This window comes from Devosia sp. LC5 (assembly GCF_000735585.1).
Lineage (GTDB): Bacteria > Pseudomonadota > Alphaproteobacteria > Rhizobiales > Devosiaceae > Devosia.
Genome location: NZ_JNNO01000015.1, coordinates 1 through 82,357 on the forward strand (window position 1 = coordinate 1; position 82,357 = coordinate 82,357).

At 62.9% G+C, this 82,357-nt stretch carries 75 protein-coding genes, 2 tRNA genes, 1 pseudogene and 1 riboswitch; of the genes and pseudogenes, 42 read left to right on the forward strand and 36 right to left on the reverse strand.

The features are described from left to right. Positions 1-197 precede the first annotated feature (197 nt). The 6 genes from FF80_RS09810 (at position 198) to hpt (ending at position 6,400) form a co-directional block, all read left to right on the forward strand. Positions 198-2,174: a bifunctional 2',3'-cyclic-nucleotide 2'-phosphodiesterase/3'-nucleotidase gene (locus tag FF80_RS09810; RefSeq protein ID WP_035099833.1), complete on the forward strand. Its 1,977-nt coding sequence runs from the start codon at positions 198-200 to the stop codon at positions 2,172-2,174. A 282-nt stretch (positions 2,175-2,456) separates the two neighbouring features. Next, positions 2,457-3,377 (forward strand): sugar ABC transporter permease, encoded by a 921-nt coding sequence (locus tag FF80_RS09815; RefSeq protein WP_035099835.1) that lies wholly within the window; start codon positions 2,457-2,459, stop codon positions 3,375-3,377. Further along, positions 3,374-4,240 (forward strand): carbohydrate ABC transporter permease, encoded by an 867-nt coding sequence (locus tag FF80_RS09820; RefSeq protein ID WP_035099837.1) that lies wholly within the window; start codon positions 3,374-3,376, stop codon positions 4,238-4,240. The genes FF80_RS09815 and FF80_RS09820 overlap by 4 nt, the downstream gene beginning before the upstream one ends. Next, positions 4,237-4,914, forward strand: a complete 678-nt coding sequence (locus FF80_RS09825; protein ID WP_035099839.1) for an N-acetylmannosamine-6-phosphate 2-epimerase — start codon at positions 4,237-4,239, stop codon at positions 4,912-4,914. Before FF80_RS09820 ends, FF80_RS09825 begins: the two co-directional genes overlap by 4 nt. Further along, positions 4,911-5,795 carry a BadF/BadG/BcrA/BcrD ATPase family protein gene (locus FF80_RS09830; protein WP_035099841.1) on the forward strand — a complete coding sequence of 295 codons (885 nt, stop codon included), beginning with the start codon at positions 4,911-4,913 and terminating at the stop codon, positions 5,793-5,795. The genes FF80_RS09825 and FF80_RS09830 overlap by 4 nt, the downstream gene beginning before the upstream one ends. 65 nt (positions 5,796-5,860) lie before the next feature. Further along, positions 5,861-6,400 carry a hypoxanthine phosphoribosyltransferase gene (gene hpt / locus FF80_RS09835; protein ID WP_035099843.1) on the forward strand — a complete coding sequence of 180 codons (540 nt, stop codon included), beginning with the start codon at positions 5,861-5,863 and terminating at the stop codon, positions 6,398-6,400. An 18-nt stretch (positions 6,401-6,418) separates the two neighbouring features. Here hpt and FF80_RS09840 read toward each other — a convergent pair whose 3' ends face one another. Next, a complete protein-coding gene (locus FF80_RS09840) occupies positions 6,419-8,506 on the reverse strand; it encodes an ATP-dependent helicase (RefSeq protein ID WP_244445747.1) in 2,088 nt (695 codons plus the stop codon). Between the two features lie 44 nt (positions 8,507-8,550). After that, on the reverse strand, positions 8,551-8,916 hold the full coding sequence (locus FF80_RS09845; RefSeq protein WP_035099846.1) for a response regulator: 366 nt from the start codon (positions 8,914-8,916) through the stop codon (positions 8,551-8,553). A 199-nt stretch (positions 8,917-9,115) separates the two neighbouring features. On the opposite strand from FF80_RS09845, the gene FF80_RS09850 reads away from it, so the two are divergent. From FF80_RS09850 to cysG, 10 genes are all read left to right on the forward strand, one after another. Beyond that, complete coding sequence (locus FF80_RS09850) at positions 9,116-9,706, forward strand: ANTAR domain-containing response regulator (protein ID WP_035099848.1); 591 nt, start codon at positions 9,116-9,118, stop codon at positions 9,704-9,706. Positions 9,707-9,715: 9 nt separating this feature from the next. Beyond that, complete coding sequence (locus FF80_RS09855; protein ID WP_035099849.1) at positions 9,716-10,930, forward strand: CmpA/NrtA family ABC transporter substrate-binding protein; 1,215 nt, start codon at positions 9,716-9,718, stop codon at positions 10,928-10,930. Positions 10,931-11,250: 320 nt separating this feature from the next. Beyond that, the gene (locus FF80_RS09860; RefSeq protein ID WP_035099851.1) at positions 11,251-12,537 is read left to right on the forward strand and encodes a CmpA/NrtA family ABC transporter substrate-binding protein; all 1,287 of its coding nucleotides are present in this window, start codon (positions 11,251-11,253) and stop codon (positions 12,535-12,537) included. 120 nt (positions 12,538-12,657) lie between these two features. Continuing rightward, a complete protein-coding gene (gene ntrB, locus FF80_RS09865; protein ID WP_035099852.1) occupies positions 12,658-13,551 on the forward strand; it encodes a nitrate ABC transporter permease in 894 nt (297 codons plus the stop codon). 11 nt (positions 13,552-13,562) lie between these two features. Beyond that, complete coding sequence (locus FF80_RS09870; protein ID WP_035099853.1) at positions 13,563-14,354, forward strand: ABC transporter ATP-binding protein; 792 nt, start codon at positions 13,563-13,565, stop codon at positions 14,352-14,354. A 328-nt stretch (positions 14,355-14,682) separates the two neighbouring features. After that, positions 14,683-15,966: a nitrate/nitrite transporter gene (locus FF80_RS09875; protein WP_035099854.1), complete on the forward strand. Its 1,284-nt coding sequence runs from the start codon at positions 14,683-14,685 to the stop codon at positions 15,964-15,966. Between the two features lie 112 nt (positions 15,967-16,078). Next, positions 16,079-18,529, forward strand: a complete 2,451-nt coding sequence (gene nirB, locus FF80_RS09880) for a nitrite reductase large subunit NirB (protein WP_035099855.1) — start codon at positions 16,079-16,081, stop codon at positions 18,527-18,529. 5 nt (positions 18,530-18,534) lie between these two features. Continuing rightward, entirely contained in the window at positions 18,535-18,867 is a 333-nt protein-coding gene (gene nirD / locus FF80_RS09885; RefSeq protein WP_152558334.1) for a nitrite reductase small subunit NirD, read from the forward strand. A 7-nt stretch (positions 18,868-18,874) separates the two neighbouring features. Further along, entirely contained in the window at positions 18,875-21,499 is a 2,625-nt protein-coding gene (locus tag FF80_RS09890; protein WP_035099857.1) for a nitrate reductase, read from the forward strand. Further along, positions 21,471-22,976 carry a siroheme synthase CysG gene (cysG, locus tag FF80_RS09895; protein ID WP_081917359.1) on the forward strand — a complete coding sequence of 502 codons (1,506 nt, stop codon included), beginning with the start codon at positions 21,471-21,473 and terminating at the stop codon, positions 22,974-22,976. Before FF80_RS09890 ends, cysG begins: the two co-directional genes overlap by 29 nt. Here the strand turns inward: cysG and FF80_RS09900 are convergent. Then, on the reverse strand, positions 22,869-23,900 hold the full coding sequence (locus FF80_RS09900) for a LacI family DNA-binding transcriptional regulator (protein WP_035099858.1): 1,032 nt from the start codon (positions 23,898-23,900) through the stop codon (positions 22,869-22,871). The two genes, cysG and FF80_RS09900, sit on opposite strands and share 108 nt — an antisense overlap. A 146-nt stretch (positions 23,901-24,046) precedes the next feature. On the opposite strand from FF80_RS09900, the gene FF80_RS09905 reads away from it, so the two are divergent. From FF80_RS09905 to ugpC, 5 genes are all read left to right on the forward strand, one after another. Further along, on the forward strand, positions 24,047-26,419 hold the full coding sequence (locus tag FF80_RS09905) for an alpha-L-rhamnosidase (protein ID WP_052153374.1): 2,373 nt from the start codon (positions 24,047-24,049) through the stop codon (positions 26,417-26,419). Positions 26,420-26,474: 55 nt separating this feature from the next. Further along, the gene (locus FF80_RS09910; protein ID WP_035099859.1) at positions 26,475-27,770 is read left to right on the forward strand and encodes an extracellular solute-binding protein; all 1,296 of its coding nucleotides are present in this window, start codon (positions 26,475-26,477) and stop codon (positions 27,768-27,770) included. Between the two features lie 67 nt (positions 27,771-27,837). Continuing rightward, on the forward strand, positions 27,838-28,749 hold the full coding sequence (locus FF80_RS09915) for a sugar ABC transporter permease (protein ID WP_035099861.1): 912 nt from the start codon (positions 27,838-27,840) through the stop codon (positions 28,747-28,749). Further along, complete coding sequence (locus FF80_RS09920; protein ID WP_035099862.1) at positions 28,746-29,573, forward strand: carbohydrate ABC transporter permease; 828 nt, start codon at positions 28,746-28,748, stop codon at positions 29,571-29,573. Before FF80_RS09915 ends, FF80_RS09920 begins: the two co-directional genes overlap by 4 nt. Positions 29,574-29,578: 5 nt before the next feature. Continuing rightward, positions 29,579-30,700 (forward strand): sn-glycerol-3-phosphate ABC transporter ATP-binding protein UgpC, encoded by a 1,122-nt coding sequence (gene ugpC / locus FF80_RS09925; protein WP_035099865.1) that lies wholly within the window; start codon positions 29,579-29,581, stop codon positions 30,698-30,700. A 51-nt stretch (positions 30,701-30,751) separates the two neighbouring features. Here the strand turns inward: ugpC and FF80_RS09930 are convergent, their stop codons facing one another. Continuing rightward, entirely contained in the window at positions 30,752-32,644 is a 1,893-nt protein-coding gene (locus FF80_RS09930; RefSeq protein WP_035099866.1) for a sugar phosphate isomerase/epimerase and 4-hydroxyphenylpyruvate domain-containing protein, read from the reverse strand. Between the two features lie 191 nt (positions 32,645-32,835). Beyond that, positions 32,836-33,510, reverse strand: a complete 675-nt coding sequence (locus FF80_RS09935) for a TetR/AcrR family transcriptional regulator (RefSeq protein ID WP_035099867.1) — start codon at positions 33,508-33,510, stop codon at positions 32,836-32,838. A gap of 148 nt (positions 33,511-33,658) precedes the next feature. On the opposite strand from FF80_RS09935, the gene FF80_RS09940 reads away from it, so the two are divergent. From FF80_RS09940 to FF80_RS09960, 5 genes are all read left to right on the forward strand, one after another. After that, positions 33,659-34,573 (forward strand): shikimate dehydrogenase, encoded by a 915-nt coding sequence (locus FF80_RS09940; protein WP_244445748.1) that lies wholly within the window; start codon positions 33,659-33,661, stop codon positions 34,571-34,573. Between the two features lie 158 nt (positions 34,574-34,731). Then, a complete protein-coding gene (gene dctP, locus FF80_RS09945) occupies positions 34,732-35,712 on the forward strand; it encodes a TRAP transporter substrate-binding protein DctP (protein WP_035099869.1) in 981 nt (326 codons plus the stop codon). A 93-nt stretch (positions 35,713-35,805) separates the two neighbouring features. Next, positions 35,806-36,324: a TRAP transporter small permease subunit gene (locus FF80_RS09950; RefSeq protein ID WP_035099871.1), complete on the forward strand. Its 519-nt coding sequence runs from the start codon at positions 35,806-35,808 to the stop codon at positions 36,322-36,324. Then, on the forward strand, positions 36,321-37,622 hold the full coding sequence (locus tag FF80_RS09955) for a TRAP transporter large permease (RefSeq protein ID WP_035099872.1): 1,302 nt from the start codon (positions 36,321-36,323) through the stop codon (positions 37,620-37,622). The genes FF80_RS09950 and FF80_RS09955 overlap by 4 nt, the downstream gene beginning before the upstream one ends. A 9-nt stretch (positions 37,623-37,631) precedes the next feature. After that, a complete protein-coding gene (locus tag FF80_RS09960; RefSeq protein ID WP_035099875.1) occupies positions 37,632-38,069 on the forward strand; it encodes a type II 3-dehydroquinate dehydratase in 438 nt (145 codons plus the stop codon). Between the two features lie 136 nt (positions 38,070-38,205). On the opposite strand, the gene FF80_RS09965 is transcribed toward FF80_RS09960, so the two are convergent. Genes FF80_RS09965 through pcaD form a run of 8 tightly spaced genes read right to left on the reverse strand, consistent with a single transcriptional unit; the run spans position 38,206 to position 44,422 of the window. Further along, positions 38,206-39,237 carry a 3-carboxy-cis,cis-muconate cycloisomerase gene (locus tag FF80_RS09965; protein WP_035099877.1) on the reverse strand — a complete coding sequence of 344 codons (1,032 nt, stop codon included), beginning with the start codon at positions 39,235-39,237 and terminating at the stop codon, positions 38,206-38,208. 32 nt (positions 39,238-39,269) lie between these two features. Further along, positions 39,270-40,478 carry a 3-oxoadipyl-CoA thiolase gene (gene pcaF, locus FF80_RS09970; RefSeq protein ID WP_035099879.1) on the reverse strand — a complete coding sequence of 403 codons (1,209 nt, stop codon included), beginning with the start codon at positions 40,476-40,478 and terminating at the stop codon, positions 39,270-39,272. 1 nt (position 40,479) lies between these two features. Further along, on the reverse strand, positions 40,480-41,151 hold the full coding sequence (locus FF80_RS09975; RefSeq protein ID WP_035099880.1) for a 3-oxoacid CoA-transferase subunit B: 672 nt from the start codon (positions 41,149-41,151) through the stop codon (positions 40,480-40,482). After that, complete coding sequence (locus tag FF80_RS09980; RefSeq protein ID WP_035099882.1) at positions 41,151-41,870, reverse strand: 3-oxoacid CoA-transferase subunit A; 720 nt, start codon at positions 41,868-41,870, stop codon at positions 41,151-41,153. Before FF80_RS09980 ends, FF80_RS09975 begins: the two co-directional genes overlap by 1 nt. A 15-nt stretch (positions 41,871-41,885) precedes the next feature. After that, positions 41,886-42,506 (reverse strand): protocatechuate 3,4-dioxygenase subunit alpha, encoded by a 621-nt coding sequence (gene pcaG / locus FF80_RS09985; RefSeq protein ID WP_035099885.1) that lies wholly within the window; start codon positions 42,504-42,506, stop codon positions 41,886-41,888. Continuing rightward, positions 42,506-43,252 (reverse strand): protocatechuate 3,4-dioxygenase subunit beta, encoded by a 747-nt coding sequence (gene pcaH, locus FF80_RS09990; RefSeq protein WP_035099887.1) that lies wholly within the window; start codon positions 43,250-43,252, stop codon positions 42,506-42,508. The genes pcaG and pcaH overlap by 1 nt, the downstream gene beginning before the upstream one ends. After that, complete coding sequence (pcaC, locus tag FF80_RS09995; RefSeq protein WP_035099889.1) at positions 43,249-43,635, reverse strand: 4-carboxymuconolactone decarboxylase; 387 nt, start codon at positions 43,633-43,635, stop codon at positions 43,249-43,251. The genes pcaH and pcaC overlap by 4 nt, the downstream gene beginning before the upstream one ends. Next, positions 43,628-44,422, reverse strand: coding sequence for a 3-oxoadipate enol-lactonase (pcaD, locus tag FF80_RS10000; RefSeq protein ID WP_035099890.1), 795 nt, complete (start codon positions 44,420-44,422; stop codon positions 43,628-43,630). Before pcaD ends, pcaC begins: the two co-directional genes overlap by 8 nt. 136 nt (positions 44,423-44,558) lie before the next feature. Here pcaD and pcaQ point away from each other — a divergent pair, with 136 nt between their 5' ends. Then, the gene (gene pcaQ / locus FF80_RS10005) at positions 44,559-45,497 is read left to right on the forward strand and encodes a pca operon transcription factor PcaQ (RefSeq protein WP_244445749.1); all 939 of its coding nucleotides are present in this window, start codon (positions 44,559-44,561) and stop codon (positions 45,495-45,497) included. A gap of 31 nt (positions 45,498-45,528) precedes the next feature. Here pcaQ and FF80_RS10010 read toward each other — a convergent pair. From FF80_RS10010 to FF80_RS10030, 5 genes are all read right to left on the reverse strand, one after another. Then, positions 45,529-45,602: transfer RNA gene (locus FF80_RS10010), tRNA-Gly, on the reverse strand. 102 nt (positions 45,603-45,704) lie between these two features. Continuing rightward, complete coding sequence (locus tag FF80_RS10015; protein WP_035099892.1) at positions 45,705-46,754, reverse strand: HlyD family secretion protein; 1,050 nt, start codon at positions 46,752-46,754, stop codon at positions 45,705-45,707. A gap of 22 nt (positions 46,755-46,776) precedes the next feature. Next, the gene (locus tag FF80_RS10020; RefSeq protein WP_052153375.1) at positions 46,777-48,420 is read right to left on the reverse strand and encodes an MFS transporter; all 1,644 of its coding nucleotides are present in this window, start codon (positions 48,418-48,420) and stop codon (positions 46,777-46,779) included. Then, positions 48,417-48,884: a MarR family transcriptional regulator gene (locus FF80_RS10025; RefSeq protein ID WP_052153376.1), complete on the reverse strand. Its 468-nt coding sequence runs from the start codon at positions 48,882-48,884 to the stop codon at positions 48,417-48,419. The genes FF80_RS10020 and FF80_RS10025 overlap by 4 nt, the downstream gene beginning before the upstream one ends. A 241-nt stretch (positions 48,885-49,125) precedes the next feature. Then, entirely contained in the window at positions 49,126-50,238 is a 1,113-nt protein-coding gene (locus FF80_RS10030) for a 2'-deoxycytidine 5'-triphosphate deaminase (protein WP_081917360.1), read from the reverse strand. 77 nt (positions 50,239-50,315) lie between these two features. Beyond that, positions 50,316-50,391: riboswitch (SAM riboswitch) on the forward strand. 36 nt (positions 50,392-50,427) lie between these two features. On the opposite strand from FF80_RS10030, the gene metZ reads away from it, so the two are divergent. Continuing rightward, on the forward strand, positions 50,428-51,636 hold the full coding sequence (gene metZ / locus FF80_RS10035) for an O-succinylhomoserine sulfhydrylase (protein WP_035099895.1): 1,209 nt from the start codon (positions 50,428-50,430) through the stop codon (positions 51,634-51,636). A gap of 181 nt (positions 51,637-51,817) precedes the next feature. Continuing rightward, entirely contained in the window at positions 51,818-52,603 is a 786-nt protein-coding gene (locus FF80_RS10040) for a transporter substrate-binding domain-containing protein (protein WP_052153377.1), read from the forward strand. Between the two features lie 107 nt (positions 52,604-52,710). Here the strand turns inward: FF80_RS10040 and FF80_RS10045 are convergent, their stop codons facing one another. After that, complete coding sequence (locus FF80_RS10045) at positions 52,711-53,124, reverse strand: tellurite resistance TerB family protein (RefSeq protein WP_035099896.1); 414 nt, start codon at positions 53,122-53,124, stop codon at positions 52,711-52,713. A gap of 143 nt (positions 53,125-53,267) precedes the next feature. Between FF80_RS10045 and FF80_RS10050 the strand changes: the two genes are divergently transcribed. Continuing rightward, complete coding sequence (locus tag FF80_RS10050) at positions 53,268-54,881, forward strand: lysine--tRNA ligase (protein WP_035099898.1); 1,614 nt, start codon at positions 53,268-53,270, stop codon at positions 54,879-54,881. Positions 54,882-54,970: 89 nt separating this feature from the next. Here the strand turns inward: FF80_RS10050 and FF80_RS21365 are convergent. The 3 genes and pseudogenes from FF80_RS21365 to FF80_RS10060 all read right to left on the reverse strand — a co-directional run. Next, positions 54,971-55,084 (reverse strand): annotated as a pseudogene (locus tag FF80_RS21365) (helix-turn-helix domain-containing protein); the annotation flags it as partial. Between the two features lie 90 nt (positions 55,085-55,174). Next, positions 55,175-55,654 (reverse strand): aminoglycoside 6'-N-acetyltransferase, encoded by a 480-nt coding sequence (aac(6'), locus tag FF80_RS10055; protein WP_244445750.1) that lies wholly within the window; start codon positions 55,652-55,654, stop codon positions 55,175-55,177. Next, positions 55,621-56,262 carry a helix-turn-helix transcriptional regulator gene (locus tag FF80_RS10060; protein ID WP_035099903.1) on the reverse strand — a complete coding sequence of 214 codons (642 nt, stop codon included), beginning with the start codon at positions 56,260-56,262 and terminating at the stop codon, positions 55,621-55,623. The genes aac(6') and FF80_RS10060 overlap by 34 nt, the downstream gene beginning before the upstream one ends. A gap of 133 nt (positions 56,263-56,395) precedes the next feature. Here FF80_RS10060 and FF80_RS10065 point away from each other — a divergent pair, with 133 nt between their 5' ends. Both FF80_RS10065 and FF80_RS10070 read left to right on the forward strand, forming a co-directional pair. Next, positions 56,396-56,752 (forward strand): DUF952 domain-containing protein, encoded by a 357-nt coding sequence (locus FF80_RS10065; RefSeq protein WP_035099904.1) that lies wholly within the window; start codon positions 56,396-56,398, stop codon positions 56,750-56,752. Further along, entirely contained in the window at positions 56,749-57,858 is a 1,110-nt protein-coding gene (locus FF80_RS10070) for a quinone-dependent dihydroorotate dehydrogenase (RefSeq protein WP_081917364.1), read from the forward strand. Before FF80_RS10065 ends, FF80_RS10070 begins: the two co-directional genes overlap by 4 nt. Before the next feature lie 238 nt (positions 57,859-58,096). Here FF80_RS10070 and FF80_RS10075 read toward each other — a convergent pair whose 3' ends face one another. Genes FF80_RS10075 through FF80_RS10085 form a run of 3 tightly spaced genes read right to left on the reverse strand, consistent with a single transcriptional unit; the run spans position 58,097 to position 59,270 of the window. Then, positions 58,097-58,303, reverse strand: coding sequence for a hypothetical protein (locus FF80_RS10075; RefSeq protein WP_035099905.1), 207 nt, complete (start codon positions 58,301-58,303; stop codon positions 58,097-58,099). A 2-nt stretch (positions 58,304-58,305) separates the two neighbouring features. Beyond that, entirely contained in the window at positions 58,306-58,977 is a 672-nt protein-coding gene (locus FF80_RS10080; RefSeq protein ID WP_081917365.1) for a hypothetical protein, read from the reverse strand. Continuing rightward, positions 58,977-59,270, reverse strand: a complete 294-nt coding sequence (locus tag FF80_RS10085) for a DUF6460 domain-containing protein (RefSeq protein WP_052153378.1) — start codon at positions 59,268-59,270, stop codon at positions 58,977-58,979. Before FF80_RS10085 ends, FF80_RS10080 begins: the two co-directional genes overlap by 1 nt. Before the next feature lie 441 nt (positions 59,271-59,711). On the opposite strand from FF80_RS10085, the gene FF80_RS10090 reads away from it, so the two are divergent. Next, positions 59,712-62,198 (forward strand): ligase-associated DNA damage response DEXH box helicase, encoded by a 2,487-nt coding sequence (locus tag FF80_RS10090; RefSeq protein WP_035099907.1) that lies wholly within the window; start codon positions 59,712-59,714, stop codon positions 62,196-62,198. Between the two features lie 38 nt (positions 62,199-62,236). Further along, complete coding sequence (gene pdeM / locus FF80_RS10095) at positions 62,237-62,902, forward strand: ligase-associated DNA damage response endonuclease PdeM (protein WP_052153379.1); 666 nt, start codon at positions 62,237-62,239, stop codon at positions 62,900-62,902. Between the two features lie 6 nt (positions 62,903-62,908). Here pdeM and FF80_RS10100 read toward each other — a convergent pair whose 3' ends face one another. The 3 genes from FF80_RS10100 to FF80_RS10110 all read right to left on the reverse strand — a co-directional run bounded on the left by FF80_RS10100 (position 62,909) and on the right by FF80_RS10110 (position 68,205). Next, on the reverse strand, positions 62,909-63,667 hold the full coding sequence (locus FF80_RS10100; protein WP_081917367.1) for a TIGR02186 family protein: 759 nt from the start codon (positions 63,665-63,667) through the stop codon (positions 62,909-62,911). Next, positions 63,664-64,590: a sulfite exporter TauE/SafE family protein gene (locus FF80_RS10105; RefSeq protein WP_035099911.1), complete on the reverse strand. Its 927-nt coding sequence runs from the start codon at positions 64,588-64,590 to the stop codon at positions 63,664-63,666. Before FF80_RS10105 ends, FF80_RS10100 begins: the two co-directional genes overlap by 4 nt. 135 nt (positions 64,591-64,725) lie before the next feature. Further along, positions 64,726-68,205, reverse strand: a complete 3,480-nt coding sequence (locus FF80_RS10110; RefSeq protein WP_035099913.1) for a peptidoglycan-binding protein — start codon at positions 68,203-68,205, stop codon at positions 64,726-64,728. A gap of 206 nt (positions 68,206-68,411) precedes the next feature. Here FF80_RS10110 and FF80_RS10115 point away from each other — a divergent pair, with 206 nt between their 5' ends. Further along, positions 68,412-69,083: a response regulator transcription factor gene (locus FF80_RS10115; RefSeq protein WP_035099915.1), complete on the forward strand. Its 672-nt coding sequence runs from the start codon at positions 68,412-68,414 to the stop codon at positions 69,081-69,083. Between the two features lie 114 nt (positions 69,084-69,197). On the opposite strand, the gene FF80_RS10120 is transcribed toward FF80_RS10115, so the two are convergent. After that, positions 69,198-70,820, reverse strand: coding sequence for a hybrid sensor histidine kinase/response regulator (locus FF80_RS10120; RefSeq protein ID WP_052153380.1), 1,623 nt, complete (start codon positions 70,818-70,820; stop codon positions 69,198-69,200). Between the two features lie 169 nt (positions 70,821-70,989). On the opposite strand from FF80_RS10120, the gene mscL reads away from it, so the two are divergent. Together mscL and FF80_RS10130 are read left to right on the forward strand one after the other, a co-directional pair. Further along, the gene (mscL, locus tag FF80_RS10125; protein ID WP_035099916.1) at positions 70,990-71,424 is read left to right on the forward strand and encodes a large conductance mechanosensitive channel protein MscL; all 435 of its coding nucleotides are present in this window, start codon (positions 70,990-70,992) and stop codon (positions 71,422-71,424) included. 292 nt (positions 71,425-71,716) lie between these two features. Next, positions 71,717-72,352, forward strand: a complete 636-nt coding sequence (locus FF80_RS10130; protein WP_052153381.1) for a LuxR C-terminal-related transcriptional regulator — start codon at positions 71,717-71,719, stop codon at positions 72,350-72,352. Between the two features lie 355 nt (positions 72,353-72,707). Here FF80_RS10130 and hemA read toward each other — a convergent pair whose 3' ends face one another. Continuing rightward, positions 72,708-73,988 carry a 5-aminolevulinate synthase gene (gene hemA, locus FF80_RS10135; protein ID WP_035099918.1) on the reverse strand — a complete coding sequence of 427 codons (1,281 nt, stop codon included), beginning with the start codon at positions 73,986-73,988 and terminating at the stop codon, positions 72,708-72,710. A 260-nt stretch (positions 73,989-74,248) separates the two neighbouring features. Between hemA and FF80_RS10140 the strand changes: the two genes are divergently transcribed. Both FF80_RS10140 and FF80_RS10145 read left to right on the forward strand, forming a co-directional pair. Further along, positions 74,249-75,019, forward strand: coding sequence for an SDR family oxidoreductase (locus FF80_RS10140; RefSeq protein WP_035099920.1), 771 nt, complete (start codon positions 74,249-74,251; stop codon positions 75,017-75,019). A gap of 101 nt (positions 75,020-75,120) precedes the next feature. Continuing rightward, positions 75,121-75,783, forward strand: a complete 663-nt coding sequence (locus tag FF80_RS10145) for an OmpA family protein (protein WP_113124039.1) — start codon at positions 75,121-75,123, stop codon at positions 75,781-75,783. 48 nt (positions 75,784-75,831) lie between these two features. Here the strand turns inward: FF80_RS10145 and FF80_RS10150 are convergent, their stop codons facing one another. Further along, positions 75,832-76,131, reverse strand: coding sequence for a hypothetical protein (locus tag FF80_RS10150; RefSeq protein WP_035099925.1), 300 nt, complete (start codon positions 76,129-76,131; stop codon positions 75,832-75,834). Between the two features lie 157 nt (positions 76,132-76,288). On the opposite strand from FF80_RS10150, the gene FF80_RS10155 reads away from it, so the two are divergent. Further along, the gene (locus tag FF80_RS10155) at positions 76,289-76,678 is read left to right on the forward strand and encodes a PRC-barrel domain-containing protein (protein WP_035099927.1); all 390 of its coding nucleotides are present in this window, start codon (positions 76,289-76,291) and stop codon (positions 76,676-76,678) included. Between the two features lie 98 nt (positions 76,679-76,776). Here FF80_RS10155 and FF80_RS10160 read toward each other — a convergent pair. Continuing rightward, a tRNA-Thr gene (locus FF80_RS10160) sits at positions 76,777-76,851 on the reverse strand. A gap of 181 nt (positions 76,852-77,032) precedes the next feature. On the opposite strand from FF80_RS10160, the gene FF80_RS22090 reads away from it, so the two are divergent. Next, the gene (locus FF80_RS22090; RefSeq protein ID WP_200877188.1) at positions 77,033-77,197 is read left to right on the forward strand and encodes a hypothetical protein; all 165 of its coding nucleotides are present in this window, start codon (positions 77,033-77,035) and stop codon (positions 77,195-77,197) included. A 231-nt stretch (positions 77,198-77,428) separates the two neighbouring features. Continuing rightward, a complete protein-coding gene (murA, locus tag FF80_RS10165; protein WP_035099930.1) occupies positions 77,429-78,721 on the forward strand; it encodes a UDP-N-acetylglucosamine 1-carboxyvinyltransferase in 1,293 nt (430 codons plus the stop codon). A gap of 25 nt (positions 78,722-78,746) precedes the next feature. On the opposite strand, the gene FF80_RS10170 is transcribed toward murA, so the two are convergent. From FF80_RS10170 to FF80_RS10185, 4 genes are all read right to left on the reverse strand, one after another. Beyond that, entirely contained in the window at positions 78,747-79,883 is a 1,137-nt protein-coding gene (locus FF80_RS10170) for an ABC transporter permease (RefSeq protein ID WP_035099933.1), read from the reverse strand. Next, the gene (locus tag FF80_RS10175) at positions 79,880-80,818 is read right to left on the reverse strand and encodes an ABC transporter ATP-binding protein (RefSeq protein ID WP_035099935.1); all 939 of its coding nucleotides are present in this window, start codon (positions 80,816-80,818) and stop codon (positions 79,880-79,882) included. Before FF80_RS10175 ends, FF80_RS10170 begins: the two co-directional genes overlap by 4 nt. Next, positions 80,815-81,753, reverse strand: a complete 939-nt coding sequence (locus FF80_RS10180; RefSeq protein ID WP_035099939.1) for an HlyD family efflux transporter periplasmic adaptor subunit — start codon at positions 81,751-81,753, stop codon at positions 80,815-80,817. The genes FF80_RS10175 and FF80_RS10180 overlap by 4 nt, the downstream gene beginning before the upstream one ends. Beyond that, positions 81,750-82,357 (reverse strand): TetR/AcrR family transcriptional regulator (locus tag FF80_RS10185; protein ID WP_035099970.1); only part of this gene is annotated, 608 nt, incomplete at its 5' end. The genes FF80_RS10180 and FF80_RS10185, both read right to left, overlap by 4 nt.

Here is an 82,357-nt window from a genome sequence, read left to right on the forward strand (position 1 = left end):
CCCCACTGTCATAAATTGACCAACCGGTCAAAGTTTTCTAGCTTGGCCATCATCCTGTCATGGCAATGTCACCTGCCAGCGGCATGAGCATGCCCGGCCGTGCCGGTTCGCAAATTCGCCGGGCCATTCCGGCCGCGCGGGAGCCAATGCCCCCGAGCGATTTCAGTTCATCAGTGAATGCCCAAGGGAGACGATCAATGAATTTCCTGCCAAGACTGTCGCGACGCACATTCCTCGCCGGTTCGGCGAGTCTGGGGGCCATGGCCGCAATGCATCCTTTTGCCACCAGTGCCCAGGCCAATCAGGCCCATCTGCGCATCATGGAAACCACCGACCTGCATGTCGCCGTATTCGCTTATGATTATTATGCCGACGCCCCCAACGACACGATGGGCCTGGCGCGCACTGCCTCCATCATCGAAGCGATCCGCGCCGAAGCGGGCAATTCCATGCTGATCGACAATGGCGACATCATCCAGGGCAATCCGATGGGCGATTACATCGCCTATGAGAAAGGCCTCGACGGCAATGTGCACCCCATCATCGCCGCCATGAACACCCTGGGCTACGAAGCCGCCACCCTGGGCAATCACGAATTCAATTATGGCCTCGAATATCTCGACAAGGCCCTGGCCGGTGCCACCTTCCCCTTCGTTTCGGCCAATCTGGTCAAGGGTGATCTGACCGCCGATGCACTCAGCGACACCACCTATATCAAGCCCTATCTGATCGTGGAAAAAGAGCTGGTCGACGGCTCGGGCGCCACCAAGACCATCAAGGTCGGCCTGATCGGCTTCCTGCCGCCCCAGATCATGACCTGGGACGCCACCCATCTCACCGGCAAGATCAGCACCCGCGATATCGTCGAGACTGCCACCGCCTATGTCCCCAAGATGAAGCAAGAAGGCGCCGATATCATCATCGCGCTCTCCCATTCCGGCATCGCCGCCGGCCAGACCACCGGCGCGGAAAACGCCTCGCTGCAGCTCGCAGCCATCGAGGGCATCGATGTGGTCCTCACCGGCCATCAGCATCTGGTCTTTCCCGGCCCTGATTATGAAGGCGTCGACGGCGTCGACATCACCGCCGGCACTTTGGCCGGCAAGCCTGCCGTCATGGCCGGCTTCTGGGGCAGCCATATGGGCCTGATCGATCTGTTGCTCGAGCAGGACGCCGACGGCAAATGGACCATTGCTTCGCACACCTCCGAAGCCCGCCCGATTTCCGAGCGCGTCGAGGGCAAGGTCAACGCCCTGGTCGAAAACGAAGCCGAAGTGGCCGCAGCCGCCCAGGCCGACCACGACGAGACGCTCGAATATATCCGCCGCCCCGTCGGCGAAACCGCGGCGCCCCTCTATTCCTACTTTGCTCTCGTGGCTGATGATCCGTCCGTGCAGGTCGTGAGCCAGGCCCAGACCTGGTATATCGAGCAGATGATGAAGGGCACCGAATGGGAAAGCCTGCCGATCCTGTCGGCTGCCGCCCCCTTCAAGGCCGGCGGTCGTGGCGGTCCCGATTATTACACCGATGTTCCCGTTGGCCCCGTCGCCATCAAGAATGTGGCCGATCTCTACCTCTATCCCAACACCATCCAGGCCGTGGTCATCACCGGCGCCGATGTGAAGAACTGGCTCGAACGCTCCGCCGGCATCTTCAACCAGATCGAAGCCGGCTCCGCCGATGCCGAACTGATCAATCCCGATTTCCCGTCCTACAATTTCGACGTGATCGACGGCGTCACCTACAAGATCGATCTGACCCAGCCCTCCCGCTTCTCCTCCGACGGCAAGGCCGAGCCCAACCCGGACGCCAGCCGCATCGTCGATCTGATGTATGATGGCAAGCCGATCGACCCGGCCCAGAAGTTCGTCATCGCCACCAACAATTACCGCGCCGGCGGCGGCGGCACCTTCCCCGGCATCGGCCCCGATGTGATCGTGTTCAAGGGCCCCGATACCAATCGCGACATCATCGTCCGCTACATCGTGGAAAACGGCACTATCGACCCCAAGGCCGACAGCAATTGGTCGCTCGCCCCCATCCCCGGCACCAGCGTCCTCTTCGCCACCGGCCCCAAAGCCGCCAATTATGTCGATGACGTCACCGCCATCAAAATCGAAGCCACCGGCAACACCAATCCCGACGGCTTCGGCATCTACCGCATCACGCTGTAACCCGTCCACGATGCTGCGCCCTCCTCACAGGGGGGCGCAGGTCCCCAATCGACATTCAGGTTTTTCGATGAGTTGGGGGAGCTCCGGTCCGCTCCGGTCCGCCTCCCTCCCCCTTGAGGGGGAGGGATTGAGGGTGCTGCATTCTCCACCAATATCGAGCATCTGGAGGCCGCGACACCCCACCCTGCCCTCCCCACAAGGGGGAGGGTGACATCGAGTGCGCGGCACCACCTCGCCACACCCCTGGCCCGCCACCCCGACGCAAAACCGCGAAAGACCCCAATGCCCCAATTACGGATGACTGGACGAGGCCTTTGGATCACGGCGCTGCTGGTGCCGCCGCTGGCCTTTGTGGCGCTGTTCATCGTCTATCCGATCGTGGCGGCTTTCGCTTATGCCTTCTTTGACTGGAATGGCCTGTTGCGCGGCGAATTCAGCGGCCTTGCCAATTTCCACACCGTGCTGTTTGTCGAGCCCTATGCCAGCTGGACGCGCAACGCCTTCACCCACAATGTCATCGTGTTTTTCGCGCTGATGGTGCTGCAGAACGGGCTGGGCTTTATCCTCGCCTATGCGCTGTGGCGCGAATTGCCCGGCGCCCGCTTCCACCGCGTCGCCGTGTTCCTGCCCGTCGTGCTCTCCACCATCATTGTGGGCTATCTGTTCAAGCTATTCCTTCACCCGCTGTTCGGCGTGGTCAATATCAGCCTGCGCGGTATGGGTCTGGGCTTTATCGCCCAGCCCTGGCTGGGGCAGGATTCCACCGCGCTCTGGGCGCTGATCGTTGCCAATGCCTGGCATATGGTGGGCTTCCCCACCCTGGTATTCCTCGCCGGCATGCAGCGCATTCCCACCGAAATGCTCGACGCGGTCCGCATGGAAACCCAGAGCGAATGGGTCAAGATCACCAAGATCGTCTGGCCGCTGGTCGCCCCCAGCGCCACCATCGTTTTCACCCTGCTCTTTGTAGGCGCCTTCAACTGGTTCGAACTGCCCTATATCATGGCCGGGCTCGATGGCTCGCCCTATGGCTCGACCGACGTGCTGGGGCTCTATTTCTATCGCACCGCCTTCGGCAATGTCTCCTCCGGCCAGCAGGATTTTGGCCTCGGTAGCGCTTTGGCCGTGCTGATCTTTGTCTTCATCGCGGCCATTGCCAGCGTCATCACCGTCCGGTTGCGGGCCCGGGAGATCCAGATTTGAGTACCGCTGCCAGCACTATCAATTACGACCGCCGCGGCCTGCTCGGCACGCTGGGCCGCGATGGCCTGCTGCAGATTATCCTGATCGCCAATACGATCATCATGCTGATGCCCATCATCATCATGGTGTTCTCGGCCTTCAAAACCACGCCGCAGATTTTCCAGTCACCCTTCGGCATTCCCGATTTCGGCAATGTGGTGAACTTCGTCAAAATCTGGAACGAAACCAATTTCCTGCGCTACCTGCTCAATTCCTTCATCGTCACCGGCGCCTCCATGGCGCTGATCCTGACGCTGGGCACCATGGCCGCCTATGCCATTGCCCGCTACGAATTCTGGGGCGCCGGTTTCATCCTGATGTTCTTCCTCGCCGGGCTGACCTTGCCGCTCAAGCTGGCCATCATCCCGCTCTTCATGCTGATGCGCGATCTGGGCATTCTCAACAATCAGCTCAGCCTGATCTTCGTCTATACCGCCATGGGCCTGCCCACGACGGTGTTCATCCTCACCGGCTTCATCCGCACCCTGCCCAACGAACTCGAGGACGCCGCCCGCATGGATGGCGCCAGCGAAGCACGCATCATGTGGTCCATCATGCTGCCTCTGGTACGCCCCGCCATGGTCATTGCCGGCATTCAGAATGTCGTGCCGATCTGGAACGATTTCTTCTTCCCGCTGGTGTTCATCCAGCGCGACAACCTCAAGACCCTGCCGCAGGGCCTCACGACGTTCATGGGCGAATATACCACCGATTGGGGCGTGCTGTTCTCGGGCCTGACCCTGTCGGCGGCGCCGATCATCATCATCTATATCGTGCTGTCCAAGCAGTTCATTTCCGGCATGACTTCGGGCGCCGTCAAATGAGCCTCAAGCTGGTCAAGGGCTCGCTGATCGTTTCTTGCCAGGCGCGGGCCGACAATCCGCTCCATGGCCCTGTATTCATGGGTGCCATGGCGCTGGCCGCCCGCGATGGCGGCGCTCTGGGCATCCGTGCCAATGGCGTGGCCGACGTGGCGGCGGTCAAGGCGGCGGGCCTGCCGGTCATCGGCATCGACAAGGTGTTTTCGCCCGACGTGCCGGTCTATATCACCCCCTCCATTGCCGCTGCCGACGGGCTGGCCGCAGCGGGTGCCGACATTATCGCCTTCGATTGCACCCAGCGTCCCCGCAATGGCGACGCGCCGGCAGCGATCATCCGCCACATCCGCGATACTCTGGGCCTCGAAGCCTTTGCTGATATCTCGACGCTGGAAGAAGGCCTGCTCGCCGCCGAACTGGGCGCGACCTATATTTCGACCACCCTGTCGGGCTACACCGAATATACCCAGCCCAAGCCGGACCTGCCGGACTTTGCGCTCATCGAAGCCCTGGCCAGCAGTGTCAGTGTGCCCGTGGTCGCCGAAGGCCGCTTCAACACGCCCGAATTGGCACGCCGCGCGCTCGATGCCGGCGCCTATGCCGTGGTTGTGGGCACCATGATCACCAATCCGCGCGAAATCACCAGGGGTTTCGCCAAAGCCCTCGCGGCCGCCCAATGAGCTTTCTCGGTATCGATATCGGCGGCACTGCCTCGCGCTATGTGCTGGCCGACGCCGATGGCGCCGTGATCGCGCGCGGCTCCGCCGGCGGAGCTACCGGGCACATCTTCAATCCCGTCGAGCGCGACAAGCTGGTGGCGGTCCTCACCGCCATCAAGGCTGCTCTACCAGCCGGAACAAGCCTCTCCGCTGCCTGCCTGGGCATAACCGGGCTGGGCGAGAAAATCCGCGACGAAGCTGCCGCCCTGATCGGCGGCCATCTTTCGCTCCCACCCGCTTCCGTCCGCCTCACCGACGATATGGAACTGGCCTATCGCGCTGCTTTCGCGCCCGGCGCGGGCCACCTGATCTCCGCCGGTACCGGCTCCATCGGCCTGCACGTCATGGCCGATGGTCAGATCATCCGTGTCGGGGGCAGGGGGCTGCTGATTGATGATGGCGGCTCGGGCACCTGGATTGCCCTCACCGCGCTGGACCGGCTCTATCGACTAATCGATGAAACCGGTTCCACCGCCGGGGCCAAAATTCTCGCCGGCGAGCTCTTCACCGCCATTGGCGGCAGCGATTGGGACAGCACGCGCGCCTATATCTATGGCAGCGATCGCGGCCGCATCGGCTCCCTTGCTCAGGCCGTGGCCCGTGCCGCCACCCACGGCGACGCCCTCGCGCTCGACATTCTCACCCTGGCCGGTGCCGAACTCGCTCGCCTCGGTCACGCGCTGGTGCAGCGGGCCGGGCATCTGCCCATCGGCTATGTCGGCGGCATTATCGATCTGCATCCGCAAATCCGCCTCAGCCTCGCCACAGCCCTGCCCGGTGAAGTCCTGCTCTATCCGCGCCTCGACGCCGCTGCCTTCGCGGCACAATGGGCGCGCGGCTGAAAGCCATTGCCCAAGCCGCGCCCTTTGCCTAAACGTGGCGCCATCGCAATCGGGATTCCCGCACCATGACCGGCAAAGCCTATGTCGTCGATGAACTAATCTCCGCCAAGGCCATTGCCGCCCGCGTCGAAGGTCTCGCCCGCGAAATCTCCGCCCATTATGCCGATACCGACAAGCTCGTTGTCGTTGGCCTCTTGCGCGGCTCCTTCATCTTCATCGCCGATCTGGTGCGCGAACTGGACCTGCCGGTCGAGGTGGATTTCATGGAAGCCTCCTCCTATGGCAATTCGACTGAATCCAGCCGCGAAGTGCGCATCCTCAAGGACCTGCGCGGCGAGATCGAAGGCCGCGACGTGCTGGTGGTCGAGGACATTGTCGATACCGGCTACACCCTGCGCCACGTCCTCGATATCCTGGGCACCCGCCACCCCCGCCGCATCGAAGTCTGCGCCCTGCTCAACAAGCCTTCGCGCCGCGAAACTGACGTCAAAGCCCGCTGGGTCGGCTTCGACATCCCCGACCGCTTCGTCGTCGGCTATGGCATCGACTACGCCCAACGCAACCGCAACCTGCCCCATATCGGCGCGGTCCGGTTTACCGAGTAGGGCCTGGGAAGAGAGCCCCTATTTCTGCCACATCCCCCGCATCTGCGCGCCGATATCGATCCGTGCCGGGCCGGGTGACAGCCCCTCGATATGGGCCGGTTTCACCGCCGGCCACAACACGTCATCGAACAGCACGCTCATCGAGCGGGGAATGAACCGGCTGCGCTGCGCATAGATGTGGCGGTCGCCATATTGGCTTTGCTGGGTCACGTAGAAGCGTTGGGGCGTGATCACATGCAACTCGTCCCTGGCGCGGGTCATGGCCACGTAAAGCAGCCGCCGCTCCTCCTCCAGCTCATGGGTCGAGCCGGTGCCGAGGTCCGAGGGAATGCAGCCATCCACCACATTGAGCACATGCACGGATTTCCATTCCTGCCCCTTGGAGGAATGGATGGTGGACAGGATCAGGTAATCCTCATCCCGGCTGGGCACGCCCGACTGGTCCGACGTGGCGTCGGGCGGATCAAGCGTCAACTCGGTCAGAAACCGCTCGCGGCCGGGATAACCAGCGGCAATCTGCTCGAGCTGGATGATATCGGCCACCCGCACCTGGGCGTCCTCATAAATCTGCTCCATCAGGGGCTCGTACCAGAGCCGCGCATAGCCCAATTCGATGGGCCAGCTGGCCTCCCGCCGCGCCAACCGGCCGACCAGATCCACCAATCCCGCCCAGCCTTCCGCCGCCCGTAGCGGCACCGGTAGTTCCGCCAGAACCTTGACCGGCTGCGGCGACGCCGTCATCGCGTCCAGTACTTTGCCCGCCGAAGCCGGCCCGATCCCGGGCAGCAATTGCAGTACGCGGAACCCCGCCACCCGGTCGCACGGATTTTCCACCCAGCGCAAAATCGCCAGCAGGTCCTTGATATGGGCGGCATCCAGAAATTTGAGCCCGCCGAATTTGACGAAGGGAATATTGCGCCGCGTCAGCTCGATTTCGAGCGGGCCGGAATGGCTGGAGGTGCGGAACAATACCGCCTGCTGGATCAGTGCCGTGCCACCCTCGCGCGCCTCCAATATCTTGTGCACCACATAGCGCGCCTGGTCGGCCTCGTCCTTCACCGTCACCAATTGCGGCTTGGCGTCCGATTGCCGCTCGGTCCACAAATTCTTGGTGAAGCGCTCGCTGGCCAATTCGATCACCGCATTGGCCGCAGTCAGGATTGGCTGGGTCGAGCGATAATTGCGGTCCAGCGTCACGATATCGGCGGGCGGGGTAAAGGCCGTGGGAAAATCTAGAATATTGCGCACCGTTGCCGCGCGGAACGAATAGATCGATTGCGCGTCATCGCCTACCACGGTCAGCCCATGGCCTTGGGGCTTGAGCGCCAGCAGCACCGATGATTGCAGCCTGTTGGTGTCCTGATATTCATCGACCAGCACGTGATCGAACCGGCCGGAGACCTCGGCGGCAATCGCCGGCTCAGCCATCATTCCAGCCCAATAGAGCAGCAGATCGTCGTAATCGAGCACGTTCTGGCTCTGCTTGGCTTCGACATAGCCGGCAAACAATGTGCGCAATTGCTCGCCCCACATGGCACACCAGGGGAATACGGTTTTCAGGACCTCATCGAGTTCGCCCTGCGCATTGACCACGCGCGAATAGATGGAAAGGCACGTCCCCTTGGTCGGAAACCGGCTCTTGGCGTCGGACAGTCCCAACTCATGCCGCACCAGATTCATCAGATCTGCTGAGTCTTCGCGATCATGAATGGTGAAGGCCGGATCAAGCCCCAATTGGCTGGCATGCTCGCGCAACAACCGCGCGCCAATGCCGTGAAATGTCCCCGCCCAGGTCAAGGCATCGGTCAGCGCCCCTGAAGAGGTGCCCAGCACTTTGCCGGCAATCCGCTCCACCCGCTGGCTCATCTCTCCGGCCGCCCGGCGCGAAAATGTCATCAGCAGAATCCGCCGCGGATCGGCGCCGTTGACCACAAGATGGGCCACGCGATGGGCCAGCGTATTGGTCTTGCCCGATCCGGCCCCGGCAATCACCAGTAACGGGCCGGGATTGGCCTTTCCCACGCCATGCTCCACCGCTCGCCGCTGTTCGGCATTGAGGGCGTCGAGATAGGTGGCGGGTATTGTCGAATCGCGCAGAGCAAGCATGTCCGCACGATGCCATCTTTCCCCTTTTGTTCCAATCGTCGCAATCAGCCCAGCATCTGCCGCATCGAATTGGCGATCTCGGCATGATGGTAGGGCTTGGCGAAGAACATACTGCCATCGGGCAGGTCATCGGCCGCGATGGGCCGTTGCCCCGAGGTCACGATAATATGCACCGGCGGCCAGCGGTCGCGCACTGCGGCGGCGAGCTTGAGCCCGTCCATGCTGCCGGGCATGTCGATATCGGTAAAAATCAGCCGCACCCGCGCATCCTGCTCGAGAATGGCGATGGCTTCATCGGCATTGGCCGCCTCTTGCACCACAAAGCCTTCATCCCGCAAATGAGCGGCTATGCTCATGGCGACCAGGGGTTCGTCTTCGACGACCAATATCGTGACGTCCGCTGAGGTCATACCCCAGGCTCCCAAAAATGCGAGCCAACGCGTGACCTCGCATCAAAACAACGGGCATCTCAGCCTTTCGATCCCGCGCAACCCATCACAAACAGGGGATAAACCGCGATTTGATGGCCGCCGACCCGGCAAAAATGACGAGTTCCTATGCAGAATAGGGCTATTGCGCTTGTTTTAGGCACGGGGGTAACTAGCGCTGATGCCAAATTCCGCCCTCTCCATCCTGATCATCGACGAGAACCGCATCCGCGCCTCTATCATCGAGAGCGGCCTGCGCGAGGCCGGGCATGAGCGCGTCACCGTGATCCATGACGTCAACGAAGTCGCCCGCACCATCCAGGCATCGGCTCCCGACGTCATCGTCATCGATCTCGAAAATCCGCAGCGCGACACGCTTGAGCACTTCTTTTCGCTATCCCGCGCCATCCAGCGGCCCATCGCCATGTTCGTCGATCGCTCCGATGGCGCCATGATCGAAAAGGCCGTCGAGGCCGGGGTGTCTGCCTATGTGGTGGATGGCCTCAAGAAGGAGCGCGTCAAGCCTATCCTGGATATGGCCATTTCCCGCTTCAACGCTTTTTCCCGGCTGACGCGCGAGTTGGAACAGGCGCGCAGCGAGCTTGAGGATCGCAAGATCATCGATCAGGCCAAGGGTATCCTGATGAAAACGCGGGGCCTCAGCGAAGCCGACGCCTATAGCCTGCTCCGCTCCACCGCCATGAACCAGAACCGGCGCCTGGTCGATATCGCCCAAAGCCTTGTGACTGCCGCGAGCCTTTTGGGTCCATAGGAAAACGCCATGTCCACCACCCAGCTCACCGCCGGTTTCCTGCCTCTGCTCGACAGCGTTCTTCTGGTGCTGGCGCGGGAAAAAGGCTTTGCCGAGGAAGAGGGGCTGGACCTCGCCCTGTTTCGCGAAACCAGCTGGGCCAATATCCGCGACCGCGCGGCGCTGGGCCATTTCGACATTGCCCAGATGCTGGCTCCTATGCCGCTGGCCGCCAGTTTGGGGTTGACCCCGCTTGCCATGCCCATGATCGCGCCTGTCGTGCTGGGCCTGGGCAATAATGCCATCACCGTCAGCGACGCGTTGTGGCAGGCCATGGCGGGGCAGGGGGCTCCGGGCAATCTCGATCCGGCGCTGACCGGTGCGGCTTTGGCCAAAGTGGTCAAAGCCTCGCCGCGCAAGCTGCGTTTCGGCGTCGTCCACCAGACGTCCTCGCACAATTACGAGCTGCGCTATTGGCTGTCCGCCAGCGGCATCATGCCTGATCGCGATATCGAAATCGTCGTCCTGCCACCGCCTCTTTTGCCCGATGCCCTGGGCAGCGGCGGCATCGATGGCTATTGCGTGGGCGAGCCCTGGAACAGTATCGGGGTCGACACCAAGGGTGGCCATATCGCGACAGTCAAGGCGCTGATCTGGCAATCGAGTCCCGACAAGGTCCTGGGCATGCGCGCGACCTGGGCGGAAGAGCATCCCGATCTCGTCGCCGCCATTATCCGCGCCGTCTACCGCGCCGGTCTCTGGTGCGCCGATCCGGCCAATCACGATGAAGCCGCTGCCATCATGGCCGGTACGCCTTATCTCAACAGCAGTCCCGAAATCGTTGGGCGCGCCTTGACCGGCATGCTCGATATCGGTGCCGGCGTGTTGCAACAGGTGCCCGATTATTACGTCCCTCATGCCAGCGCGGCCAACTTCCCCTGGAAGAGCCATGCAATGTGGTATTATGCGCAAATGGTGCGCTGGGGCGAAGTCGCCGCCAGCCCTGGCAATGCCGATATTGCCGTCGCCTGTTTCCGTCCCGATCTCTATCGCGCCGCGCTCGCGCCGCTGGGGGCGGCCCTGCCACTGGACGATTTCAAGACCGATGGCACCCATGCTCAGCCCTATGACACTCCCGCCGAAAACGGCCCGCTGCTCATGGGCGCCGACCGTTTCTTCGATGGCGGGGTGTTCGACCCCGCGGCGCTGGATGACTACATTGCCAGCCAGTCGATTGTGAGATGACTCTATTTTAAGCACTGTATAATATTGGTGTTTTTTTAGGCGAAATGGCGTCATTTTGATCCATTCCGGCCCGCTGGGCGTATTGCGAGCTAAGCGCGCTAAAATCCCAATCCTCTGAGTTCACACAATAAAGTGCCAGGAATTCGACTTGGCACGCTTCCTGCAATGTCTGCAGCGAAGGGGCGTTCGCGCTCCCAGAAAATGGCGTCCAATGACGGGCGTCCCAGGCAAAGCTGCCAACAGGTTCGTGTCCGGTCCCCCTCCGACCGATACGTCGCCCGTTGGCAGCTTTTTTGTTTTCTTTGCAGCTGGAGAACTCGATGACGCTAACGACCACTCGCCGCAGCTTTCTCAGGGGCGCCACGGCCACCGCCGCCACCCTGCTCGCGGCCAAGGCCCTGTTCCCCTCGGGGGCCTTTGCGCAGGGCCCTGGCCCCGAAGTCACCTCGGCCAAGCTGGGCTTCATCGCCCTGACCGATGCGGCCCCGTTGATCATCGCGCTCGAAAAGGGACTGTTCGCCAAGCATGGCGTGCCCGATGTTCAGGTGCAGAAGCAGGCGTCATGGGGCGCCACCCGCGACAATCTCGTGCTGGGCGGCGCGGCCAATGGCATCGATGGCGCCCATATTCTCACGCCCATGCCCTACCTGATGAGCCTGGGCACGGTGACCAACAATATCCCGCTGCCGATGTCGATCATTGCCCGCCTCAACTACGACAGCCAGGGCATCTCGGTGGCGCAGGAATACAAGGATATCGGCGCCGGTCTCGACAGCGCCCCGCTCAAGGCAGTCTTTGCCGGGCGGAAGGCAGCAGGCAAGGAAGTCAATGTCGCCATGACGTTCCCCGGCGGCACGCATGATCTGTGGCTCCGCTACTGGCTGGCTGCCGGCGGTATCGACCCCAATAGCGAAGTGTCCGTCATCACCGTGCCGCCGCCCCAGATGGTCGCCAACATGAAAGTGGGCACCATGGACGCCTTCTGCGTCGGCGAGCCCTGGAACGAGCAATTGGTCAATCAGGGCATCGGCTTCACCGCTACCACGACTGGCGAGCTTTGGCACCGCCACCCCGAAAAGGCACTCGCCCTGCGCACCGATTTCATCGAGGCCAGTCCCATGGCCACCCAGGCGATCCTCATGGCGGCCATGGAAGCGCAGATGTGGTGCGATGCCGTTGAGAACAAGGAAGAAATGGCCAATATCCTGGGCAAGCGCGCCTGGTTCAACGTGCCGCCAACCGATGTTGCCGGCCGCCTCAAGGGCGACATCAACTATGGCAATGGGCGTGTGGAGACTGCGACCGGCCTCGAAATGAAGTTCTGGAAGGACCATGTGTCCTATCCTTTCAAGAGCCATGACGCCTGGTTCCTGGCCGAGAACATCCGCTGGGGTTATCTGCCCGGCACCACCGACATCACCGCCGCCGTCGACATGGTCAATCGGGAGGATGTCTGGCGCTCTGCCGCCGCCGCCCTGGGCATCGCCGCCGCCGACATTCCCGAAGGCACCTCGCGCGGTGTCGAAACTTTCTTCGATGGCAAGGTCTTCGACCCGGCCAATCCATCAGCCTATCTCGACAGCCTCGCCATCAAGGCAATGGCCTGACCATGTTTGGTGTCGCCACTCATCGAGAGCCCCACTCTCACCTCCCCCTGTGGGGCGAGGGGATGATGGAGCCAGCAATACGGCTCCACAACAGCCCTGCCCAGTAAAGGACCCGACCCCATGTCCGCTAATGTCCAGCGCCTCGCCCCCGCCACCATGCCTGACGCCAAGGCCGCAGCCGAGGTTTTCGCCCTGCCCACGCCCGCTACCCGCCCCGGCTCCTGGTCCAAGACCCTTGCCAGCATCGCCGCCAATGTCGTGCCGCCGCTGGTGGTCGTTGCATTGATCCTGGTCATCTGGCAAATCCTCTGCGCCACCCCCGGCGCCTCGCTGCCCGCACCCAGCCAGGTCTGGGCCGAAGCAGGCGAACTCATCGTCAGCCCCTTCTTCGATTACGGTCAGGGCGATATCGGGCTGGGCCTGCGCGTGCTGATCTCGCTGCAGCGCGTCGCCATCGGCTTCGGCATTGCCGCTTTGGTCGGCGTCACCGTGGGCGCCGTGATCGGCCAATCGATCTGGGCCATGCGCGGGCTCGACCCCATCTTCCAGATACTGCGCACGGTGCCACCTTTGGCCTGGCTGCCGCTCTCGCTCGCTGCCTTTATGGATTCGGCTCCCTCGGCCATCTTCGTGATTTTCATCACCTCGGTGTGGCCGGTGATCATCAACACCGCCGTAGGCGTGCGCAATATTCCCCAGGACTACCGCAACGTGGCGCGCATCCTCCAGCTCAACCAGGTCGAGTTCTTCTTCAAGATCATGATCCCGGCCGCCGCCCCCTACATTTTTACCGGCTTGCGCATCGGGGTGGGCCTCAGCTGGCTCGCCATCGTCGCCGCCGAAATGCTGACCGGCGGCGTCGGCATCGGTTTCTTCATCTGGGATGCGTGGAACAGCTCGCGCCTCTCCGACATCATCGTAGCGCTGGTCTATATCGGGGTCGTCGGGTTCATCCTCGACCGGCTGGTAGCGGCCGTCGGCGCCTTCGTCACCCGCGGCACCACCGCGAACTGAGGAGTCTTTTCATGACCTATCTCCGCATCGAAAACGTCGACAAGCAATTCGACCGCGCCGGCCAGCGCTCCGAAGTCCTCAAGGATGTCAGCCTCGACATCGCCCGGGGCGAGGTGATCTCGATCATCGGCCATTCCGGCTGCGGCAAGTCCACTCTGCTCAATCTTATTGCGGGCCTCACCGAAGTCTCCTCCGGCGGCATCCAGCTCGAGGGCCGTGAGGTCAATGGCCCCGGTCCCGAGCGCGCCGTAGTGTTCCAGAACCATTCCCTGCTGCCCTGGCTGACAGTCTACGAAAACGTCAACCTGGCCGTCGCCAAGGTTTTCGGCAAGACCAAGACCGGCAGCGAACGCCATGACTGGATCATGCAGAACCTCGATCTGGTGCAGATGAGCCACGCCAAGGACAAGCGCCCCACCGAGATTTCCGGTGGCATGAAACAGCGCGTCGGCATTGCCCGGGCATTGGCCATGCAGCCCAAGATCCTGCTGCTGGACGAGCCCTTCGGCGCGCTGGACGCCCTGACCCGCGCCCATCTGCAGGATGCGGTCATGGACATCCAGAAGCGCCTGGGTTCCACAATGATCATGATCACCCATGACGTGGATGAGGCCGTGCTGCTCTCCGATCGCATCGTCATGATGACCAATGGCCCCTCCGCACGCATCGGTGAAGTCCTCCCCGTGCCGCTGGAACGTCCGCGCAACCGCATCGAGCTGGCCGGCGACCGCACCTATCTCAAGTGCCGCGAAGCGGTGCTCAAATTTCTCTACGAGCGCCACCGCTTTGTCGAAGCCGCCTAGAACTGCCTAAGAAGTAGCCTTGCCCATGTTTTGGGCATATTGATGCCCAATTGAGCCGCCCGTTCTTCCCGCAGCGTTTGCAATCGACTCGGGCGCCGCCCCCAATGCCTTGTAGTCAAACGGTAAATTCAGGCGAACCGCACTTGGCACGCTTCGTGCAATGTTGACGGCGAAGAGGCGCCTCCCGAGGTCGCTCTCATAATCGATGTCCAATGACGGGCATCACCCCCAGGCAAAGCTGCCAACTGTTCTTCGCGCGGTCCCCAACCGACTGCGCCGAACCGTTGGCGGCTTTTTTGTTTTCGAGCGTGCAGACGGAGCTATTCCAATGACCAAGGACCAGGCGGGCGGACGCCCTGCACTCATTGCCGAACCCACCCGCGCTTTGAGCGTGTCGACCATCGCGTTCACGGTGTGCTTTGCCGTATGGACCATCTTTTCCATCATCGGCGTGTCGCTCAAGGACCAGCTCGGACTGTCCGAAACCCAGTTCGGCCTCTTGGTCGGCACCCCGGTACTCACCGGCTCGCTGGTGCGTGTCGTGCTCGGCATCTGGACCGACCGCAAGGGCGGGCGTTTGGTCTATACGCTGACCATGCTGGCGGCGGCGCTCGCGACCTTCCTGCTCGCCTTCGCCCAGACTTACGAGCAATTGCTGCTGGCCGCGCTCGGCGTGGGTCTCGCCGGAGGCTCGTTTGCGGTGGGCGTTGCCTATGTCTCGCGCTTCTATCCGGCCGAAAAGCAGGGCACGGCTCTCGGCATTTTCGGTGTCGGCAATGTCGGCGCCGCGGTCACCAAGTTCACTGCGCCATTCGTCATGCTGGCCTGGGGCTGGCAGTCGGTGGCGCTAATCTGGGCTGCGGCCCTCTTGGTAATGGCTGCGATATTCTGGTTCACCACCAAGGATGATCCGGTGACGATCCGCCGCCGCACCGAGGCCTACACGCCCAAGAGCCTGCTCAGCGAGTTCGAGCCGTTACGCAATTCCCGGGTGTGGCGCTTCGCCCTCTACTACTTCTTCGCGTTCGGCGCTTTCGTTGCGCTGACCCTGTGGCTGCCGCGCTACCTCATCGGCGTCTATGGCTTCGATATCGCCACCGCCGGCATGGTCGCGGCCGCATATTCCATTCCCGCCAGCATCTTCCGCGCCTATGGCGGCACGCTTAGCGACAAGGTGGGTGCCCGCGTCATCATGTACTGGACCTTTGGCGTGTCGTTGCTGGCGACGTTCATCCTGTCGCTGCCCGCCGGCGATTTCGTGGTGCAGGGTATCAATGGACCTGTCGCCTTCCACTTCGCCATCAGCCCCTGGGCCTTCATCGCGCTCGTGTTCGTGCTCGGCTTCTTCATGAGCCTGGGCAAGGCTGCCGTGTTCAAGCACATCCCGGCCTATTACCCGCAGAATGTGGGCGCCGTAGGCGGGCTGGTCGGCATGATCGGCGGCCTGGGCGGATTTGTCCTGCCGCTCTTGTTCGGCGTCCTCAACGATCTCACCGGCATCTGGTCGAGCTGCTTCATGGCTCTGTTCGTCCTGGTCGCCATTTCCCTCATTTGGATGCACACGGCCATCCGGCGCATGGAGCGCCGGCAAACCGTGACGCAGCCGGCCTGAGCCTCATGCAAGGAGTCCCCCTCATGCAAAAACTGCTCACCGTTGGTGCGGGCATGGCGTCACGCCGCGCCCCGGAGCACCGCTTCGTCCAATCCGCCTGAAAGGAGCCATCATGACCGAAAAACTCGTTATCATCGGCAATGGCATGGCCCCCGGCCGGGCTCTCGAAAAGCTCTTCGAGACCGATCCGGGCCGTTACAGCGTCACCATTTTCAACGCCGAACCGCGCGTCAATTACGACCGCATCATGCTCTCGCCGGTCCTGTCGGGTGAAAAGTCCTTCGAGGACATCATCATCCATGGCGATGCCTGGTACATCGAGCACGAGATCATGCTCTACAAGGGGCACAAGGTCGTCGAAATCGATCGCGAGAACCGCATCGTGCGCTCCGAACAGGGCGCAATGGCGGAATATGACAAGCTGATCATCGCCACCGGCTCGGTGCCCTTCATCATCCCCGTGCCCGGCCACAAGCTGGCTGGTGTGCTGAGCTATCGCGATCTTGACGACGTGCATGCCATGATGCTGGCCGCCAAGGCGCGTGGCCATGCCGTGGTCATCGGCGGGGGCCTGCTCGGGCTCGAGGCCGCTGCGGGCCTGATCAATCAGGGCATGAGCGTCACCGTGCTGCACATCGCCCCCACGCTGATGGAGCGCCAGCTCGATCCGGCCGCCGGCTATCTGCTGCAAAAGGAACTGGAGCGTCGCGGTATAGAGGTCATCACCAAGGCCAATACCAAGGAAATCACCGGCACCGACCGCGTCGAAGCCGTGCATCTGGATGATGGCACAATCATCAAGGCCGATATCGTGGTCATGGCCGTCGGTATCCGCCCCAATTCGGGCCTGGGCAAGGAAGCCGGTCTCGCGGTCAATCGCGGCATCGTCGTCAACGACCAGATGCAGACCTCCGACCCGGCCATTTACGCGCTGGGCGAATGTGCCGAAGTCGGCGGCATGTGCTATGGCCTCGTCGCTCCGCTCTACCAGCAGGCCAATATCGTGGCAGCGCATCTGGGCGGCGATCACGGCGCAGCCTTCGTGCCGCAACATACCGCCACCCGCCTCAAGGTCACCGGTATCGATCTCTACTCCGCCGGCGATTTCGGCGAGGGTGAGGACCGCGAGGAAATCGTGCTGCGCGACGCCAATGCCGGCGTCTACAAGCGCCTGATCCTCAAGGACGACAAGATTATCGGCGCCGTGCTCTATGGCGAAACCGCTGACGGTCCCTGGTTCTTCGACATGCTCAAGAACAAGACCGACACGCGCGAAATGCGTGACACATTGATCTTTGGCCAGGCCTATCAAGGAGGGTCCCCCCTGGACCCTATGGCGGCCGTTGCAGCATTGCCGGATGAGGCAGAGATTTGCGGCTGCAACGGCGTATGCAAAGGCAAAATCACCGGCGCCATCACGGCCAAGGGCCTGACCACGCTCGATGGCGTGCGCGCCCACACCAAGGCTTCGGCCTCCTGCGGCTCCTGCACCGGGTTGGTCGAACAGCTCCTGCACGCCACTCTGGGCGATGCCTATAATCCTGCCGCCGTGCAGCCCATGTGCCCCTGCACCGAATATGGCCATGACGACGTGCGTCGCCTGATCATCGCCAAGGGTCTGAAATCCATTCCCGCCGTGATGCAGGAACTGGAATGGAAAACCTCCTGCGGCTGCGCCAAGTGCCGCCCGGCGCTCAATTACTATCTCGTGGCCGATTGGCCGGGTGAATATGAGGATGATGGCCAATCCCGCTTCATCAATGAGCGCGTCCACGCCAATATCCAGAAGGACGGCACCTATTCCGTCGTCCCCCGCATGTGGGGCGGCATGACCAATCCCAAGGAATTGCGTGCCATTGCCGACGTGGCCGACAAGTTCCAGATTCCCGCCGTCAAGGTCACCGGCGGCCAGCGCATCGATCTGCTCGGCGTCAAGAAGGAAGACCTGCCCGGCGTCTGGGCTGATCTGAACGCCGCCGGCATGGTCTCGGGCGCTGCCTATGCGAAGGGCCTGCGCACCGTCAAAACCTGCGTCGGCTCCGACTGGTGCCGCTTCGGTACCCAGGATTCCACGGGTCTGGGTATTCGGCTGGAGAAGTTCATGTGGGGCGCCTGGACCCCGGCCAAGGTCAAGCTCGCCGTCTCCGGCTGCCCGCGCAATTGCGCCGAAGCCACCTGCAAGGATATCGGTGTGGTCTGCGTCGACTCTGGGTACGACATCCACTTTGCCGGCGCTGCGGGTCTCGACATCAAGCCCACCGAATTGCTCTGCCATGCCGATACCGAGGACGAAGCCCTCGAGATCATCGTCGCGCTGACTCAGCTCTATCGCGAACAGGCCCGCTATCTCGAGCGCATCTATAAATGGGCCAAGCGTGTCGGCACGCCGTCCATCCTGGCCAATGTGGTCACCGACCGCGACAAGCGCCGCGCCTATTACGAGCGCTTCGTCTATGCGCAGACTTTTGCGCAGATCGATCCCTGGGAAGAACGCGTCAACGGCAAGGACGCCCACGAATTCGCCGCCATGGCCGAATTCGGCATGCCGGTAGCAGCGGAGTAATCGATATGACCGACTGGATTGAAATCGGCGATATCAACGCCATCCCCCGCCGCGGCGCTCGCTGTGTCAACACGCCAAGCGGCAAGATCGCGGTGTTCCGCACCCAGGAAGACCAGGTCTTCGCTATCGAAAACCGTTGCCCTCATAAGCACGGTCCGTTGAGCGAAGGCATTGTCCACGGCGCCTCGGTCACCTGCCCCCTGCACAATTGGGTCTTCGACCTCGCCACTGGCCAGGCCCAGGGCGCCGATGAAGGCTCGGTGCGCACCTATCCCATCGACGTCATCGACGGCCGCATCTTCATGGCCGCCGAAGCTGCCTTGGTGGCGGCGGAGTAGGGCAGGGATGACCACTACCCGCACCACCTGCCCCTATTGCGGCGTCGGCTGCGGTGTGCTGGCCACCCCGCAGTCCGACGGTTCTGTCACCATTGCCGGCGACCCCGACCATCCGGCCAATTTCGGCCGCCTCTGCTCCAAGGGCTCGGCGCTGGGCGAAACCCTCTCGCTCGACGGCCGCCTGCTGCACCCCGAAATCAACGGCGCCCGCGCTACTTGGGATCAGGCGCTGGATCTCGTCGCCACCACATTCCAGGCCACCATCGCAGAACACGGCCCCAATTCCGTCGCCATCTATGGCTCGGGCCAGCTCCTCACCGAGGATTATTACGTCGCCAACAAGCTGATGAAAGGCTTCATCGGCTCAGCCAATATCGACACCAATTCGCGCCTCTGCATGGCCTCCTCCGTCGCCGGCCACAAGCGCGCCTTCGGCTCCGATACCGTCCCCGGCAATTACGAAGATCTCGAACTGGCCGACCTCATCGTGCTGGTTGGCAGCAATCTGGGCTGGTGCCACCCAGTACTCTACCAGCGCATCGTCGCCGCCAAGGCCGCTCGCCCCGATATGCGTGTCGTGTTGATCGACCCTCGCCGCACCGTCACCGCCGACATTGCTGACCTGCACCTGCCCGTCCAATCGGATGGCGATAGTGCGCTGTTCGTTGGCCTATTGGCCCATCTCGCCCGCAACGGCATCACGGCGCCCGATTTCGTGGCCGATCACACCTCCGGCGCCGAAGCCGCGCTGCTGGTGGCCGAGGATTGGCCCATCGCCCGCGTCGCTGCCGCCACGGGCCTGTCCGAACACGCTGTCACCCTGTTCTACGACTGGTTTGCCCGCACCGAGAAAGCCGTCACCGTCTATTCCCAGGGCGTCAATCAATCGGCCTCGGGCAGTGACAAGGTCAATGCCATCATCAATTGCCACCTGCTGACCGGCCGCATCGGCCGGCCGGGCATGGGCCCGTTCTCGGTTACCGGCCAACCCAATGCCATGGGCGGCCGCGAAGTCGGCGGGCTGGCCAATATGCTCGCCGCCCATATGGATTTCACCCCCGAGGCGATCGAACGGGTAGGGCGCTTCTGGGGCAGCGACAATGTCGCCCAAAGCCCCGGCCTCAAGGCCGTCGATCTCTTCGCCGCCATGGCGCGCGGCGAGATCAAGGCCGTCTGGATCATGGCGACCAACCCGGTCGATTCCATGCCCGAGGCCGATGCCGTCTGCGCTGCGCTGGCCGCCTGCCCCTTTGTCGTTGTCTCCGATATGTCCGCCCGCACCGATACCGGTGTGATTGCCCATGTCCGCCTGCCCGCTGCGGGCTGGGGCGAAAAGAACGGCACTGTCACCAATTCGGAACGGCGCATCTCGCGCCAGCGACCTTTCCTCGCGCTGCCTGGCGAGGCCCGCCCCGATTGGTGGATCGTCAGCCAGGTCGCCCAGCGCATGGGTTTTGGCGCGGCCTTCGCCTACAAGAACCCTGCCGAAATCTTCGCCGAACACACCGCCCTCTCGGCCTTCGAAAACGACGGCGCCCGCGACTTCGATCTCACCGGCCTGCTCGGCGCCGATTATGACAGCCTCGCTCCAACCCAATGGCCCATCCGCAACAAGCCCAGCGCCCGCATGTTCGGCACCGGCGCCTTCTATACGCCCGACGGCAAAGCCCGTTTCGTGCCCGTGCTGCCGCCCCCGCCCTTCGCCCCGGCGCCGGGCAGCTTCATCCTCAATACCGGCCGCGTGCGCGATCATTGGCATACCATGACCCGCACCGGTAAAGCCGCACGCCTCTCCGCGCATTATGCCGAGCCCTTCGTTGAAATCCATCCCCAGGACGCCGAGGCGCTGAACATCCGCCGTGCCACCCTGGTCCGGCTCAGCAATACTCATGGCACGGCCGTCGTCCGCGCCCTGGTCACCGATAGGCAGCGGCGCGGCCATGTCTTCGTGCCCATGCATTGGACCGATCAATTCGCCTCCCATGGCCGCATCGATGCTCTGGTCACCGCCAAGGTCGATCCGGTCTCCGCCCAGCCCGCTCTCAAAATGGCACTCGTCCACGCCGAGCCCGTCGCCGTGCGCCTCTATGGCTTTTTCGTCGCCACCCAGCGCCCCGCGCTCGACAGCGCGGACTATTGGGCCATAGCCGAAGCCCCTGGCGGCATGCGGGGCGAGCTGGCCTGGTTCGAGGAACCGGCCGACTGGGAAGCCTGGCTCCGCATCGCTTTCGGCCTGCCGGAAACTATCCGCGTGCTCTCCGCGCTCGACACCCGCTCGGGCCGTCGCAGCTTTGCTGTCATGGATGCCGGCAAGCTGATCGCCGCGCTCTATACCGCGCCCGATCCGGTCCTCGTCTCCCGCCAATGGGCCGTGGGCCTGCTCACCGCGGACAAGCTGGATGGTTCTGCCGTCCTCGCCGGCCGCCCCGGCGCCGATATGCCAGACAGCGGCGCCATCGTCTGCTCATGCTTTTCCGTGGGTATCAACACCATCGTCGCCGCCGTTACGGGGCAGGGCTGCACCACGGTGGAAGCCGTCGGCGCCTGCACCAGGGCCGGCACCAATTGCGGTTCCTGCCGCGCCGAAATCAGGGGGATCATCGATGCACATCGTCTCGCCGCCGCCGAGTAAGTCGCGCCCCGACCGCATGGCCCCGCTCGCCGTGCTGCCGGTGTTTTTCAGCCTTGAAGGCAAGCGGGTGATCGCCATTGGCGGCTCCGAGCCCGCCACCTGGAAGATCGAATTGCTGGCTGCCGCCGGTGCCCATGTGCAGGTGCTGGCACCGATCGACGAATGGTGCGACGAGTTGATCATATTGGCCGAAACCGGCGCCTCGGCGGGCACGATCAGCCTGGTCGATTGCTATTGGGCGCCTTCCGATCTCTCCGGCGCGGCGCTGGCCGTAGCCGATATCGAAGATGACGCGGAAGCGCTCGCCTTCACCGAAGCCGCCCGCGACGCCAGCGTGCCCTATAATGTCATCGACCGGCCCGAATATTGCCAGTTCCAGTTCGGCTCCATCGTCAATCGCTCGCCCGTCGTGGTCAGCATTTCAACGGCCGGCGCGGCCCCCATTCTGGGCCAGGCCGTGCGCCGCCGCATCGAGACATTGCTGCCGCAAACGCTCACAGCCTGGGCGAGACTGGCGCAGGACATTCGCGGCAAGGTCATGGCTGCGCTCGAACCCGGCCCGCAGCGCCGCGCGTTCTGGGAGCGCCTGGCCGACCGCGCCTTTGGTGATGCTGCGCCCACGCAAATGGATAGCGATATCGCCGCGATCAGCGCCGCCCCTGCCACCGGTCGTGTCACCCTGGTCGGCGCGGGCCCAGGCGATGCGGACCTTCTCACCATCAAGGCCGTTCGTGCCCTGCAATCCGCCGATGTCATCCTGTTCGATGATCTGGTCTCGGCCGAAGTCCTCGAACTGGCCCGCCGCGAGGCCAAGCGCATGCTGGTCGGCAAGCGCGCCGCCCGCACCAGCTGCCGCCAGGAAGACATCAATGCCATGATGCTGACCCTGGCCCGCCAGGGCAAACATGTGGTCCGGCTAAAGTCCGGCGATCCAATGATTTTCGGCCGTGCCGGCGAAGAAATCGAGATGCTCGAACGCCACGGCATCGCTGTTTCCGTGGTCCCCGGTGTCACCGCCGCTCTGGCGCTCGCCAGCCGCCTCGGCGTCTCGCTGACCCATCGTGATCACGCCCAATCCGTCCGCTTCGTCACCGGCCATTCGCGCCAGGGCGTGCTGCCCGACACCCTCAATTGGCAGGCCCTGTCCGACCCCGCCACCACCAGCGTCTATTACATGTCCCGCCGCACCCTGCCGGCCATCGTGGCGCAATTGCAGGGGCAGGGCATGTCCATGGCGACCCCCGCCATCATCGCCGGCAATGTCGGCCGCGCTGACGAGCAAATCTGGCGCGGCACAATCGGCCAAGCCGTTGCCGCCGTGAGCGATTTCCCGCTCAGCGCCCCGACCATTTTCGCCGTCGGCGACGCGCTACACCGCGCGGCGCTTGGAGCTGTTGCGGGCAACGACCCGCGGGGTGACGACGAAATGCTCGGCTTCCGCCCGCCCGCGAATGCGCTCGATTACCAGGCGGGCTGACTGCAGCCCCAGCAATTCCCCGGACTGATCCACGCTGGTCAGCCCGTTCTGCGCGAAGTCGCAATACATCGTATTGTCATAGCCCACGATCGCCAGGTCCTGGGGAATGCGCAGGCCCAGTTCGGTCGCCACGCTGATGACTTCAAGCGCGATGAAATCGGTCCAGCAGAATAGCGCATCGGGCTTGCTCGGTCCCTCCAGCAGCCGCCGCGCCGCGATCTGCACTTCGCGCAGCGTCTGCGGCGCGCGGATGATGTTGATATTCTCCCCCAATCCGTTCTCGATCATTTCGCGGCGATAGCCCAGCTCCCGTTCGGACAGAATGGTCGAGGTGGTGGACGCCAGACTCAGCATGGCGATGTTGCGAAAACCATTGGCCAGCAAGTGCTTGACCACGAGGCGCGCGCCCAACTGATCGTCATTGTTGACCGTATCGAACAATTGGCTGGTCTCGGCATGGTGCCCGATCGTCACCAGAGGCTTTTGCTTGGCGATAATGCCCAGCCGATCCATATATTCGGTGGTGCCGATCATGATGATGCCGTCCATCTGCCGGTCGATCATCGCCTCGACCAGCGCCTCCTCCGCTGGTCCCTGCGAATGGCTGGTCCCCATCATCAGCTGATATTGCGTGCGCTCCAGTGCCGAATTCACCCCGGCCAGAATGTCGGCAAAGAACGGATTGCGGATATCGGGCAGCACCAGGCCCAGCGTATAGGTCTGCCCCCGCATGCCGCGCGCTGAGGCCAGCGGCCGGTAGTTCAGCTTGTTCATCGAGGCGCGCACCTTGTTGCGCAGCGACTCGCTGACCCCATAGGCCTCCCGCAATACCTTGGAAACGGCCGCGACCGAGACGCCGGCATCTTCGGCCACCTCCCGGATTGTCACGCGGTCATTCTTCTTTCCCGGTTTTGCTTCAGCCATTCAAACGCCTTTCAGCCCTTCAAAATCGGGCATTTCACCTTGTGTCATTATTCGGTGCGAACGCCTATTGCCAAACAAATGAAAATGTAGAACGCTATACGTAGAACAGTACACACTCGGAAACTACCGAGCCAGAGGAGAATGCCATGCACGATATCCGGGACAAGCACGCGCCGATGCAGGCACATGCAAACTGGATCGCGCAGATGGTCCATCCCCTGTCCGACCAGGGCGTGGAGACGCCTGCTTCCTTCGTCAGCAAGGATTTCGAGCTGTCCGCCATAACGGGCGACGAGACGTTGCGCATCAGCGCGCTGGGCCTTTACCGCTGCTTCATCAATGGCAAGCGCGTCGGCAATGATCTGCTGACCCCGGGCTGGACCAGCTACGACGCCCGCCTGAGCTATCAGAACTATGCCGTGGCCGACCTGCTCGTGCCCGGCCGCAACCACATCGAAATCTGGCTGGCCGATGGCTGGCTGCGCTCGCAGATGATGTGGGGCGAACACCCCATCTTCAATACCTGGGGCGACAAGATCGCCGCCATTGCCGAGCTGCGGAGTGGTGCCGCTACTCCATTGCTCGTCACAGATACCAGCTGGCAGAGCGGCGAATTGCCGATCCGCAAGTCCGGCATCTATTTCGGCGAAGTCTTCGACGCCCGCATTGCGACAAAAGTATCCGCCGGCACCGAGGCATTGCCTTTCGACCCCGCCATTCTCATCCCGCACGAAACCATTCCGGTACGCGAACTCGCTCCGCTGGCCGTGGTCAAATCCTGGGCCGATGCCGAAGGCCGCAATGTCTACGATTTCGGCCAGAACATGGGCGGCTATGTCGCCTTCACGGTGACCGGTGAGGCCGGCGCCACGGTCAGCGTCGAACATGCCGAAGTGCTCGATCAGGATGGCGACTTCTACAACGGCAATTACCGCACCGCCGCCGCGCGCATCGACTATACCCTCTCCGGCACGGACGAAGAACACTACCGCCCCCATTTCACCTTCCAGGGCTTCCGCTATGCCCGGGTCACCATTGCCGGCAATGCCCGTATCACCGCCATCGAAGCCGTGCCGATTAGCTCCGTCACCGAGGCCAAGGCCAGTTTCACCTCCGGTAATCCCCTGGTCGATCGGCTGGTGCTCAACACGCTGTGGAGCCAGCGCGCCAATTTCATCGAAGTGCCTACCGATTGCCCGCAGCGTGACGAGCGCCTGGGCTGGACCGGCGACGCGCAGGTCTTTGCCGGCACCGCCTGCTATCTCGGCGATAGCCACGGCTTCCTGACCAAGTGGATCCGCGACGTCATCGTCGACCAGCGCCCCGATGGCGCTGTGCCGCACGTTGTGCCGGATCCGACCCGGCAGCAGCCCGAACACTATCCCGGTTTCTTCGGCAGCACCGGCTGGGGCGATGCCATCGCCATCGTGCCCTGGCAGCTCTACCTGCATTATGGCGACGCCAATATCCTGCGCGAAGCGCTGCCCGCCATGACCAAATGGGTCGATTTCGTCTGGTCGATCAGCGATGGCCCCATCGTCAATCCGCCCCGTTTCTGGGGCGGGCGCGGCTTCTCCTTTGGTGACTGGCTGCAGCCCAAGGGCCCCTCGGCCAAGCCGCTGCCCACCATTGGCGACGATGCCGCGGCGACTATTTATCTATTCATCACCAGCACCCTGGTCGGCCGCATCGCCAATATTACCGGCGACGCCGCTTTGGCTGCCCGCATGGAAAAAATGGCCGCCGAGGTGAAAGCCGCCTTTGCCCGTGAATTCATCACCGCCTCGGGCCGCCTCTGCTACGACGACCAGACCTCCTATGCCCTGGCCTTCCTGCACGACCTCATCCCGCAAGAACATATCGAAGCGGCCAAGCGCTATTTCAAAGCGACCATTGCCCGCGCCGAAGGCCGCATCGGCACCGGCTTTATCGGCACCCCGGCTTTGCTGCCGGCGCTGGTCAAGATCGGTGAGCCTGGCCTTGCCGCCTCGGTGTTCCTGCAGGAAGAAGTGCCCGGCTGGCTCTACCAGGTCAAAAAAGGCGCCACCACCATCTGGGAACGCTGGGACGCCATCCAGGCCGATGGCTCGATCTACAATCCGCAGATGAATTCCTACAATCATTACGCCTATGGCGCCGTCTGCCAATGGCTGTTCGAAGGCGTCGCCGGCTTCCAGCCCGATGCCAGCGATCCCGGCTTTGCCACCGTGATCTTTGCGCCCACCATCATTGCCGGACTTTCGCCCGTCGCGGCCAGCCATGACAGCGCCAATGGCACCATCCGTGCCGGCTGGACCCTGGATGGCAATCAGGTCCGCTACGACATCGAAGTGCCGGCAGGTGCCCGCGGCGTGCTGCGGCTACCGGCTGAATATCGTGACGTAATCGTCGATGGCCAGCCCCACCAAAGCGGCGCAGACCGCGAACTGGCGGCAGGTCCCCACCACGTCACCTTCACCTACGAAGCGCCCGAGCATCAGGCCTTCGCCAAATCCAGAGTCAATGCGCGCACGCCATAGGCGGCGCGGAGGAGAATTCTGCCCGCTTCGGGCCAGATAAACATGGGAGGAAACTATGTTGAACAAGACCACCAGAATGCTGACCGGCCTGGCCGCCAGCCTCTTGACTGTCACGGCCCTGTCGGGCGCCGCCTTCGCCCAGAGCGTCAATCTCACCTATCTGATCCCCAGCGGACCCGAAAACCAGGTCATCGCTGACGAAGTGGTCAAGGCCTTCGAGGCCGCCAATCCCGATATCAATGTCGATATCGAGACCCGCCCCGGCGGCTCGGAAGGCGATAACCTGATCAAGACCCGGCTGGCCACCGGCGCCATGGCTGACGTCTTTCTCTACAATTCCGGCTCGCTGTTCCAGGCGATCAACCCGCAGCAATTCCTGGTCGATCTCACCAACGAACCCTGGCAGGCCGATGTGCAGGCCAGCTTCAAGCCGGTTGTGACCGCGCCCGACGGCACTATTCGTGGCGCCCCGGCGCGCGCCGCCATGGCCGGCGGCATCTATTACAACAAGAAGATCTACGAAGAGCTGGGGCTGTCCGTCCCCAAGACCTGGGCCGAATTCATGGCCAATAACGAAAAGATCAAGGCTGCCGGCAAGGTCGCCGTGATCCAGACCTATGGCGACACCTGGACCAGCCAGTTGTTTGTGCTGGCCGACTTTTTCAACGTCCAGGCCAAGGACCCGCAATTTGCCAGCCGCTACACGGCCAACGAAGCCAAGTTCGCCACCGATCCGGCGGCCCTGCGCGGTTTTGAAAAGCTGCAGGAAACCCATGATGCCGGCTTCTTCAACGAAGATTTCGGCGCCGCCAAATATGATGACGGCATCCGCATGATCGCCATGGGCGAGGGCGCGCATTACCCCATGCTGACCTTCGCCACCACGGCAATCGCCCAGGCCTATCCCGACAATATCGGGGATGTCGGCTTCTTCGCCCAGCCCGGCGACGAAGCTGACCTCAATGGCCTGACGGTCTGGATGCCCGATGGCGTCTATATCGCCCAGACCACGCCCAATCTGGATGCGGCCAAGAAGTTCGTTGCCTTCATCGCCAGCGTTCCGGGCTGTGAGGCCCAGACCCGCGCCGGCGGCGCCTCCGGACCCTATCTGATCAATGGCTGCACCCTGCCGGCCGACGTTCCGCCGGCCGTGACCGACATGCTGCCCTACTTCGCCGAAGGCGGCCAGAACGCCCCGGCGCTGGAATTCCTCTCGCCCATCAAGGGCCCGGCGCTCGAACAGATCACCGTGGAAGTCGGCTCGGGCTTCCGTCCCGCCGCCGATGGCGCCGCGCTCTATGATGAAGATGTTCGCAAGCAAGCTCAGCAGCTTGGCCTGCCTGGCTGGTAAGCGCTTGTGATCGGGCGGCCCGGAGTTTCTGCGCTCCGGGCCGCGCTCTGTTCGAGGAGGAACAGTGATGACCGTATTGTCTGAAGCGGGTTCTGCGCCAACCCATGGCGGTCGCAGGGCGATCCGCCGTTCGCCCTATCCGGGCTGGTTTTTCCTGCCGGCCGCGCTGATCTATGGCGTACTGTTCCTGGCCCCGACCTTCGCCTCGCTCTATTTCAGCCTCACCCGCTGGACGCTGTTCAATTCCACCTTCATCGGGCTGGACAATTTCGCGCAATTCTTCCGCGAGCCGTTCCTCGTGCAAGGCCTGGTCAATACCGTACTCTATGCCGCGATAACCTCCGGGCTCAAGGTCGTGCTCGGCATGTTGCTGGCGCTACTGCTGACCTCGGCCATCATGGGGCGCGGCTATCTGCGCTCGGTGGTGTTCTTCCCGGTCCTCGTCTCCACCGTCGGCGTCGGCATCACCTTCACCGTCCTGATGCACCCCACCCAGGGCATGATCAACGAGACCCTGGCCCTGTTCGGCATCAAGGGGCCGGGCTGGCTGGTCGATCCGCGGCTGGCATTATTCTCGGTGGCGCTGGTCGATGTGTGGAAGGGCGTGGGCCTCGCCACCGTCATCTACATTGCCGGCATCGTCGCCATTCCCAAGGATTACTACGAAGCCGCCCGCATTGATGGCGCCACCAGGTGGCAGAATTTCCTCTATGTCACGCTGCCGCTCAGCCGCCCCGCCACCGCCACCGTTATTATCCTCAGCTTCATCGGCGGCTTGCGCACCTTCGATCTGATCTGGGCCATGACCCGCGGCGGCCCCGGCTTTGCCTCCGACACCATCGCCTCGGTGATCTACAAGCAATACCAGGCAGGCTTTTATGGCCTGTCCACCGCCGGCAATGTCGTGCTCTTCGTGCTGATCGGCATCCTGGTGGTGCCGCTGACCATGTTCCTCAACCGCAAGCAGGGTCACGAATGAAATCCCGGCCATCGATCTTTCTCGGCATTATCGCCATCCTGGTCTCGGCGCTGGTCTTTCTCGTGCCCTTCGCCTTCATCATCCTGACGGCGTTCAAGAACAAGCAGCAGGCCACCCTGCTCGATTTCTCCTGGCCCGACGGTTTCCATCTGTGGAGCAACATTGTCGAGGTGGTCACCACCCGCAATTGGATGATGGTCACCGCCTTCATCAATTCCACGATCCTCACCGTCGCCAGCGTGACGCTCCTCGTCGTCTTCGCGGCCATGGTCGGCTTCGTGCTGGCCCGCAGAAAGACGCGCTGGAATGGGCTGATCGAATTCCTCATCCTCGCGGGTCTGATGATCCCGCCCGCCGTGGTCCCCACCATCTGGCTGCTGCAGGGCATTGGGCTCTTCGGCAAGCTGCATGGCCTGGTGCTGATCGAAGTGGCCTATGGCCTGCCGTTCTCGATCATCCTCTATCGCGCCTTCATCGCCACCATTCCGCGTGAGCTGGATGAGGCGGCGATCATCGATGGCGCCCGCCCGTTCGATGTGTTCTTCCGCATCATCCTGCCGCTGCTCTGGCCGGTGACGGTCACCAATATCGTGGTGCAATCGGTGGGCGTGTTCAACGATTTCACCAACCCGCTCTATTACCTGCCGGGCAATGCCAATGCGACGGTGCAGCTGACGCTCTATAATTTCCAGAGCCAGTTCAACACCTCCTACAATCTGCTCTTCACCAATATTTTGCTGATCACCATCCCGCCCCTGCTGGTCTTCCTGTTCTTCAACCGGCACATCGTGGCGGGGATGACTGCCGGCGCCGTCAAAGGATAATCACCATGGCTGGACTGGAACTGAAATCGCTCCGCAAGAGCTATGGCGAGGTCGAGGTCATCAAGGGCGTCGATCTGAGCGTCACCCATGGTGAATTCGTGGTCTTTGTCGGCCCCTCGGGCTGCGGTAAATCCACCCTGCTGCGGATGATTGCGGGCCTCGAAGAAATCACCGGCGGCGATCTCATCATCGGCGACAAGCGCTGCAACGATGTCGAACCGCGCGACCGCGGCATCGCCATGGTGTTCCAGAGCTATGCGCTCTACCCGCATATGAGCGTCTACGACAATGTCGGCTTCGGCCTCAAATTGGCGCGGGCCCCCAAGGAGGTGCGCGACCAGAAGGTCCGCGAGGCCGCGCGGATCCTGCAGATGGAACACCTGCTCGATCGCAAGCCCAGCCAGCTCTCGGGCGGCCAGCGCCAGCGCGTCGCCATCGGCCGTGCTATCGTGCGCCAGCCCGAAGTCTTCCTCTTCGATGAGCCGCTATCCAATCTCGACGCCGCCCTGCGCGTCGATATGCGCATGGAGCTGTCCAAGCTGCACCATGACCTGGGCGCCACCATGATCTACGTGACCCACGACCAGGTCGAGGCCATGACCCTGGCCGACAAGATCGTCGTGCTCAATGCCGGCGTCGTGCAACAGGTCGGTTCCCCGATCGAGCTCTACCAGCGTCCGGCCAACCTCTTCGTCGCAGGCTTTATCGGTAGCCCCAAGATGAATTTCGTCGAACTGAGCGTCGAAGAAGTGGGCACAGATACGGTCACCGTCTCCGGCAAGGATATCGGTCCCACCACCGTCCCCGCCGATCCCACGAGCCTCAAACCCGGCGACGCGGTCACCCTGGGCATCCGCCCGCATGACCTCACCCATCAGTCCTCGGGCAATCTGGTGGGTGAAGTGAGTCTGGTCGAACGGCTCGGCAACGAAACCAATGTCAGCCTGCGCCTGCCCTCCGGCGCCGCCTGGCTGGCCGTGCTCGATGGCGATCACGAACTGCGCATCGGCCAAAGCCTGCCGCTATCCTTCGCGCCCGCCCGCGCCGTAATCTTCAATGCATCGGGGATCGCCCTGCACCGGAAACACACCGGGCCGCAGATCCCAGGCAGCATCGCTGAAGCGTAGGCGAGGAGCGATAGAGCCGGCTTAGACGCCCAGATTGAAGGGACTGCGCCCTCACGCCCGCAGGAAAGTCGGCGGCGGTAATTCGCGTTTCTGCGCCGCAATGCGGAAGGGGGCGTTGATGGCGCCGTAGCCAGCATAACCGGCGTGGCGCTGCACGATCTCGAAGAAGAAGCCTTCGCCCACATTGGTGGAATAGAGCTGGAAGAACTCGCCATTGGCGTCGCGGTCATAAAGAATGTTGGCGGAGCGCAGGCGTTCCAGCATGTCCGGAGCAAGCTCCAGGCGGGCTTGCAGATCGGCATAGTAGTTTTGCGAGATTTCCAGCGACCTCATGCCGTTTTCCGCCAAGGCCGCGGCCGTGGCGAAAATGTCGTCGCTGGCAAAGGCCAGGTGCTGCACGCTCGATCCGAAGGTTTCGGCGATGAAGCGGCCCGCCAGGGTCTGGTGGCTCTCCGCGCCATTGAGCGTCAGGCGCAGCGAGCCGGTGCTATTCTCGATCACCTGGCTGCGCACGAGCCCCGAAGGATCTACCACATCCACCATGGGGCTCTTTTCGGCAACAAAGATCGAGCGATAGAACAGCACCCAGGTCAGCATTTCCTCGTAATTCATGGTCTGGGCGACGTGATCGATCCGGGTCAGGCCGGCCGGCCTGCCTGGGGTCGGATCGTCAATGGTCTCGAATTCGATGTCCCACACCCGGCCCAGCGGGCTGGCATGGTCGAGGAAGTAGATCACCCCGCCACCGACGCCACGAATGGCGGGAATGCTCAACTGGTCGGGGCCGACCCGCTGGCTGAACACCTGTGCGCCCAGAGCGCGAGCGCGTTCGACCGTCGCGCCTGCATCATCGACCATCATGCCCAAAGCATAGGCCGAGGTGCCGTGGGTGAGGTAGGACGAATGAGCCAATCCTTCGCGTTCGGTATTGATGACGATATTGACCTGGCCCTGGGTGAAGCGTTCGACCGCCTTGCTGCGGTGCCGCCCGGTCAGCCGAAAGCCCATTTCGCGCAGATGCCTGGCTAGCGCCTGTGCCTCGGCCTCGTCGGCGGCGAATTCGACAAAGGCCACGCCATGAACTTCAACGCGCGGTGGCAGAACGGGTACGTCGATGGCGATGTCAGGCTCAGAATTGCGCACCTGGTCCATCAGATAGACCAGCGAACGATGGCCATCGGCGGCAATGGTGCGGGGCGAGCCGGCGCGGAACTGGTCGTTGAAGATTTCGAGCGATATCGGGCCATTATAGCCGGTGGCGGCGACGGCCCGCATGAAATCGGTGACCGGCAGATCGCCCTCGCCGGGCATATTGCGGAAATGGCGGCTCCAATAGAGCAGATCCATATCGATCTTGGGGGCATCGGCAAGCTGGACGATGAAAATTTTGTCACCGGGGATGGCGCGGATCGAATTGGGATCGAGCCCGCGCGACAGGGTGTGGAAGCTGTCAAGGATAATGCCGATCTGGGAATGATCGGCCCGGCGCACGATTTCCCAGGCGTCGCGGTGGTCGTTGACATGGCGGCCCCAGGCCAATGCCTCATAACCCACGCGCAGCTTGCGGGTCGCGGCACGCTCCCCCAATTCGCGCAGGTCGGCGGCCGCCCGGTCGATGCCGCCAAGGGCCAGGGGCGACACACTGGAGCAGATCAGCATCAGATCGGTGCCCAGCTCTTCCATCAGGTCAAATTTGCGCTCGGCCCTGTCAAAGGCCTGGCTGCGCTGCGGCTCGGGCAGGCCCTCAAAATCGCGGAAGGGCTGGAAGAGGGTGATGGTCAGGCCCAGATCGGCCACCATCTGGCCCACCTCACGTGGTGAACGATCATAGGCGAGGAAGTCGTTTTCGAAGATCTCGACCCCATCAAAGCCGGCAGCCGCGATGGCCTCGAGCTTTTCCCGCAGGTCTCCGCTGATCGATACGGTGGCAATTGAAGTGAGCAAAATCCGTCCTCCCAACGTCTTTGGCAGAAGAGTACGAACTAGTTAGTACATTTGCAAGCAGCGTAGAAATGGCCGTTTCAGGCGGACCATGTTGGGCATGGCAGCAATTCGTGGGGGGTAACCGGGCGCGCTCGTCCCCAACGCTGCGGGCAGGGTGTCTGGATCAAACGAGTGGCAAAATGAGCCTCCCGCTACAGGCTACCCAGTTTGTCGTCCCGCACCACGAAGCGCAGCACCATGTCGACACTCTGCTTGCGCAGGGACGCCTGAGCGGCAGCGGTGCCAATATCCCGGTCGAAAATCTTGGAGAAGGTGGCGCGGTTGGAGACATTGAAAAAACACAGCGCGCTGACCTGCCAATGTATTTCGAGCGGGTCCAGCCCCTCGCGGAACAGGCCCGCCGCCAGGCCTTTGGCGTAAATGGCCTCGATATTGCCGATCGCGGTCACGTTGAGATCGCGGATCACGCCGGAGCGCTCAAGATATTCGGCACTGTGGATGTTTTCGATCATCACCATGCGGATGAATTCTTCATGCCGGTGGTGGTGATCGAAGGTGAATTCGACGAGGCGCTTGAGGGCGCCGATTGGCGGCAGGCCGGCAATATCGAGCTTGGCTTCGCCTTCGCGCACCTGGCGATAGGCATTTTCGAGGGCGCTGACATAGAGGCCCTCCTTGTCGCCGAAATAATAGTAGATCATCCGCTTGCTGGAGCGGGTCTTGGCGGCGATCTCGTCGATGCGTGCGCCCGCTAGTCCGTTTAACGCGAATTCCTGCGCGGCGACTTCGATAATGTTCTGGCGCGTGCCTTCCGGGTCCTGGGTCCGGGTGGGTTTTGTCTTCGCTGTCGAAACTGGAGTGCCCATACCGTCGCCTTCCTCAACGGCAATTGACTAAACTAACCAGTTCGTACATTTTGCCGCAAATCGCCTGTCAGCATTTATCGGTGGCTGATGGGGAAAGACAAGACCGCCGCCGCTTTTACATCGGCAGGCGGTTTGGGGAGGCCTCGTTTTGCGGATCGTCAGCAGCCAGCTTCGGCAGTCCCTCCGCTTGGCTCTGCTCGGCAGTGAGGTTCCCGCGCCGGGGCATGTCACGATCGGGCTTGCCGGGCGCGGCATTGCGGCTTCCCTGTCACCCATCATGCACGAGCAGGAAGGCCGGCGGCTCGGGCTGGACTACCATTATCACCTGATCGATTTTGACCGCCTCGATTTCGATGATGCCGAACTGCCCGCGGTGCTGGCCGAAGCGCGCGAACTCGGTTTTGCCGGGCTCAACGTGACCTTCCCGTTCAAGCAGGCCATTGTGCCGCTGCTCGATGGGCTGGCGCCCGATGCGGCGTCTATTGGCGCGGTCAATACCGTGGTGCTCGGCAATGGTCCGGCTATCGGGCACAATACCGATTGCTGGGGTTTTGCCGAAAGCCTGCGTCAGGGATTGGGCAGCGTCGCCGGCCATAGAGTGCTGCAATTGGGTTCCGGCGGCGCCGGGGCTGCGGTGGCGCACGCCTTGCTGCAAAGCGGGGTAGGGCAGCTCGATATCTACGATACCGCCCCGGGTCGGGCCGATGCGCTGGTGGAACGGTTGCGCCGCCTGTTCGCCGCCGAGGTCAGCGTGGCCCAGGATATTGCCCTGTCCGCCGCAGCGGCCGATGGCATCGTCAATGCCACACCGGTGGGCATGGCGAAATATCCGGGCCTGCCCATTGATCGCGCGCTGGTGACATCGCGCCATTGGATCGCCGATGTGGTGTATTTCCCGCTCGAAACTGAATTGATCGCGCTGGCACGAACCATGGGGTGCCGTGTATTGCCCGGAGGCGGCATGGCAGTGCACCAAGCGGTGCGGGCATTTGAACTGTTCACCGGCATCGCGCCGGATGCAGCTGCAATGAATGCCACATTCCAGCGGGCGCTGGAAAGCTAGGCGCCGGGCCTGTCTAGATCCGCAGACATAGCCGGAACAGGCCCTTGACGTGAACGAACTATTTCGTACATTGTGTGGAAGGACGAGAACAACGGCGCCTAGCCGTGTCGTCCGCGGAGGAGCGCCCGACGCGTCGGGCGACATTTGGGAGGATGACGATGACCTTTGGATTGACGCGCCGCGCCGTGCTGATCGGCGGCCTGATGCTGGCGGCGGCCATGCCGGCACTGGCGCAGGACAAGCCCGTGTTGCGCTTTTCTGCAGTGTTCTCGGAGCAGGATATCCGCGCCGAGATGATGAGTCAGTTCGCCGAGCAGATCGCCGGTGATTTTACCCTTGAGCCGTTTTACGGCGGCAATCTGTTCAAGCAGGGCACTGAACTAGTCGCCCTGCAGCGCGGGAATCTCGAAATGGGCAATATCGCGCCCCAGGACATTTCCAACCAGATTCCGGCCTGGTCGGTGCTGACCTCGGCCTATCTGTTCCGCGATGCGGCCCATCTGCGCACCTTCTTTGACAGCGATGTCGGCGCCGAATTCAAGCAGATGGCCGAGGACCAGCTGGGTGTGCACATTTTGGGGCCGACCTATTTCGGCGCCCGTCAGGTCGGGCTGCGCATCGACAAGGAAATCAAGACCCCCGCCGACATGGCCGGCATCAAGCTGCGCATGCCCGGCGGCGATGCCTGGCAGTTCCTGGGCACGGCCATCGGCGCCAATCCGACGCCCATGGCCTATGCCGAGGTCTATACGGGCCTGCAAACCGGCGCCATCGACGGTCAGGATAATCCACTCCCCAACGTCGAGAACATGAAGTTCTACGAAGTGATGGACCAGATCGTGCTGACCTCCCATCTGGTAGGCTATGACCTGCTGGTGATCTCGAGCGAGAAATTCAACGCCATGACGCCTGAGCAGCAGGCCAGCGTGCAGGCCGCGGCAACGGCTGCCATCGACTTCAGCCAGCAGGCGCATCTGGACCGCGAGGCAGAGCTGGTTGCCCAGTTTGAGGCGGCCGGCCTCAAGATCTACGAGCCCGATATCGCCGCCTTCCGCACCCATGCCCAGCAGATGTACCTGGATTCTGACCTGGCCAAGGATTGGCCCGAAGGCGTGGTCGAGCGCATCAACGCGCTCTAGCCGCAAACCCCGCCGGGGCGCCGTTGGTGCCCTCGCTTCGGTTTGTGCCACTATCGTGCGGCTTGGAGCGAGCGACGCACGCGGAGTTATTCTATGCCTCACCGCTTAACCGCTATCGGCCGCTGGCTGCATGCTCGCGCCGAGAACCTGCTGGCTGCCATGCTGGCCGTCATGTTCGCGGTCTTCATCCTGCAGATCGTGTTCCGCTACTTGATCAACCTGCCCATCGGCTGGACCCATGAAATCAGCGTCATGATGTGGCTGTGGATGGTGCTGTTCGGCACCGCCTTTGTGGTGCGCGACCGCGAGGAAATCCGCTTCGATATCTTTTATGGCGCGGTCAAGGAGCGGACACGGCGCGTCATGGTGCTGATTTCGGCACTGGTGCTGGTGTTCCTGTTTTCCATCTCGCTGCCTGCCGTCGTCGAATATGTGATGTTCATGAAGGTCGAGAAGACGGCCTACCTCAAGATCCGCTTCGATTACCTCTATTCCATCTACGCCATTTTCGCGGTGGCGATGATCGTGCGCCAGCTGTGGCTGGCGTATCAGGCCGTCTGGGGCAAGGGTGCCGAAGGTTTTGATCCAACCAAGGCAGGCTCCGGCGTATGACGATTTCCAGCCAGTTCACTATTGCCCTGATGGTCATCACCGCTCTGGCCTTTCTCGGCCTGCCCATGGGCCTTGCCATGATTTGCGGCTCGATCCTCTATTTGCTGCTGACCGGGCAGGATATGGGGATCGTGGCCGAGCAGTTCCTCAATGGCATGTATTCCAACTACATCATGCTGGCGGTGCCGCTGTTTATCCTCGCCGCCGAGATCATGAATTCGGGCTCGCTGTCCGAGCGGCTGCTCAAATGGTGCGATGCCGTGGTCGGCCGGTTTCGCGGCGGCCTGGCGCAGGTCAATGTGCTGCAATCGATCGTTTTTGCCGGCATGTCGGGCTCGGCTGTGGCCGACGCCGCCGGCAGCGGCAAGATGATGCAGCACATGATGACCAAGGACGGCAAATATACGCCCAGCTATGCGGCGGCGCTGACGGCTGTCACGGCCGTCATTGGGCCGGTTATCCCGCCATCCATCCCCATGGTGCTCTATGCCCTGGTGGCCGATACCTCGATTGGTTATCTGTTCCTGGCTGGTGTGGTTCCGGGCCTGTTGATGGCCGGGCTGATGATGGTGCAGATCGCCGTCACCGCCCGCATGCGGAATTTCCCCGTCGAGCCGCCGACTCCATTGCGCAAACTCCCAAAAATGACCTGGGAAGCGCTACCGGTGCTGTTCATGCCGGTGGTGCTGATGGTGGGTATCTATGGCGGGGTGACCACCCCGACCGAAGCCGCCGCCGTGGCCGCTTTCTATGCGCTGGTCGTGTCGGTGATCGTCTATCGCAGCGTCAACGCCCGCGAATTCTATGCCTCGCTGCTGACTTCGGCCAAGACCACGGCGACGATCGGCATGCTGATCGCGGGGGCGCTGGTGTTCAACTATGTGGTGACCGTCGAAAATATTCCGCGCACCATCAGCGCCATCCTGATCGGCTGGAACCTCGATCCGGTCACCTTCCTGATCATCGTCAATGTCCTGTTGCTCATTCTGGGCTGCGTGCTGGAAGGCACCACGATCCTGCTGGTCATCGTGCCGGTGCTGGTGCCGACAGCACAGGCGCTGGGCATCGATATGGTGCATTTCGGCGTCGTCGCCGTGGTCAATATCATGCTGGGGCTGATTACCCCGCCCTATGGGTTGCTGCTTTTCGTCATGACCAAGATATCTGGGTCCCCGATGCGGGCCATTGTGGCCGATGTCACGCCCTTCCTGCTCGGATTGGTCGTGGCGTTGGGGGTCTTCACTTTCGTACCGGACGTCGTGCTGTGGTTGCCGCGCATGTTTGGTTACGGCGGATAGGAAAGTGCGATGAAGCCGATCTATATTCTCAACGGCCCCAACCTCAATCGACTGGGCAAACGCGAGCCGGCAATCTATGGCACGACCACGCTGGCGGAGGTGGAACAGATCTGCCGCGCCGCTAGTGGCGATCGTCCCATCGAGTTTCGCCAGACCAATAGCGAAGAGACGCTCATCAACTGGGTGCATGAGGCGATCGATGAGGGCGCGGGGATCATCATCAATCCCGCCGCATTCACCTTCACCTCGCTGGCTTTGCTCGATGCGCTCAAGATGTTCGACGGCCCGGTGATCGAATTCCACATTTCCAACATCCACAAGCGCGAACCGATCTATCATCGCTCCTATGTGTCGATGCGGGCTGATGCGGTGATGGCGGGGCTGGGTGCAGAGGGATACGGCACAGCGGTCGCGGCCATGCTCAAGATGCTGGTGCAAAGGGGCTAGAGTGCCGCGAGTCCAGCTGGCGTCCCAGTAGACCTCATCCTGAGCCCGTCGAAGGACGAGGTCGTGGCACTGATGCCTCCACTCGCCCGACCTCGTGGTTAGACAGGCTCACCATGAGGTCTCCGTAAAATCGCAATCAGCCAAAGCTGATCTGGGCCAGCAACTCGTCGGCGATGCGCAGGCTGGCGCCGCTGGTGGTCATCATCTTGGGCAGGGTCAGCCACTCCAGCGTCCAGGCGGCGCCGGAGCGTTCGTTTTCGTGCACCATGGCCTGCTGCAGTGTGCCGGCGAGGCCGGCATTGTAGCGGGCGAGGGCGACGAGGAGTTCGGCCTTCACCGGGTTGGATTTATGCGCCATGGCGGAGGATTGGCCGCCGGCAGTCAGCCGCACTTCGCCAATTTCGGTCTGCGCCATCAGCGCGATATCCATGCCCATCTTGCCCAGCGTGCCGCTGATCAACGACAGTAGCGAACCGAAGGCGACGATGGGATCGCGCATGGCATGCCAGGAGGGAGCGACGCCGAGGTCGAGCCTCTGGGCGAGATATTTGGCAACCAGATCGCCCTTGCCGTCAAAGCTCGCGCGATCGCCGACGGGGCCGCCGAGCTGGATGACCAGCAGCTCGCGGCGGGTCCGGGCCAGGGCGTTCAAATGCCGGCCCAGCGGCTCGCTCCAATTGGCCAATTTGTCGCCAATGGTGGTGGTCAGCGCCTGCTGCATGCGCGTATGCGCCATGGCGGGCCTGGCGCCGTCCTGCGCTGCGACTGCCGCAAGACGCAGTTGCAGCGCGTTGAGACGCTGTTCGAGCAGGGTGATGACATCGGCAATCTGCAATACCAGGGCCGTGTCGATGGCGTCCTGGCTGGTCGCCCCGAAATGCAGCGCAGCGGCGTGCTGGGGTCCGATGGCCCCGCGCAATTGCCGCATCAGCGCGGGGATCACCACGCCGTCCTGGATCATGCCGGCAACCAGATCGTTCCAGTCAGGCGTAAAGCGGGCAATGGCGGCTTCGATGGCCCGGGCCGCTTCCGGCGCGATCAACCCGGCCTGCGCTTCGGCCTGCGCCAGTGCAGCCTCGAAGGCCAGCATGTGGCTAAGCTGCGCCTGGTCGGACAGGAGGGCGGCGATGGCGTTGTCGCCCGTCAGGGCATCAAGAAGCGTGGTCAAGCCGGCACCCGTGTTTTGCTGTTCGGCCCAGATTACGGTCTCTGCAGCGCAATGGCGATGCCCTGTCCCACGCCAATGCACATAGTGGCCAGCGCCCAGGATTTTCCGGTCATCGACAGCTCCAGCGCCGCCGTTCCCGCCAACCGCGCCCCCGACATGCCCAATGGATGCCCCAAGGCAATAGCGCCGCCATTGGGATTGATATGCCCGGCGTCCTCGGCAATTCCCAATTCGCGCAACACGGCGATGGCTTGGCTGGCAAAGGCCTCGTTGAGCTCCACGATATCAAAATCGGCGGGCGTCATGCCGAGCCGGGCGCAGAGCTTGCGGGTCGCGTTGATCGGGCCCACCCCCATGATGCGTGGCGGCACCCCGGCACTGGCGCCACCCGCAATACGGGCAAGCGGGGTGAGACCATATTTGCGCGCCGCTGCCTCGCTCGCGACAATCAGCGCCGCAGCCCCATCATTGACGCCCGAGGCATTGCCGGCGGTGACCGTGCCACCTTCCTTTTTGAAGGGTGTGGCGAGCCTGGCCAGCACCTCGATCGTGGTGTCGGCGCGCGGATGCTCGTCCTTGTCGACGATCAGCGGATCGCCCTTCTTGCGGGCGATGCTGACCTCGACGATCTCACGGCCGAGCCGGCCGTTCTCCTGTGCAGCGACCGCCTTCTGTTGGCTGCGCAGGGCGAAGGCGTCCTGATCGGCGCGGCTGATATTATAGTCCGCCGCCACATTCTCCCCGGTCTCGGGCATGGAATCGACGTCATAAAGCGACTTCATCAATGGATTGACGAAGCGCCAGCCAATGGTCGTGTCGTAGATCTCGGCATTGCGGGAAAATGCGCTCTCGGCCTTGGGCATGACGAAGGGCGCCCGGCTCATCGATTCCGTGCCGCCCGCGATGATCAACTCGGCCTCGCCGGCCTTGATGGCGCGGGCGGCCGTGATCACCGCATCCATGCCCGAGCCGCAGAGGCGGTTGATGGTCGTGCCGGGCACCGAAACCGGCATTCCGGCCAGCAGCAGGCTCATCCGCGCGACATTGCGATTGTCCTCGCCCGCCTGATTGGCATTGCCAAAGATCACATCATCGACGGCTTCCCAATCGACACCGCTATTTTGCGCCATCAGCGCCCTCAGCGGGATGGCGCCCAGATCGTCCGGCCGTACTGACGACAATGCGCCGCCGAAGCGGCCGATGGGAGTGCGCAGATAGGCGCAGATGAAGGCTTCGGCCATGTCAGACCTCCGGTACGATGAGATCGCCGACGGCGCCGCCAATAACGAGTTGGGCGCCGGTGACGGCCTGCAGGTCATCAAGGCTCAGCCCCGGCAGCTTTTCACGCAACACAAAGCGGCCGCCCTCGATGTCGATGACCGCAAGGCTGGTATAGACGCGGCTGACGCAAGCGACGCCGGTCAGCGGCAGGGTGCAGTTTTTCACCAGTTTGGGCTTGCCGTCCCTGGTGACGTGATCGGTGATCACAGCGACGCGCCTGGCGCCATGCACCAGGTCCATGGCGCCACCCACGGCCGGCACGCCCTTGGGACCGGTGCTCCAATTGGCGAGATCGCCGGTTTCTGCCACCTCGTAGGCGCCCAGGATCGCGACATCGAGATGGCCGCCGCGCACCATGGCGAAGCTATCGGCGTGGTGGAAGAAGGACGCGCCCGGCTTGAGCGTCACCGCCTTCTTGCCGGCATTTATCAGGTCCCAGTCTTCCTCTCCTTCTGGCGGCGACTCGCCGAAATTGAGGATGCCATTCTCGGTGTGAAAAATGGCCTGCCGGTCCGGCGGTTGGAACTTGGCGACCATTTCGGGAAAGCCGATGCCCAGATTCACATAGGCGCCATCGGTAATATCCTGCGCGGCGCGCCAGGCGATCTGCGCGTTGCTGAGCTTGTGCATCATCAATAGGCCACTCCGGCGCGCATCAGCGCCTCTTCCTGCTGCGCATCCGATATTTCGACGATGCGATTGACGAAGATACCGGGGGTAATCACCGCCTCCGGATCGATCGCGCCCGGCTCGACGATGCGCGTGGCCTGCACGATGGTCACGGAAGCGGCCGCTGCCATCAGTGGCGAAAAATTTCGCGCCGCCTTGCGATAGGTCAGGTTTCCCTGCCGGTCCGCCAGTTCGGCCTTGATGATGGCGGCATCAGCCTTGAGCCAGCGTTCCTGCACATACATGCGTCCATCGAACTGGGCAGTCGGCTTACCCTTGGCCAGATCGGTGCCGTAGCTGGTGGGGGTGTAGAAGGCCGGAATCCCGGCGCCACCGGCGCGAATGCGTTCGGCCAGCGTGCCCTGCGGCACCAGCTCCAGCCCGATCTCGCCGGCCAGGTATTTCTCGGTAAAGGCGCGCGGGTCGGCCGAGCGGGGGAACGAGCACACCATCTTGGCGACCATGCCGGCATCGATCATCGCAGCGATACCGATCCGGCCATTGCCGGCATTGTTGTTGACGATGGTGAGGTTTTTCGGGCTGCCGGTGGCGCGGAACCGGTCGATCAGCGCGTGGATCAACTCGATCGGCGCGCCCGAGCCGCCAAAGCCCCCGATCATGATCGTCATGCCATCAGCAATGTCGGCGATGGCTGCGGCCATGGTGGCCACGGACTTGTCCATTGGAATTCCCTATGACTAGACGTCGAAGAAGACGGTCTCGTTCTCGCCCTGCAGGTGGATGTCGAGCCGATAGTGCGGCACCGCGCCGGGCTCCTTGCGGGCAATCAGCGTGGCGCGGCGGCGTGGATTCATGATCTTGTTGAGCACGAAATCCGCCGCATTGGCCTCGGCCTCGTCCTCGAAATAGAGCCGCGTTTGCAGCCCGATATTGATGCCGCGCGCCACGATCCACAGCGCCACATGCGGCGCCATTGGCTTGCCATCGGGACCGGGAACCGAACCGGGTTTGATGGTCTCGAAGGTGAAGATGCCCTCGGCATTGGTGGGCTGGCGGCCCCAGCCGGTAAACGCGGGTGTCGAATTGGAGTTCGGGCTCATCGGCGCAATGTAGGCGCCATCGGCGTCGGCCTGCCAGATTTCCACGACGGCATCGGTCACCGCTGCACCGGCGCCGTCGATAATCCGGCCGCAGACTAAGATCCGCTCGCCCACAGTGTCGGGCGTCAGCATGGCGATGCCGGGATCGGTGGCGTAGATGCCCTTGATCTCGGCAAAATTGGGCGTCAGCCCGATATGCACATAGGGGCCGGCCGTCTGCGACGGCGTTTCCTTGAGTACTGGAACGGGGTGCAGCATCAGTTTCCCTCCAGCTTGTTTTCGAACATGGTGGAGCGCCGCCCGCGCAGCACGATATCGAAGCGATAGGCCAGCGCGTCCATCGGGGTCGTGTTGTGCCGGTCCAGCCGGGCGATCAACTGGTCGATGGCGGCCTTGTCGGCAATGCTGCCCACGATAGGGCATTGCCAGATCATCGGATCGCCCTCGAAATACATCTGCGTGATCAGCCGCTGGGCAAAGGCATGTCCGAACACCGAGAAATGGATATGCGCGGGCCGCCAGTCATTGCCGCCATTAGGCCAGGGATAGGCGCCCGGCTTGACGGTACGGAAGCTGTAAAAGCCATTTTCGTCGGTGATCGCGCGGCCGCAACCGCCGAAATTGGGGTCGAGCGGGGCGAGATAAGCCTCGCGCTTGTGCCGGTAGCGCCCGCCGGCATTGGCCTGCCAGAATTCGACCAGCGTATTGGGAACAGCCCGGGCATTCTCGTCGAGCACCTGGCCATAGACGATTAGCCGCTGGCCGATGGCTTCGCTGCCATCCTGGCTGTAATTGCGGATCAAGTCGTTATCGAGCGGGTTGAGGCTTGAATGCCCGAAGGCCGGTCCGGTCAGCTCGGATGCGGTCGCGCCCAGCGAGAGCAAAGCGTGCCGGGGGGCGCGGAACGTCGTGCTTTTATAGCCCGGCGTATTGGCCGGTGGATGCCAGCTCCGGTCGCGCGGAAACAGCGCACCATCGGCGCCCGGCAAGATGATGTCACTCATGGCGCAACCTCCCGTTTGGCCAGTTCTTCCTTGGCGATCCTGAACGCCCGATTGGCGGCCGGAACGCCGGCATAGACCGCCACATGCAGCAGTGCTTCCTTGATGTCGTCCGGCGAGCAGCCCGTATTGACCGTCGCCCGCATATGCATGGCGACTTCCTCATCGTGCCCCAATGCGGCAAGCAGCGCGATGGTCAACATGGAGCGTTCGCGCTTGCTGAGGCCGGGGCGCGACCATACCGAGCCCCAGGCGCCCTCGGTGATGAATGCCTGGAAGTCGGCGTCAAACGCGGTGGTATTGGCATTGGCGCGATCGACATGGGCGTCGCCCAATACGGCGCGCCGGGTCGTCATGCCCTGGCCGAAACGCGTTGTGTCAGTCATGCCCCACCTGCTGGATGAAGTGTTTGAACATTGCCGCCAAAACTTGCGGCTGTTCGATGGATGGAATGTGCCCGCAATTGGCGATGACCTCGAAACGGGCCCCCCGAATGCGGCTTGCCGTGTCGCGCACCAGATCGGGTGGCGTCGACAGGTCATCGGCCCCAGCGATAACCAGCGTGGGCACATTGATTGCCCCGATCTGGTCGCTGATATCGGCATCGCGCAGGGTGGCGCAGGTACCGATATAGCCGGCGGCCGGCATGCGCTCGAACATGTTGCGCCAGCCGGCGAGCTCAATGGCGCGGTCACGCCGAAAATCCTCGGTAAACCAGCGCGCCATCACGCCCTCGGCTATAGCGGCAAGCCCATCCGCGCGTACTGCGGCGATGCGGTCATTCCACATGGCGGCGCTGCCGACCTTGGGTGCCGTATCGCAAAGGATCAGCCCCGCCAGAATCTGGGGATGGCGCAGCGCAAAGCCCTGTGCGATCAACCCGCCGACCGACACACCGGCCAGCACGGCCCGCTGCACATCCAGATACGCCAGCAGACCGGCCAGATCGTCGATGTGTTCGTCGAGCTGATACTCGCCGTCTGGCGCGTCAGACAGGCCGTGGCCGCGCTTGTCATAGGAAATGACGTGATAGCCATCGCCCAAATCCGCAATGAGCTCATCCCAGATGCGGGCATCGGTACCCAGCGAATTGGCCAGCACCAAAGGCAAGCCTTTGGCATTGCCCGCCAGGCGGTAATGCAGATGTATGCCGTTGACCCGGGCAAAAGCCATTCGCGTCTCCTCGCCACTGTTAAAGGCCAAGTCGCGCAATCTGTAAAATGAGATATGCTGGTCTAGGTATAACCAATCATGTATGTTTCTTCTGACGCGAAGGCCGCTGGCCCAGCTTATGGAACAGGTACGCAATATGGCAAAACTGCTCGACGGGCGGGTCAAGCCGCGCCATTTGACCTGTTTCATAGCGGCGGCCCGGCTGAACAGCGTGGTGCGGGCGGCCGAACTGCTCAATATCAGCCAGCCGGCGGCGTCCAAGACCCTTGCCGAGCTTGAGACAATCCTGGGCGCGCCGCTGTTCGAGCGCCGCCACCGCGGGCTGGTGCTGACCGCCAAGGGCGAGCTGTTCCTGCGCTATGCCGAGGCCAGCATCACCGCCCTGCGGCAGGGGTTGGATGCGGTGACGGGGGCGGGAGTGTGGATCGACGTCAAGGTTGGCGCTTTGCCCACCTCCTCGGCTCGTATCCTGCCCAGGGCGCTGCAGATTTTCACCCAGTCCGGTATCTCCGCGACGGTGCGCGTCATCACCGGTCCCAACGCCTATCTGCTGTCACTGCTGCGCTCGGGCGATGTCGATCTGGTTATCGGTCGCATGGCCGAACCCGGTGAAATTGCGGGCCTCTCCTTCGAGCACCTTTATTCCGAAAAGATCGCCTTCGTCGTCGGTCCGGCCCATCCGCTCCTCTCGGTGCCCGATTTCACGCTGTCCATGATCGGGCAATATCCGGTGCTGATGCCGCCGCCCGGGGCGGTCATCCTGCCGACGGTCGAACGGTTGCTGGCCAGTTATGGCGATTTCGCCATGCCCCATCTGGTCGAAACGGTCTCGGATAGTTTCGCCCGTGGTTTCCTGCGCCTGTCCGAGGCCGTGTGGATCATCTCCGAGGGCGTGGTCGCCGGCGATGTTCATGACGGGCATCTGTGCCTCTTGCCCGTAGATACCGGACAGACCCTGGGTCCGGTAGGCTTGACCACTCCGGCCAATGCGACCCTCTCGTCGCCAGCGCTCTATCTGCTCGATTGCATCCGCGCAGCCGTGAGCGAAATTGCAGGCGTAAACCGCAACGCTTGAAGCGATCGGCGCGCTCAGTCGGACAGGTCGCTGGAGCGGGTGAAGGGAATCGAACCCTCGTCACTTGCTTGGGAAGCAAAAGCTCTACCATTGAGCTACACCCGCAACGGCGTCCTAGATGCGGGAAATCGCCGCCGCCGTCAAGCCGGTCCCGCTGCTAAGGCCTGCGATCGTAAAGAGATCGCGAGGCCCCGTTTCAGGGCAGGCCTAAAGCGTCGTCGCCGTGTCCACCGAAACCTCCACCGACATGCCCGGCAATAGCCGCGCGGCCAGGTCCTGGCCTTCGTCCAGCTCGATCCGCACCGGGATGCGCTGGGCGATCTTGGTGAAATTGCCGGTGGCATTATCGGGCTTAAGCACGCTGAATTCCGAGCCTGCCGCCGGCGAAATTTCCGAAATATGGCCGGTCAGCGCACCATAGCCGAGCGCATCGACCTTGATATTAGCCGGCTGCCCCACAACAATTCCCGCCAGCTGGGTTTCCTTGAAATTGGCGATTACCCAGGTCTGGGGTGGCGTCACCGAGGTCAGTTGGGTACCGATCGACACATATTGGCCCAGGCGCGCGGCGACTTCACCCAATACACCATCGACCGGCGCCACGATCCTGGTGTTGGAAATGTTGATCCGCGCCAGTTCGACTGCAGCTTCGGCACCCTTGACCGCGCCTTCCAGCGCCGGCTTGCCGCCTTCCACCAGCGACAGGTTCTGTTCGGCAATGCTGACCGAGGCACTGGCCTGGTCGACACTCGATTGCGCCTGCGCCAGTGCCGAATGCACCTGATCCACCGTCGATTGCGGCGACAGGCCCGAAGCGAGGAGGGAATCGGTGCGGGCCGCGTCGGCCTGTGCCTTGCTCAGGGCGGCCTGCGCCGCGGCCAGCTGGGCCTTGGCCAGATCGACGCTGGCCTGCTTGGAGGCATAATTCTGGTCATAATTGGCCAGCGCATTCTGCTGCTGCAGCAAGGCGGCTTCGGCCTGCGCCAATTGCTGGACATAGATGCGGTCGTCCAGTTGCACCAGCACGTCGCCCTTGTGCACGCTCTGGTAATCGGTCACCGGCACGGCCACGACATAGCCCGCCAGCTGCGGAGCAATCAGCGTCACACGGCCTTTGACATAGGCATTATTGGTGCTTTGCACGCTGCTGGTGAAGGGCGGCAATTGCCAGGCATAAAGCACCGCGCCGATGCCGATGAGGCCGGCCAGCACAGCGGGAATTGTCGCCTTGGACAGAACAAGTTCTTTGATACGCATAGTTTGGTCTTTCAGGTCGGCATCAGGCGGGTTGCGCCTGGAGCGGGGCGGCAGGCTTGCTCAAAGCGGCAAGCGCCAAATGGGTGAGCAGCACGGCGATGGCCGCCAGACTTGCCGCGAAAATCAAGAAAAACAGATCGTTATAGGCCAGCACATTGGCCTGCTGGGTGGCCGACTGGCCCAGCAGCGCCAGGCCCCTGGCGTCGCGTTGCGCCGGGTCGGTCAGCACGCGGGCATAGGCGCCGCCATAGGCCTGGATGCGCTGGGCCACCAGCGGGTCGAGCAGGGTGATGCCTTGCGCGATCACATTGGAATGGAACTGCTCGCGCAGCGTCACGAAGCTGCCGAATATGGCCGAACCCAATAGGCCCCCCAGCGTCTGGCTGGTCAGGAACACCGTGAGGAACGACAGGATATATTGCGGTCCCCGCGCCAGTGCCCGCAAAAAGCCATGCAGCATGGCCGGCGGCAGGAACAGGCCCGTGGCCATTCCGATCAGCGCCTGGCTGACAAAGAACTGCTCGGGCCGGCTCAGCACCGTGCTTTGGGAATCCATCCAGGCGGCAATGGCGATCAGCACCAGCGCGGTCAGGTGGAACAGCGGTACGCGCGCAGGCTTCATCACCATGCTCAGCCCGGCCGTGGCTGCAAAGGTCGCCACCCCGACAATGCTGAACAGGCCAATGAGCTGGTCATTCTGCAGATTGAGCACGCTGAACAGGCCAAACACCCCCACCGATTGCTCCGACAGCAGCAGACGGATGACGATCAAGGAACCGGCAAAGATCAGCATGTCGCGGCCGAACAGCCAGCGCAGGTCGATAATGGGGTTCTTGCGATGCAGTTCGACGAGGCAAAACAGCACCAGCGAGCCAATGCCCACCGCCAGCAACACCCCGATCCACGGCGCCTCGAGCCACCAATAGACCCGGCCCATGCCCAGCACGATGGCTATGCAGGCGAACCCCGCTGCCATCAGTGGCAGGCTGATAATGTCGTCCTTGTCAAACACCTTGGCGCGCGGCGGCGGCACCAGCGGCACGAGGAATACGATGGCGAGGCTCACCAGGGCGAGGCCGGCCTCGACCATATACAGCCCCTGCCAATCGCCCATGGCCAGCAGGTCTGGCGAGATGATGCGGGCCAGCGGCAGCGACAGCGAGCTGCCCAGCATGCCGAAGCACAGCCCGATGGTCAGCTTCTTGGCTGGCGGCAGCCATTCGAGCATATAGAAGAAGGCCAGTGTGCTCAGCGGCGCCGCAGCAATCCCCATGATAGCGCGCACCCAGATCGCCGATTGCAGGTCATGAGCAAACAGATGCGCCAGAACAATCAGCGCATAGACAATGATGCCCAGCTCGGCAAAACGCCGCATGCCGAACTGGCTGCGGATTTTGAACATCACGATCGTGCCGGTCATGTTGGTGGCAAAATAAACCGTCGGCAGCCAGGCCATTTCGGTCGCCGTCGCGCCAAACGAGGCCTGCAAGCCGGTCAGGTTCGCTGTGACCAGATTGAGCCCCAGCCCCTGGGTAATGCCCAGCACGATGGAGCTGATCACATAGACCATGTTCCACAGCGGCGGCTTGGGCACAAAGGGCGCCATGCCCGGCGGGCCAGCAGGGGCGGGGGCAGGGGCGACAGCAATTGGAGCCTGCTCGTTCACGGCACCTGCTCCTCGAGCGCGTCGCTGACCGGTGGCTTCAGTGCCTCGATGCGCTCCAGCAATGTCGTCAAAATCCGGCTGGTGGTTGCGATGTCCTCGGCGCTCAGCCCATCCAGCAATTGCGCATTGAGCCCGTCGGTCAGCATCCCAACCTGCTCGGCCAGCGGCCGCCCGGCATCGGTCAGCATGATCAGCTTGGCGCGGCGGTCATGCGGCGCCGGCTCGCGCCTGACATGGCCCAGGCTTTCCAGCCCATCCAATATCCGCACCGCCGTCGGATGCTCGACGCCCAGAAATTCGGTCACCGCCGCCTGGCTCACCCCCTCGGGGCTGCGCACCAATTGCAACAGCACACGCGCCCGCGCCGAGGTCAGCCCCAGGCCCTTGAGCTGGGCATCAAAGCCCGTGCTCAATTCCCGGCCCACCCGGCCGATGATGCGCAGCAGATTAGAGTTCGGAGCCATTATGTAGACCAATACAATGTAGCATGCTACTTATATTGGCGATGTAGGCCCGATCCCGCCTTCTGTCCATGCCCCATTTCGGCATGGCTCCTTTGCAATCAGGAAGGGCGCCTGTTTTACCCCAAGGCCTCCCCCCACACCGCATCTTCCTCGGGCTCGACCCGAGGACCTCTCCCGGCCAGCGCCGAGTCGAGAATGGCCCTCGGGTCAAGCCCGAGGGAAACGCGGTGGGTGTGATGGCTTACGGCGTATAAGGCTTGAAATGCTTGGACAGCTTGAGCGTCTGCGCCTGATAGTTCGACCCCAAGGCCGTGCCATAGAGCCGGTCCGGCGCTTCCGCCAGCGTCTCGTAGATCAGCCGGCCGATGGTCTGCCCATGCCCCAGCAGGAACGGCACTTCGCGGCTGCGCACTTCGAGCACCGCCCGGCTGCCGCTACCCCCCGCCGGCGAATGCCCGAATCCGGGGTCGAAAAAGCCCGCATAATGCACGCGGAATTCGCCCACCAGCGGATCGAACGGCACCATTTCGGCGGCATGGCTGGGGGGCACATGCACCGCCTCGTCGCTCACCAGAATGTAGAATTCATCCGGGTCGAGGATCAGCTCCTCCCGTCCGCGATTGGTCAGCGGCTCCCAGAAATCCAGCACGTCCAGCGCCGCCTTCTTGTCGACATCGACCACCGCCGTATGCCGCTTGGAGCGGAACCCAATCAGCCCATTGCGCCCATCGCCCTTGAGGTCGATGGACAGCGCAATGCCTTCTCCAACCGGATAATGGCCGCCAAACACCAAAGTGTCGGAATCGTGCAGCGCCCGGTGTTCGGCGATAGACAGCCGCGTATCGCCCGAGCGGAACCGCATCTGGCTCAGCCGCGATCCGGTCCGCACCAGCACCGGGAAGGTGCGCGGGCTGACTTCGAGATAAAGCGGGCCCTTATAGCCCTCGGGCATCTGATCGAATCCGCGCGCCCGATCGCCGATGACGCGGGTGAACACATCGAGCCGCCCGGTCGAACTTTTGGGATTGGCCGAGGCGCTGACAGCGTCCGGCAGATCAAGGCTCTCCTGCAACGGCACCAGATAGACGCAGCCGCGCTCCAGCACCGCGCCGTTCTTGAGGTCAATTTCATGCAGCTTGAGCGCTTCGATCCGTTCGGCCACCGAATGGCTGGGGCCGGGCAGGAAGCTGGAGCGCACGCGATAGGCCACATCGCCCAATCGCAGGTCCAGGCTCGCCGGCTGCACCTGATCGTGATCGAAGGGGCGCGCAGCGATGATCGCGCCTTCATGGGCCAGCTTTTCGATCAATCGCGCCGGAAACACGCCCCGCGGCCAGGCCTGCTGCTTGTCCATGTTACCTTCGCATGCGTATCGAGGGCTTAGTCCCTACCAATCCCTGCAATTGACGCCAACAGGCAATTGGCCTTAGATCACAGCCCAGTGGTGATTTGGCCGGTCGGTTGCAGCCACTTTAAAGAAATTGCTAAAGACCGTTTTCAACCGGCCACCTTCGTGTGCCGGTTTTTTGTTGAAAGTGCCGTCATGTCCAAGACGAACAATCCGCTGCTCGATCCGGCCCGCTTGTCGCCGCAAACCCAGCTGGTCCATGGCGGCGGCATGCGCACCGGTTTCAACGAAACCAGCGAGGCCATTTTCCTCAATTCGGGCTATTCCTATCCCAGCTCCGAACATGCCGAACTGTTGTTCCAGGGCAAGATACCCGGCGGCCACAATTATTCGCGCTTCGCCAACCCAACCGTCGACATGTTCCAGCAGCGCATGGCGCTGCTCGAAGGGGCAGAGGCCGGCCGTGCTTTCGCCTCGGGCATGGCCGCTGTCACCAATGCGGTAATGAGCCAGGTGCGGGCAGGGGACCATATCGTGGCCGCCCAGGCCCTGTTCGGCGGCTGCCGCTATGTGGTGGAAGATTATGCGCCGCGCTTCGGCGTGGCTTCCACCCTGGTCGATGGCCGCGACCCGCAGAATTTCGCCCGCGCCCTGCAGCCCAATACCAAGGTTGTGTTCATCGAAACCCCGACCAATCCGACGCTCGAACTGGTCGACATCAAGGCCGTCGCCGAGATCGCCCATGCCCATGGCGCCAAGCTCATCGTCGACAATGTCTTTTCCACCGCCCTCTACCAGAAGCCGCTCGAGCTGGGCGCCGATCTCGTCACCTATTCGGCCACCAAGCATATCGACGGGCAGGGCCGGGTGCTGGGCGGCATCGTGTTGGGCTCCAAGGCCCTGATCGAGGGCGACGTGCACATGTTCCTGCGCCAGACCGGCGCCACCCTCAGCGCCTTCAACGCCTGGATACTGCTCAAGGGCCTCGAAACCTATGCCCTGCGCGTCGAGCGGATGACCGACAGCGCCGAGAAGGTGGCTGCCGCCCTGGCCAGCCATCCCAAGGTCGAGCGCGTCATCTATCCGCATCACCCCAGCCACCAGCAATATGACCTCGCCAAGCGCCAGATGGCGCGCGGCTCGACCCTCCTCGCCATCGACGTCAAGGGCGGCCAGGACGCCGCCTTCGCCTTCTGCGATAGCCTGGCGGTGATCCTGATTTCCAACAATCTGGGCGATGCCAAATCGCTGATCACCCACCCGCGCACCACCACCCATGCGCGCCTCACCGAGGACGTGCGCTTGGAAACCGGCGTCACCCCGGGCCTGGTGCGCCTCTCGGTCGGCCTCGAATCCAGCGATGATCTGATTGCCGACCTGATGTATGGCCTCGATCAGGTCTGAAATGTTCACGACTAGACCTCATGGTGAGCCTGTCGAACCACGAGGTCGTGCCGCAATGCCGTCCAGGTTACCATTGCTGAAGCGTGTGATTTTGGGCTGGATTCAGTCACAGCCACGGAACGGCACCTCGCCCTTGATGGGGGAGGCTGGGAGGGGGCGGGGCCGCACACTCCTAGCCCTGTTGCTCGCCCTCCTCGCCACCCCAGCCCTGGCCCAATCCCTCCCCTATCATAGCGATCCCAGCGCCCGCGAAATCCTGCCCAGCCTCTCCCCCGTGCCGGCCATCCGCTTCCTCACCACCACCGATTTCCCGCCCTTTAATTTCCGCGATGCCGGAGGCGAATTGATCGGCTTCAATGTCGATCTGGCCCGCCGCATCTGCACCGAGGTCAATGTCGCCTGCACCATTCAGGCCTGGCCTTGGGAACAGGCCGCCGATGCGCTGGCCGATAGCCAGGGCGATGCCCTGATCGCCGGGCTCGACATGTCCGATGAAAACGGCAAGCGCTTCGACTTTTCCGCCACCTATCTGGCGCTGCCCGGCCGCTTCGTCACCCGCGCCGCCGATATTGCCACCTTCGATGCCTCAGCCCTCGCCGGCAAAACCATCGCGGTCCGCGCCGGCAGCGCCCACGAAACCTTCGTGAAACGCTATCTGCCCGAGGCCAATATCGCCCCCTTCGCCAATGAAGTCGAAGCCCTGGCCGCCGTGCAAAACCGCGCCGCCGGCCTCTTCTTCGGCGACGCCATGCGGGCGTCCTTCTGGCTCAATGAAAATCTCGACTGCTGCGGCTTTGCCGGCGACGCCTATTTCCGTCCGGCACTGTTCGGGGAAGGCCTCTCCATCGCCGTCCCCGCCGGCAATGACGCGGTGCGCCACGCCATCGACTGGGCCTTGATCAAGCTCAAGGATAACGGGACGCTCGACGAGCTATATCTTCGCTGGTTTCCCGTGGGGTTTTATTAGCGGGGATACCCCTCCTGGCCTCCCCCTGATAGGGGGAGGGACTGTTCTGTGATCGTGACTCGATCCAGTCCCGGGAATCGATCCAGTTCCAGGAGTGGAGAGAGGACCTAAACCGGCATCCGGCGGTGCCGCGCCCGTGCCGCCGCTTCGATTGCCGCTGTCGTCAGCCGGTCCAGATCCAGCCTGTCCCGCAGCATTTCAAGGAACCGCAATTCCTCCTGCTCCAGATGCAGATCGACCGCCGTTACTTCCACCGCCACGGCATAGGCGGTGTCCTGCAGTTTGTGCGGCAATGCCGCGATAGCGTCGTCCAGCACCTTGTCCAGCCCGCCCGGTCCATTGAGCGTATCGGCGCAGGCATTGGCCACGGCGGTCAGCCTTGCCTTGTCGAATCCATCAAACACCGGCAAGCGGCCCACCAATGCCTGGATGCGCAGCAATTCCTTTTCGGTCATCGCGCTGTCCGATGAAGCGGCGACGATCATCAGGTGGATCAGGGCATCATGGGCAGCAAGGGTCATCGCGTTTTCCGTTCTGGCGTGTTGTTGCCGATAGCTAGGCAGGCGCCCCGCTCATGGCAAGCAGGGCACCAGCGAGATTGACGCAGGCGTGCGGGAATGCAACACACCTCCCGCCTCCCATAAAGTACCGAAAGGCTGGTTCCTTGTCGCCCGCTCCTTTGCCCCCACTCGATCCTGCGTTTTTCGACGCTGCCCAAACTGCCCGTGCCTGGCCGTTTGAGGAAGCCAAAAAACTGGTGGCCCGGCTGGAGAAAACCGGCAAGGGCGAGGCCGTGTTCGAAACCGGCTATGGCCCCTCGGGCCTGCCCCATATCGGCACCTTTGGTGAAGTGGCCCGCACCACCATGGTGCGCACGGCCTTTCGCCTGCTGACGCGCGATCAGATCCCGACCCGGCTCATCTGCTTCTCCGATGACCTCGATGGCATGCGCAAGATCCCGGACAATGTGCCCTCCAAGGAGGCCATGGAGCCGCATCTGCAAAAGCCGCTCAGCGCCGTGCCCGATCCCTGGACCAATGAATATGCCAGCTTCGGTGACCACAACAACGCCATGCTGCGCCGGTTCCTCGACACCTTCGGCTTCGATTACGAATTCGCCAGCGCCACCGATTATTATCGCTCCGGCAAGTTCGACGCCGTGCTCCGCCGCGCTGCCGAACGCTATGACGACATCATGGCAGTTATGCTCCCCACTTTGGGTGCCGAGCGGCAGGCGACCTATTCGCCCTTCCTGCCAATCTCCCCGATTTCCGGCCGCGTGCTCTATGTGCCCATGAAGGAAGTCGATGCCGTCAACGGCACCATCACCTTTGCCGATGAAGATGGCCGCGACACCACCGTTCCGGTCACCGGCGGCCATGTGAAGATGCAGTGGAAGCCCGATTTCGGCATGCGCTGGGCCGCCCTCGGCGTGGATTTCGAAATGTTCGGCAAGGACCACCAGACCAACGCCCATGTCTATGACAAGATTTGCGAAATCCTCGGCGGCAGGGCGCCCGAACACTATGTGTTCGAGCTGTTCCTCGATTCCGAAGGGCAAAAGATTTCCAAGTCCAAGGGCAACGGCCTGACCATCGACGAATGGCTGACTTACGCGGGCAATGAGAGCCTGGGGCTCTATATGTTCCAGAAGCCCCGCACCGCCAAGCGGCTGCATTTCGATGTCATTCCGCGTGCCGTCGACGAATATTATAGCTACCTGTCCGCCTACCAGGGCCAGGACGTCGCCGCCCGTATCGAAAACCCGGCCTTCCACGTCCATTACGGCAATGTGCCAAACCCCGAAGTGCCGCTCAGCTTCGCGTTGCTGCTTAATCTCGTGGCTACGGCCAATGCGCAGGACACCAAGGTGCTCTGGGGCTTCATCTCGCGCTACCTGCATGGCGCCACGGCCCAGACCCATCCCGAGATCGATCGCCTGGCCGCCTATGCGGTGCGCTATTTCAACGACAAGGTAAAGCCGAACAAGGTCTATCGCGCCCCCAGTGATCAGGAACGTGCAGCCCTGCAGGACCTGCACGATCAGCTCGCCGCCTATGAAGGCTCCACCGACGGCGCCGCGCTGCAGGACCTCGTCTACGCCATCGGCAATGCCCACAAGTTCGAGCCGCTGCGCGATTGGTTCAAGGCGATCTACCAGGTGCTGCTCGGCGAAGACCAGGGGCCCCGCTTCGGCTCCTTCATCGCCCTGTTCGGCGTCGCCGAAACCCGCAAGCTGATCGCTGACGCCCTGGCGGGAAAAATGCTCAAGGGCTAGCGGCCGGCCGGGCAGCAAGCACCAAAATGCGGCGCGTGGACTACGGGATCACGCGCCGCATCAATACCCCGCCGGCGCCGGCAGGATGCCTAGTCGGCGGCCTCCACAGCCTCGCCGTCATGTTCGAGAATGTCGCCCGGCTGGCACTCCAGATACCGGCAAATGGCACCCAGCGTGTCAAAGCGGATGCCTTTGACCTTGCCTTGCGGCGGGTCTGTGCAATGCAGCCGGGCCAACCTGGACGAGAATATCGCTCTTGCCGCAGTCGCGTCGGCGGCACCCGATTGCGTCCGTTATGGCCCCAGCACCTTGCGGAAATAAACCACGCGCCGGGTTTCGCTAAAGCCCAGGGCGCCATGCATCTGGTGGCTTTCCAGATTGTCCAGCGCCGCATCCGAGGCAAATTCGCTGCAGCCTTGCGCGCGCCCCCAATCCTCCACTGCCGCCACCAGCCCCCGGGCAATCCCAAGGCGGCGGCAGTCCGGCGCCACATAGATGCCCTCAAGAAACGCCACCGGCGAGGTTTTGCACCCTTCGACATAGTCGTGCCGCAAGCTGGCCTCTGCCAGTCCCACCGCTCGGTCATCCGGCAGGCGGGCGATCAGGTTGATATTGTTCCCGGGCGCCGCCAGCAACGCCGCGATATCGGCCTCATGTGCGCCGGCCTCATTGCTTGGCCAAAGCGCCTGGCGCAGTTCCGCCCAATCGGCTTTGTCCGCTGCCTTCGCCGCCGCGATCTTCATTGGCTGGCCCAGATGATCCTGGCAATCCATTCCACATCGCTCATTTCGATCAGCCGCGGCTCATAGGCCGGGTTGAGCGAATGCAGCTCGATCTGCTTGGCCGTCTGTCGCGCCAGGATCTTGGCCATGACTTCGCCATCCCGTGTCTTGACCACCACGCGATCGCCGCGCCGCACCTGTTCGGTGGGCGACACCACGATCCGGTCGCCTTCCCGATACAGCGGCTCCATCGAATCGCCCTGCACTTCGAGCGCATAAATGCCCGCTTCGCCCGAAGAGGGCAGGGCGATTTCATCCCAGCCCTGTCCCGCCGGAAACCCCGCACTGTCGAAAAACCCGCCCGAGCCCGCCTGCGCCAGGCCCAGCAGCGGCACGGTGGGATTGCCCGATGGCTGCCCCCCCTGGAAAAACGCGCCGGTGCCGCTCAGAAAGCTGTCAAAGCCTTCCCCCGTTGCTTCCAGGATTTTGGAGATGCTCTCGGTCGAAGGCCAGCGCTCCCGGCCATCCTTGCTGATGCGTTTGGAGACATTGAAGGCCGTGGCATCGAGCCCGGCAAGCCTGGCCAGCGCCGACACCGAATGGCCGTGCCGGCGCGCCAGCGCGTCAATGCCGTCCCAGATGGCCCTGTGTGAAAGCATGGCAGCGTCCTGCTTCAGGAAATATGTCTTATCCGTGGAAATTAATCCTAAGCCTATTCCTCTCCTTCCCCCTTGTAAAGCCCGCCCCAATCCGTCTTGCCCGCCGCAGGCGAGCCCATTAGGGTCGCGGCCCATGACCACGCCAGATTTGATCTACAAAATCGCCACCGAGGCCGCTTACGCCCCCGCGCGCCACGCCTCTGCCTTTGCCGGCATGCCCATCGACGCTGCCGATGGCTATATCCATTTTTCCACCGCCACCCAATTGGCCGAAACCCTGCGCCTGCACTTTGCCGGCCAATCGGGTCTGGTCATTCTGGGTGTCCGCACTGCCGGTCTGGGCGAGAACCTGGTCTGGGAGGCCTCGCGCGGCGGCGCGCTCTTCCCCCATCTCTATGGCGGCCCGCTGCCTGCCTCCGCCATTGCCTTTGAGGCAAAGGTTGATGTCGCCGCCGACGGCTCCTGCACTTTGCCCGAGGCCGTTCGATGATCTTTTCTGCCCTCTCGCCTTTGCTGCGCCTGCCTGCCGTCTCGGGTCTCACCCAGCAGACCCTGCTCAAGATGGATGCCGAAACCGCCCATCGCGCCACCATCACGGCGCTACGCCTGGGCCTTGCCCCCGAACAGGCCCATGCCGAAGCGCCCGAACTGGCCACCACGCTCTGCGGCATCGAGCTCAAAAACCCTATCGGCATGGCCGCCGGCTTCGACAAGAATGCCGAAGTGCCCCGTCCCCTGGCCTTGCTGGGCTTTGGCATGGTGGAAATCGGCACGGTCACCCCGCGCCCGCAAACCGGCAACCCCAAGCCGCGCCTGTTCCGCGTGCCGGGAGCCGATGGCGTCATCAACCGCATGGGCTTCAACAATGAAGGCCATGATGCAGCTTTTGCCCGCCTCAAGGGCCTGCGCGTCCCCGCCGCGCTCGGCGTCAATATCGGCGCCAACAAGGACAGCACAGATTTCGTTGCCGACTATGTGCTGGGCGTCAAACGCTTCGCCGATCTGGCCGATTACCTGACCGTCAATATCTCCTCGCCCAACACGCCCGGCCTGCGCAACCTGCAATCCGACGAGGCTTTGCGCCGCCTGCTCGGCGAAGTGCTCGATGCCCGCGCCAAGGCCAAAACCCGCGTGCCGGTCTTCCTCAAAATCGCGCCGGATCTGGACCAAAAGGAACTCGACGCCATCGCCAAGGTCGTGCTCGCCACCGATCTCGATGGCCTGATCGTCTCCAACACCACCGTGACGCGCGATGCCATTGCCGGCCTCGAAAACGCCGGCGAAACCGGCGGCCTCTCCGGCAAGCCGCTGTTCGAGCTGTCCACCCAGCGCCTCGCCCAGATGCGCCTACGCATCGGTACAATGCCCATCATTGGCGTCGGCGGCATTCACTCTCCGCAATCGGCCCTCGCCAAATTCGAAGCCGGCGCCGACGCCATCCAGCTCTATTCGGCCATGGTCTTTGGTGGTCTTGATCTGCTCGACCGCATCAAGCGCGGTCTCGTCGCCGCCATCCGCGCTGAAGGCAAAACCAATATCAGCCAGCTGGTCGGCAGCAAGACGGCCGATTGGGCCAAGGGTAAGGTCAGGCTTTAAGGGCTAATCGACCAAGTCTTGTGTTGGAGAGCCGCGATGGCTCACCTCGCCTCAGAGGAGAGGTCGGCGCGCAGCGCCGGGTGAGGGGGGCGACGCTGCAACAAATGCGATGTATCCAGCATCGCACCCCTCACCCTGGCCTCTCCCCTGAGGGGCGAGGGGACGATAGAGTATGTGGATCGGTGCATATGCGATAGCACTGCCCCTCAAGGGGGAGAGAGGCAGATCGCGGCTAAACCTATCCCACCGCCCCCGCACAGACCCGCGCCGCCTCCGCTTCCACATCCAGCGGATCGAGCGTTGCCCCCGGGCTGGCGCTGCGGGCAATGTCTTCACCCACAATGTCCACGCACTGCCCGAACCCCGTTGGCCGCAGTACGATCGCGCCCGCCACGGCAGCGGCGCCCCAAAGTATCGCCAGCGCCAGAACCAGCGTCTTGCCCATGCTCACCGTTCCACCGCCAGTTCGATCACCACATCCGCCCGGTCCTGGCTCGCGCTCACCAGATCGTAGTTCGGCAAATCATTGCGCTCGATATGCGCCGCATTGCGTTCGGGCGTAAACAGGCCCTCCTCGCCATGCCGCTTCATCAGCCGCTGGCGCACCAGCTCGCGTGGCACATCGATAAATACTGCATAATCGAGCAGCGGCCTGACGCCGGCAAATGGCCCCTCGCTCAGCAGCAGATAATTGCCCTCCACCACCAGCACCCGCACCTCGGGCTGCACGGCAAAGGCATCCTCCACCACATCCTCGATTTTGCGCGAATAGCCCGGCCCGCTGACCACGCCCGTGGCCGTTTTGAGATGATGCAGGAAAGTGACGAAGTCCGCGCCTTCAAAGGTATGCGGCGCGCCTTTGTAGTCGGTCTGCCCCATGGCCTCGAGCTTGGCATGGCGCATATGGAACCCATCCATCGGCACCAAAGCGGCGCTGCCCGGATGGGTGGCATTGAGCATGGTCACCAGCTCTGCCGCCAATGTCGATTTGCCGGTGCCCGGCCCGCCCGCCAGTCCGATGGCGATGCGTTTGTGGGCGAGGCTTTCCATTTCCAGAATATGCGGCACCAGCCGCGACAGCGCCTGCTGCGGGGTGAGTTTGAGCCGGCCGGGACCCATCAGCGCCCCTTGAGCAGGCGCAGCACGATCCAGATCGGCACCACCAGCGCCGCACCCGCCAGCGTATAGCTGACCAGATTGGCCAGCACGCCCGTGCCATCCCGCAAGGCGTCTTCCACCAGCCGCACTGCGCCCTGCACGACATCGCGGGCATCAAAGCCCAGCACCGCCATGACAAAGCCCACGATCAGCGACAACACCACTAGCCGGATAACCAGCCCGCCCGGCCGCTCGCCCAACAGACGCTCGATGCCGCTGCGCTGGCGCGGCTGGCTCTCATATTGCTCGCTCATCGCTGAACCCTCACATACTCTATTGAGTTAATTGGCGATCATATAGGCTCTTTTGTGATTTGCAGAAGGGGTTGCCTTGATAACGCCGTCCCGAGCCACCCCACCCGGTCTTTGCGGTTGCGGCTTGCGCACAGTCCCGCCACGCACACGATCCCCTCTCCCCCTTGAGGGGAGGGCTAGGGTGGAGTGCCGCGGCTCCATCGCGCTCGATATTCCCGGCCTAGCGTCAGACGGCACGCCGGCGTTCCAGGTTCCATCGTCCCCTCGCCCCTCAGGGGAGAGGGCCAGGGTGAGGGGTGCGATGCTGGTGGATTATAAAGTGTTGCAGCATCGCACCCCTCACCCGCCGCAAAGCGGCGGCCTCTCCCATGAGGGGCGAGGCGAAACCGTGCGCAGCCTTGGTGTGGCTCAAGCGCCTCTTGATCCAGGGACAGGCACACCGTGACCCCAATTCTTCCGCCCATCATCGCCAATTGGTTCGTCGCCAAGGGCTGGCATCCCCGCGCCCACCAGCTCGACGTTCTCGCCAGCTGGAACGCCAATGCCTCGGCGCTCCTCATCGCCCCCACCGGCGCCGGCAAGACCCTGGCCGGTTTCCTCCCCACCCTGACCGATCTGGTGGATGGCAAGTTCGAGGGCCTCCACACTCTCTACATCTCCCCGCTCAAGGCGCTGGCCGTCGACGTGCAGCGCAACCTCGCCACCCCCATCGCGGAGATGGGCCTCACGATCAAAGTCGAGACCCGCACCGGCGACACTCCCCAATCCCGCCGCGCCCGCCAGCGCTCCAATCCGCCCCATATTCTGCTGACCACGCCCGAGCAATTGGCCCTCTTGATCAGCCATCCCCATGCCGAACTGTTCTTCGGCTCGCTCCGCCGCATCGTGCTCGACGAGCTCCACGCGCTGGTCACCTCTAAGCGCGGCGAATTGCTCTCCCTCGCTCTGGCCCGCATCACCAGGCTCGCGCCAGACCTGCGCATCACCGCCCTCAGCGCCACCGTCGCCCGCCCGGATCTGCTGCGCGACTGGATCGCACAACCCCTCCAAGACAGCGACACCCACCTGCTCACCGCCACCGGCGGCGCGCCGCCAGTGCTCTCGATCCTTGAGACCGAACAGCGCCTGCCCTGGGCCGGCCATTCGGCCAATTATGCCCATCGCGATCTCTACGAGACCATCAAGCAGCACCGCACCACGCTGCTTTTCGTCAATACACGCAGCCAGGCCGAAATGCTGTTTCAGGGCCTCTGGGCCATCAATGACGACCTGCTGCCCATTGCCCTCCATCACGGCTCCCTCTCGGTCGAACAGCGCCGCAAGGTGGAAAGCGCCATGGTCTCGGGCGCGCTCAAGGCGGTGGTCTGCACTTCAACCCTCGATCTGGGCATTGACTGGGGCGATGTCGATCTCGTCGTCCAGGTCGGCGCGCCCAAGGGCAGCTCGCGCATGCTGCAACGCATTGGACGCGCCAATCACCGGCTTGATGAGCCATCCAAGGCCGTGCTGGTGCCCTCCAATCGCTTCGAAGTGCTCGAATGCGAAGCCGCCGTCGAGGCCGTCGCTGAAAGCCATCAGGATAGCGAAGACCCGGTCTCGGGCGGCTACGATGTCCTGGCCCAGCACATTCTGGGCATGGCCTGCGCCGCGCCGTTTGCTGCCGACGATATCTTCGCCGAAATCAGCCATGCCTGGCCCTATCGCGCCCTGCCGCGCCCCCAATTCGATCGCATCCTCGATTTCGTCGCCACCGGCGGCTATGCCCTGCGCGCCTATGAGCGCTATGCCCGCCTCAAGCGCACCGAAGACGGCCTATGGCGCATCGCCAATCCGCAGGTCGCCCAGCAATACCGGCTCAATATCGGCACCATTATCGAAGAGCCCATGGTGCGGGTGCGGCTCGTGCGGGGCAGGGGGTTCAAAAAGGGGCAGACCAATAGCCCCATTGGCGCCGGCGGGCGCGTATTGGGCGAAATGGAGGAATATTTCTTCGGCGCATTACTGCCGGGCGATACCTTCATGTTCGGCGGGGAAATCGTCGCCTTCGAGGGCATGAAGGATAATGAGGCTTTCGTCAGCCGCGCCCAGGCCGCCAATCCCAAAATTCCCTCCTATATGGGTGGCAAATTCCCGCTCTCGACCTATCTGGCCGATCGTGTTCGCCGCATGCTCGATAGTCCCCAAAGCTGGAGCGTCTTGCCCGATCAGGTCAGCGATTGGCTGCGCCTGCAGCGCGATGTCTCGGTGCTGCCCCGCCGCGATAGCCTGCTCGTCGAAACTTTCCCGCGTGGCACGCAGAATTTCATGGTCTGCTATCCCTTCGAGGGTCGATTGGCGCACCAGACCCTGGGCATGCTGCTCACCCGCCGCCTCGAACGCGCCCGCGCCCGTCCGCTGGGTTTCGTCGCATCCGAATATGCCCTCGCCATCTGGGGCCTGGGCGATCTCTCCGCCCTGATCAAGACCGGCCGCCTTGTCCTCGATGAACTCTTCTCACAAGACATGCTGGGGGATGATCTGGAAGACTGGCTCGATGAATCGGCCCTGATGAAACGCACCTTCCGCAACTGCGCCATCATTGCCGGCCTCATCGAGCGCCGTCACCCCGGCAAGGAAAAGACCGGCCGCCAGATCACCATGAGCAGCGACCTGATCTATGACGTGCTTTACCAGCACGAGCCCGACCACATCCTGATCCAGGCCACTCGCCGCGACGCCGCCCGTGGCCTGCTCGATATCGAACGGCTGGGCGACATGCTGGCGCGCATCCGCAACCACGTGGTCCACCAGCCGCTCGATCACATCTCCCCGCTCGCCGTCCCCCTCATGCTCGATATCGGCCGCGAACCGATTTTTGGTGAAGGCCGCGAATCGGCTATGGCTGACGCCGCAGATGAATTGATGCGCGAGGCCCTCGGCCAATCGTGAGCCAGCCGCTATACCAGGCACAGATAACGGAGACCCCGTTGCTGCGCTTTGCCGGACACAATTTCGAACCGCTCCCCTCCGGCGCCCTCTATTGGCGCGCCGAGGCGACTTTGCTCGTCGCCGATCTGCATCTGGAAAAGATGAGCAGTTTTGCCCGCGCCGGCCAGTTGCTGCCCCCCTACGACACTGGGCTGACCCTGGCGCGGCTCGAAGCGGATCTGCGCCGCACCGGTGCGCAGCGCCTTATCAGTCTGGGCGACAGCTTCCACCGCGACGAGGTTAGCACAACCCTCACCGAAACCGATCGTGCGCGCCTCGATATGCTAACCGATATGGCCGATTGGTTCTGGCTTTCCGGTAATCACGATCCTTGCCCGCACGCGCTGGGCGGCCGCTGTCTGCCCATGGTCGAATGCGCCGGTTTGACCTTCCTGCACGAGCCGCGGCGCGGTGCTTCCGGCCTCGTCGCCGGACACTTACACCCCGCCGCCCATATCTTCATGGCCGGCCGCTCCACTCGCCGTCCCTGCTTCGTGCACGACAATCGTCTGATGATCCTGCCCGCCTATGGCAGCTCGACCGGCTCGATCAACATCTTGTCCCCGCCCTTTATCGGCCTGCTGCATTGGCCCGCACTTGAAGTGACCATGCTTGGCAAGGACCGGACCTATCCGGTCAGTCCCAAGCGCCTGGTGCGCGGCTAACCTATTCTAACGCTTGAATAAAACACCGCCCAGCCAGCCGGTAAACAGCGCCAGAACCACGCAGACCAGCCCATAAAGCAGCGGCTGTTGCACCGCTGACATCGCCAGAAACCGCTCAAACCCGATCTTGCGCACCGCAAAACCTTCCGACTTCCGCGCAATCACCTGGCCGTCCTTGAACACATAGGTCAAAGCAAGATAGGGCCCCGGCGGCGCATTGCTGGGCAGGGTCAGCCGGGCCGAATAAAAGTTCTCCGACAGGAAGTTGACGCCGCCTTCATTGACGCCGAACAGCCCCTGTTCGGTCATCAGCCGCACCAGCTCGCGTCCAAACACCGCGGTCTTCCACCAGCCCGCATCATTGGCCACCAGCGTATGCGCCTCCGGCAAAATATACTCCGTGGTCAGCGTCGTGATGTCGGTGATGTCGCGCAGCCTTGCGCTCGATAACACCTGGAAATAGCTCGGGAAATTGTCGAATTCGACCTGGTCGGTATTGAGCCAGACACCGAAATTATTGGTCATCTGCCGCGCCACCCGGTTCTGCGTCGGCCCCAAAACAACCACTACCACATGGAATGGCCCGGTCACGAACTGCTGCTCGGATCCCGCATCCGGCATGATCGTGCCGAAAAAATTCATCCGCTCGCCATCAAAGCTCGAGGTGATCTCGACGCTGTCATTGGACAATTGCGACACCAGCCGCTCGCCCCGCGCCGTGCCGGCCAGCAAAACTGCCAGCATGAGGGCAAGCCACCATTTCATCGCGCACCACCCAGCACGGCCATGCTGAACGGATCGGCCGGCGCCAAGATCAGCGACAGCCCGAAGCGGATCGCAACGGCCAGCACCAATATGGCCAACAGCCCCCGCAATTGCTCGCCGCGCAAATGCTTGCCGGCCGACGCACCAAACTGCGCCCCCGCCGTGCCGCCCACCATCAGGCAAAAAGCCAGCATGATATCAACGCTTTGGCTTTGCACCGCATGCAGGATCGTGGTCGCCGCCATCATGGCCACCACCTGTGCCAGCGATGTGCCGATCACCACATTACCCGGCACCCGCAGCAGATATACCAGCGCCGGCACCATGATGAAGCCGCCGCCAATACCCAGGAGCGAGCCGACAAAGCCAATGAACAATCCGATAATCAGCACCGGCAAGACACTGATATAGAGCCGGCTTTTCTTGAACCGCACCCGCATTGGCAGGCGATGCATCCAATTGTGCTGGTTAGGCAGCCGCTCGCGCACCACCACGCCACGGCGCTGCTTGATGATGGCACGGATCGCCTCGTTGAGCATCAGTGTGCCCACAAAGCCCAGCAAAACCAGGAAACCGACCGAAATGACAAGGTCGAGTTGCCCGGCATCGCGCAAGATCGCAAAGGCCGCGACACCCCCGAACGCGCCCAGAATGCCCGACAGCACAAGATACAACGCCAGATGCAGGTCGATCCCGCCGCGCCGGTAGTGGCTAAGCGCCCCCGAGGTGGAGGCCGCAACCACCTGGCCGGTGACTGAAGCCACCGCAACCGGCGCGGGAACGCCGGAGAAAATCAGCAGCGGCGTCAGCAGAAACCCGCCGCCCACGCCGAACAAACCCGACAGGAATCCGACTGCCCCCCCGATCCCTATAAGGAAAAAGAGGTTCATCGATAGCTCGGCGATCGGCAGATAGACCTGCAAGACCGTGGGTTCCGTTCAATAGACTTGTGGCCCGCACCCCCTTTTGAGTGCAGGCCACGACAACAATATGTCCGCTCGGGTTAGCAGTGCCTAAACCTTGGCAAGAAAAGAACACGCCGGCAGATTTTTTTGGGTCTAGACCGGCTGGCTGCCTAACACTGCCAGCAAACGAGGATTGATTTTGCCGCTCGGGGCCATGCCGGTGCCGCTCTCGAACGCCTTGATGGCTTCGGCGGTCTTGGGGCCCGCCAGGCCATCGGGCGTGCCGACATCGAAGCCCAGCTTGGCCAGCGCCTGCTGCACCTTGGACACTACATCCTTGGTGCCGATGGCCTGGCCGGGGTCGAAATCCTTGGCCCAGGTGCCCAGCGGCGCAAAATTGGCGGCCAGGTCGATCGGCTCCGCCGCCCAGCCCGTTAGCTCGGTGCCCAGGCGCTTGATCGCGTCGGCGGTCAGCGATTTGGCGATGTCGTCGCGTGCCTTGCCGGCATCGGCATCCCCGCCGCGCGCTGCCAGCGAAAACCATTTGTAGGATTGCTCGAAATCCTGGTCGACGCCCAGCCCCCGGGCATAGAGCATGCCCAGGTTGAACTGGCTGTCGGTCATGCCCAGCTTCGCAGCCTTGGTGAACCACTCGGCCGCCGTCTCGAATTCCTGGTCGCCCAATTGTCCGCTGGCATAAAGCGCGGCCAGATTGTGCATGGCCATGCGATTGCCCGCTTCGGCGCCGCGCTGGTACCAGAGCTTGGCGACTTCGATATCCTTTTCGACGCCCGTGCCGGCCTCGTAGAGATTGCCCAGCCGGTATTGCGCGGGAACGAAGCCCTGCGCCGCCGAGCGCTCATACCATTTGGCCGCTTCGGCATAGTCCTGCTCGACCGCGCGGCCCTCGGTATAGATCGCGCCGATCTCGAATTGTGCCCGCGCATCGCCATCCGCGGCTGCCTGCCGCAATTCGATGGGACCGATCGTCTCGGGTGGCAGCTCAAAGCTCTCCGGTGCCATCTCGGCGATATCGGGAATGCGGTCGGCACCGGCAGCCGACGGCGCGCCTTCCGGCACGATCGCGGCCTCATCGACCACTGGCAAAGTCAGCTCCGCCGGGATCGGCGCGGCAGCAGGCTTGCTGAAGCTCATCGGCGTGCCCGAATTGATCGAGCCCACCTGGGTAGTGTCGATCATGTCGATCACCCGCGGCGTTGCCGTCGAGACATCGCCCACCGGCTGGTCCGCCGTCGGGGTCGGGTCGATCATCGTGCTTTCGACTGGCGGCGGCGCTGGCGTGGCACGAGCGGCGTTCATGCGCTGCATGACCAGGTTCAGCGCCAGCATCGATACGGCCGCCAGTGTCGCCGCCAGCAGCAGCGGGCGGCGATTGCGGGTCAGGAAACTCTGGCGCGGCGCAATATCTTCGCCGGGCAGGCCGGTATCGGACAGCAGCGGCGCGGCCTCGGCCTTTTTGGCCTTCTTTTCTTTCACCGGCTTGGCCGGCCTCTCTGCCTTTTCGGCAGGCGCTGTCGTGGCTTGCTCGGGATTTGCCGCCGGCTTGACCCGGGCCAGGGCGCGGCCGATCAGCGAATTGGTCGATGGTGCTCCCCCGGATGCTTCCTGCCGGGCAAGCTGGGCACGGCGGGCGGCGGCAACGAATGTGCTGGTGTTGCTCTGGGCGACCGGGGCTTCCACGCTTGGGGAAGGGGCCTCGACCGGCTCGGCGACAAAGGGGTCCGTGCTGGTGCTGGTGGCAAAGCTCGATTGCGGCTGCGGCGGGCGTTCCACCTTATCCGGATCGAACATCGGCCACGGCATGATGGGCACTTCGGACGCCAGCGGCTCGGGCACAACACGGCCACTGACTTTGGCCTCGAGCGCAGTGCGCACCGGCCCGGCATTGGCAAAGCCGGGATCGGTCAGCGGCGCGTCCACCGACGGATTGGCCGGCATGATATCGGCATCCTTGGCGGGCTTGATGGCGGCCAGCGCGGCCTTGACTTCACTCAGGCTGTCGCCGCCCACCGGCTTGAGATCGGCCCGGAACGCAGCCAGGGGCCGCGTGTCCCGGCGATTGGCCAGCGCCGCTTCCAGCCGGGTCAGCCGCTCGGCCGTGTCCTTGCCCGCCGTGTTGAACAGGGCCGCCATCCGCTCTTCGAGTGCCGACATGTTCTGGGGATCGATCCCGCCTACGGCGCCAGCCGGCGCCGCCTTGGCGGCGCGTTCGGCGATCATGTCGGCCAGCTTGTCGTAATCGGGCGCCTTGCTGGCGCTTTTGAGCAGGCCGGTAATCTGGCTCTCAACGCTCTTGAGACTATCGGCGCCGAACATGGCCACCGGCGCGGGCGCCTTGCGGGTCATCGCGTCGCTGGTGCGCTCGGCCACCATGGTAGCAAGCGCTTCGAACCCGGAAATATCCTGCTGCTGGCTATAGAGCTTGGCCAGGCCATCGAGTTGGGCGCCGGTTTCGTCCATGCGCTGCATCAATAGCTTGAGCTGGTCCTCGACCTGACCCTCGTCGGCCCGCTTGGTCAGCGCCTCGATCTGGGTCTCGATCCTGGCAAAGCGCGGCTCCATGCCGGCCAAGACCGCGTCGCGCAGCGCCGCAATATCCTTCTTGAGCCCGGCGACATCGCCATTGGCCGTTTTGAGCCCGCCGATCTGGCTGGCCAGTGCGTCGACCTTGCCCACCAGCAGTTCGGGTTGCCCGCTGCCGGCCTGCATGGCCTGGGTAAACCCGGCCATTTCCGCGGTCAGTTTTTCGAAATCGCTCGACGACAGGGCGACATTCTTTTCGATCGCATCGATCCGGTCATAGACATTGCGCACGCTTTTTTCGATCGCATGCATGGCGGGCGCCAAGGCACCGGCGCCGTCTATCAATTCGCTCGCCGCGCGATCCTCGCGGATGACTTCGCGCTCCATCTGCTGGGCCTGCAGTTCGGCCAGCTTGGCCACGGTGCCCGAAACATCGTCCAGCCGCTTGTTGATCGTGCTGAGATCGACCCGCGGGGCTTCCTCGATCATGGCGCCCAGCGCCGCAATCTGCACTTCAAGCCGCTTGACCTGGCCCGTCTCCCCCACCGCACCCGCCAGCAATTCCACCACATGGGCCAATTGCTCGACCTGGCTGGCCACTTCGCGCACGTCGCCATCGGCGGCGCGCTGGGTGTGCAATTCATCTTCGAGCCGTTCCAGCCGCCCCGAAAGCCCGCCCACCAGGGCACTCAATTCACGGAATTCAGGCATGTCCGCCGGGCGCCGTCCCAAGGCCGCCGCCGTCCCCGACATCTGCCGGCCACGGATTTCGGCAATGGCCGAACTCAGCGGATCACGATCGTCCTCCGGCTCCATGCCGCGGTCGCTGAAACGGTCCACCGCGCGCTTGACGGTGCGCAAAGCCTCCTGACGCCGCATCGTGGGCTCGGGGCGTTCCACCTGGTCGCGTAGATTGCGCACCCGCTGGCTCAATCCGCTCAGGGCCGGGTCGACCCGCTCGGTTTGGGCGTAGCGCCCCTCTACCTGGTCCAGCAGCGCCACCAATTCGCCACGCAGCGCCTGCCAATCGCCCGCACGGGGCTCATTGTCAGGGTCGTTGATGTCCGAAGTCTGGTAAGCGCGGGCCATGGTCAGTCCCTGTCATGAATCGACGTGCCCCTCGCGATTCAACACGAAGGTATGACGGTCACTCTTGGGAAAACATGGTAAAGAACCCGTTAAGCATTGCTGCAATATGCAAGACCATCAAGCGATTTGCGCCGATTTTTAGGGCTGTTGCCTATCCGAATCCGCAGTATTGCTGACTTGGGATTGCCACGGAGAGAGCCCGGCACATGACTCGTCGCCGCATCATCATTGTCGATGACCATCCTTTGTTTCGCGCAGCCTTGCGGCAAACCCTGGCCGGGGGCGATGCGACGGTCAGCGTGGAAGAGGCCGGCGACCTCAGCGGCCTGAGCGCCTCGCTTGAGACCGATCGCGATTGCGACCTGGTCCTGCTCGATCTCAACATGCCCGGCGTACGCGGCTTTTCCGGCCTTCTGCTGCTGCGCGCGCAATATCCCGACATTCCGGTGATGATCATCTCGGCGGTCGAGGATGGCACTGTGGTGCGCCGCGCCTTCGAGCTGGGTGCCGCCGGCTACCTGCACAAATCGGTCGGCCCCACCGAAATCCGGCGCGCCATCGAAACCGTGCTGTCCGGCGAGGTCTTTGTGCCCGATGGCATGACATTGGGCGGCGAGGACAGCCAGACCGCGCTGATGCGGCGTCTCTCCACCCTGACCCCCCAGCAGGTGCGCGTTCTGATGATGCTCAGCGATGGGTTGATGAACAAGCAGATCGCCTACGAACTCACCATTTCCGAGGCGACCGTCAAGGCGCACGTCTCCGCCATCCTGCAAAAGCTCGACGTCGATAGCCGCACCCAGGCCGTCATCGCCGCCGCCCGCATCGAGGAAGGCCAGTTCGAGGCGCTGTTTTCGACTGGTGGCGAGAAGGCCTAGTTACGTTTGAAGACCTCATGGTGAGCTTGTCGAACCACGAGGTCGGGCGAGTGGAGGTCTGTGTGCCACGACCTCGTCCTTCGACAAGCTCAGGATGAGGTCTACTGTAGCCTTTCAAACCGCCCGCTTGGCCGCCCGCCCGCTCTGATTGGCCAGCCCGCTGATTGCGGCCCGCAACGCCGCTGGCTTGACCGGCTTGGTCACCACCGCGATGCCGCGATCTTCGGCCAGTGCGCGCACCGCCGGGCTGCGATCGGCGGTCACCAATGCTGCCGGCAGATGCCCGCCCAGATTATGCCGCAGCCATTCGATGGCATCGAGCCCCGAGGTTTGCTCGAGGTGATAATCCATCAGCACCATATCGGGATACCAGCCTTCGAGAAGCCGCTCGCGGTCGATCTGCTTGAGCGAAAGTGCCGTGCGCACATCGCATCCCCAATGGGTCAGCAGTCCCTCCATGGCCTCCAGGATCGCCCGCTCATTGTCGACGCACAGCACCTTGACGTCGAGCACGCCCACATTGGCCTCGCTGGGCTCAATTCCGCTCTCGATACTGGCCTGGGTCGAGCGCGACGCCGGCAGGAACAGCGAAAAGCGCGAGCCCCGGCCCTCCTGGCTGTCCAATTCCAGCGTCAGCCCCAGTGTCGCCACCAGGCGCTGCACGATGGACAGCCCCAGCCCTAGCCCCTGCGCCATGCGGGCGCCCCGATCGAGCCGCGAAAATTCGGCAAATACCAGCTTGTGCTGATCCTTGTTGAAGCCGATGCCGGTATCGATCACATCGATCCTGATGCGATTGCCGCGGCGCCGCGCGCCCACCAGCACCTTGCCGCCACTGGGGGTGTATTTGATGGCATTGGACACCAGGTTCTGCACGATGCGCCCCACCAGCATGCGGTCGGCCAGCACCACGGCCTGGGTGTTGACGATGCGCAGCGAAATCGCCCGCCCCCGCGCCATGGGCGCGAATTCCACCTCGATGCGCTTGAGCAAGTCGCGCGCGCTCACCGCAGTGGGCGCCGGCCGCACTGCGCCGCTATCGATGCGCGAAATATCGAGCAGCGCCGACATGATGTCTTCCACCGCGGTCAGCGAGGCCTCGATGGAATTGGCCAATTCGGCAAAAGCGGTCGATTTGGCCTGTTCGATCAGCGTCGAGGTATAGAGCCGCGCCGCATTGAGCGGCTGCAGCAGGTCGTGGCTGGCCGCCGCAAGAAACCGCGTCTTGTCATGGTTGGCGGCATCCGCCTTGGCCCGCGCATTTTCAAGCTCGGTATTGACCCGGGTCAGCGCCGCCGTGCGCTCTTCCACGCGCCCTTCCAGTGACTGGTTCATCCGCTCCAGTTCGCGTTCGGCCCGCACCCGGGCGGTGACGTCGGAAAAGCTGATGACCAATCCGCCATCAGGCAGGCGCGAGGAATGAAATTCCAGCGTCTGGCCGCCATTGCCCAGCCGTTGGGTCACCGTCGAGGGCAGGGCGGTCAGCAGGTTGATGCGCTCGATGGCCAGCCGCGCCGCATCGCCTCGTCCCAGATCCCCGCGATCCCCCAGATAGAGCGCAATATCGAATAACGGCGTGCCAGGCCGGATCAACGCCTCGGGCAGCGCCAACAGCGTGTTGTAGCGCTTGTTGGAAGTGATCAGCCGCAGCCCGCTATCGAACACGGCCACCCCTTGCGGGATGTGATCCATCGCCTGGGCCAGGTTTGCTGGCATGGTGTCGCGCTGGCTCGGCATAAAAGTCTGAACGCTCCGTTGTGGCGGCGACTATCCGCCCCTCTGCCAGGCTGCGCAAGATCGACTCTCGACCCATTGCCTTGTTGCAGTTAGTAATTAAGCCTTAGCTCGCCACGGGTGCGGCAGATGCCGATGGGAAGTGGCGGGTCAAATAACGGAGAGGGCTCTCATGCTAAAGGAATTTCGTGACTTCGCCATCAAGGGCAATATGATCGACCTGGCCATCGGCGTGATCATTGGCGCCGCGTTCGGCGCTATTGTTTCATCGCTTGTCGACGACGTCTTCATGCCGCTTATCGGCTTGATCATCGGCGGCGTTGATTTTTCCAATCTTTTCATCGTGCTGTCTAATCCCGGCGATGTCGCTGTCCCCTCGCTCGCCGCTGCCAAGGCCGCCGGTGTCGCCACCTTGAACATCGGCCTGTTCATCAACGCGGTGGTGAAATTTACGATCATCGCCTTTGTGCTGTTCATGGTGGTCAAGGCCATCAATTCGCTCAAGCGTGAAGCTGCAAAGGAGCCGGTGGAAGCCGCCCCGGCCCCGACCAAGGAAGAAGTGCTGCTCACCGAAATCCGTGACGCGCTACGCACCAATCCACGCTGAAAATATCGGAAGGCCGGAATCATTCCGGCCTTTTTCTTGCCATAGTCATAGGACGAAAGTCTGTTGACGCCACTACAAGAGGTAAATATACCTATATTCTAGGTAGTGACTCCTACGTGTTGTCCCGATGGGACGGCAGGAACACCTAGTGCAAATTACCGGGGCGATTTTCACCGCACAGATTCCGTTTTGGTCTCAGGAGCCGGCGGTCGCGGATGGCGGCGCGATATTTGAATCAAGCAGGTGAATTTTTGAATTAAGCGAAACTTGCCAACTGGGCAGAGAGGGCAAAATGAGCGACCAGACGTATTATCATTCGTTTCTCAACCGTGACCGGTTGATCCATATTGTCGATGCCGATCCATCCACCTGCGAGGCGCTGAGCATCCTGTTCAGGCTTGAGGGTTTTCAGACGAGCTTTTCTCTCGATGCCAGTCATTTCCTGGCCAGCCTGGATCGCCGCCGCCCCGACGTGGTGGTGATCAATCTGCGGATCGGCGAGGAAAGCGGCTTGGCGCTGCTGCGCCGCATTAAAGCCATGCGCACCGGCACCCCAGTTTTCATGCTGTCCGACACCCCCCAGCTCGAAGCGGCCGTAACGGCCATGAAGCTGGGTGCCTCCGACGTCATCGCCAAGCCCATCGATACCGAGCATTTCCTGGGCGTCGTGCGCGATGCCCTGCGCCGGGATGTGCATCTGGGCGCCATGCAGGGTGGTCGCCGGCCCGTGGAAGTGCGTGGCTTTTCCCAGCTCACCCCGCGCGAACGCGAAGTGCTCCAGCTGATCACCAACGGCCAATCCAACAAGGAAGCCGGCCGCGAGCTGGGCATTTCCCCTCGCACCATCGAAGTGCATCGCGCCCGGGTGATGGAAAAGCTGGGCGCCCGCAACACTGCCGATCTGATGCGGATTGTGCTGACGAGCTGAGGGGCCGTGGCTCTTATCCCTGCAAAAGAAGGCTAGGAGGGTGTCGGGATACGTTGTCCCAACGGTCATTCCGGCGTCCCATGTCGCCCCATCCCACAATGTCATTCCCGCGAAAGCGGGAACCTCTGTTTCCTTTCTTGACGCAGCAAAACGGAGGTTCCCGCTTTCGCGGGATGGCCCCTGAGGAGAGGGACGCCAGTGTGGGCGGCAAGATTGTAGGCCTTCTCAGCAGACCTCATGGTGAGCTTGTCGAACTACGAGGTCGTGGCACCCAAGCTGCAAACAACCTACCAAACAAAAATCCCCGAGACACGCCCGGGGATATTCAAATCATCATCCACTGCCGCCGCAGAAACTAACCGCCCGTCGTCGGCAGCGTCAGATCGCCCGAGGTCAATTTCCGCGCCGTGATGGCCGCATCGGCCCGCTCGCGCGGCAGCTCGAGGCTGGTCCATACACTCACCAAAGCATGGCGCAGCTCGAAGATCATCTCGTCGGTATGCAGCGGCGTCGGGGTAATGCGCAGCCGCTCGGTGCCCTTGGGCACGGTGGGGTAGTTGATCGGCTGGATATAGATATTGTGCTTGTCGAGCAGCATGTCGCTGGCCGCCTTGCATTGGCGCGCGTCGCCCACGATCAGCGGCACGATGTGGGTTTCGGTTTCCATTACCGGTAGGCCCGCATCGGCCAGGATTGCCTTGGTCAGCCGGGCCTGGCGCTGGTGCAGCATGCGCTCCTGCCCATTGCCCTTGAGATGTTCGATCGACGCCCGCGCCGCCGCACACAAGGCTGGGGGCAGGGCGGTGGTGAAGATGAATTCGGGCGCGTAGGAACGCACCGCATCCACGATGGCCCGATTGGCCGCGATATAGCCGCCCATCGTGCCAAAACCCTTGGCCAGCGTGCCCTCAATGATATCGATGCGCTCCATCAGCCCGTCGCGCTCGGCAATGCCGCCGCCGCGCGGGCCATACATGCCCACGGCATGGACTTCATCGATATAGGTCAGCGCGCCGAATTCCTCGGCCAGGTCGCAGATTTCCTTGATCGGGGCGATGTCGCCATCCATCGAATAGATGGATTCAAAGCAGATCAGCTTGGGTCGCTTGCGATCCACCTGCATCAGCAATTCGCGCAGATGCGCCACGTCATTGTGCCGGAAGATGACCTTCTGCATGCCCGATTGGCGCACGCCCTGGATCATCGAGGCATGGTTGAGCTGGTCGGAGAAGATCACGCAATCGGGCAAGAGCCGCGCAATGGTCGAAATCGCTGCCTCATTGGACACAAAGCCCGAGGTGAATACCAGCGCCGCTTCCTTGCGGTGCAGATCGGCCAGCGAACGTTCCAGCTCCACCAGCGGGCGGTTTGTGCCCGAAATATTGCGCGTGCCACCGGCGCCAACGCCCAGCTTGCCGGCGGTGTCCTGCATCGCGGCAATGACCTTTTCGTGCTGGCCCATGCCCAGGTAATCATTGGAGCACCAGATGGTGATCTCGCGCGCATTGTCGGCATCGTCGCGATAGATGGCCTTGGGGAAGTGTCCGGCCACCCGTTCGAGATCGGCGAAAACGCGATAGCGTTTTTCTGCCCGCAGCGTATCCACTGCGTCTTCGAAGATACCGCGATAGTCCATTCGAACGTCCCTTTATGCCCCGCCGCGGCCGATCCTTTGCCGGTCTGGCAGAATAGAAGAGTACCTAATCCCGGCGGCCAGCCATTGACATAGGTCAATTCGCCGCGCGGCTTGCGGGGGCCGTCCCGATGGGGCGATCGCGAGCAATTCAGACTCATTCTAAAGTGCAACGCCCTTGCTGCCAATGCTTTGCTTGCACTTTGGTGAGCCGCCTTGCACACGCCTCCGCCCCACGCTAACACTCCGGCGGAGGAGCTGCCATGACGCGATTTGCCCAATATCCCAGCCTGACCGGCATGCCGGTCGTCATCTCCGGTGGTGCTTCCGGCATCGGGGAAAGCCTGGTGCGCAACTTTGCCGCCCAGGGCGCCAGGGTCGGCTTCGTCGATATCGCGCTCGATGCCGGTGAAAAGCTCGCGGCCGAACTGGCCGGGCAGGGGCACCAGGTGCTGTTCACGCCCTGCGACGTCACCGAAACCGAAACCTATCAGGCAGCCATTGCCGGCTTTGCTGCTGCTCATGGCGATGCTCTGGCCTTGGTCAACAACGCCGCCCATGACCAGCGTCACGATTGGGCCGATGTCACCCCCGCCTATTGGGATGACCGCATGGCAGTCAATCTCAAGCATGCCTTCTTCGCCATTCAGGCCGTCGCGCCGGGCATGGTCCGTGCCGGGCGCGGCTCGATCATCAATACCGGTTCGATCAGCTGGATGATCATGTCCTCCCGCATCCCCATCTACGAAACCGCCAAGGCCGCCACTCACGGGCTCACGCGCGCCATGGCGCGCGAACTGGGCGGCTCGGGCATCCGGGTCAATTCCCTGGTCCCCGGCTGGGTCATGACCGAGCGGCAATTGACCCATTGGCTCGATGCCGAAGGCGAGAAGCTGATCGATCAGAACCAGGTGCTGGCCGGCCGGGTCTATCCCGACGATATTGCCCGCATGGCCCTGTTCCTTGCCGCCGATGACAGCGCGATGATTTCGGCCCAGCAATTCGTCGTCGATGGCGGCTGGGCCAATGCTTGAACATCATTGCCGTTCATCACTTGTTCAGCATATGTGATTCATCACCTTCCTGCCGCATTCCATCCGCAAAACGGGCACTTAATCCTTCAGGGGGACAATTGATGAAATCCAAGATTCTCGTGGCTCTTGCCGCGACACTGGCGCTGACCGCTTGCACCACCAATCCCTATACCGGTGAATCCCAGCTCTCCAACACCGCCGGCGGCGCGCTGATCGGTACGGGTGGCGGCGCTATTGCCGGCGCCCTGGTGGGTGCAGCCGTGGGCGGCGATCCGCGCGTTGGCGCCCTGATCGGCGCTGGCGTGGGTGGCCTGACCGGTGCGGCCATCGGCAGCTATATGGATCAGCAAGAGGCCGAATTGCGCGCCCAGCTGCAGGGCACCGGCGTTTCGGTGACCCGCGTTGGCCAGCAGATCATCCTCAACATGCCGTCCAACATCACCTTCGCCACCGACCAGTCGAATGTGCAGCCCCAGTTCAACCAGACCCTGGTCTCGGTCGCGCTGGTGCTCAAGAAGTTCGACAAGACCATTGTTGACGTCTATGGCCACACCGATAGCCAGGGCGATGACAATTATAATCTGTCGCTGTCCCAGCGCCGCGCCGTTTCGGTCGCCACGATCCTGGCCAACCAGGGCATCGATCAGCGCCGCTTCTTCATCGAGGGCAAGGGCGAATCAAGCCCGATCGCATCCAACGCCACCGAACAGGGCCGCGCCCAGAACCGCCGCGTCGAAATCCAGATTTCGCCCATCAACGGCTGATCGGTCCATTTTACGATATGAAAAGCGCGGCCTCGGTGCCGCGCTTTTTTATTGCGCCGGGGCCACGGGTTCCACCACCGGGGCCGATGTCGGCGTCGCCGGCTGCACATCACTTCCCGGCGCGCCGTTGAACAACTGCAGGATCAGCAGCACCGCAATCACGATCGCCAGCCCCACCACGCCATAGAGCCACCAATTGGTCGGCCCCGTCGCGCCCACGGTCTCGTCATGCTCGCCCGCCACCTTGATCGGCGTGTCACCCGGCACCTCGATGCGTGCGCCATTCTCATCGATCAGATTGTCCACATTCGCCACAGTCGGCGTCGGAGTCTTGGGTATATTAGCCATGTTTCTCTCCCCTGTTTTTCTGCCGATTCAATGCCCGTTGGCCGTGGCGGTTCCCTGCGCCGGGCGGACGCGGTGGTTTCGATCACGCTTTTTCTATCTCGGAACCCAAGGGGAAAATCTCGCGTTGCCCTAGCATTCCAACGAAGAGGAGTTCGAAATGGCTTACGACGACATTCGCAACCGCGACCCCGACGTCAAGGAGACCCACGATTTGATCGCGTCGGACAAGGTCGAGGGCACCAAGGTCTACGATCCCGCTGGCGAGCACATTGGCTCCATCGAGCGCATCCTGGTGGAAAAGCGCAGCGGCAAGGTGTCCTATGCCGTCCTCAGCTTCGGCGGCTTCCTTGGCATGGGCCACGACCATTACCCACTCCCCTGGAGCAAGCTGAACTATGACGAAAGCCTGGGCGGCTACCGGGTCGATGTCACCAAGGACCAGCTTGAAGGCGCACCCAGATACGACATCGAAGACGACGATTACTGGACCGCCGAAAACGGCCGCCGCGTCTACGACTATTACGGGGTCGCCCCCTACTGGCTCTAACACCGCCAGAAATGAGCCATGCACAACCGGCGTCCTCCGGGGCGCCGGTTTTCTACGTCACCAGCCAACACGGCAGTCAATTTCAGGGAAAATCTGAATGGTGCTGCCGGACAGGATTGAACTGTCGGCCTCTCCCTTACCAAGGGAGTGCTCTACCACTGAGCTACGGCAGCATCTGCGCGGCAGGGCTAAGCCCGGTGCGGCGACGGGCGCTCTAGTGCCATAGGCCAAACCTCGACGCAAGGCCAAAAAGCGCATATCAACCTGCAAGTGCCAACCTGAGGTCAAGGGAGGAAAGCCGCAGGCCGGCTTTTCACCACAAACCTTGCGAGAACATGGGCTAACGCCGGACTGATGAGCAAATCCGAACAGGCAGCGCAGCGCGAGCAAAGACTGGCCGCCAAGCTGCGCGAAAATCTCAAACGCCGTAAGGGCCAGCTCAAGGCCCGTGCCGATGCCGATACGCGTTCGCCCCAGATCGATCCGGCCGCCCAGGAGAAAACGGGCAATAAACCGTAAACCATTTTCGGGCTGAATTGACCCTCACGCCACAGGGTCGAAATCGCCACCATGTTTTCGACAAATCCGGCAGACATTTAACACCATGGAACGACCGGTTGTGATTCCAGCACAATCTCCCGTGTTCCGGGCCTGAGCCGCATCGCCCGCCTTGTTGGGGGGACACGATTCGGCTATTGAGGCCAACTCTCACCTCAGGGGCGTTTCCCGCTCCGCTTAAGGATATCCAGGATGGATCGCATTCGTTTGGTCGGCGGCAATGAACTGCACGGGGAAATCGTCATCTCCGGCGCCAAGAATGCCGCACTGCCGCTGATGATCGCCTCGCTTTTGACCGATGAGCCCCTGGTGCTGCAAAATGTGCCGCGCCTCGCCGACGTCAAACAGCTCGAGCGCATCCTTGAAAACCACGGCGTCGATATTGCCGTGCATGGGCGCCGCCGCGGCGAGGAAGAGGGCGTGGGCCAGCGCATGACCTTCCATGCCGCCGATATCGTCGACACCACCGCGCCCTATGATCTGGTCTCCAAGATGCGCGCCAGCTTCTGGGTCATCGGCCCCCTGCTGGCGCGCGAGCATAATGCCCGCGTTTCCCTGCCGGGCGGCTGCGCCATCGGCACGCGGCCCGTCGATCTCTTCCTCTTCGGCCTCAAGGAACTGGGCGCTGAAATCGACATCGACGAAGGCTATGTCGTGGTCAAGGCGCCCAAGGGCGGCCTCAAGGGTGCCCATATCGTCTTCCCCAAAGTGTCGGTCGGCGCCACCCACACCATCATGATGGCCGCGACGCTCGCCAAGGGCACGACCATTATCGAGAATGCCGCCCAGGAGCCCGAAATCACCAATGTCGCCGAATGTCTTGTCGCCATGGGCGCCAAGATCTCCGGCATCGGCACCCGCACGCTGACCATTGAAGGCGTCGACAAGCTGCATGGCGCCACGGTCGATGTCATTCCCGACCGCATCGAAACTGGCACCTTCGCCATGGCGACCGCAATGACAGGCGGCAACGTACTGCTCAAGGGCGCCCGCGCCCAGCATCTGGAAGCCGCGCTCGACGTTCTGGGCAAGACCGGTACGGTGATCACCCCGGAAGCCGATGGCCTGCGTGTCTATCGCAACGGCAATGGCATCCAGCCGGTCGATATCGAAACCGATCCCTTCCCCGGCTTTCCGACGGACCTGCAGGCCCAGTTCATGGCGTTGATGACCATGAGCTCGGGCACCAGCCAGATTCGCGAAACCATCTTCGAAAACCGCTACATGCATGTGGCCGAACTGGCCCGCTTCGGCGCCGATATCACCGTCGATGGCCAGGTCGCCACCGTCACCGGCAAGTCGCAGCTCAAGGGCGCCCAGGTGATGGCAACCGATCTGCGCGCCTCGGTCTCGCTGGTCATTGCCGGCCTCGCCGCCAAGGGCGAAACCGTGGTCAACCGCATCTATCATCTGGATCGCGGTTTCGAGCGTCTCGAAGACAAGCTGAGCCGCTGCGGCGCCGAAATCGAACGGCTCGCCGGCTAGGCCCACCCAATATCGGCAGGCGCTGTTAATCCAGCGTCTGCCGATACCGCATCATCGCCACCACCGAGATCACGCCCACGATCACGGCCAGCGCGAAAAACTCGCCGCCCAGATCCCAGCTATCGGCTCCTTTCAACATCACCATGCGCACCAGCCGGATGAAATGCGTCGCCGGCACCGCCGTGCCCAGGCCCTGCGCCCAGCCGGGCATGCCGGCAAAGGGGAACATGAAGCCCGAGAGCAGGATCGAGGGCAGGATGGTGAAAAAGCTCAGCTGCATGGCCTGCATCTGGTTGCGTGCCAGTGTCGAGATCAGAAAGCCCAGCGCCAGATTGCCCAGGATGAACAGGTTGAAGCCGATGAAGAAGGCCATGAATGTGCCCTCGAACGGCACGCCGAACAACGCAAACGCGGCCACCAGGAACACCGCCGTCTGCACATAGCCCACCAGCACATAGGGCAGGATCTTGCCCAGCATCACCTCGAACGGCCGCACGGGCGTCGAAATCAGCATTTCCATCGTGCCGCGCTCGCGCTCCTTGACGATGGCGACCGCAGTGATCATCACCATGGTCATCGAGAGGATGATGGCGAGCAGCCCCGGCACGATATTGGTCGAGGTCTTGCCCTCCGGATTATAGGCCCGGTGCACGATGACGCCGAACGGGGCAGGGGAGCCCGCCACCTGAGCCAGCGGCCCGGTCAATGTCTGGCTTACCGCGCCCGCAACGATCCCGCTCAGCGCCGCGGCCGCGCCGCCAACCGCCGATGGATCCGCCGCATCGGCTGCCACCAGAATATCGGGCTGCCGTCCCCGCACCACATCGCGCTCGAAATTGGCCGGGATGACCACGACGAAATTGGCGCTGCCGCGCCGTAACGCGTCCTCGCCCTGATCCGGGCCATGCACGACGCCTTCAAAATCGAAATAGCCCGAAATCTGCATCCCGGCCAGCACCGCGCGCACGATCGGGCCGTCGTCATTGACCTCGACCAGCGTGGGCAGGTGGCGCGGATCGGCATTGATGGCAAAGCCGAACAGCAGCAATTGGATGATGGGCAGGCCGATCATCATGGCAAAGGTGACGCGGTCGCGCCGCATCTGGATGAATTCCTTCAGCAGCACCGCCCCAAAGCGCGACAACGAGAAGAACCGGTTCATGCCGCATCCCGCGCGAAATTATCGCGCGCCCCCGTCATGAGATAAATGAACGCCTCCTCCAGCCCCGCCGCCTGCAGACTCCAGCGATAGAGGCCCTTGGCCTCGTGTTGCCGCACCGTGCCTTCCAGCGCCGCCGCATCGGTCCCCGAGACATGCAGGGTCGAACCAAATCGCGCGATCTGCAGCACGCCGGGCTGCCCGGTAAGCTCGGCCTCGAGCGCGGCAAGGTCCGGCCCCTCCGCCCGCCACGTGGTCAGCCCCACCATTTTGGGAATGTCGGCCGCCGGCCCGTCGATCAGCTTCTTGCCATAGGCGATATAGGTGATGAAATCGCACTGCACCGCTTCGTCCATGTAATGGGTCGAGACCAGTACGGTGACACCGGCCTTGCTCAGCCGGCGGATCTCATCCCAGAAATCGCGCCGCGCCTTGGGATCGACGCCCGCCGTGGGCTCGTCCAGCAGCAGCAATTGCGGGTCGTGGATCAGGCAGGCCGCCAGTGCCAACCGCTGCTTCCAACCGCCCGACAGCGTGCCCGCCAATTGTCCCGAGCGGTCCGCCAGCCCCAGATCGGCCAGCGCGGCGCTCACCCGCTTGCTCCGGTCGGCAATTCCATACATCCGCGCCACGAAATCGAGATTTTCGCGAATGGTCAGGTCTTCATAGAGGCTGAATTTCTGCGTCATATAGCCGACCTGCGTCTTGATCGCGGCGGCCTCCCGGCGCACATCGAAACCCAGGCACGTGCCTTGCCCCGCATCGGCCAGCAGCAGCCCGCACAGCATGCGGATCGTGGTCGTCTTGCCCGAGCCGTTCGGCCCCAGAAAGCCATAGATGGCGCCACGCGGCACCCGGATGTCGAAATGGTCGACCACCAGCTTGTCGCCAAAGCTCTTGGTGAGCCCGGTCACGTCGATGACGTTTTCCCCGTTCACCGCGTCACCGTTACCGGCTGGCCCGGCCGCAAATCTCCGGGCGCCTCGAGCTCGGCTTCCACCAGATAAACCAGCCGCCCGCGCTCTTCTTTTGAATAGATCACCGGTGGGGTGGTCTGCGGCTCGCTGGCAAAATAGGTGATTCTGGCGCTCATCGCTGCACAGCCATCGCACCCCACCTGCACCACGCCACCCACCGCCAGCGCCGAGCGCTCGGCTTCCGGCACGAAGAACCGCGCTTTGAGTGCCCCTTGGGGCAGGATTGACACTACCGGCGTGCCCGCCGCAGCAATCTCTCCCGCTGAATAGAACAATCGATCCACAATGCCGGCGACCGGCGCCACGGTCTGGCGATCCCTCAGGTCGAGCTGCGCCCTATTGGCATCGGCTGCCGCAGCCTCCAGCTCGGCCTCGGCCGCCACTTGCTGCGCATTGCGCGCCGGCAATTCGGCCACGCCCACTTGCGCAGTAAGTTGGGCCACCTGTGCCTCTGCCGAGGCCCGTGCCGCGCGGTCCTGTTCAACCCGCGCTTGCGTTGTCGTGCCTGCCGCCAGCAATTTTTCGCTGCGCGCCAGGTTCGATTGCGCCAACGCCAGATCCGACTGCGCCTTGGCCAGCGAGGCACGGATTACATCCACCTCCAGCGCCCGGCCGCCTGTCGTCAGATTATCGAGATTTGCCTCTGCCGATTGCCTGCGCGCCAGCGCCGCCGTCAACAGCGCCTGCTGCTGCGCATCGTCCTGGGCGAACAACATGTCACCCATGGCGACCGGCTCGCCCTCCGCCACCGCCATATCGGCAATGCGCCCGGCACCAACTGGCGCCACATAGACATAGTCTGCCTCCAGATATCCCGGGTACCCGGCCGCATCGCCCGCTCCGCCCGGCAGCAAGGCCATTATCGCCGCGAAAATACCTCCGAGGAAATCGCTCATGGCCGGGCCTCCGCCGGTTGCGTGCTGATGCCGTGAAACAGGATGTCGAGATGGTTGGCGACGAACCGCTCGAGCGCCAGGTCCCCGCCCGCCGGCATGATGCCGAACAATTCGCCCAGTGCCACATGGGCCAGCAGCGGGCCGATGATCGAGCGCACCGTCAGTTCGGGATCGACCTTGCGCAGTGTGCCGCTCTCCACCCCGCGCCGGATCAGCCCGATCAGCGCCGGCATCACCTTGTCGAGCACTTCATTGCGATAGAACGTGGCGATGAAGGGAAAGCTCAGCACCTCCCGCAACACCAGCTTGGGCACGGCGATCGCCTCGGGCCGCGCCAATTGCTGGATCAGCACCGTCAGCAGCATGGTAATGGGCACGCGCGGATCGCCCTCATAGGTCTCGAGGTCCGGCAGGGCCCGCAACGCAATCGGCGCCACCGCCCGCCGCACAATCCCCTCGATCAGCGCTTCCTTGGATGGAAAATAGAGATAGACCGTCCCCTTGGACACGCCCGCCCGCCGCGCCACCTCATCCACCTTGGCCGCCGCATAGCCTTTCTCCACAAACACCGCCCGCGCCGCATCCAGCACCCCATCCGGCCCCC

Excerpts from the sequence above, each read along its gene's own strand:
- FF80_RS09810 (WP_035099833.1), top strand. The coding sequence starts at position 198 with ATGAATTTCCTGCCAAGACTGTCGCGACGCACATTCCTCGCCGGTTCG.
- FF80_RS09815 (WP_035099835.1), top strand. The coding sequence starts at position 2,457 with ATGCCCCAATTACGGATGACTGGACGAGGCCTTTGGATCACGGCGCTG.
- FF80_RS09825 (WP_035099839.1), top strand. The coding sequence starts at position 4,237 with ATGAGCCTCAAGCTGGTCAAGGGCTCGCTGATCGTTTCTTGCCAGGCG.
- FF80_RS09830 (WP_035099841.1), top strand. The coding sequence starts at position 4,911 with ATGAGCTTTCTCGGTATCGATATCGGCGGCACTGCCTCGCGCTATGTG.
- hpt (WP_035099843.1), top strand. The coding sequence starts at position 5,861 with ATGACCGGCAAAGCCTATGTCGTCGATGAACTAATCTCCGCCAAGGCC.
- FF80_RS09840 (WP_244445747.1), bottom strand. The coding sequence starts at position 8,506 with ATGCTTGCTCTGCGCGATTCGACAATACCCGCCACCTATCTCGACGCC.
- FF80_RS09845 (WP_035099846.1), bottom strand. The coding sequence starts at position 8,916 with ATGACCTCAGCGGACGTCACGATATTGGTCGTCGAAGACGAACCCCTG.
- FF80_RS09850 (WP_035099848.1), top strand. The coding sequence starts at position 9,116 with ATGCCAAATTCCGCCCTCTCCATCCTGATCATCGACGAGAACCGCATC.
- FF80_RS09855 (WP_035099849.1), top strand. The coding sequence starts at position 9,716 with ATGTCCACCACCCAGCTCACCGCCGGTTTCCTGCCTCTGCTCGACAGC.
- FF80_RS09860 (WP_035099851.1), top strand. The coding sequence starts at position 11,251 with ATGACGCTAACGACCACTCGCCGCAGCTTTCTCAGGGGCGCCACGGCC.
- ntrB (WP_035099852.1), top strand. The coding sequence starts at position 12,658 with ATGTCCGCTAATGTCCAGCGCCTCGCCCCCGCCACCATGCCTGACGCC.
- FF80_RS09870 (WP_035099853.1), top strand. The coding sequence starts at position 13,563 with ATGACCTATCTCCGCATCGAAAACGTCGACAAGCAATTCGACCGCGCC.
- FF80_RS09875 (WP_035099854.1), top strand. The coding sequence starts at position 14,683 with ATGACCAAGGACCAGGCGGGCGGACGCCCTGCACTCATTGCCGAACCC.
- nirB (WP_035099855.1), top strand. The coding sequence starts at position 16,079 with ATGACCGAAAAACTCGTTATCATCGGCAATGGCATGGCCCCCGGCCGG.
- nirD (WP_152558334.1), top strand. The coding sequence starts at position 18,535 with ATGACCGACTGGATTGAAATCGGCGATATCAACGCCATCCCCCGCCGC.
- FF80_RS09890 (WP_035099857.1), top strand. The coding sequence starts at position 18,875 with ATGACCACTACCCGCACCACCTGCCCCTATTGCGGCGTCGGCTGCGGT.
- cysG (WP_081917359.1), top strand. The coding sequence starts at position 21,471 with ATGCACATCGTCTCGCCGCCGCCGAGTAAGTCGCGCCCCGACCGCATG.
- FF80_RS09900 (WP_035099858.1), bottom strand. The coding sequence starts at position 23,900 with ATGGCTGAAGCAAAACCGGGAAAGAAGAATGACCGCGTGACAATCCGG.
- FF80_RS09905 (WP_052153374.1), top strand. The coding sequence starts at position 24,047 with ATGCACGATATCCGGGACAAGCACGCGCCGATGCAGGCACATGCAAAC.
- FF80_RS09910 (WP_035099859.1), top strand. The coding sequence starts at position 26,475 with ATGTTGAACAAGACCACCAGAATGCTGACCGGCCTGGCCGCCAGCCTC.
- FF80_RS09915 (WP_035099861.1), top strand. The coding sequence starts at position 27,838 with ATGACCGTATTGTCTGAAGCGGGTTCTGCGCCAACCCATGGCGGTCGC.
- FF80_RS09920 (WP_035099862.1), top strand. The coding sequence starts at position 28,746 with ATGAAATCCCGGCCATCGATCTTTCTCGGCATTATCGCCATCCTGGTC.
- ugpC (WP_035099865.1), top strand. The coding sequence starts at position 29,579 with ATGGCTGGACTGGAACTGAAATCGCTCCGCAAGAGCTATGGCGAGGTC.
- FF80_RS09935 (WP_035099867.1), bottom strand. The coding sequence starts at position 33,510 with ATGGGCACTCCAGTTTCGACAGCGAAGACAAAACCCACCCGGACCCAG.
- dctP (WP_035099869.1), top strand. The coding sequence starts at position 34,732 with ATGACCTTTGGATTGACGCGCCGCGCCGTGCTGATCGGCGGCCTGATG.
- FF80_RS09950 (WP_035099871.1), top strand. The coding sequence starts at position 35,806 with ATGCCTCACCGCTTAACCGCTATCGGCCGCTGGCTGCATGCTCGCGCC.
- FF80_RS09955 (WP_035099872.1), top strand. The coding sequence starts at position 36,321 with ATGACGATTTCCAGCCAGTTCACTATTGCCCTGATGGTCATCACCGCT.
- FF80_RS09960 (WP_035099875.1), top strand. The coding sequence starts at position 37,632 with ATGAAGCCGATCTATATTCTCAACGGCCCCAACCTCAATCGACTGGGC.
- pcaF (WP_035099879.1), bottom strand. The coding sequence starts at position 40,478 with ATGGCCGAAGCCTTCATCTGCGCCTATCTGCGCACTCCCATCGGCCGC.
- FF80_RS09975 (WP_035099880.1), bottom strand. The coding sequence starts at position 41,151 with ATGATGCACAAGCTCAGCAACGCGCAGATCGCCTGGCGCGCCGCGCAG.
- FF80_RS09980 (WP_035099882.1), bottom strand. The coding sequence starts at position 41,870 with ATGGACAAGTCCGTGGCCACCATGGCCGCAGCCATCGCCGACATTGCT.
- pcaG (WP_035099885.1), bottom strand. The coding sequence starts at position 42,506 with ATGCTGCACCCCGTTCCAGTACTCAAGGAAACGCCGTCGCAGACGGCC.
- pcaH (WP_035099887.1), bottom strand. The coding sequence starts at position 43,252 with ATGAGTGACATCATCTTGCCGGGCGCCGATGGTGCGCTGTTTCCGCGC.
- pcaC (WP_035099889.1), bottom strand. The coding sequence starts at position 43,635 with ATGACTGACACAACGCGTTTCGGCCAGGGCATGACGACCCGGCGCGCC.
- pcaD (WP_035099890.1), bottom strand. The coding sequence starts at position 44,422 with ATGGCTTTTGCCCGGGTCAACGGCATACATCTGCATTACCGCCTGGCG.
- pcaQ (WP_244445749.1), top strand. The coding sequence starts at position 44,559 with ATGGCAAAACTGCTCGACGGGCGGGTCAAGCCGCGCCATTTGACCTGT.
- FF80_RS10015 (WP_035099892.1), bottom strand. The coding sequence starts at position 46,754 with ATGCGTATCAAAGAACTTGTTCTGTCCAAGGCGACAATTCCCGCTGTG.
- FF80_RS10025 (WP_052153376.1), bottom strand. The coding sequence starts at position 48,884 with ATGGCTCCGAACTCTAATCTGCTGCGCATCATCGGCCGGGTGGGCCGG.
- FF80_RS10030 (WP_081917360.1), bottom strand. The coding sequence starts at position 50,238 with ATGGACAAGCAGCAGGCCTGGCCGCGGGGCGTGTTTCCGGCGCGATTG.
- metZ (WP_035099895.1), top strand. The coding sequence starts at position 50,428 with ATGTCCAAGACGAACAATCCGCTGCTCGATCCGGCCCGCTTGTCGCCG.
- FF80_RS10045 (WP_035099896.1), bottom strand. The coding sequence starts at position 53,124 with ATGACCCTTGCTGCCCATGATGCCCTGATCCACCTGATGATCGTCGCC.
- FF80_RS10060 (WP_035099903.1), bottom strand. The coding sequence starts at position 56,262 with ATGCTTTCACACAGGGCCATCTGGGACGGCATTGACGCGCTGGCGCGC.
- FF80_RS10065 (WP_035099904.1), top strand. The coding sequence starts at position 56,396 with ATGACCACGCCAGATTTGATCTACAAAATCGCCACCGAGGCCGCTTAC.
- FF80_RS10070 (WP_081917364.1), top strand. The coding sequence starts at position 56,749 with ATGATCTTTTCTGCCCTCTCGCCTTTGCTGCGCCTGCCTGCCGTCTCG.
- FF80_RS10075 (WP_035099905.1), bottom strand. The coding sequence starts at position 58,303 with ATGGGCAAGACGCTGGTTCTGGCGCTGGCGATACTTTGGGGCGCCGCT.
- FF80_RS10080 (WP_081917365.1), bottom strand. The coding sequence starts at position 58,977 with ATGGGTCCCGGCCGGCTCAAACTCACCCCGCAGCAGGCGCTGTCGCGG.
- FF80_RS10085 (WP_052153378.1), bottom strand. The coding sequence starts at position 59,270 with ATGAGCGAGCAATATGAGAGCCAGCCGCGCCAGCGCAGCGGCATCGAG.
- FF80_RS10100 (WP_081917367.1), bottom strand. The coding sequence starts at position 63,667 with ATGAAATGGTGGCTTGCCCTCATGCTGGCAGTTTTGCTGGCCGGCACG.
- FF80_RS10110 (WP_035099913.1), bottom strand. The coding sequence starts at position 68,205 with ATGGCCCGCGCTTACCAGACTTCGGACATCAACGACCCTGACAATGAG.
- FF80_RS10115 (WP_035099915.1), top strand. The coding sequence starts at position 68,412 with ATGACTCGTCGCCGCATCATCATTGTCGATGACCATCCTTTGTTTCGC.
- FF80_RS10120 (WP_052153380.1), bottom strand. The coding sequence starts at position 70,820 with ATGCCGAGCCAGCGCGACACCATGCCAGCAAACCTGGCCCAGGCGATG.
- mscL (WP_035099916.1), top strand. The coding sequence starts at position 70,990 with ATGCTAAAGGAATTTCGTGACTTCGCCATCAAGGGCAATATGATCGAC.
- FF80_RS10130 (WP_052153381.1), top strand. The coding sequence starts at position 71,717 with ATGAGCGACCAGACGTATTATCATTCGTTTCTCAACCGTGACCGGTTG.
- hemA (WP_035099918.1), bottom strand. The coding sequence starts at position 73,988 with ATGGACTATCGCGGTATCTTCGAAGACGCAGTGGATACGCTGCGGGCA.
- FF80_RS10140 (WP_035099920.1), top strand. The coding sequence starts at position 74,249 with ATGACGCGATTTGCCCAATATCCCAGCCTGACCGGCATGCCGGTCGTC.
- FF80_RS10145 (WP_113124039.1), top strand. The coding sequence starts at position 75,121 with ATGAAATCCAAGATTCTCGTGGCTCTTGCCGCGACACTGGCGCTGACC.
- FF80_RS10150 (WP_035099925.1), bottom strand. The coding sequence starts at position 76,131 with ATGGCTAATATACCCAAGACTCCGACGCCGACTGTGGCGAATGTGGAC.
- FF80_RS10155 (WP_035099927.1), top strand. The coding sequence starts at position 76,289 with ATGGCTTACGACGACATTCGCAACCGCGACCCCGACGTCAAGGAGACC.
- FF80_RS22090 (WP_200877188.1), top strand. The coding sequence starts at position 77,033 with ATGAGCAAATCCGAACAGGCAGCGCAGCGCGAGCAAAGACTGGCCGCC.
- murA (WP_035099930.1), top strand. The coding sequence starts at position 77,429 with ATGGATCGCATTCGTTTGGTCGGCGGCAATGAACTGCACGGGGAAATC.
- FF80_RS10170 (WP_035099933.1), bottom strand. The coding sequence starts at position 79,883 with ATGAACCGGTTCTTCTCGTTGTCGCGCTTTGGGGCGGTGCTGCTGAAG.
- FF80_RS10180 (WP_035099939.1), bottom strand. The coding sequence starts at position 81,753 with ATGAGCGATTTCCTCGGAGGTATTTTCGCGGCGATAATGGCCTTGCTG.